Origin of the sequence: Mesorhizobium sp. WSM4308 (assembly GCF_002294905.1) — a bacterium.
GTDB lineage: Bacteria > Pseudomonadota > Alphaproteobacteria > Rhizobiales > Rhizobiaceae > Mesorhizobium.
In genome coordinates, this window is the sequence record NZ_NSFW01000023.1 from 1 (window position 1) to 115,343 (window position 115,343).

General features: G+C 62.9%; 99 protein-coding genes, 1 tRNA gene and 2 pseudogenes (1 of these 102 running past the window's edge). 36 read left to right on the forward strand and 66 right to left on the reverse strand.

Going from position 1 to position 115,343, the window contains the following annotated elements; genetic code table 11:
* Window positions 1-2,038: Ig-like domain-containing protein (locus CK227_RS31660; RefSeq protein ID WP_210421439.1), on the reverse strand; the 2,038-nt coding region annotated here is incomplete at its 3' end.
* 322 nt (window positions 2,039-2,360) lie between these two features.
* Between CK227_RS31660 and CK227_RS31665 the strand changes: the two genes are divergently transcribed.
* On the forward strand, window positions 2,361-3,305 hold the full coding sequence (locus tag CK227_RS31665) for a transglutaminase-like cysteine peptidase (RefSeq protein WP_095775445.1): 945 nt from the start codon (window positions 2,361-2,363) through the stop codon (window positions 3,303-3,305).
* A gap of 85 nt (window positions 3,306-3,390) precedes the next feature.
* Here the strand turns inward: CK227_RS31665 and CK227_RS31670 are convergent, their stop codons facing one another.
* The 4 genes from CK227_RS31670 to CK227_RS31685 are packed head-to-tail and all read right to left on the reverse strand — an operon-like array spanning window position 3,391 to window position 8,976.
* Entirely contained in the window at window positions 3,391-4,032 is a 642-nt protein-coding gene (locus tag CK227_RS31670; RefSeq protein ID WP_179296549.1) for a ribbon-helix-helix domain-containing protein, read from the reverse strand.
* Window positions 4,022-5,311, reverse strand: a complete 1,290-nt coding sequence (locus CK227_RS31675; protein WP_095775447.1) for an HlyD family type I secretion periplasmic adaptor subunit — start codon at window positions 5,309-5,311, stop codon at window positions 4,022-4,024. The genes CK227_RS31670 and CK227_RS31675 overlap by 11 nt, the downstream gene beginning before the upstream one ends.
* Before the next feature lie 43 nt (window positions 5,312-5,354).
* Window positions 5,355-7,487: a type I secretion system permease/ATPase gene (locus CK227_RS31680; protein ID WP_095775448.1), complete on the reverse strand. Its 2,133-nt coding sequence runs from the start codon at window positions 7,485-7,487 to the stop codon at window positions 5,355-5,357.
* A gap of 40 nt (window positions 7,488-7,527) precedes the next feature.
* Window positions 7,528-8,976, reverse strand: a complete 1,449-nt coding sequence (locus tag CK227_RS31685) for a TolC family protein (protein WP_095775449.1) — start codon at window positions 8,974-8,976, stop codon at window positions 7,528-7,530.
* Between the two features lie 459 nt (window positions 8,977-9,435).
* On the opposite strand from CK227_RS31685, the gene CK227_RS31695 reads away from it, so the two are divergent.
* Complete coding sequence (locus tag CK227_RS31695) at window positions 9,436-9,972, forward strand: hypothetical protein (RefSeq protein WP_095775451.1); 537 nt, start codon at window positions 9,436-9,438, stop codon at window positions 9,970-9,972.
* Between the two features lie 87 nt (window positions 9,973-10,059).
* On the opposite strand, the gene CK227_RS31700 is transcribed toward CK227_RS31695, so the two are convergent.
* The 11 genes from CK227_RS31700 to CK227_RS31750 form a co-directional block, all read right to left on the reverse strand.
* Window positions 10,060-10,635, reverse strand: coding sequence for a hypothetical protein (locus CK227_RS31700; protein WP_095775452.1), 576 nt, complete (start codon window positions 10,633-10,635; stop codon window positions 10,060-10,062).
* Window positions 10,632-11,222 carry a L,D-transpeptidase gene (locus tag CK227_RS31705; RefSeq protein WP_095775453.1) on the reverse strand — a complete coding sequence of 197 codons (591 nt, stop codon included), beginning with the start codon at window positions 11,220-11,222 and terminating at the stop codon, window positions 10,632-10,634. The genes CK227_RS31700 and CK227_RS31705 overlap by 4 nt, the downstream gene beginning before the upstream one ends.
* Window positions 11,206-12,369, reverse strand: coding sequence for an AAA family ATPase (locus CK227_RS31710; protein WP_095775454.1), 1,164 nt, complete (start codon window positions 12,367-12,369; stop codon window positions 11,206-11,208). Before CK227_RS31710 ends, CK227_RS31705 begins: the two co-directional genes overlap by 17 nt.
* Window positions 12,366-13,001, reverse strand: a complete 636-nt coding sequence (locus CK227_RS31715) for a TadE/TadG family type IV pilus assembly protein (protein ID WP_095775455.1) — start codon at window positions 12,999-13,001, stop codon at window positions 12,366-12,368. Before CK227_RS31715 ends, CK227_RS31710 begins: the two co-directional genes overlap by 4 nt.
* Window positions 13,002-13,003: 2 nt before the next feature.
* The gene (locus CK227_RS31720) at window positions 13,004-13,546 is read right to left on the reverse strand and encodes a TadE/TadG family type IV pilus assembly protein (protein ID WP_245318332.1); all 543 of its coding nucleotides are present in this window, start codon (window positions 13,544-13,546) and stop codon (window positions 13,004-13,006) included.
* Window positions 13,547-13,551: 5 nt separating this feature from the next.
* On the reverse strand, window positions 13,552-15,054 hold the full coding sequence (locus CK227_RS31725) for a pilus assembly protein TadG-related protein (RefSeq protein WP_095775457.1): 1,503 nt from the start codon (window positions 15,052-15,054) through the stop codon (window positions 13,552-13,554).
* 78 nt (window positions 15,055-15,132) lie between these two features.
* Window positions 15,133-15,420 carry a hypothetical protein gene (locus CK227_RS31730; RefSeq protein WP_245318334.1) on the reverse strand — a complete coding sequence of 96 codons (288 nt, stop codon included), beginning with the start codon at window positions 15,418-15,420 and terminating at the stop codon, window positions 15,133-15,135.
* Between the two features lie 4 nt (window positions 15,421-15,424).
* On the reverse strand, window positions 15,425-16,870 hold the full coding sequence (locus tag CK227_RS31735; protein ID WP_095775459.1) for a type II and III secretion system protein family protein: 1,446 nt from the start codon (window positions 16,868-16,870) through the stop codon (window positions 15,425-15,427).
* A gap of 47 nt (window positions 16,871-16,917) precedes the next feature.
* Window positions 16,918-17,982 (reverse strand): Flp pilus assembly protein CpaB, encoded by a 1,065-nt coding sequence (gene cpaB / locus CK227_RS31740; protein WP_095775460.1) that lies wholly within the window; start codon window positions 17,980-17,982, stop codon window positions 16,918-16,920.
* A gap of 102 nt (window positions 17,983-18,084) precedes the next feature.
* Window positions 18,085-18,264, reverse strand: coding sequence for a Flp family type IVb pilin (locus CK227_RS31745; RefSeq protein ID WP_095775550.1), 180 nt, complete (start codon window positions 18,262-18,264; stop codon window positions 18,085-18,087).
* A 238-nt stretch (window positions 18,265-18,502) separates the two neighbouring features.
* Window positions 18,503-18,685, reverse strand: coding sequence for a Flp family type IVb pilin (locus CK227_RS31750; protein ID WP_095775461.1), 183 nt, complete (start codon window positions 18,683-18,685; stop codon window positions 18,503-18,505).
* 541 nt (window positions 18,686-19,226) lie between these two features.
* Between CK227_RS31750 and CK227_RS31755 the strand changes: the two genes are divergently transcribed.
* The 5 genes from CK227_RS31755 to CK227_RS31775 are packed head-to-tail and all read left to right on the forward strand — an operon-like array spanning window position 19,227 to window position 23,686.
* Window positions 19,227-20,612 carry a CpaF family protein gene (locus tag CK227_RS31755; protein ID WP_095775462.1) on the forward strand — a complete coding sequence of 462 codons (1,386 nt, stop codon included), beginning with the start codon at window positions 19,227-19,229 and terminating at the stop codon, window positions 20,610-20,612.
* Window positions 20,612-21,583, forward strand: coding sequence for a type II secretion system F family protein (locus CK227_RS31760; RefSeq protein WP_095775463.1), 972 nt, complete (start codon window positions 20,612-20,614; stop codon window positions 21,581-21,583). Before CK227_RS31755 ends, CK227_RS31760 begins: the two co-directional genes overlap by 1 nt.
* A gap of 48 nt (window positions 21,584-21,631) precedes the next feature.
* Entirely contained in the window at window positions 21,632-22,549 is a 918-nt protein-coding gene (locus CK227_RS31765; RefSeq protein WP_245318338.1) for a type II secretion system F family protein, read from the forward strand.
* Between the two features lie 53 nt (window positions 22,550-22,602).
* A complete protein-coding gene (locus CK227_RS31770; protein WP_179296550.1) occupies window positions 22,603-23,160 on the forward strand; it encodes a tetratricopeptide repeat protein in 558 nt (185 codons plus the stop codon).
* A gap of 1 nt (window position 23,161) precedes the next feature.
* On the forward strand, window positions 23,162-23,686 hold the full coding sequence (locus CK227_RS31775; protein ID WP_095775466.1) for a prepilin peptidase: 525 nt from the start codon (window positions 23,162-23,164) through the stop codon (window positions 23,684-23,686).
* A gap of 19 nt (window positions 23,687-23,705) precedes the next feature.
* Here CK227_RS31775 and CK227_RS31780 read toward each other — a convergent pair whose 3' ends face one another.
* Window positions 23,706-24,536, reverse strand: a complete 831-nt coding sequence (locus CK227_RS31780) for a sterol desaturase family protein (protein WP_095775467.1) — start codon at window positions 24,534-24,536, stop codon at window positions 23,706-23,708.
* A gap of 225 nt (window positions 24,537-24,761) precedes the next feature.
* On the opposite strand from CK227_RS31780, the gene CK227_RS31785 reads away from it, so the two are divergent.
* The 7 genes from CK227_RS31785 to CK227_RS31815 all read left to right on the forward strand — a co-directional run bounded on the left by CK227_RS31785 (window position 24,762) and on the right by CK227_RS31815 (window position 32,114).
* Window positions 24,762-25,427 carry an isoprenylcysteine carboxylmethyltransferase family protein gene (locus CK227_RS31785; RefSeq protein ID WP_095775551.1) on the forward strand — a complete coding sequence of 222 codons (666 nt, stop codon included), beginning with the start codon at window positions 24,762-24,764 and terminating at the stop codon, window positions 25,425-25,427.
* An 88-nt stretch (window positions 25,428-25,515) separates the two neighbouring features.
* Complete coding sequence (locus CK227_RS31790) at window positions 25,516-26,658, forward strand: hypothetical protein (protein ID WP_095775468.1); 1,143 nt, start codon at window positions 25,516-25,518, stop codon at window positions 26,656-26,658.
* 187 nt (window positions 26,659-26,845) lie between these two features.
* Entirely contained in the window at window positions 26,846-28,471 is a 1,626-nt protein-coding gene (locus CK227_RS31795) for a DUF882 domain-containing protein (RefSeq protein ID WP_095775469.1), read from the forward strand.
* 141 nt (window positions 28,472-28,612) lie between these two features.
* Window positions 28,613-30,007 carry a multicopper oxidase family protein gene (locus CK227_RS31800; RefSeq protein ID WP_095775470.1) on the forward strand — a complete coding sequence of 465 codons (1,395 nt, stop codon included), beginning with the start codon at window positions 28,613-28,615 and terminating at the stop codon, window positions 30,005-30,007.
* An 87-nt stretch (window positions 30,008-30,094) separates the two neighbouring features.
* The gene (locus CK227_RS31805; RefSeq protein WP_095775552.1) at window positions 30,095-31,408 is read left to right on the forward strand and encodes an NAD(P)H-dependent oxidoreductase; all 1,314 of its coding nucleotides are present in this window, start codon (window positions 30,095-30,097) and stop codon (window positions 31,406-31,408) included.
* 65 nt (window positions 31,409-31,473) lie between these two features.
* Window positions 31,474-31,722 carry a type II toxin-antitoxin system VapB family antitoxin gene (locus tag CK227_RS31810; protein WP_095775471.1) on the forward strand — a complete coding sequence of 83 codons (249 nt, stop codon included), beginning with the start codon at window positions 31,474-31,476 and terminating at the stop codon, window positions 31,720-31,722.
* Complete coding sequence (locus CK227_RS31815; protein ID WP_095775472.1) at window positions 31,722-32,114, forward strand: type II toxin-antitoxin system VapC family toxin; 393 nt, start codon at window positions 31,722-31,724, stop codon at window positions 32,112-32,114. Before CK227_RS31810 ends, CK227_RS31815 begins: the two co-directional genes overlap by 1 nt.
* A gap of 13 nt (window positions 32,115-32,127) precedes the next feature.
* On the opposite strand, the gene proC is transcribed toward CK227_RS31815, so the two are convergent.
* The 3 genes from proC to CK227_RS31830 all read right to left on the reverse strand — a co-directional run bounded on the left by proC (window position 32,128) and on the right by CK227_RS31830 (window position 35,297).
* Window positions 32,128-32,943 carry a pyrroline-5-carboxylate reductase gene (gene proC, locus CK227_RS31820; protein WP_095775473.1) on the reverse strand — a complete coding sequence of 272 codons (816 nt, stop codon included), beginning with the start codon at window positions 32,941-32,943 and terminating at the stop codon, window positions 32,128-32,130.
* Window positions 32,944-33,004: 61 nt separating this feature from the next.
* Window positions 33,005-34,330 carry an O-antigen ligase gene (locus CK227_RS31825; protein ID WP_095775474.1) on the reverse strand — a complete coding sequence of 442 codons (1,326 nt, stop codon included), beginning with the start codon at window positions 34,328-34,330 and terminating at the stop codon, window positions 33,005-33,007.
* Entirely contained in the window at window positions 34,299-35,297 is a 999-nt protein-coding gene (locus tag CK227_RS31830; RefSeq protein ID WP_095775475.1) for a glycosyltransferase, read from the reverse strand. Before CK227_RS31830 ends, CK227_RS31825 begins: the two co-directional genes overlap by 32 nt.
* Before the next feature lie 171 nt (window positions 35,298-35,468).
* Here CK227_RS31830 and CK227_RS31835 point away from each other — a divergent pair, with 171 nt between their 5' ends.
* Genes CK227_RS31835 through CK227_RS31845 form a run of 3 tightly spaced genes read left to right on the forward strand, consistent with a single transcriptional unit; the run spans window position 35,469 to window position 38,352 of the window.
* Complete coding sequence (locus CK227_RS31835; protein WP_095775476.1) at window positions 35,469-36,641, forward strand: glycosyltransferase family 4 protein; 1,173 nt, start codon at window positions 35,469-35,471, stop codon at window positions 36,639-36,641.
* Window positions 36,638-37,432, forward strand: a complete 795-nt coding sequence (locus tag CK227_RS31840; RefSeq protein WP_095775477.1) for a WecB/TagA/CpsF family glycosyltransferase — start codon at window positions 36,638-36,640, stop codon at window positions 37,430-37,432. Before CK227_RS31835 ends, CK227_RS31840 begins: the two co-directional genes overlap by 4 nt.
* Window positions 37,429-38,352, forward strand: a complete 924-nt coding sequence (locus tag CK227_RS31845) for a DUF6492 family protein (protein WP_095775478.1) — start codon at window positions 37,429-37,431, stop codon at window positions 38,350-38,352. Before CK227_RS31840 ends, CK227_RS31845 begins: the two co-directional genes overlap by 4 nt.
* 128 nt (window positions 38,353-38,480) lie before the next feature.
* Here CK227_RS31845 and CK227_RS31850 read toward each other — a convergent pair whose 3' ends face one another.
* Window positions 38,481-39,776 carry a lipopolysaccharide biosynthesis protein gene (locus tag CK227_RS31850; protein ID WP_095775479.1) on the reverse strand — a complete coding sequence of 432 codons (1,296 nt, stop codon included), beginning with the start codon at window positions 39,774-39,776 and terminating at the stop codon, window positions 38,481-38,483.
* A 200-nt stretch (window positions 39,777-39,976) separates the two neighbouring features.
* Here CK227_RS31850 and CK227_RS31855 point away from each other — a divergent pair, with 200 nt between their 5' ends.
* From CK227_RS31855 to CK227_RS31870, 4 genes are all read left to right on the forward strand, one after another.
* Window positions 39,977-42,436, forward strand: coding sequence for a GumC family protein (locus CK227_RS31855; protein WP_095775480.1), 2,460 nt, complete (start codon window positions 39,977-39,979; stop codon window positions 42,434-42,436).
* A 181-nt stretch (window positions 42,437-42,617) separates the two neighbouring features.
* Entirely contained in the window at window positions 42,618-43,517 is a 900-nt protein-coding gene (folD, locus tag CK227_RS31860) for a bifunctional methylenetetrahydrofolate dehydrogenase/methenyltetrahydrofolate cyclohydrolase FolD (protein ID WP_095775553.1), read from the forward strand.
* A gap of 64 nt (window positions 43,518-43,581) precedes the next feature.
* Window positions 43,582-44,544 (forward strand): GlxA family transcriptional regulator, encoded by a 963-nt coding sequence (locus tag CK227_RS31865; protein ID WP_095775481.1) that lies wholly within the window; start codon window positions 43,582-43,584, stop codon window positions 44,542-44,544.
* A 170-nt stretch (window positions 44,545-44,714) separates the two neighbouring features.
* Entirely contained in the window at window positions 44,715-46,379 is a 1,665-nt protein-coding gene (locus tag CK227_RS31870; RefSeq protein ID WP_095775482.1) for a VWA domain-containing protein, read from the forward strand.
* Window positions 46,380-46,445: 66 nt separating this feature from the next.
* On the opposite strand, the gene edd is transcribed toward CK227_RS31870, so the two are convergent.
* The 3 genes from edd to zwf form a co-directional block, all read right to left on the reverse strand.
* Window positions 46,446-48,269, reverse strand: a complete 1,824-nt coding sequence (gene edd / locus CK227_RS31875) for a phosphogluconate dehydratase (protein WP_095775483.1) — start codon at window positions 48,267-48,269, stop codon at window positions 46,446-46,448.
* A gap of 70 nt (window positions 48,270-48,339) precedes the next feature.
* A complete protein-coding gene (pgl, locus tag CK227_RS31880; RefSeq protein WP_095775484.1) occupies window positions 48,340-49,056 on the reverse strand; it encodes a 6-phosphogluconolactonase in 717 nt (238 codons plus the stop codon).
* Window positions 49,038-50,510, reverse strand: a complete 1,473-nt coding sequence (gene zwf / locus CK227_RS31885) for a glucose-6-phosphate dehydrogenase (RefSeq protein WP_095775485.1) — start codon at window positions 50,508-50,510, stop codon at window positions 49,038-49,040. The genes pgl and zwf overlap by 19 nt, the downstream gene beginning before the upstream one ends.
* A 308-nt stretch (window positions 50,511-50,818) precedes the next feature.
* Here zwf and CK227_RS31890 point away from each other — a divergent pair, with 308 nt between their 5' ends.
* Window positions 50,819-51,565: an SDR family oxidoreductase gene (locus tag CK227_RS31890; RefSeq protein ID WP_095775486.1), complete on the forward strand. Its 747-nt coding sequence runs from the start codon at window positions 50,819-50,821 to the stop codon at window positions 51,563-51,565.
* Window positions 51,566-51,667: 102 nt separating this feature from the next.
* On the opposite strand, the gene CK227_RS31895 is transcribed toward CK227_RS31890, so the two are convergent.
* The 4 genes from CK227_RS31895 to CK227_RS31910 all read right to left on the reverse strand — a co-directional run bounded on the left by CK227_RS31895 (window position 51,668) and on the right by CK227_RS31910 (window position 56,132).
* A complete protein-coding gene (locus tag CK227_RS31895; protein WP_179296551.1) occupies window positions 51,668-52,543 on the reverse strand; it encodes an SH3 domain-containing protein in 876 nt (291 codons plus the stop codon).
* A gap of 358 nt (window positions 52,544-52,901) precedes the next feature.
* Window positions 52,902-54,188, reverse strand: a complete 1,287-nt coding sequence (locus CK227_RS31900) for an FAD-binding oxidoreductase (RefSeq protein ID WP_095775554.1) — start codon at window positions 54,186-54,188, stop codon at window positions 52,902-52,904.
* Between the two features lie 97 nt (window positions 54,189-54,285).
* Window positions 54,286-54,651: a four helix bundle protein gene (locus CK227_RS31905; RefSeq protein WP_095775488.1), complete on the reverse strand. Its 366-nt coding sequence runs from the start codon at window positions 54,649-54,651 to the stop codon at window positions 54,286-54,288.
* Window positions 54,652-54,695: 44 nt separating this feature from the next.
* The gene (locus tag CK227_RS31910) at window positions 54,696-56,132 is read right to left on the reverse strand and encodes a glutamine synthetase family protein (RefSeq protein ID WP_179296552.1); all 1,437 of its coding nucleotides are present in this window, start codon (window positions 56,130-56,132) and stop codon (window positions 54,696-54,698) included.
* Between the two features lie 143 nt (window positions 56,133-56,275).
* Between CK227_RS31910 and CK227_RS31915 the strand changes: the two genes are divergently transcribed.
* The gene (locus tag CK227_RS31915; protein WP_095775489.1) at window positions 56,276-56,992 is read left to right on the forward strand and encodes an HAD family hydrolase; all 717 of its coding nucleotides are present in this window, start codon (window positions 56,276-56,278) and stop codon (window positions 56,990-56,992) included.
* Between the two features lie 89 nt (window positions 56,993-57,081).
* Here CK227_RS31915 and CK227_RS31920 read toward each other — a convergent pair whose 3' ends face one another.
* The 3 genes from CK227_RS31920 to aceA all read right to left on the reverse strand — a co-directional run bounded on the left by CK227_RS31920 (window position 57,082) and on the right by aceA (window position 59,354).
* Window positions 57,082-57,525, reverse strand: coding sequence for a response regulator (locus CK227_RS31920; RefSeq protein ID WP_095775490.1), 444 nt, complete (start codon window positions 57,523-57,525; stop codon window positions 57,082-57,084).
* Between the two features lie 241 nt (window positions 57,526-57,766).
* Window positions 57,767-58,009 (reverse strand): hypothetical protein, encoded by a 243-nt coding sequence (locus CK227_RS31930; RefSeq protein ID WP_006202762.1) that lies wholly within the window; start codon window positions 58,007-58,009, stop codon window positions 57,767-57,769.
* A gap of 55 nt (window positions 58,010-58,064) precedes the next feature.
* A complete protein-coding gene (gene aceA, locus CK227_RS31935) occupies window positions 58,065-59,354 on the reverse strand; it encodes an isocitrate lyase (RefSeq protein WP_095775492.1) in 1,290 nt (429 codons plus the stop codon).
* A 238-nt stretch (window positions 59,355-59,592) separates the two neighbouring features.
* Here aceA and CK227_RS31940 point away from each other — a divergent pair, with 238 nt between their 5' ends.
* The 6 genes from CK227_RS31940 to CK227_RS31965 all read left to right on the forward strand — a co-directional run bounded on the left by CK227_RS31940 (window position 59,593) and on the right by CK227_RS31965 (window position 66,599).
* Window positions 59,593-61,041, forward strand: a complete 1,449-nt coding sequence (locus tag CK227_RS31940) for an XRE family transcriptional regulator (RefSeq protein WP_095775493.1) — start codon at window positions 59,593-59,595, stop codon at window positions 61,039-61,041.
* Window positions 61,042-61,183: 142 nt separating this feature from the next.
* On the forward strand, window positions 61,184-62,137 hold the full coding sequence (locus tag CK227_RS31945) for a DMT family transporter (RefSeq protein WP_095775494.1): 954 nt from the start codon (window positions 61,184-61,186) through the stop codon (window positions 62,135-62,137).
* A 349-nt stretch (window positions 62,138-62,486) separates the two neighbouring features.
* The gene (locus CK227_RS31950) at window positions 62,487-63,584 is read left to right on the forward strand and encodes a polyamine ABC transporter substrate-binding protein (protein WP_095775495.1); all 1,098 of its coding nucleotides are present in this window, start codon (window positions 62,487-62,489) and stop codon (window positions 63,582-63,584) included.
* Window positions 63,585-63,663: 79 nt separating this feature from the next.
* On the forward strand, window positions 63,664-64,806 hold the full coding sequence (locus tag CK227_RS31955) for an ABC transporter ATP-binding protein (RefSeq protein WP_095775496.1): 1,143 nt from the start codon (window positions 63,664-63,666) through the stop codon (window positions 64,804-64,806).
* Window positions 64,807-64,815: 9 nt separating this feature from the next.
* Window positions 64,816-65,784 carry an ABC transporter permease subunit gene (locus CK227_RS31960; RefSeq protein ID WP_095775497.1) on the forward strand — a complete coding sequence of 323 codons (969 nt, stop codon included), beginning with the start codon at window positions 64,816-64,818 and terminating at the stop codon, window positions 65,782-65,784.
* Window positions 65,781-66,599, forward strand: a complete 819-nt coding sequence (locus CK227_RS31965; protein WP_095775498.1) for an ABC transporter permease subunit — start codon at window positions 65,781-65,783, stop codon at window positions 66,597-66,599. The genes CK227_RS31960 and CK227_RS31965 overlap by 4 nt, the downstream gene beginning before the upstream one ends.
* Before the next feature lie 198 nt (window positions 66,600-66,797).
* Here the strand turns inward: CK227_RS31965 and CK227_RS31970 are convergent, their stop codons facing one another.
* The gene (locus CK227_RS31970) at window positions 66,798-68,651 is read right to left on the reverse strand and encodes an AsmA family protein (RefSeq protein ID WP_095775499.1); all 1,854 of its coding nucleotides are present in this window, start codon (window positions 68,649-68,651) and stop codon (window positions 66,798-66,800) included.
* A gap of 197 nt (window positions 68,652-68,848) precedes the next feature.
* Between CK227_RS31970 and CK227_RS31975 the strand changes: the two genes are divergently transcribed.
* Window positions 68,849-70,807 (forward strand): acetoacetate--CoA ligase, encoded by a 1,959-nt coding sequence (locus CK227_RS31975; protein WP_095775556.1) that lies wholly within the window; start codon window positions 68,849-68,851, stop codon window positions 70,805-70,807.
* Between the two features lie 246 nt (window positions 70,808-71,053).
* Here the strand turns inward: CK227_RS31975 and CK227_RS31980 are convergent, their stop codons facing one another.
* Entirely contained in the window at window positions 71,054-75,052 is a 3,999-nt protein-coding gene (locus CK227_RS31980; protein WP_095775500.1) for a PAS domain S-box protein, read from the reverse strand.
* A gap of 250 nt (window positions 75,053-75,302) precedes the next feature.
* Between CK227_RS31980 and CK227_RS31985 the strand changes: the two genes are divergently transcribed.
* Window positions 75,303-75,761, forward strand: coding sequence for a phasin (locus tag CK227_RS31985; protein WP_095775501.1), 459 nt, complete (start codon window positions 75,303-75,305; stop codon window positions 75,759-75,761).
* Window positions 75,762-76,116: 355 nt separating this feature from the next.
* A tRNA-His gene (locus tag CK227_RS31990) sits at window positions 76,117-76,193 on the forward strand.
* A gap of 64 nt (window positions 76,194-76,257) precedes the next feature.
* Here CK227_RS31990 and CK227_RS31995 read toward each other — a convergent pair.
* The 7 genes from CK227_RS31995 to CK227_RS32025 form a co-directional block, all read right to left on the reverse strand.
* Window positions 76,258-77,070, reverse strand: a complete 813-nt coding sequence (locus tag CK227_RS31995; protein ID WP_095775502.1) for an SDR family oxidoreductase — start codon at window positions 77,068-77,070, stop codon at window positions 76,258-76,260.
* Entirely contained in the window at window positions 77,070-78,068 is a 999-nt protein-coding gene (locus CK227_RS32000) for a sugar phosphate isomerase/epimerase (RefSeq protein WP_095775557.1), read from the reverse strand. The genes CK227_RS31995 and CK227_RS32000 overlap by 1 nt, the downstream gene beginning before the upstream one ends.
* Before the next feature lie 29 nt (window positions 78,069-78,097).
* Window positions 78,098-78,865, reverse strand: coding sequence for an SDR family oxidoreductase (locus CK227_RS32005; RefSeq protein WP_095775503.1), 768 nt, complete (start codon window positions 78,863-78,865; stop codon window positions 78,098-78,100).
* Window positions 78,866-78,879: 14 nt separating this feature from the next.
* The gene (gene ugpC / locus CK227_RS32010; protein ID WP_095775504.1) at window positions 78,880-79,986 is read right to left on the reverse strand and encodes a sn-glycerol-3-phosphate ABC transporter ATP-binding protein UgpC; all 1,107 of its coding nucleotides are present in this window, start codon (window positions 79,984-79,986) and stop codon (window positions 78,880-78,882) included.
* A gap of 67 nt (window positions 79,987-80,053) precedes the next feature.
* The gene (locus CK227_RS32015; RefSeq protein WP_095775505.1) at window positions 80,054-80,959 is read right to left on the reverse strand and encodes a carbohydrate ABC transporter permease; all 906 of its coding nucleotides are present in this window, start codon (window positions 80,957-80,959) and stop codon (window positions 80,054-80,056) included.
* On the reverse strand, window positions 80,952-81,887 hold the full coding sequence (locus tag CK227_RS32020) for a sugar ABC transporter permease (RefSeq protein ID WP_095775506.1): 936 nt from the start codon (window positions 81,885-81,887) through the stop codon (window positions 80,952-80,954). Before CK227_RS32020 ends, CK227_RS32015 begins: the two co-directional genes overlap by 8 nt.
* Before the next feature lie 65 nt (window positions 81,888-81,952).
* Window positions 81,953-83,206 carry an ABC transporter substrate-binding protein gene (locus CK227_RS32025; RefSeq protein ID WP_245318340.1) on the reverse strand — a complete coding sequence of 418 codons (1,254 nt, stop codon included), beginning with the start codon at window positions 83,204-83,206 and terminating at the stop codon, window positions 81,953-81,955.
* Between the two features lie 217 nt (window positions 83,207-83,423).
* Between CK227_RS32025 and CK227_RS32030 the strand changes: the two genes are divergently transcribed.
* Window positions 83,424-84,569 (forward strand): ROK family transcriptional regulator, encoded by a 1,146-nt coding sequence (locus CK227_RS32030; protein ID WP_179296117.1) that lies wholly within the window; start codon window positions 83,424-83,426, stop codon window positions 84,567-84,569.
* Window positions 84,570-84,620: 51 nt separating this feature from the next.
* Here the strand turns inward: CK227_RS32030 and CK227_RS32035 are convergent, their stop codons facing one another.
* From CK227_RS32035 to oiaX, 3 genes are all read right to left on the reverse strand, one after another.
* Complete coding sequence (locus CK227_RS32035) at window positions 84,621-85,052, reverse strand: SgcJ/EcaC family oxidoreductase (protein ID WP_095775558.1); 432 nt, start codon at window positions 85,050-85,052, stop codon at window positions 84,621-84,623.
* A 128-nt stretch (window positions 85,053-85,180) separates the two neighbouring features.
* A complete protein-coding gene (locus tag CK227_RS32040) occupies window positions 85,181-86,515 on the reverse strand; it encodes a four-carbon acid sugar kinase family protein (protein WP_095775509.1) in 1,335 nt (444 codons plus the stop codon).
* A gap of 4 nt (window positions 86,516-86,519) precedes the next feature.
* On the reverse strand, window positions 86,520-87,770 hold the full coding sequence (oiaX, locus tag CK227_RS32045) for a 3-oxo-isoapionate-4-phosphate decarboxylase OiaX (RefSeq protein WP_095775510.1): 1,251 nt from the start codon (window positions 87,768-87,770) through the stop codon (window positions 86,520-86,522).
* A 187-nt stretch (window positions 87,771-87,957) separates the two neighbouring features.
* On the opposite strand from oiaX, the gene CK227_RS32050 reads away from it, so the two are divergent.
* Window positions 87,958-88,671 (forward strand): transcriptional regulator NanR, encoded by a 714-nt coding sequence (locus CK227_RS32050; protein ID WP_095775511.1) that lies wholly within the window; start codon window positions 87,958-87,960, stop codon window positions 88,669-88,671.
* Window positions 88,672-88,677: 6 nt separating this feature from the next.
* On the opposite strand, the gene CK227_RS32055 is transcribed toward CK227_RS32050, so the two are convergent.
* The 16 genes from CK227_RS32055 to dgoD all read right to left on the reverse strand — a co-directional run bounded on the left by CK227_RS32055 (window position 88,678) and on the right by dgoD (window position 108,484).
* Window positions 88,678-90,516 carry a hypothetical protein gene (locus tag CK227_RS32055; protein ID WP_095775512.1) on the reverse strand — a complete coding sequence of 613 codons (1,839 nt, stop codon included), beginning with the start codon at window positions 90,514-90,516 and terminating at the stop codon, window positions 88,678-88,680.
* Window positions 90,513-91,547 carry a Gfo/Idh/MocA family oxidoreductase gene (locus tag CK227_RS32060; protein ID WP_095775513.1) on the reverse strand — a complete coding sequence of 345 codons (1,035 nt, stop codon included), beginning with the start codon at window positions 91,545-91,547 and terminating at the stop codon, window positions 90,513-90,515. Before CK227_RS32060 ends, CK227_RS32055 begins: the two co-directional genes overlap by 4 nt.
* Window positions 91,548-91,549: 2 nt before the next feature.
* Window positions 91,550-92,614: an ABC transporter permease gene (locus tag CK227_RS32065; protein WP_095775514.1), complete on the reverse strand. Its 1,065-nt coding sequence runs from the start codon at window positions 92,612-92,614 to the stop codon at window positions 91,550-91,552.
* Window positions 92,607-94,178 carry a sugar ABC transporter ATP-binding protein gene (locus tag CK227_RS32070; protein WP_095775515.1) on the reverse strand — a complete coding sequence of 524 codons (1,572 nt, stop codon included), beginning with the start codon at window positions 94,176-94,178 and terminating at the stop codon, window positions 92,607-92,609. The genes CK227_RS32065 and CK227_RS32070 overlap by 8 nt, the downstream gene beginning before the upstream one ends.
* Complete coding sequence (locus tag CK227_RS32075; RefSeq protein ID WP_095775516.1) at window positions 94,175-94,840, reverse strand: DUF2291 family protein; 666 nt, start codon at window positions 94,838-94,840, stop codon at window positions 94,175-94,177. The genes CK227_RS32070 and CK227_RS32075 overlap by 4 nt, the downstream gene beginning before the upstream one ends.
* Before the next feature lie 77 nt (window positions 94,841-94,917).
* Window positions 94,918-95,859 (reverse strand): D-ribose ABC transporter substrate-binding protein, encoded by a 942-nt coding sequence (locus tag CK227_RS32080; RefSeq protein ID WP_095775517.1) that lies wholly within the window; start codon window positions 95,857-95,859, stop codon window positions 94,918-94,920.
* A gap of 303 nt (window positions 95,860-96,162) precedes the next feature.
* Complete coding sequence (locus CK227_RS32085) at window positions 96,163-96,990, reverse strand: phosphogluconate dehydrogenase C-terminal domain-containing protein (protein ID WP_095775518.1); 828 nt, start codon at window positions 96,988-96,990, stop codon at window positions 96,163-96,165.
* A gap of 106 nt (window positions 96,991-97,096) precedes the next feature.
* Window positions 97,097-98,128 (reverse strand): ABC transporter permease, encoded by a 1,032-nt coding sequence (locus CK227_RS32090; RefSeq protein WP_095775519.1) that lies wholly within the window; start codon window positions 98,126-98,128, stop codon window positions 97,097-97,099.
* The gene (locus CK227_RS32095; protein WP_095775520.1) at window positions 98,125-100,608 is read right to left on the reverse strand and encodes an ATP-binding cassette domain-containing protein; all 2,484 of its coding nucleotides are present in this window, start codon (window positions 100,606-100,608) and stop codon (window positions 98,125-98,127) included. Before CK227_RS32095 ends, CK227_RS32090 begins: the two co-directional genes overlap by 4 nt.
* Before the next feature lie 67 nt (window positions 100,609-100,675).
* Window positions 100,676-101,698, reverse strand: a complete 1,023-nt coding sequence (locus CK227_RS32100; RefSeq protein ID WP_095775521.1) for an ABC transporter substrate-binding protein — start codon at window positions 101,696-101,698, stop codon at window positions 100,676-100,678.
* A gap of 398 nt (window positions 101,699-102,096) precedes the next feature.
* Entirely contained in the window at window positions 102,097-102,897 is an 801-nt protein-coding gene (locus tag CK227_RS32105) for a FadR/GntR family transcriptional regulator (RefSeq protein ID WP_245318342.1), read from the reverse strand.
* 2 nt (window positions 102,898-102,899) lie between these two features.
* Complete coding sequence (locus CK227_RS32110) at window positions 102,900-103,901, reverse strand: ABC transporter permease (protein WP_095775523.1); 1,002 nt, start codon at window positions 103,899-103,901, stop codon at window positions 102,900-102,902.
* Complete coding sequence (locus tag CK227_RS32115; protein ID WP_095775524.1) at window positions 103,898-105,421, reverse strand: sugar ABC transporter ATP-binding protein; 1,524 nt, start codon at window positions 105,419-105,421, stop codon at window positions 103,898-103,900. The genes CK227_RS32110 and CK227_RS32115 overlap by 4 nt, the downstream gene beginning before the upstream one ends.
* A 102-nt stretch (window positions 105,422-105,523) precedes the next feature.
* The gene (locus CK227_RS32120) at window positions 105,524-106,507 is read right to left on the reverse strand and encodes a substrate-binding domain-containing protein (protein ID WP_095775525.1); all 984 of its coding nucleotides are present in this window, start codon (window positions 106,505-106,507) and stop codon (window positions 105,524-105,526) included.
* A 22-nt stretch (window positions 106,508-106,529) separates the two neighbouring features.
* Window positions 106,530-107,306, reverse strand: a complete 777-nt coding sequence (locus CK227_RS32125) for an SDR family oxidoreductase (RefSeq protein WP_095775526.1) — start codon at window positions 107,304-107,306, stop codon at window positions 106,530-106,532.
* Window positions 107,307-107,311: 5 nt separating this feature from the next.
* Complete coding sequence (gene dgoD, locus CK227_RS32130) at window positions 107,312-108,484, reverse strand: galactonate dehydratase (RefSeq protein ID WP_095775527.1); 1,173 nt, start codon at window positions 108,482-108,484, stop codon at window positions 107,312-107,314.
* 85 nt (window positions 108,485-108,569) lie between these two features.
* Between dgoD and CK227_RS37565 the strand changes: the two are divergent.
* Together CK227_RS37565 and CK227_RS36465 are read left to right on the forward strand one after the other, a co-directional pair.
* Window positions 108,570-108,707: pseudogene (locus CK227_RS37565) on the forward strand (glycerol-3-phosphate ABC transporter ATP-binding protein); the annotation flags it as partial.
* Between the two features lie 20 nt (window positions 108,708-108,727).
* The gene (locus tag CK227_RS36465; RefSeq protein WP_142886957.1) at window positions 108,728-109,033 is read left to right on the forward strand and encodes a hypothetical protein; all 306 of its coding nucleotides are present in this window, start codon (window positions 108,728-108,730) and stop codon (window positions 109,031-109,033) included.
* Window positions 109,034-109,091: 58 nt separating this feature from the next.
* On the opposite strand, the pseudogene ccoS reads toward CK227_RS36465, so the two are convergent.
* From ccoS to ccoO, 7 genes and pseudogenes are all read right to left on the reverse strand, one after another.
* Window positions 109,092-109,232, reverse strand: a pseudogene (gene ccoS, locus CK227_RS32140) (cbb3-type cytochrome oxidase assembly protein CcoS); the annotation flags it as partial.
* A complete protein-coding gene (locus CK227_RS32145) occupies window positions 109,229-111,520 on the reverse strand; it encodes a cation-translocating P-type ATPase (RefSeq protein ID WP_095775530.1) in 2,292 nt (763 codons plus the stop codon). The pseudogene ccoS and the gene CK227_RS32145, both read right to left, overlap by 4 nt.
* The gene (locus tag CK227_RS32150) at window positions 111,517-112,014 is read right to left on the reverse strand and encodes a FixH family protein (protein WP_095775531.1); all 498 of its coding nucleotides are present in this window, start codon (window positions 112,012-112,014) and stop codon (window positions 111,517-111,519) included. The genes CK227_RS32145 and CK227_RS32150 overlap by 4 nt, the downstream gene beginning before the upstream one ends.
* Window positions 112,011-113,570 (reverse strand): cytochrome c oxidase accessory protein CcoG, encoded by a 1,560-nt coding sequence (ccoG, locus tag CK227_RS32155; protein ID WP_095775532.1) that lies wholly within the window; start codon window positions 113,568-113,570, stop codon window positions 112,011-112,013. Before ccoG ends, CK227_RS32150 begins: the two co-directional genes overlap by 4 nt.
* 193 nt (window positions 113,571-113,763) lie before the next feature.
* Window positions 113,764-114,627 carry a cytochrome-c oxidase, cbb3-type subunit III gene (gene ccoP / locus CK227_RS32160; RefSeq protein ID WP_095775533.1) on the reverse strand — a complete coding sequence of 288 codons (864 nt, stop codon included), beginning with the start codon at window positions 114,625-114,627 and terminating at the stop codon, window positions 113,764-113,766.
* A 2-nt stretch (window positions 114,628-114,629) separates the two neighbouring features.
* The gene (locus CK227_RS32165; protein ID WP_019860163.1) at window positions 114,630-114,779 is read right to left on the reverse strand and encodes a CcoQ/FixQ family Cbb3-type cytochrome c oxidase assembly chaperone; all 150 of its coding nucleotides are present in this window, start codon (window positions 114,777-114,779) and stop codon (window positions 114,630-114,632) included.
* A 12-nt stretch (window positions 114,780-114,791) separates the two neighbouring features.
* On the reverse strand, window positions 114,792-115,343 hold the 3' portion of the coding sequence (gene ccoO, locus CK227_RS32170; protein WP_095775534.1) for a cytochrome-c oxidase, cbb3-type subunit II. It continues 180 nt past the right edge of the window; the window shows 552 of its 732 coding nt (coding positions 181-732); its start codon lies off the right edge, out of view; the stop codon is at window positions 114,792-114,794.

Consider the following 115,343-nt stretch of genomic DNA (forward strand, 5'->3'; position numbering starts at 1 on the left):
TCGGGTTGCCGACCGTACCGCCCGTCACCGCCGTCACCGTGCCGGGCTGGTCCGCACCGACATGGTCGTTCGCCAGAACGCCATTGGCCGCGTTCGCCACGATCGCCGCGCCGCCTTCCGTCGCGGATTGACCGTCATTCACCGCAACCGGTATGTCGTCGTCGACATTGACCTGAACCGTTGCGCTCGCCTGGCTGCCGTCCGTATCGGTGGCGACCACATTGATGCCGGTCAGGTTGATGACGTTCTGCCCACCCGCGTCGGGATGCGGGAAGTTGTCGAGCAGCGTCACATTGACTGTGGCGAACCCGTCGGTGCCCGCCAGGATCGGCAGCGACGATGCGACCAGGTCGATATGGATGGCATCGACGCCGTTGATCGAACCGGTGATCTGCGTCGGGCCGACGAGCGTCCAGACGATGTCGGCGCCGGCAACCCCGTTGACGTCCGCCGTGATTCCGGCGACCGACGTGAACGCCATCCCGGTGATGTTGTCCGAACCGGCATGGAACGATACCGTTCCGCTGCCGTCCTCGACATTGGTCGCGGGCGCGCTGCCGGTGGCATTGACGGTGCCGAGCCCTGCCTCGTCCACGGTGATGATCGCGTTCGTCAGCACCGACGGGTCAACCCCGTCGCTGATGGTGATATTCAGCGTCGTCTGCGAGGTGTCGCCGTCGCCGTCCTTCAGCGTGTAGGTGAAAGTGTCCGTCACCGGCGAAGCGTTGCTGATGTTGGCATTGGCAACGTAGCTGTAGGTCCCGTCCGCGCTCAGCGTCAGCGTGCCGTACTGGCCAACGACATGGAATTCTCCGCCCACCACCGTCGTCGCCCCGGCGCCGGTGACGCCACTCACCGAAGCGCCATCGGCGCCCTTAGTGTCGGCGCCAGCCGGATTGCCGTCGCTGCCAAGCCCGGCAATCACGTTGCCGTTCACCGTGCCGCCTTCCGTAACGCTGTCCGTATCGGCAACCGCCGTCGGCACGTCGTCGATGATAGCGACGGCAAAAGTGGTACTGGCCGAATCGCCGTCAACATCCGTAACCGTGACGCTGAAATTGTCGGGAACCGTGTCGCTGGGATCAAATCCGGTTGTCTGATCGGGATGGGTGACCGAATGGGTGACCGTATAATCGTAGTCGATGTGGCCGGTGTTGGGATCGAAGGAAAGGATCGTGATGTAGCCGAACTGGCCTGGAATCTGCTGGCCGGCAGCGGTGACGGCGACGCCGTTGATGACGATTGACCCGACCCCATCCGGCGCGTTGACACTGATCGATCCGACCCCGGAGGTTTCCGCACTACTCGGCGCGTTGCTACCCGGCGACTGTGACGGGCCGCCGTTGAGGCCGGTTTCACTGGCCGCCTGGTCCGGGGTGAGCAATGACGTGGCCACCACCGAAACCGGCCTGTCGACCAAAGACGGGAACAGCTCGCGATGATCCGGCTGACCGAACGCCAGATCCGTTGGCGGCAATAGCGCCGAGAGACCGAATCCGTCGCCGATACCGCCGGGCGGAATCGAGAAGTCTCCGCCGGCACTCGAGGGTGAACCGCCAGCGCCTGCCGATATCGATCCGTCGGCGCCGAAGGCGACGTCGACATGACTTGCTTCCAACGCCGCGATCAAGGCAACGCGCGGCACTTCGACATCGCCGATGATGAAGGTCGGCACGTTGAGGGCGCCGTCCTTGATGACGATCACCGAACCGTCCGCCTGCTCGAGCACGAGGTTATGGCCGTCGACCTTGATGTTGTCGATCGAGACGTTGGCCGGAAGCTTCACCACATGGTTGGCGTCGGCCACATATTCGTGCGGCGCGGCTGCCGCCGGGGCCTTGGCCTCCGCGGGTGCTTCCGGTTTGACGGGCGTGCCGTTGCCGACATCGACGGGAACCGGTTCAGCGGCGGCCGGGGCGGCCTTTTGCGCCGGGCTGGCCTCCGCGACCTGCATCTGCGCCTGCGACGGCAGGCCGTTATGTTGAGAGTGCTCGTCCCAGGAATGAGAGACGGTGTCCAAATCGTTACTGGTGGTCATAGCCAAACCCCTCCGGCATTTCCCGGAAAGAGACATGGGCCACTTCTACTTTGCAACTGTCCTGCAATCCGTTTCATATATCCTGGTATGCAGGCTTCGGCATTTTTTATGCGTGGTAAACTCGAAACATATAACCTGATATACATTGGCCAATGTGCAATCCGCTTGGCGGGGTCTGGCTTTGGCCGCTTGGTAAACAGAAGTATAAATTTGTATAAAATTTTACACAAAACAACTGACATGAAGTACAGAAAACTTATCCACCTTCATTTCCAATAATTTGAGACGAGATTGGTAGCGTCCACAGTCAAAGGTGGGCGTTATGACAAAAGAAAAATCTGCCCTGGGGGCAACCGGGCTCAAAGCGCTGCTGCTGGCAATCGGCATTTTCGGCCTGTCGCATCCATCGCTCGCCAGCACGTTCCCAGCCGGCGCCGATCGTGTCGATTCGCTGCTGGCGAACGTCGAAACGCCTCCTGCCCTCGGTGGCATTTCGCTGCTGCGGCCGCAGCCTTGGCAGCCGGCCTCGGCCTACAGGATAGGCATGGTTCTTGGCAGCTACGGTCCAGCCGCCAGCGATCAGGAAACCGGCCTTTCGGCGGTGCAAGGCAATGCCGGTATCGATCCCATCCAGACGGCGGCGATCATTCCCGGCGTGTTCGGATCGGTTGCGCTGTCCATGCATAATTTTCCGGTCTCCGCGCGTTGGGCGCCGGTCTACAAGGCAATCGTCGACTGTTCCGCGGGCACTGCGTGCGACGGCAAAAACAGCATCTTCACCGCGATCGTCAACGCCGCCTCGGTCAAGCGGTTTGTGGACAAGCTATCCTTCGTCAACTCGAGCATAAATCACGCGATCGCCTACAAGAAGGACAGCGTGGTTTACGGCAAGCTCGACTACTGGGCCAAGCCTTCCGAAATTCTCGAGCGGCGGGCGGGCGACTGCGAGGATTTCGCCATTCTCAAGATGGCGGCGCTGCTGCGTGCCGGCATTCCGGCGCAGAGCATGTCGCTCGTCGTCCTGCAGGATCGCAAGCGCGGTTTCTTTCATGCCGTGCTGTCGGTCAGCACCGGCAGCGGCGTCTTCATTCTGGACAGCCTGAGCAACGTCGTCTCGCGCGACAGCGATCTTCCAGACTACGTGCCATTGTACTCGTTCAGCACCGACCGCGCGTGGATCCACGGCACCAGGCCCGGCGCGGCCCAGGTCGCCGATATCAAGGGCGGACTTGCGACGGTCGCACCTGGCGAGGGCCTGCAGCCATAGCATAGCCAAGCGAAGCACCCGGTTCGGCACGCCTTCGCTCTCGTGTCGTCTCCCCGGAACTGGGGTCACTTTCGGGCGATAGGCACTAGCCGCCGAAAACGAAGGCCATCAGCAGCTCCGGTTCGAGCACCGGCGCTCGCACCGCATTCAATTGCCCCCGGTAGCGGCGGTCGCCCGCGCCGATGACGAAACCGGTGGCGACCGGCGTTTCGCCATTGGCGTCGAGCCGCGCGAATATGTCAGCGACATTGAGATCCAGGGCAAGCTTCAGGTCGTGGCGCGCATCTTCGCTTGGCGCGACCGGCAATTGACGCCTGACCAGTTGCTGGAACGGCGCGTTGAAAGTCAGGATCCTCTTCGACGATGAGAGCGCAAAAGCCGGCGACGGGCAGGCGACCAGAATGGCGTTGATCGTCTTGATCGACGCAAGCCTTCGCAAGGTCTGGTTTTCGTCGGCCAGTCCGCGCATGCAGGCCACCCGGATTGCCGATGTCAGGTTTCCTGTGTGGGCATGGCTTTCGGCGATCTCGTCGATCAGCATGCCGATCGTGCATTTGCGGCTTTCGGCCATCTGCTTCAGCGTGGTCCAGAATGCCCGCTCCAGACGAATGCCGCGTCGCGTGCCGCCACGCGCCACAACCCGGAATTCCAGCTCGAAATCCTCAGTCGCCATGGGTGGCAGCAGCCGCTCGCGATCGGCGGCGGGAGAGCTGATGTTATCGTTCACTCATTGCCTCCTCGCGTGCCTTGTTGATCGGCTTCAGCAGATAGGTGAGGATGGTCTTGCGTCCGGTCTTGATATCGACCGAACAGATCATGCCAGGGATGATCGAATACGTCTTGCCATCTCGTGTCAGCGTTGACCTCTCGGTTGCGACGCGCACCTGATAGTAGGGCTCGCCCGTCTTCTGGTCGACCAGGCTGTCGGCGGTGATGTTGGAGACCTTGCCCTCGATGCCGCCGAAGATCGAGAAATCATAAGCGGTAATCTTGATCAGCGCGTCCTGGTCCGGCCGGATGAAGGCAACATCGCGCGGTGAAACCCGCGCTTCGACCAGCAGGGTCTCGGATGTCGGCACGATCCCGGCCACGACCGCGCCGGGCTGCACGAAGGCGCCGACCGTGTTGATGTCAAGCGTGTTGACGATGCCGTCGACAGGCGAGCGGATGTCCGTGCGCGCCACCTTGTCGGTGGCGCCGCGTATGGTCTCATCGACGACCGAAAGATCGGCCAGCGCCTGGGTCAGGTCGCTCAGCGCCTCCTGTTGCAGCTGCAGGCCGAGTTCGTTGACTTGAAGCTGGGCTTCGGTGATGGCCGCCTTGGCCTTCTTGACGGTTTCACCGGCGAGGTTCAGCTGCCCATGCAGTTCGGTCTGCTCCCGCTCGACGCGGATCTGCTCGGTCCTGGCCATCAGCCCCTTCTTGACCATGGATTCGACCAGCGCCGTTTCCCGGTCGCTGACTTCGAGGTTCTTGGTGAGGCGATCGAGATTGGCGTTGGCTTCGTCCAATTCGTTCAGGCGCTGATCGAGGCGCGACTTGAGGACCGACAGCTTGACCTGGAAGTTGTCACGGCGCGCAACGAGCAGCTTCTGCTCGTTGTCGCAGATTTCCGGCGCGACCTTCTGGATTTCGGCCGGACAGGGAAATGGACCGTCGATATTGCCGGTCTGCTCGAATTTCAGCCGTGCAATGCGCGTCTGGAGCGCCCGTGCCTTGGCCTGTTGCTCGCCGAGGCTGGACGTGTTCATCGTGTTGTCGAGGCGGATGATGAGATCGTTCTTCTTGACGATCTGCCCGATCTTCACGGCAATTTCCTGAACGACGCCCGGCTCGCTGGCCTGGATGATCTGGGTCTTGGAAGCCGGTATGACCTTGCCTTCGCCGCGCGCGATTTCGTCGACCTCGGCAAAGGACGCCCACGCGACGGAAGACACAAAGAGTGCCCCTATGATGAACAAGGACGCCGACGCGAAAAGCGGCGGCCGGTCTTCCCTTGCAAGCATGTCCTAACCCCAACGCATTGAATGCGTTCAATAAGTCTGTTTTTCAGGTGCTTGTTTTCTGCAGCGCCTGTATCACTTGGTCCTTTGGTCCATCGGCAACGATCTTGCCTTGCTCGATGACGATCAGACGGTCGGCCAGTTCGAGCATGCTGAAGCGATGGGTTGAAATGATCAGCGTCGTGTTCCTGTCGAAAGCCACTTTGAGCTGCTTGATCAGCTGCCGCTCGGAAGCCAGGTCCATCGAACCCGACGGCTCGTCCAGGAAGACGATTTTCGGTCTGGTCAGCAACAGACGGGCAATCGCCATCGTCTGCCTTTGGCCACCCGAGAGATTGGTGCCGCGCTCGCCGACATTCATGTCGTAGCCACGCGGGTGACGGGAGACGAAATCGTCGACGCCGGCAGCCTTTGCCGCTTCGACGATCTGCTCATCGGTCGCCTCCGGACATGCCATCAGGAGGTTTTCCTTGATGGTGCCCGAAAACAGATCGTTGGCCTGCGCGACGATCCCGACCGCGGCGCGAACCTCCGAAGGGTGGTATTGGCGGATGTCGATCCCGTCCAGCAGCAGCTCGCCTGACGTCGGCAGGAAGAGCCTGCCGATCAGCCGGCCCATCGTTGTCTTTCCCGAACCTATGCGGCCGATGATGCCGATGCGCTCACCTGGCTTCACCGAGAAATTCAGACCGGTCAGGACCTCGTTCTCGGAGCCCGGATAGACAAAACCGACATTCCTGAACACCATGGCGCCGTTGCGAATGGGCCGGTTGACGAAACCCACCGTATCCGGGCGATCCTCCGGCTGCGCCATGATCGAGTTCACCATGCGCAAGGAGAGCATGGCCTGGCGAAGCCTGGACAAGGTGATGGCGATCTGGCCGAGTGGAGACACCGCCCGGCCGGCCAGCATCACGGTGCCGATAATGGCTCCGGTGGAGACGTGTCCTTCCGAGAAGGCGTAGGCGCCTGCCACGATCAGGGCGACGGTGACCATTTGCTGGATGGCCTGCGTTATGTTGCCGGCCGCCGCCGAAAGCTGCTTGATCTTCTCGGATGTGTTGGACGCGTTCTTGGAGTGCTCTCCCCATTTTCGCAACAGATACGCCTCGGCCCGCAGCGACTTGATCGTCTCCAGTGTGGAGATGGATTCGACCAGCAGGGCCTGCCGCTGCGAGGCCTCGTTCATGGAGGCCGCGACACGCTTGCCGATGCGCCGTTGCGTGATCAGCCCGACGATCACGGAAGCCACGAAGGCCAGCGCCGGTATGATGACCAGCCATCCGCCAATCGCATAGATGACCAGGAGAAAGACGAACACGAAGGCGGTGTCGATAAACACGCTTATGGTGTTGGACGTGAAGAATTCGCGCACGAATTCATACTGTGTCACCCGATTTGCATATTCGCCTGTCGAGCCTGGCCGCGCCGACAGGGACGAGTTCAGCACTTTCTCGAACAGCAAATAGGAAATGCGCAGATCCGCCTTGCGCCCGGCATAGTCGATGAGGGACGCTCTGGCGGTCTTCAGGAGCAGGTCGAACAGGATCACCGCGGCGATGCCGATCGACAGCACCCACAGCGTCGATATCGCCTTGTTCGGCAAGATCCTGTCATAGACGTTCATAGTGAAGATCGGCGAGGCGATGGCCAGCATGTTGATGAAGATTGCCGCCAGGATAACCTTCGAATAGGTGCGCCAGAACGGACCCATCGTCCCCGTCAGCCAATGTCGCCGCTCGATCTTCGGCGCCGAACCTACATTCATCCCTTCGGCAGTGTTGGCGTATGTGATCGAGAAGGAAACGCCGCCACTGATGTAGCTGGCGGCCAATTCGGATTTCGTGATGGTTACGCGGCCGTCTTCCTGGGGAGCGGTCGTGAATGCGCCGTCCTCCGTTTCGGCCAGCAGGGCAACCGGCAATTGACTGACGCGAAACACGATGGCGGGGAGGTCGATGCGTCCCCGAAGAAACTCGCGATGGCTGAATTCGGTGATTTCGAGGCCGATGCGCTCGGCAATATGCCGGATGGCTTCGATGTCGATATGCATGTCCGACAGCGGCACGCCGGCGAACAGCACCGTTTGCGCGCTCGGCCTGCCGAGATACCCGGCAACGGCCGAGAAGCAGGCCTTGAACGCCTCCTTCGGGGAGAGGATGTTAGGTTGCTGGTTCACGATCTGCCCTTAGGGACTTTCGATCGGTCCTTACATTCGCTTACTTTTTCCTGACCGGTGCCAGGATATCGAATGGCAGGTCGTTCTTCTGTTCCGACGGCGTGCGCGCATAGGTTTCCGTGTCGGCCGTTTCCGGTGCGCCGAACTCGGTCCGCGCATAGGCCGCGGCCTGTTTTGGCGGGCGGATGTCCATCGTTTTCAGCAACTGGCCGGTGGCCGCGAGAAGCCGGTATTGGGCAAAGAGAGAGGCGAAGGATGCTGTGTCGGCCAGTGTCGCCGTGTTGAAACGCGTATTCTGCGCATCCAGCACATCGAGCAGCGAGCGCTGCCCGACCTTGAATTGCTCGCGATAGGACGCGACCAGCTTCTCGTTGGAAGCGGCCTGCAGCTTCAGCGTCTTTGCCAGGTCGGCTTGCCGGAAGCGGCGATCCCACGATGTACGAACGGCTTCTTCGATTTCCCGCAGCACCTGGTGCTGCGCAAGCCGCTGCTCGCTGGTGCGGCGGATCTGCTCTTGCTCATTGGCCTTGTCGATGCCGCCCCTGTAAAGGTTCCACCGCAGCACCAGGCGTGCCTGCAGGTCGGATGTGTCGCCATTGTCACCGTCGATGTCATACCCAGCCCGAGCGACGCCTTCGGCGACGACCGAGGGGCCGTATTTCGCGCGAGCCGCATCCACCAGCGAGGCCGCGGCGGCGATATCGCTGTTGGCCATATGGACGCGCGGATTGCTCTCCCGCGCAAGGCCAATCGCATCGTCCAGCGATCTTGGCAGCGCGCCGGAAACATCGACCGGCCTCGATGCATTGGTCAACGGCTTCCCGACGGTCTTGAAGAACCGGATCCTCGAGGCCTCCAGCTCCTCCGACGCTTCCTGCATGCGGGCCTTGGCCGCGAACAGGCGCTCTTCGGCCTGTTGCCGGTCGGCCTCGTTCAACCCGCCGCCAGCAATGCCTTCCTGGATGTCGTGGAGGATTGCTTGGTGGAAGCCCAGGTTCTTCTTTGCCTCTGCCACGATCGAAGCCTGAAGCATGTATTCGAGGTAGTCCTGGACAACCGAGAGTCCGATGAATTCAGACCGCTCCAGCACACGAAACGACGCGCCGTCGACGCGCGAGGCCTGGCGGTTCAATTCGGCCCGCCTTGCGCCGCTGTCGTAGAGCGTCTGCGAAACCGTCAGATCGGTTTCCGCGGGATAAAGTGCGTCATGCTCTATCGAGAGCGCGCGCCGGGAGGAATTGTCGAGACGGCGAGCCCCGGCCGACGCTTCCACGTCGACGCTGGGAAGATAGAGGCCCTTGGCCTGACGCAGCTCGAACTCGATTGCTTCGCGATTTTCTATGGCTTGGCCGATTTCGGGATTGGATTCGACGGCGACCGCCATCGCTTCCTTGAGCGTAAGCGCACTCGCACTTGCGCAGGTCAGCATCGAAGCCGCCATCAAAAGACCAAGGCCCTTGCCCACAGTCGAGATGCTTCTCGTATTCATTTTAACCCGCCCCAACATTTCCCCTGCGCCCTTTTGCCGGCGCTGATCCAAGCCTGACCTTGTCTCAGGCGACTATCCAACAATTTCAAGAAAATATGTGAGTTATTATTAATATAGGGGAGCCTGAATCGCTCATCTGAGCCATAAGGTTGGGAAATGTAGCAAAAATGGCACAAAAATGGGTTGGCTGCGGCTTCAGCCAATCGCCGCCTTTTGTGGAAAAGTCCAGGCGCACATACGGCTCGATGCCGGCAGAATCGTATGAAGCCTGCATGGGCCGGAAGGCAGCCGCGGAAATTTGGCGGCGTTCGGCCAAGATCATGCGACCACGGCATGAACGGCCGATACTGAATTGAGGACTGCCCGAATGAACTGCCAAGCACGGCCATAGTGGCGCCCTCGCGTTAAGCCTCGGTCAATCTCTGCAATCTATGCTGATGCCAGATTGTCGAGGTTAAAATGAAGCGCAGGCCGATACTACTCTTCGCTTTTCCGGCTTTCATCCTGGTGGTTTTGGCCTGCGAGCGAATGGCGACCATGCTGCTCGGGAGCTATCCCGCCAGCCCCGCCATGTGGAGGATCTGGCTTGAACTGCGCCCCTTGTCGGCGATGTTCTGGCAACAGATCGACCCGTATCTCCACGGTTCGATGGCCCTGGATGCCGTCATCCTGGTTGCCGCGGCACTGGTGTTCTGGAGCGCTTGCCGTGTGAGACCGGCGGCCGCCTTCTTCCTGGCCAACCACGTCGCCTTGCTCTTTGCCGGACTGATGATCGCGTCCAGCAGTCATTCGGAGACGGCGAGCACGGTCGCGGCATTTCCGATGTCCAACGGCCTCCAATTCGCCCTGAAGATCGATTTTACCTGGCAGAACAGCCTGGTGCTCGTTCTGGGCTTCGCGGCCTGCGCGTACTGTCACGTCGCGTTCCTTCGCGAGACGCGACTGCGCGGTGAGGCTCTGGCCCTGCGTCTCATGACTTTGGGACGGGATCTTTAGTCTGGCATGGGGCGTTTCGAAAACGTCCGGACGTCGGCAACCGCATGAGGCTCGGCTCCGTCCGGCTTCACCGGAACCCGAAACGCCTCAATTGATCTTGCGATAATAGACCTTGCCGTCCGGCGTTTCCGTTCGCTGGTAGGCGGGGTTCGGGCCAGGGGGCGCGGCGGCAACCCTTCTCTTGGGTGGCCGCGGCGTATCGGCAATTGCAGGTTCCGCCGCGACTTCGGTGTCCGGAGAAGCTTCCGCCACGGTACTCGTCGTGACGACGGGCTCCGGTGCGCCCGAGACGTCAGCGTCGCGCGCCGAGGGCAGGTTTTGTTGCAACCGGGCTATGCTGCCGTTGATTTCGTTGAAATTGCCCTGCAATTGGCTGTCCAGCTTTTCGAACCGGCTCTGAAAACCGTTGTTGACCGTGTCGAGCCGGGCGACGATCCGCTGCTCGAACGCGCCGAGCTCCTCGAGACGTCCCTCCACGGTGCGCAGGTCGCTGATGCCGCGATAGAGGTAGATGGCGGCGGTTGCGTTCAGTACGGCAAACAGGGTCAATCCAACGCCGACGACGACCGCCAGCCGCGACCGGCTCGCATCCCTGCCGAGCAGTTGCGGTTCAACCGGCTCGGCCGAGACAGTCGGTACATGCGGGTCGCTGATCGTCGTCATTGAACCACCACCTTGGTGCCAACTGGCACGCGCTTGAAAAGATCGATCACATCCGTGTTGGTAAGGCGAAAGCAGCCCGACGTGCCATCGAATCCCACGCCCTTGGGATCGTTGGTGCCATGGATGCGATAGAGCGTGTCGCGTCCGTCCCGAAGCAGATACAGCGCCCGCGCGCCCAAGGGGTTATAGGGACCCGAGGGCACCAGCTCCGGCAGTTCCGGTTGGCGGGCGCGCATTTCCCGGGGTGGGCGCCACTGCGGCCATTCCGTCTTGGCACCGACCTTCACCACCCCGGTCCAGCCAAATCCGTCACGCCCGACGCTGATCTGGTAGCGCAATGCCTGGCCCTGGCGGGTCACCAGGTAAAGTGCCTTCTCGCTCTTGCGGATGATGATCGTTCCCGGCTGTTCGGTGGTCGCGAAGGCAACCGCCTTGCGCAGGCTGGGCCCCATCGCCGGCAGCGGCGGCCGATCCGAAAGCCCCGACCGCGCCTCGGCGAAGCCCTGGGCGGACATCGCCAGCACCAGGCCAAGCACGCAGGTGCCGGCCAGCCTGGGGACAAGGCCTTCTCTACCGGGCAGCGTCATCGAGCCGCTCTTTGAACATCTTCTTCAGATCCTTGTTGAAGCGCGCCCTGCCATCCACTTCGGAGGGCAGGATCGCCCGGTTCAAGGCATCGGTCAAAAGAGCGTTGTCCAGCGCGACCGATTTGATGTGCGGCGCCTTGAATATCTTTTCGAGCTCGCTGCGCGAAAAATGGTTCCCGAACCATTTGCGCTTGTGCTTGTTGGCGACGAGCGTGATGCTGACCGCATTGCCGCGCAGTTCGCGGATCTTCTTGTAGAGCCGCTTGCCTTGCCGCAGCGAAGCGACGTTGAGTTCGAAGACGATGAAGATCTCGTCGCTGGTCGACAGCACCGAATTGTGCCAGGGCGTTTCGATATTGGGCAGGTCGATGACGATGTCGTCGAAGCGGTAGGCGACGAGGTCCAGGAGCCGGAAGACGAAATCGCTGCCGTGCGGCTCGAAGGGCAGTTGCGGCCTCTCGAACGCATAAAGGGTGAGACCGGAAGGGCGCGTGAGCTTGATGACATCCATCAGCTCGACATCCAGCCTTTCCGGCTGATTGATAATGCCCGCCAGATCGAACTGGTTGAACAGATTGAGATAGGCGCCGCAATTGGCGCTCTGGAAGTCGAGATCGACCAGGCAGGTCGAAGCCGCGCGCTCAGCCGATTTCGAGGCGAGGAATTCGGCCGCCGAAAGCGCCAGCGTCGTGGCGCCGGCGCCGCCGCTGGCGCTGATGAAGGTGATGATCCGGCTTTTGGTGCCCTGGTTGCCGGTATCGTGGAAGGTCACCGCATTGAGCAGTTCCTTGCCGTCGAGCGGCTTGTGCAGCCAGTCCGAGGCATTCATGCGCACCAGCACCCGCGTCTGTTCCGACGTCAGCTCATCGGAAACCGCGATCAGCGGCACCGTCGCCCACAGCGCGCGCGCCTCGACGATGCCGGGCCTGCCGAGCAGCTCGCCGCCGCCGAGATCGAGGATGACGATGCCGGGACGCATATCGGCGGGCGGACCTTTGAGAAAATCATCCGTCTCGGAAACCCTGACGTCATAGATCGCCAGCGCATCGAGCCGCGTCGCCACCTCGCGCTTGAAATTCGGATCCGACGAGAACAGCGCCACCTGCTTGCGCTTGGTCGGAGTAACCTTGGTGTTGATGGCGTTCATGGCCAGATGCTCTTCAGATCTTCGCCCGTGACCGTGCTCAGCATGGAGGGCATGTTGATGTTGGCGAAACCCATCAGTCCCTGCAGGAAGAAGAACTGGAAGGTCCTGTTCTGCAGGCTGACGGTGATTGTCGGCACCGGACCGCTTAGCCGGGTCTGATAGCCAAGGCCGGTGGCCGAATAAGTGACGACGACGTTGCTGCGCAGCAAGCCCGGGAAGAAGTGACACATGCCGGGCCGCTGGTTAGTGGCCAGATTGGGACAGGCATCATCATTGGTGTTTGCGGTGTCACCACGAAAGATGCGACTGAAATTGGCGGCGCTGAAGCCGCCGCCGTTGCTGCAGCCGCCCGTGCCGGCGGTGTAGGTACAGACGAAGGGACCATACGCGCCGGCGACAATCGGGGCGCCGGGAGACGAGATCGGACCCGCGGTCGCGAGGTTGGTTGCAACCGCATCCGATATCGACGCCAGCCGGGCGCCGACTTGAACCGCCTTGGTGGCCGCATTCCATTGATAGAACGCATAGCCGAAATCGACGAACCCCAGGACAAGCGAGAACAGCAGCGTCGATACGATGGTCATTTCCACCATCGCCGCGCCGTCTTCCGATTTTGCGAAACGCTGGATCATGATCAGAACCGGATCAACCGCTCGTCGTGGGAGCCCTGAAGCGTGATCGGCCCGATGCCGATGAAAGACAGCATCCCGACACCGGTGTATGGGTAGGTACCGGACGCGCGGACGGTGCAGACTTGTGCGGTGGTGGCGCGATATTGGGTAACGCCGCCCGCCACGGTATCCTGGCAGGAGTTGTTGGTGGTCACGGTGACATTCGATGTCTGCCAGCCGCTGACGCGCGGAGTATCGGTTACTGCGCCGTTAACAACGGTTACGGATGGCTTGCCGTAGACGGCGATGTTCGCGGCAATGGTGGTACAGTCGATCGCCGCCAGCCCGGAGTCGGTATACAACTGACTGTTGCAGCGCGCGGCATAGCGAGCGGCGTCTGTAAGCCCGGCCTCCATCAGCAGCTTGTCATGGATCAGGTTGCCGAACTCGAACACTCCCGCCGACAAAACCAGCATCAGCGGCGTGATCAGTGTCATCTCGACAATCACCGCGCCGCGTTGATCGTGACGAAATCGATCAAGATATCGGGACAGCATCTTGAACATCGCGGTCACCGGTAGAGCTGCGCTTCGTCGCGCAGGTAGTTGTCGAGCGTACCGTTGCCGCCCTTGCCGGTGATGTCGACCAACTCGACGTAGATATTCTTCCCGTCCTTGATAGGCTCGGTGATGAAGAAGCTGCCGAACCTCCTCACGGGAATCCCCGTCTGGCGGCCGCTGAAATTCGTGCCCGAAGCCTGAAGCGCATTGCAGTCCAGGATTGCGCCGTAAAGCAACCGGCGGTCAGGCGTCGAGATCGGGGTGCCTGCCGCCGCAGGCGGGATACCCGTTTCGCCACCGACTGAAGGATCCTGATAGATGTTGTTGTCGATCTCGTAGCGATACACCTCATAACGGGTCGGGAGATTGGCGCCGGTTCCCGATAGAGCCGCTGGCACGGCACGTGTGGGATGATTGGCGGCCCAGTAGCGCGCGAAATTCCAGTCACCGTCGCCCATGCGGCCGCCCATCATGGTGCAGTTGCCGGCGATCTGGCACGAATCGCGCTCAAGCCCGACACCCTTTGTCGGGTCTGTTTCGTAGTCGACCTTGTTGCTCGCGACGAACTGGCTGCCGTTCGTGGCACCCTTGCGCACATTGACCCCAGGTCCGTCCGAGTAGTTCGACGAATCGATGCCGAAGCGCGAGTTGATGCCATTCTCTACAGGCCCGGCATTCTGTCCTGGCTCCGTATCGACGCCGTCACGCGAATAGCAATTCTGCGGCTTGGAGTCGGCGAGCATTTTTTCGAGCTGATTGGCACCATTGCCAAACGGCGAAGCCAGGAAAGCGAAGTTGCCGGGAAAGTAAGATCCGTCGCCGCGCAGCACGATCTGGCGGCGGCGGTATTGCCTGGTTTGTGCCGCCTGTTCCAGCGTGACGCCGCCGGTGATGGATGTGTCCTCATATGGGTTGCACATGAAAACGGGCGTGTAATCGCAGACGCCCGACGTGAATCCGGCGACCGCCGAGGCAGCAACGTTGAAGCCGTTACTGGCCGAATTGCCAGTTAGAAACGAGGCGGGGAAAATCGCGGCGAAACCGGTCGGTGCCACCTTCACTTCAACGAACGCGGTTTCATCTTCGCCGATGGATTGCGTTGCATTGGCATAATTTGCGCTGGTGACCGGAGCTCCGTCCGATGCAGGTAAGCTCTTGAGGAAACACCACGAAATGTTGCCGGCGCTGTTGCATCGTGCGGTGCCGCCCGGTTGCCCGGAAGTCAAAGTGAAGCGGCCATTGGTGCCAACGGTCGAGAATGCGGCCTGGTTGATAACAAGTTTCGCCATGGCGCGTTCGGCTCTGGCCCATGAGCCGGGCAAGCCATCAAGCTCGGCGGCTCCGGCCAACGCAAAGGCATCGGCGCCTTTCTGCAGGTCGTTGTGCAAATTGTTGACCCGGCTCATATCGATCGCCAGCAGCGAAAAGCCGATGATCGCCGGCAGTGTAACGCTGACGAGGATCAGCGCTATTCCCCTCTGATCGTGCCAGAACGCGCGAATGGTCCGCAGCATGGCCTTACTCTTTGCTCCCCTGACGCCAGGTTCCCTCGTATGGCCTGGCGCACTGAAACCGCATCCTTCCGTTTCAGTTTATGGCGTCGTCGTATTCACACCCGACCCCGCCCCGCCGACATTGACCGTGATGGCAGGCGGTGGCGGCGGTGGTGGTGGAAATTTGTAGTTGTTGGCAACAGCGGCTGCGCGCGCACCATCGCTTTCTATGTGTGTATTCCTGGAGGCCGGGTTGAACGGATCGACTGTCTGCAGAAGCGAATTGTGCTTCTGCGTGTCGCCTGCGGCCAACGTCACCGAATCGTAGTGGTTCAGATAGTCCGCCGCACAGCCCGTCAGCAGGCCGGTGCACAGGATGAGGATCAAGGCGCTATTTCTTGACATAGAGCATCTTGTCCTTCGATTTGAAGTTGAGCATATGGCCGTAAGGGCCGGTGACGCCGTCGCCCGTTTCATATTTTCGGATCATGTCCTTGTTCACCTCGAGCTGGCCGAGCACGAAGAATTCCGGATCGTTGGCGGGCCGCGTCTTGTCGAACGGCGTCTCCAACTGTTCGCCGGGCTTCACCGGGCGCACGAGGTGCGGCGTGACGATGACAACGAGCTCGGTCTCTTCTTTCTGATTGCTGGAATTGCGAAACAGCGTGCCGATGACCGGCACCTGGCCGAGCCACGGCACCTGATTCTGCAGCTTGGTGGTCTTGGTGGACAGAAGGCCGCCGACAGCGAAGCTCTGGCCGTCGCGCAATTCGACGACTGTGGACAGTTTGCGGTTGGTGAAAATCGGGTCGCCGGCGGTGGTGAAGCCGTTCAGGTCGCTGACTTCCGGCGCCAGGTTCATGTGGATCTTGCCGTCGTCGAGTACGACCGGGGTGAACAGAAGATTGACGCCGAACTGCTTGTAGACGATGCTGATCTGGCCATCCTTGTCGAGAGTTCGAATAGGAACTTCACCACCGGCGTTGAAGCTGGCCTGCTCGCCGGAGAGCGTGGTGAGATTGGGATTGGCAAGCGTGCGCACCGCGCCCTTGGCCTCAAGCGCCTCGATGTACAGATCGACCTTGATGTTGCTGTCGATGACGCGGGTGAGCAGCGCTCCAAATGGCGTGGAGGTGGACAGGAGGTCGCTGAGAAAACCGCCGGTGCCGAGTACGACGTCGTCCTTGTCGACGGCGGTAATCCCGGTTCCGACTTGAGTCGTACCACGGCTGTTTGTGCTCCTGATCGACACGCCGAGATCGCGGCCAGCATTGCGCTTGGCCTCCAGCACGCGTACTTCCAGATTGACTTGCTGGCTGTCGTCGATCGTGACGGAATTGATGATGTCGTCGGGACCATATTGCTTCGCCACCTCCAGGATCGCCGCCAGCGTGGCGCCGTCCTTGACATGACCGCCAAGCCTGACCCGTCCGTTGACCGAGGCAACTTCGATGCGCGACCTTGGCGCGACCTGGCGGATCGCCTGCGCCATGTCGCTGACGTCGACGCCGACCTCGATCTGGATGACGCCGAGCGAGCGCTTTTCAGGTGAGAACAGATTGACCGTGGTGGTGCCAGCACCCTTGCCGATGACATAGAGCGTGCGGTCGGTCATCGGCTGCGCGTCGGCGATTTTTTCGTCACCGACGACGATATCGCCAAGGGTGGCGTTCACCGCGATCGTCACCGACTGCGACATCGGCAGGAAAACACGATGAACGCTGGGGTTCGACACATCGATGAAGCGGTCTGCGGCGTCGGCCACCAGACTCCACGTCGGTAGCGTCGCGAAACAGGACAGCGCGACCGCAGCCATCCTCACCCAAAACCCCTGCATCCCCGTCTCCCCGATTGCAGCCTCGTTTTATTGGCTGCGCCTTTATATCATGGCTGTCTCGGCACGTCATATGTCTCGAGCTTCACCCCTCGAAAAACGCCCACGGTGGCATGCGACGGCGGCTCAGGTGTGACATATTTGACGACTTCCCGGGCTTCCGGCGCGGAGGCCACGGCCGGAGTCGGCTTGACCTTGCCCAACTCGTCGAGCTTGCTTCCCACCCGGTCCACGGCCTGTGCCAATCCTGCGATCTTGTCGTCGGCGCGCTTCTGCGCATCTTCCGCGCGCTGACGTTCGGCTGCCGCAGCAGCGTCGGCCGCGGCCTGTCTGGCGAGTTCGGCTTGCTTTTTGGCGACGTCGGCCGGCATTTCGCCGGTCAGGTCGGAAAGCGTCACCCGCTCCGTCGCTTCGCCCTTGCTGGCGGCGGCCTGGCGAAGCGCTAGCGACAATTGGCCGGCACCCGCTGCCAGCGTCAGCTTCTGTGCATCCTTGGTGCTGGCCTCGAGCGTGACCGATTTGACGACCGTCGGGCTGTCCTTGCTTTCGTCGGCCACCTGGTCGACGGCGAGCACCTTCATGCCCTGCAGCAGCACGTCGACAAAACTTTGGTCCGTGCCGTCACTGTCACGCACGGTGCGCGTCAGCAGCACATCGACCCGGTCTCCCGGGAAGACGAAGCCGGCGACTCCAAGCACGTCGTTGACGCGGATGGAAACTGCCTTCATGCCTTCGCCAAGCACCGCCGAAAGCGTGGCGCGCTGGCCCGGGCCGGTTATCTTAGTGGCAAGGACCGGTTCGTTGACACCGATCGACTGCAACGCCTGCTTGGAGCCTCCGCCAGCCGGAAGGTCCTTCGTCAGGAGTTCTTCCGTCGTCTTGTAGGCGCCGGCCGGAACGGCACCTGCCGGCCATGCGACTTCGCGCAACTTGTCGGCGGAAAGCGTGTCGCCGAACTTCAGCGCCACCGCGGCCACTACGACAGTATCGCGCTGGATATCGTTTGTCTGCGCAAGCGCGCTGCGCTGATTGGCCAGCCAGATGTTGGCGAGGACCACCGCAAGCACGCCGAACACACCGGCGAGGACGATCATGATGACGGTATTTGCGCGCATAACCCCAACCCACTTTGTCGACTACGTGCCCCCCAAGGGTCGCCTGTCTCTGGTTGAAAAGAGGCCGGCCCAAGCATTTGCGCCCAGGCCTGCCGAGTGTCACTAAGCGGCAGTAAGCGTAGTGTTCAGCGTGGTCCATTGGGTGCCCACCCAAGCGCCGACCAACACCACCGTAGCGATGACCGCCACGGTTATGATGCCGAGCAGCACGGTATATTCGACCATGGCAGCGCCGTTTTCGTCGTCGCGGAACTGCCGGGTCATCGTCATGAACCTTTTCATGCCAATTTTCTCCCTTTGGAGGTTTTGATCCGACGAGACGAGCCAAGGATGAAATCCATACCTAAGCATCCTCGTCACCTTAAAGTCGACAGCCGGAACGCCAAACACGGGATCGAGAACGACCACTATATCAGTGTTTGCATTACCTGCCCGCCAACCAACCAAGATCGCACCAGAGGCCGATCAACCCGATGGCCAGAGTGGCAGGCCCAAGCCTTAGTTTGGGCCTGCCAGAGCATTAGGCCGCGGCCGTGAGTCTGGTGTTCAGCGTGGTCCACTGGTTGCCTACCCAGGTGCCGACCAGCACCACCGTAGCGATGACCGCAACCGTGATGATGCCGAGCAGCACCGTATATTCGACCATGGCAGCGCCGTTTTCGTCGTCGCGGAACTGCCGGGTCATCGTCATGAGCTTCTTCATGTCAATTTCTCCCTTTTGGAGGTTTGAACCCGACGAGACAGAGCCAAGGATGAACCCCATACCCAAGCATCCCCCGTCATCTCGATCCTAGGTCCCGAGAAATTGCAGAGTCAAACGGGATTAACGGTTCCTTAACTTCCCAATACATGAACCTTCGAGTTGAGCGCGGCCTTAAATTTCAGCAACACCTTGATTCGTCTAATTTTTCAAGCGCTCTTAACCATTCGTTCACAATTATATCCTCTTGCTAATGGAGCGATCCCTATTTTAGCAATATGGCATATTCCTTTATATCTAAGGGGTTATAGCCAATTATGGGATGGATGTCGGTGCTTGAGCGCGCAAGGGACTCGGGCGCTCCGAGGCTTGGTGCTCCACTCATGGTTGACGGCGTGGAGGCCGGAAGCAAAAACGATATTTGCTAGCGCCGCTTCTTAACTATGTTGAAAGTATTGCCCGGGCGTGAGGCGTCCCGGCGCTTGTGCGACGCTTGGTTAACGTTTAGTTTCCGCTAATGTGCGCTGGAGGGGTATAAGGGATTATGCTGGGGCGGTTCATCAAGGGTGGCGAGACGCGGATCGAGCCAAAGCAGGAGCCGATGGCGGTCCTCCAAGTTGCCGGGGGCGCCCCGCCCGTTACCGATCTCGAACCGCATGGCGACGAGTTCCTGGCGCTGAAAGTCGATCTGCATCGACATCTGATTGACCGGTTCAACCTGGCGTCGCTCGAAACTGCGTCGAAGGACGAGATCCTGAACGAAATTCGTCCCATAGTGCGCGAGTTCGTGCGCGGTCGCAACGTTCCGCTGAACGCGCGCGAGCTCGATCAACTGACCAGCGACACGGCCGACGAAATGCTTGGCCTGGGGCCGATCGAGCCATTGCTGAAAGACGATTCGATTGCCGACATTCTGATCAACACCCACAAGCGGGTCTTCATCGAGCGATATGGCGTGATCGAGGAAACCGCGATACGCTTTCGCGACGAGGCCCATCTGTTGCGCGTCATCAACAAGATCGTCTCGGCGATCGGCCGGCGTGTCGACGAATCGGCACCGATGGTCGATGCCCGGCTGGCAGACGGCTCCCGCGTTAACATCGCGGTGCGGCCGATCTCGGTCGACGGCCCGCTGGTCTCGATCCGTAAATTTTCCAAGAACCCTTATTCTCTCGAACGTCTGATGGCGTTCAACTCGATTCGGCAGCCGATGGTCGATCTGCTGCGCATCGCGGTACAGTCGCGCAAGTCGATCCTGGTTTCCGGCGGCACCGGCAGCGGCAAGACGACCTTGCTCAACGCGTTGTCGAGCTACATCCCGGCCAGGGAGCGCCTGATCACCATCGAGGATGCGGCGGAACTGCAGCTGCAGCAGCCGCATGTCGGACGGCTGGAGACGCGGCCGCCCAATGTCGAGGGCAGGGGCGAGGTTCGGCAGCGCGAGCTGCTGAAGAACGCATTGCGCATGCGACCGGACCGCATCATCGTCGGCGAGGTTCGCGGCGAGGAGGCCTTCGACATGCTGCAGGCGATGAACACCGGCCACGAAGGCTCGATGACCACCATCCACGCCAACACGCCGCGCGATGCGATCTCGCGACTTGAGCAGATGGTCGGCATGGCCGGCATGCCGATGACCAATGATTCCATCCGCGCGCAAATCGCCTCGGCCATCGATATCATCGTACAGACACAACGGCTCTCGGACGGCGGCCGGCGCGTCACTTCCATCTCGGAACTGACCGGCATGGAAGGCAACGTCGTCCAGCTTCAGGAAATCTATCACTTCTTTCGCCGCGATGTCCGCGCCGATGGCGCGATTGTCGGTGAATTTCGCGCCACCGGTGTACGGCCGCGTTTTGCCACTGAAGCGGCGGCGATGGGGTACCATTTCGCAAAAGATGCGTTCAATCCGCAGGTTCCACTTTGATGCCGACCGGTCAGACCCTCCTCTACTTCATCTATGTGCTGGCGGCAGCATCGGTCATTCTAGCTGCCGAATCCTTTTTTCTCTCAATCGCCGGACGGCGAGCGCGGGCAGGCATCATAAATCGACGCTTGCAGCGCCTGGGAGAAGAAAAGCCGGCCGAGCAGAGTCTGCAGGGACTGCTGCAGGAACGCGGCCTGACGGCATCGGGGGACTTCATTTTCGGCGCAATCGCGCTCAACCGGCTCTATACGCAATCCGGCATCACCGGCAATCCATTGGCGTTCCTGGCAGTTTTCCTTCTCGCGGGCCTCGTTTCGGCGCTCCTTTTGCCGTTGCTTCTGCACTTTTCCGTCATTGTCGCCGTCACGGTCTTCCTGATTGTCGGATTTATCCTACCGATTCTCGTTTTACGAAGCGCCCGGGACAAGCGCATCAAGAAATTTGCGGTCCAGCTTCCCGATGCACTCGATATGATCGTGCGTTCTCTGCGCGCCGGTCACCCAACCACCGTCGCGATCGGGCTTGTCGCACGTGAAATGCCTGATCCGCTCGGCACTGAATTCGGCATTGTTTCCGACGAAATCAGCTTTGGCCTCAGTCTGGAGCAGGCAGTTCGAAAATTGTCGGAGCGAGTCGGCTTCGAAGGCCTGCATCTGCTTTCGGTGTCGCTGTCCATCCAGGCCAAGACCGGCGGCAATCTCACCGAGATACTTTCTAATCTGTCGTCGGTGTTACGTGAACGCCGGAAATTGCGCATGAAGATCAGGGCGCTGTCGGCTGAAGGCCGCATGTCGGCCTGGATAATCTCGCTATTTCCACTTCTGATGCTTGGCGTGCTGTCGATCGCCGCTCCAAGCTTTTACGGTGACGTCTGGGGTAACCCTATCGTTGTGCCGGTGTTTGTGATCTTTGGATCTTGGGCACTGTTGGGCGACTTCATAATGTACCGAATGGTCAACTTCGATTTCTAGTGGCGGGCAGGGGACGTGTTTACCAATCTAGGGAATTCAGCCACGCTGTTGTCGCTCGCCATCTTCCTGGCGGCAGTGGCGCTTTTTTTGCTGGCCGCCTTTGTCCTCATCCCGGTCTTCCAGACAAGGAAGCTGGTCACACAAACCCTTTTGGCCGAGGGGATCACCAGTCGCCGGTCGCTCCATGCCCAGCAGGAGCTCAACAGGATTTCTGCGCAGCGGCCGGTCGATGCCTATTTCCGCGGCCTGGAAAAGGAACGCGGCGAGCCGAATGCCCTGGAAGCGAAACTGTTTCGGGCAGGGTTCTATCAATCAAGCGCACCAGTCATTTACACGCTCTCTCGCCTCGGCGCCGTCTGTATCGGCTTCCTGGCCTGTTATGCCCTTCTATCGCGTGTGTTGCCGCCGCAATTGCCGGGGCTCGTGGCATTTGCAGGTTCAGCCGTGATCGGGCTTGGCTGCCTTGTCATCCCCAGCATCGCTCTCGACCGCTTTGAGAGCCGGCAAAAGCAGGTCTATCGGCGCGGCTTTCCCGATTTCATGGACATGATGATCACCTGCGCCGACGCCGGCATGAGCCTTGAGGCCGCCGTGGAGCGCGTTGGCGCTGAACTGGCTGGCACACACAAATGGCTGGGTATTCAGCTGTCGATCGTGACCTTGCAGTTGCGCGCGGGCAAACCGTTGCGCGAGGCTTTGCGCGAACTGGCCGACCGCATCGGGCTTGACGAGGCGCGCGCCCTGGCCGTTCTGTTTCGCCAATCGGAAGAACTGGGCACCAGTCTCACCGATGCCCTGCGCATTTACAGCGACGAAATGCGCAACCAGAGAATCATGAGCGCCGAGGAACGTGCCAACGCGCTGCCGGTCAAGATGATGATCCCGCTCGGCCTCTGCATCTTTCCGGTTGTGATGATGGTCGTGATGTTGCCGGTGCTCATCCGCATGAAGGGCATTTTCTTCTAAATGTTTATATGCTTTGGTTCCAAAACGGAGTCGGCGGACTCTTGGGGGATAAAATGACAGGGCCAATGCGCCTCGCAGCCGTAGCCGCAGCCAGTCTTTTGATGGCCCTTGCCGGTTGCCAAACGAAAGGTGCGGACAGCACCGATGGTGTCGTGCGCACCAACGAGCCGTCGAAAGGCGACGTCACGTCCTTTGGCGATGCCTTCGACGGGCTGAAGACAGTCGGCAACGTCGAGTACTATGCCTCGGACCAGGCCGTGGCCGAAGCTACGAATCAGTTTCGTGCGGAAAATTACAGCAACGCCGGCGCGCTGTTCTTCAAGGCGACGCAACTGGCCCCCAATGATGGCGGCGCCTGGATGGGACTGGCCGCTTCGTGCGATCGCATCCACCGCTTCGACCTCGCCGACCGGGCCTATAGCAGGGCCTTCAAGCTGGTTGGCGCGTCACCCGAATATTACAACAATGTCGGCTACTCCTATTTGCTGCGCGGCAAGCTGCAGGATGCCCGCGCGAGTTTCCTGAAGGCCTATGAATTGGCGCCCAACGATCCGACGGTCGCCAACAATCTGAAGCTACTGTCGTCAAGCGTGCAGAACATCGAGCGCTAACATGCTGCTTGTCGAAGTGCTGTTGCTGAAAGCGCTTGCCATCCCTTTGCTCGCAAGGGTTGCATGGCTGGACTTCACGACACAGAAGATAGCCAATCGCGACGCGCTGCTGCTGCTCTGCCTTGGGGCGGGGTCGCTGCTGCTTTTGTCGCTTCAGTCCGGAGCGTGGTGGGACATGGGGCTGAGCGCCATCGCCGCGCTTGTGCTGTTCGTGGGGCTCTTTCCGTTCTGGGTTCTGCGAAAGGTCGGCGCAGGCGATGTCAAGCTGATGGCAGTCGTGCCGTTTCTGGTCGGTGGAAATGATCTGGTCGGGTTTTCCATCTTGCTGCTGTTGTTCGCCCTCGCCACGGCCATGGTTGTGAAGAATCCATTCTTGCTCCCACAAGGCGCCTTCCGCGTCTACGTGCAACACCTTGACCGCAAAGGTGTTGTCCCGTTTGGCGTACCTATCTCTGTGGCGTCGATTTGCATAATCGCCTTGCAGGTCGGATACGGCTTTGTCGTCCCCGGCTCTCTATCGATGTGAACAATTGACGGGCGCTGGGCTACCCGCGCGCTTCGGGCGTCGGCTTGGCGACGGCATCCGCTGTATTCCGGCCCTGTTGAGTCCCGCGCACGAACGGGTAGCCGTGCTGGCCGACATAATTCGTCGGGATCGGCTCATCGACACCATATTTCTCGGGCATTCTGGAGCCTGGAATATGGAAAGTGCCGAACAACGCATCGATGATGGCCAAGTGACTGGCGAAGTTCTTGTCGTAGGCGTCGCGTTGATCGGCATGATGCCAGTGGTGGAACTGGGGGCTTGCGATCACCCATTTGAGCGGCCCGAAGTTCATCCTGACGTTGGCATGTAGAAGCAACGCATGCCCGGTAGCGATGATGAAGTATACCGCAATGGCTTCCAACGAAAATCCCAGAAAGAATACAGGCAGAAGCGAGGCAGCCTTGGTGATGATCTGGTCGACCGGATGCGCCCGGAAAGCAACCATCCAGTCCAACTCCTCGATGCCGTGATGGATGGCGTGGAATCTCCAGAGCGCCGGGATGGCATGAAACGCTCGGTGGGAAGCGTAGACACCGAGATCGGCCAGGATGATGATCTCTATGACCTGGAGCCATGTCGCCTGACCGCTCACCGTCATCGTTACCTTCTCAGGTACCAAAGATGCCGAGACGCCCATTGCCCCTGCCGCCATAAGAAAAATGCAGATCTTGAGGAAAGCGCCGTTGACCAGCGCGTAGATCACATCGGTGCCGAGACCTTTGCGGAATATCTTCTGTTGCGTCCGCAGGGCGAGGAAGTGCTCCAGCGGTACGAAGATCAGGGCGCAAATGAGCAGCGTTTTCAGACCAAAGAGGTCCATCGGCTCCATCTCGCAATGTCATTTACCAGAGGGAGTGAACCACTTCATGGCCCCTCACACAAGGCAATGGTTTCCAGACAGTTAGCCGGTGCGCCGTGACCTTCTGGCCGGGAGGCTTTGACGACCTGATGACACATCTCGATTGGCGGCCGTTTTGGCCGTTAACGCTCTGGAAACCATTTGCTTGTCGGCGCACGCGAGGAATGCTTCAGTGCTGCTTTGCAGGGGGGCAAAATGTTGAATGAAGATTTTCTCGGCCGGATCGCGATCGTCTGTATCATGACGGTCCTGGCGGTTCTCAGCGCGATTCCTCTGTTCGTCTATTTCCATCAGAATGCATCGGTATATTCGCTGGCCATCGTCAATCAGGTCTTGGCGACTGTTATATCCGCCCTGCAGGTTTTCCTGACGATCGGTCGCCTCCCGCCAAAAGGAACCGCGCAGGGAATCGAACCAAGGGTCACTTCTGTAGCCGGAACTTTCCTAATCATCGTTGCAATGTTTATGACCCCGGCACTGGAAAGCGAGGCAGCGCAAATGGTGGCGCTGTGCTTGATTTTCATCGGCATGGTGGGCTCCGTGTTTTGCCTCTACTGGCTCGGCCGCTCTTTCTCCATCATGGCCACGGCCCGGCAACTGGTTACCTCTGGCCCATATTCCATTGTTCGCCATCCGCTTTACATCTGCGAGGCGACATTCGTTCTCGGAATGATCCTTTCGCACTTGTCGGTGTTGATGGTGGCGTTAGGCGCGGTCCAATTTCTCGTACAGTATCGACGTGCACGGAACGAGGAAGGCATCCTTCGACAGACATTCCCTGAATATGAAGAATACGCTCGGCGCGTTCCAATGCTTCTCCCGCGTTTCAATCGCGTGGATGTGCCAGCACCTGGCCAGTGATAGACCGCCCTCCTTCATAACTGTGTCGGCACCTTGCCGAGCAACCAGGTCGATGGCTAAATAGACCACCACAGGGGGAGAAGGCACCATGGCACTTCACCTTTCGGCGGACACCCCAACTTCAGTCGCGGCCGCCCCGCAAAAATATCTCTTTGGCCCGTTCATCGACTTCTTCATGCTTGGCGGAAGCGCGCTTCTCGTCCTGCCGGTCCTGTATTTCCTGCCGCTGCGGTATGAAGCCACCGTGACGCTGACGATGTTCTTGCTCTCCCACCTCATAAACCAGCCGCATTTCGGTCATTCGTACCAGATCTTCTATCGCAATTTCGCGCGCAAGGTGCGCGGTCAGGGTTACGGCCGGAGCCTTCAGATCCGCTATATTCTCGCGGGCATTGTCGTGCCGCTGGCGATGGTTGCCTTCTTTGCCTTTGGCGCGCTGACGGGCAACGCCCGCCTGCTCGGCAATGCGACAAACGCGATGGGCTTTTTCGTCGGCTGGCATTACGTCAAGCAGGGTTACGGCATGCTGATGGTGGATGCGGTGCTGAAGCGCAAATTCTTCAGTGATCAGGACAAGAAGGTGTTGCTGTTCAACGGCTACGCCGTCTGGCTGTTCGCCTGGCTCCAGACGAATGTGGTGATCACCCAAAGGCAGTTCTGGGGTCTGGACTATTACACCTTCGCGGTGCCGCCATGGCTCATCACCATCGCCATGTCGATCGCCGCCGCCTCCTCGGCGGCAACCGCCGTGATGTTCATCAACCGCTGGCGCAAGCATGGTGGCGCGCTGCCTTATAACGGCGTCGTCGCCTACGTCGTGTCCCTCTATGCCTGGATCCTGTTCGTGACGCTGAACCCGCTCTGGCTGCTCGTCGTGCCGGCAATGCATTCGTTGCAGTATCTGGCCGTGGTCTGGCGCTACCAGACCAATGTCGAGCGCGACCGCGCGGATGCCGTCGAGAAGGCGCCGTTGAAGGTCTTCGCCATTCTCGGACCACGCTACAGGCTGCGCGTGCTGGCCTTCATCCTGGTCGGTGCAATCCTCGGAGCGCTCGGTTTCTGGCTGGTGCCGATGGCGTTGACCGACCTGGTTCCCTACGACAAGGCCGTATTCGGCTCGTCGCTCTTCCTCTTCATCGCCTGGATCTTCATCAACGTGCACCACTACTTCCTGGACAATGTCATGTGGCGGCGCGGCAATCCGGAAGTCTCGAAATATCTGTTCCGCTGAAGCGGTCAGTTGAAGTCATTCCGGGGCAGGGAAGGTTCGGTCCTGGCGCGAACACGATTCGTTAACCAAGATGCTGTTCATCGACAGGACGAGGACGGATGCCCGCGTGCCTGGTGGGGCCTGTTCGAAAGAAGGCCGCTTGCGGCGAAGTCGTCAAATCGCCCGAAACAAGAACAATGTGCAAGGCATGAACGTGACTGAAAGCGAACAGAACGCGCCCGGCGCCTGCCATCGTTGGACATGGTTGCCGGCCATTGCCGTCGCGTTGCTTTGCCTGTGCGTCACCAGTGCGTTCGCCGAGACGCGCGCCTTGAAGATCCAGCATCTGCATACCGGCGAGAAGGCCGAGATCGTCTTCAAGCGCAACGGGCGCTACGATCAGGCGGGATTGAAGAAGATCAGTTTCATGCTGCGCGACTGGCGCCGCAACGAGCCGACCAGGATGGATCCGCGCCTGCTCGACCTCGTCTGGCAGGCCTATCGTGCCAGCGGCTCGACCGGCTATATCCATGTCGTCAGCGCCTATCGCTCGCCGGCGACCAACGCCATGCTGCGCGGCCGCTCGAAGGGCGTGGCGCGGGAAAGCCAGCACATGGTCGGCCGCGCCATGGATTTCTTCCTGCCGGATGTGCCGCTGAAAAAGCTGCGCGACATCGGCCTCAGGATGCAGGGCGGCGGCGTCGGTTATTATCCGACCTCCGGCTCGCCTTTCATTCACATGGATGTCGGCAATGTGCGGCATTGGCCGGGCATCAGCCGCCAGGAACTTGCCAGGGTCTTCCCGAACGGCAACACACTGCATGTGCCGAGCGACGGCAGGCCGCTGCCCGGCTACGACCAGGCGCTTGCCGTCTACAAATCGCGCAAGGCCGCCGGCACGCCCAATATCGAGCTGGCTAGCGCCGATGGCGGCCAGCGCAAGTCGCGCGGCCTGCTGGCGACGCTTCTGGGCGGGCGCGGCGCCGACGAGTCCGAGGATATCGCCGAAGCAGCACCCGCGCCACGCAAACCGGCCAAGTCCGTTGAACCCAAGACCGCGGGGCAAGGCATTGCCATCGTGCCGCCGCAGGAGGCCCAGCGGGCGGATATCCAGATGGCTTCCGCCGGTGAGGCCGAAGAACCGCTCGTCGAGCAGAAGGGCAAGTCGCCGGAAGCGATCGTCATGGCCATGGCGCCCAGCGCGGTGCCGTTGCCCGCCTTCGCCCCGCGCGCCGTCGCCACCGCCAGCATTGCGACCCCGCAAAACGCAACGTTGGCGATGGCCAGCGCGTCCACGGTGCGGGCCGAACTCTCCGCGCCCAAGCCGGTGGTGGCCAATGCCGAAATGCCCTTGGGCAAGACGGATGCCGCGAGCGCCGCGCCGGACATGGTGGCGCTCAACATCCCGTTGCCGACATGGCGGCCGCGGAATGAGGCAAGCGCGATGCGTCAGCCGGAAGCGGTCAAATCCGCCGATGCCGTCGCTGCATTGCTGGCCATGCACCACCCCGATACCGTCCTTGATGGATCGGCCGCTCAGCAGGTTGCCGTCCCGGCACCGAAACCCGAGGATCGTGTCAGGACCAGCCCCAAGACCGATCGTGTCCAACCACGCCTCGATACCGAGGCCACCGCCGTGATTGTGCCCGTGGCGGGTCGCGGCATCTCCGGAGGAACCGGCGCGGCAGCAGCGCCCGTCATCGCAGCCAATTTCATCCGCACGGCGCCGGAGCAGGTCTATCTCGACGGATTCCAGCCGCGGGGACAGACGTCGGATCACCGCCGCTTCACCGGCTCCGCCGTGAAATTCCTGCCCATCGCCAGTTTCAAATAGGGGGCGAACGCTCCCGAGGGGATGCCATCTCGTCGCCATGGCATTGGCGAGACGCGGTGTGCCAATATCGGCATTTGCACTGGTGGCTCGCCTGTGATCCAAGGCGACGATAGATCCCAGGCTTTGCAGTTGGAGCGCTGAATGACCGGATGGACACGCCGCGGGCTCTTGAAAACGGCCGCCATCGCTGGCGCAACCGGAGTGGGGCTTTCGGCCATCGGCAGGCTTGGCAGCCTCGCCGCCGCGAGCCCGGAGCCGGTGGTGCTGCAGACGGCCAAGATCCAGGCCTCGCTGATGGATATCGGCCCGACCAACAATGTGCTGACCTACGGCGATGCCGGAATGCCGCCGGTGCTGAGGATGAGGAAGGGCGAACCCTTCGCGGCGCGTCTGGTCAACGCCATCGATGATCCCACGACCATCCACTGGCACGGCATTCGCCTGCCCAACAAGATGGATGGCGTGCCCTTCCTGGTGCAGCCTTACGTCTACACCGGCGATCATTTCGACTACGCCTTCACGCCGCCCGACGCCGGCACCTTCTGGTATCACCCGCATTGCAATACGCTGGAGCAGATGGGCCACGGCCTGACCGGCGTGATCGTGGTGGAAAACCCGAACGATCCGAAATTCGACGCCGAATTCGTCCTCAATCTGCGCGACTGGCGTCTTGGCGACGACGGCCAGTTCATCGACCAGTTCCGGCCGCGCGATGCCGCGAGAACCGGTACTTACGGCACGGTGCGCACCGCCAACTGGCTCGACCAGCCGCACTATGACGCGCCGGCCGGAGGCCTGATGCGGCTGCGCGTCGCCATCACCGATGTCACGCGCATCTATGCCTTTCGCGTCGATGGCGCCGAGGCGATCGTGATGGCGCTGGACGGCAATCCGGTACCTGAGCGTTTTTCGCCCGATGCCTTGCTGCTTGGGCCGGGGCAGCGCATGGAGCTCGCCATCCGCATGCCCGATCAGGAGGGCGCGGTGGTGAGCCTGCGCGATGTCAGGGGCACCAAGCCCAAAATCCTGGCGACCGTGCGCGCGACGGGCAGGTCGCTCAAGCGGGATGTTCGCGATGTTGCACCGCTGGAGGTCAATCCGGTGGCGGAGGTGGACCTCGCCGCCGTCCAGCATATTTCGCTGGCGCTCAGCGCCACGGCGGAAAACGTCCCGAGCAACGGCATCTGCGGTTCGCTCGGCTACAGTTTCTGGGCCATCAACAAGGTGCCGTGGCCAGGCGATACATCCGATCCGACCGCGCCGCTGGCCGAATTGAAGCTCGGCAAAAGCTATGTCATCGACATGGAGAACCTGACACCGCAATCGCACCCGATGCATCTGCACGGCATGAGCTTCAAGGTGCTGTCGTCCTCGACGCGGCCGGTGCAGCCGGTGATTTCGGACACCTATCTTATCCAGCCCAACGAGAAGGTTCAGCTCGGCTTCGTCGCCGACAATCCCGGCGACTGGCTGCTGCACTGTCACATCATCGAGCACCAGAAATCGGGCATGACGAGCTACGTCAGGGTGGTCTGAAGCCAGGTTAGAACGGTTTCGTTGGCAAAAGCGGGTGGTTCCCTGCTATTGCCGCATCCAAAATCAAGAACCATGGACATCTCACGCATGACCAATGTCGCCTTGACCGGGCTTGCCCGCGATCTCGCCAGCCGCGCCGCCGAGGGTCGTCCGGTGCGCATCGGTGTTATCGGTTCGGGCGAGATGGGCACCGACCTCGTCACGCAAGGCATGCTGATGCAGGGCATTTCGGTCTGCGCCGTCTCCACCCGGCGCCCGCACACCGCGCGTGACGCCATCCGCATCGCCTATGGCGACGAGGCGATGGCAGTCGAGGCAGACGCGGCATCGAAAGTCACCGCGGCCATCGAGGCAGGAAAGATCGCCGTCACCTCCAACGAGATGCTGGTCACCAATCCGCTGATCGACGTCGTCATCGACGCCACGGGAAAACCCGGCGTCGCCGCCGATTTCGACTTGATGGCGATGGAGCATGGCAAGCATCTGGTGATGATGAATGTCGAGGCCGACGTCACCATCGGCTGCTATCTCAAGCAGCAGGCCGACCGGCTTGGCGTCGTCTATTCGGTCGGCGCCGGCGACGAGCCGTCGAGCTGCATGGAACTGATCGAGTTCGCCTCCGCCCTCGGCCTGACCATCGTCTCGGCCGGCAAGGGCAAGAACAACCCGCTCAACCACGACGCCATGCCCGACGATTATCGCGAGGAAGCGATCCGCCGCAACATGAACCCGCGCATGCTGGTCGAGTTCGTCGACGGCTCGAAAACCATGGTCGAGATGTGCGCCATCGCCAACGCCACCGGCCTGGTGCCCGATGTGCCCGGCATGCATGGCCCGAAGGCCGACCGCGACGATCTCGTCAAGGTGCTGATCCCACGCGAGGATGGCGGGTTGTTGTTGAAAAAAGGCGTCGTCGACTACACCATCGGCAAGGGTGTGGCGCCCGGTGTCTTCGTCATCGTCGAGGCGACGCATCCGCGCATCATCGAGCGCATGGACGATCTGCATATCGGCCACGGTCCCTATTACAGCCTGTTCCGACCCTATCATCTGACATCACTGGAAGTGCCGCTGACTGCCGCCCGCATCGTGCTTTTCGGCAAGCCCGATATGGTGCCACTGCCAAGGCCGGTCGCCGAGGTCTGCGCGGTCGCCAAGCGGGACTTGGCAGCCGGCGAGACCTTCGACGCCATCGGCGAGACCTGCTACCGTTCCTGGACCATGACCGTCGGCGAAGCCCGAGCCCAACGCGCCGTACCGGTCGGCCTGCTCGAGGGCGGCAAGGTGCTGAAACCGGTCAGGAAGGGCGAACTGCTGACCGCCGACAACGCCGCGCCCGACCCGATGACGAAGCTGTTCGCCTTGCGCCGGCTGCAGGACGAGATGCTGTACGGAAAATAGGTCGCTGTGTCGCCGTCATGACAGTGCACTATCTTGTAGTGGCAAATGTCGCCGAGGATCGACTAGTGAACCTCCAGATCAGAGACCCGCGTGCGCGTGAACTGGCACAGCGACTCGCTGCCAAACGCAAGATTTCAATGACCGAAGCGGTTATCGAAGCGCTTGAGTCGGAACTGGAACGGGAAAGGGAAAGCGGACGCATTCCCCTGGCGAAGCGGCTGGCTGCGATCGCCGATGACCTTAAGACCAAAGCCGGCCGCGGCGGCCGGCCTGTGAGCAAGGATGAGATCGACGACATGTGGGGACATCCCTGATGTTCGTCGACACCTCCGTGGTCGTCGCAATTCTTTCGGCAGAAGCGGATGCCAGCGAATGGAGTAACAGGATCGCCGCAGCACCACGCAAGGTTACTTCCGCGCTGGTCGTGCTTGAAGCAGCGATGTGGGTTTCCACCATACTTGCTATCGAGCCGCTGGTTGCGGAAACGGCGATAGACGCGTTTCTGCGCGAAGCCGAAATCGAAATCGTGCCGATCGGCGCCGGCGATGCCAAACTCGCCATCCAAGCGTTTTCAGACTACGGAAAGGGACGTGGGCACCCCGCGCAGGTCAACCTTGCCGATTGCTTGTCCTATGCTTGCGCGAAGAGCTACGGCTCAGTTTTGCTCTACAAAGGCAACGACTTCTCACATACGGATCTCGCTTAGCCGGACATCCGCTCTATTTCCCCAGTTCGATCGACCGCAGCCGAGCCGCCTCGACTGCCTGTGTCAGCAGCTTGGTCAGCCGATCCTCGCCCATCAGCACGCCAAGCGCCGCTGCCGTCGTGCCATTGGGGCTGGTCACCTGCTGGCGCAGCACGCCCGGTTCCTCCTGGCTTTCGGCGGCAAGCGAGGCGGCCCCATAGACCGTCTGCATGGCGAGCAGCCTGGCGGTTGCACCAGGCAGCCCCGCCTTCTCGGCGGCCACGGTCAGCGCTTCGATGAAGTGGAAAATATAGGCCGGCCCCGATCCCGACACGGCGGTCACCGCATCCATCAGGCCCTCGTCGTCGATGGTGGTCACTTCGCCGCTGGCCGACAGCAGGTCGGCGACAAAGCGCTTGGTATCATCGGAGACGAGCGGGTTGGAAAACACCACCATCATGCCCTTGCCGATGGAAGCCGGCGTATTGGGCATGCAGCGCACGACAGGCGCGCGGCCGCCGAGGATGTCCTCGAAGGTGGCGACTGGCGTGCCGGCGGCGATGCTGACGAATGTGGTCCGCCCGTCGCCAAAACGCTTGTAGGCGGCGGTGACGTCGCGGATCACCTGGGGTTTTACCGCGATGACGACGAGATCTGGCACCGCATCGGCTGGAATCTCATTGGCATCCGCTGATGTGGCGCAGCCGAGCGTCGCAGCGCGCTGGCGCAACTCCGCATTGGGCTCGACCACGAAAACCGCCGAGGGCGCGAGCTTGCCGGATTTCAGCCAGCCCGAAAGCATGGCGTAACCCATATTGCCACAGCCGGCGAGAACAAGCCTGATCGTCATCGAAAGCCCTCCGAAGGAAGGCTTTGACATAGACGCTCACGGTTCCCTGGGGAAGCCCCTGTCAGGCCGGGCGGCAGCCACGCACCGGGATCGGCCGCAGCGACACTTGCCTCAGGCCAAGCACGCCGAGCACGAAGAACAGCCAGACCGGGTCGCCGCGATGGAAGAAGAAGCTTTCGAGGAAAGCGTTAAGCGCGGTGAACAGCACCACCATCATGAAGAAGTCGCCGAGATAGATATTTTCCTTGCGCAGCGGAATGCGCATGTAGTCGCGCAGTGGCGCGATGAGGAAGGTGTAGGCCGCCACGCAAAGGGCGGGGATGCCCATCAACACGGCGATGTCGAGATAGCCGTCATGGCCGTGCACGATGGTCCGGATGTCCCACGGCCGGTCGAAGGGCTGGTCCTGGTTGAGCAGCAGGGGCGTGCCCCAGAAACTCTCATAGCCGTAGCCGGTCCAGGGTTTCTTCGCCAGCATCGAGCCGGCGAACTCCCACAGCGTCGTGCGGCCGGTATAGGTCATGTCGGGAAAATAGATCGCCGCCAGATGCTTCACCGGCGGCAGGAAGACGATGCCCAACGTGCCGACCGCGGTGGCGATGATCGCCAGTGTAAACAGGATCGGCGTGCCGAGCCGCATGCCCATCAGGCTCGGCAGAACGACGATCAGGATCGAGAACGGCACCAGGCCGGCGGTGGTCTTGGAGCCTGTGTGCAGCATGAAGATCATCGCCGCGCAGAAGATTCCCGCGCCCCACCAGCGTTGCCCGCGCCGATAGAGGTAGAGGCCGGCGAAACTGAAGCAGGCCATGATCGGGCCGGCGATGTTCTTGTGGGTGAACACGCCGCGCCACAGGCCCGCATGTTCGGGCTCCTGGGAATCGGCCGTGTGCAGCGCTTCGAGCGGAAAGACGATCAGGCCGACATAGGAAAGGCCCATCACCACCACGGCGGTGAAGATGATGACTTTCGAGAAGGACTCGGCGTCACGCGGCAGGGCCAGGATCGTTGCCATGGTCAAGATGCCGATCATGGTGAAGGACGCGGCGCGCATCGCCGAGGGCGGGTCGGTCGCCAGCACCACCGACAGGAAGAAGAAACCCAGCATCAGCACCCAGGACAGGCTGAACAGCGAGCGCACGATGCGCGGATCGGCAAAGGCCATCAGCGAGAAGATCGAAACGGCGCCGAGCGAACCGAAGCCGAGCTGGTTGACGATGTCGCCGCCGTCGCCGGTGAGTTCGGCGCCTGCGGGCTGGAACGGGCGGAAGGACACCATGATGACGGTGAACAGAAGTGCGGCGATGGCCGTCGCCACGCCGTCGCGCGTGAACGCGCCGCTGAGCGGCGCGCGCTCAGTTTTTCTCGGGCTGGCGATACTGCTCATTGGCATATCCGAATTCGGCCAGCACGCGGCCGAGCGCCACATGGACGGGGTAGATGGCGATCGCCGGCGATCCTGTGCGCGCCAGCCGGATCAGGCCGCGAAACGGCGAAGCGGCCAGCAGCGCCAGGCTTTTCGCCAACACCTTGGCGCCGGCCAGCGGCGTGCCGGCGCGCTTCTTCTTCTCGACCAGCGTCGAGATCACGCCGTTGCGCAGGCTGCGGGCCCGGACCCAGTTGGCCTCGACGCGCCGCGCCGGGACGGTCTCGCGAACCTTGGCCTCGGCACACCAGCCGAGCACAAAGCCCTTCTGCGCCGCCCGGCTGAGAAAGTCGGAGTCGCCGCCGCCCATGAAATTGAATCTGAGATCGAGGAAGGGCGGCCCCATGGCGATCAGCACGTTACGGCCGACCAGAAGATTGCCGGACGAATAGAGCGCCGGCACGCGTCCCGTCTCGCGGTAGGGCGGCGCGAACACCGGATGGTCGGCCCATCTCGCATGGGCAGCGTCTGCGAAGACAGGCACTTGCGGGCCGCCGACAACATCGGCGCGGAGCGTCTCGGCAGCCGTGCACATGCGTTCCAGCCAGTGCGGATCGGCGATCTCGTCATCGTCGATGACCAGCAGATGCCTGAAGTTCGGAAAGTGCAGGATCGCCGTCTGCCAGCCGGCATTGTAGGCGCTGCAATTGCCGCGCTCATGCGCGATGATGACCATGCCCGGCATCTCGCCGCGCTCGAACAGCGGCAGCACCGCCTTGGCGCCTTCCCGCGCCTCGGCTTCGTTCTCCATGACGATGACGGCAAAGCGCCTGCCGGTCCGCTGCGCGCGCAGCGAAGCCAGCGTTTCCAGCACCTGTTCGGGCCGCTTGAAGGTAGGCAAGGTGACGACCGCTTCGACAGCCTCCACGTTAAGCCGGGGAGACCGTCCAGCGATCGATACCGAACCATCCGATGGCAAAGGGATCATCCGTGTCCAGCCACATGGTAAGTCGCGTTCTGGTAGCACCACGGTGATAAGGTTTCGTTAATCACCTTGCACGGAGAGGCCCGTCGGGCAGGGGCGTTCGGCCGTTGATTGTGCTCGCTTAATCAAGGGTTCACCGCGTTTTGCTACCGGCTACACCACAGGATAGGTGAGATGCATCTGCTGTTCGTTACATCGATCGTGCCCGACGGCGCTCTCGCCTCGGGCTACGAGATCGCCAATGCTGCGATCATCGCTGCGTTGCGGCGCGCCGGCGCGCGCGTCACGGTCATCGGTTTCACCTGGCCCGGGAAGGCCGCGGCCGATCCGGAAAACACCGTGGTGCTGGGTGCGATCGACGTGCGCACGGAAAGCGCCTCAGCGCTGCAAAAGCTCGCCTGGGTCGGCAAGGCCATGCTGTCGGGCCTCACCTTCGCCTCGGTCAAGCTGCGTGCGGTGTCCGAGCGCGAAGTGCAGGCCGCTCTCGAGCGGGCCGGGCCGTTCGATGGCTATGTGCTGAATTCCGTCCAGTTCGCCGGCGCCTTCGAAAAGCTCTTCGAAGACAAGCCTTCTGTCTTCGTCGCCCACAATGTCGAGCATCTCTCGGCGCGGGAGAACGCGGCTGCTGCCGGCGGCCCCTTCCAGCGCCTGCTGTTCCGCCGCGAGGCAAGGCTGCTCAAGGTCGTGGAAGAGCGTCTCTGCCGCCGCGCGCGCTTTGTCTTCACGCTGGCCGAGGAAGACCGGGCGGCACTCGGCGTCGCTGCCGCTGACCGATCGGCGGTGCTGCCGCTGGTGACCGGCGCCAAGGCGCCAACCCGCAACGGCCCGCGCCGGATCGACTGCGACGCTGCGTTGATCGGCACCTGGACCTGGCAGCCGAACCGCATCGGCCTGGACTGGTTCCTGGGCAAGGTGGTGCCGCATCTGCGGCCCGGTTTTCGCATCCGCATCGCCGGCCACATGCCCTCAGGCGCCACCTCGGCGCATCCGGGCGTCGAGTTTGTCGGCCGTGTCCCGGATGCCAGGGCGTTCGTGTGCGGCGCGGCTGTCATCCCGCTGATCAGCACCGCGGGCAGCGGCGTGCAGCTGAAGACCATCGAGACCTTCGAACTCGGCCTGCCCTCGGTCGCCACCAGCCGCTCATTGCGCGGCATCGACCATCGCCCCGACAATTGCATCGTCACCGACGATCCGGCCGGCTTCGCCAGGGCCCTGGAGGCTGCGGCCGCCGGCGTCCGGGACGTCGATGGCGGCGCGTTCCATCACCAGCAGGTCAAGGCGCTGGACGTCGCCATCCGGCTCGGCTTGGAAAAACTCGGGGCCGTCAGGCAGGAGGTGTTCGCATGAATATGCACACCGCCCGCGCCGCATTCGGGCTCGACAGCTTGAAGACGATCCTTGGCATCTCCGTGCTCGCCATCCGTTGGGACGATGCCATCGCCCTGCTCACCCGCCTGATCGCCGAGCGGCGCTTCACCAAGGTCAGTTTCCTCAACGCCCACAATGCCAACATCGCCCATTCAGACCCGGCCTTCGCCGAGGCGCTCGACGATTTCCTCATCCTGCCGGACGGCATCGGCGTCGATCTCGCCGCACGGCTCCTCTATGGCGCGCCCTTTCCGGACAATCTCAACGGCACCGACTTCGTGCCGGCCTTCTTGCAGGCCTCGACGCGGCCGCTGACCGTCGGGCTGCTCGGCGCGACGCGTGTCAACGCCGAGGCGGCGTCGGTCAAGCTGGCGGCCCTTGCCGTGCAGCACAATTTCGTGGTCATTCATGACGGCTATTTCTCCGCCGCGCAGGAGCCGGAGATCATCGGCCGGATCGCGACGCTGCGGCCCGATATGCTGCTGGTCGCCATGGGCGTGCCCCGCCAGGAACTGTGGATCGCCCGCCACATCGACGAACGCCACTGCACGATGCCGGTCGCGGTCGGCGCTCTGCTGGATTTCCTGAGTGGCTCGGTGCCGCGCGCGCCGCTCTGGATGCGCCGCCTGCGCCTGGAATGGCTGTTCCGGCTGGCGGTCGAGCCGGGCCGGCTCTGGCGCCGCTACGTCGTCGGCAATCCGGTGTTCCTGTGGCGGGTCGTCAAGCAGAGATGGTCGCATGGCGCCGAAACGGCCGGAGAGCTCCGTTGAACAAAAGGTTCGTTCCAGACGCTCTCGTCGACCCTGGCCTGTTGCCGAAGACGCCGACGGCGGCGGTGGTGACGGCAAGCTACGCGCCGGATTTCGAGCGCTGCCGCCTGTTGTGCGAGACACTTGACCGGCATGTCTCCGGCGCCGCGCACCATTACATCCTGGTCGAACACCGCGACGTCGCGCTTTTCCGGCAGTTGGAGACTGGCCGGCGCACTGTTGTCGACGAGCGCGACCTGCTGCCGCGCTGGCTGCGCGCCTTCGACGATCCGCTCAGCCTGTTCCGCCGACGTGTCTGGTTCAGCCTGAAAACGCAACCGCTGCGCGGCTGGCACGTGCAGCAGCTGCGCCGCATCGCCATTGCGGCGCATGCCAGGGAGGACGTTCTGGTCTTCTGCGATTCCGACGTCGCCTTCCTGAAGGCCTTCGACTGCACCGCCTTCTGGCGCGACGGCAAGGCGCGGCTGTTCCGCCGCGACGGCGTGCTTGCCGATGACGGTCACGACGAGCATCGCGTCTGGTCGCGCAATGCGGGTTCCGCGCTCGGCATCGACCCGTCGCGGACGTCGACCCACGATTATATCTCGACGCTGATCGCCTGGCGCCGCGACACCGTGCTTGCCATGTGCGGCCAGATCGAGAAGGTCCATGGTCGCGCCTGGGTCGAGGTGGTCGGCTCGGCGCGCAGATTTTCCGAATGCATGATCTATGGCCTCTATGTCGACGATCTGCTGGACGGCGCCGGCCACTTCCACGGTTCGGAGGAATTCTGCCGCGTCCACTGGACGGGAGAGGCGTTATCGGACGACGAGTTTCGCCGCTTCGTTGCCGGCATGGCGCCGGAGCAGGTGGCGATCGGCATGCAATCCTTCATCGGCACCGATATCGGCCGCATCCGCCGCTTGATCGGATTGGGTTAGCCTGAGCAGGAATTCAGGTTAGGACGAGCCGAAAACAGTGGCTTCCGAGAACCGGAGCGGAGCGTACTACAGTACGTAAGCACCGGAAGCGCAGGGAGCCGCTGTTTGCAGGCCGGCCTCACCTGAATTCAGATCGCCTTCGCCGGCCTGCGCAGCGCCGAATAAGTCAGCAGCATCGAAGCGAGATAGAGCATCAGGAAGACCATGTTGAGCGACAGTACCAGCTTCGACGTGTCGGCGATGGTGGTCAGCACATAGGTCAAAAGCAGTGCCTTCAGGGCGGCGAGCAAACCGAGATTGAGCGCCCGCACCGCCGTCTGGCCGCGCGCGAACAACAGCTCCGCCTGGTATTCGACCAGATTGCGCAATCCCGGAACGCAGATTGCCAGCGCCACCAGCGGCGCGGCCTCGGAGACGTTCCGGCCGAGGGCGTTGGGGAAGAAGTGCAGCACGATGCCGAGCGCCAGCAGCGCCAGCGTCGAAACGACGAACACGCCGCCCTCGATGCCGCTCTTGACCGCCAGCCGCGACAACAGGTCCGGCGCGCGCATCATGCGTTGCACCAGCATCATCGAGAAGGTGCGGATCGGGATCGCGGTCAGGTCGACCAGCCGCATGATGATGGCATAGATGCCGGCCAGATGCGGGCCGCCGATCGCCAGCACCAGCAGCTTGTCGAATTCCGACTGCAGGTAGAACAGCACTTCCGCGCCGGCGACGTAAATGGAATCGGCAAGCCGCCTGAGATAAAGCTCGATGCGCAGCCGCAGTCTTTGGCGTGGATAGAACCAGCCGAAAGCCAGAAGCAGCGAGGCGGCGTTGGCGCCGATATAGAACCACGACCACGCCCAGATGCTGTGCTGCGCCGAGACCATGAACAGCACCGCGCCAAGCGCCCGCAGTGCCGTTGCCAGGATCGCCAGGATCGCGGCGCGCCCGAATTTGCCCAGCCCGTTGTTGACGATCAGCGCCACCTCGACCGGCCGCCACAACAGCGCTTCGGCAAACACGATCGCCGAAAACACCGACAGCGGCACGGTGCCGGCAAAGAACATCAGGTAGACCCCGAACGAGGCCAACGCCAGGAACGGCAGCGAAACGACGCCGAGCAGCAGGAAGCCGGCTGTGAAGGTGCCGATCAGATTGGGGCGGATGGTGGCGGTGCGGTAGAGCGCCGAGATGAAACCGAAGGCCAGGATCCGCGACAGCATCACGCCGGCCGCCGAGGCGGTGGCGAACATGCCGAATTCGGAGATCGACAAAGTGTTGGCGAGGGCGATGAAATAGGCCAGCGAAAACACCAGCCGCCCGCCGGCGCCGCTGATCGCCGAAAAATAATCGCGCACCAGCCCCCGTCGCTCGGCCACGAAAGTGCCGATCCGGGTGAAACTGCGCCTTTGCGGTATGCCGCGAGCTTCGGTCATGCGCCGGGAAGCCATAGGCGGGAAAGCTTAACGTGCCGTTCTGAGGCCCGAAAGCACTGAAATTCCGACACTTGAGGTTATGAAAAGCTTACATGCCGGCATGCCGAAATTAACTTTTTGTTTCCTATGCTTGTTTAGCGTGGCTTAACGAGTAGCCGACCGCCGCTGCCCCAGCGGCCAAAGAGTGAAGCTCCAAGATAATGGTCGACAGGGAAAACCGTGAAGACTGGAGGCGCGAGCGTTCATTGCTGGCGCTCGGCCAGGCCATGCGCGGTGAGGATGACGCATCCCTGGTCTCGATAGGCGATCGCGCAGATTCTGCTTGGCGCGAGGATGCCGCCACGCGCCATCGCCTTGCCCGTTCACGGCGTGAGGTGCGGGCGAACCCAGCGCCGTCTGCCGCCGCCGGAACAGAGCGCTTCCGGACAGAGCCGGAAGCGGCTGCAGGGGACGACGTCTGGCGCGCACAAGAGGACGCCGGCGATCTTCCGCCGGCCATGCCGTATTCAAGGCAATCCGCTGAAGAACCTTCCGGCAGCACTCGCTCGCGTGACACGTCCGGATCGCGCCAGGACGATCAACAGTGGAAGCCGCTGATCGATCCGATGCAGGTCGTCCGTGGCATTGCCAGGTCGAAACTGCTGATCATCACCACCACCCTGATCGGTGCCGGGCTCGGCATCGCGATCGCGCTGTCGACGCCGAAGAAATATGAAGCCACCGCTGAACTGATCGTTGACCCGCGCGACCTCAAGCTCACCGACCGGGACCTTACCCAGAATGTGGTCGCTTCCGACGCCACGCTCGCCATCGTTGAAAACCAGGTCCGGGTGCTGACCTCGGGCACGGTCTTGAACAAGGTCGTCGATAAGCTCAACCTGGCCAACGATCCGGAGTTCAATGGCCAGGGTGCCGGCGGCCTCGGCATCAGATCTCTCATTCGCTCGATTCTCCCGCACCAGGACGGCCCGAGCGGCGCCGACGAGGTCCGCCGGCGTGCGCTCGCCGTTGGCAATCTGGCCGAAAGCCTGTCTGTCGAGCGTGGCGGCAAGACTTTCGTCATCACCGTCAGCGCGATCACGCAGAACGGCGAGAAGTCGGCGCTCATCGCCAACACGATGACGGATGTGTTCCTGCAGACCTTCGGTCAGATCCAGTCCGCTACGGCCGGCCGTGCGACCGACGAACTGACGGCAAGGCTCGATGAACTGCGCAAGGGCGTCGAGGCAGCCGAACGCAAGGTCGAGGAGTTCAGAGCGTCGCATGACCTCGTCGACGCACAGGGTCATCTGATCAGCGACGATGAGATGCTGAAGCTCAACGAGCAGCTCTCGGTCGCCCGCGCCCGCACGCTGGAGCTCAATGCAAGGGCGGCTTCGGCGCGCTCGATCGACGTGAATTCGGTTCTCGCCGGCACCTTACCGGAAGAGATCAATTCCAACACGATGAGCGATCTGCGTTCGCAATATGCAACGCTCAAGCAGGAGGCGGACCGTGCCGCCATCCGGCTGGGTCCGCGTCATCCTGAACTCCAGGCGCTGAACGCACAGATTGCCGGGGCGCGCGACCGCATCGCCGGCGAGTTGCGCCGCATCGCTTCCTCGCTGCAGGTCGATCTGAAACGCGCCGTCCAGTTGGAACAGGATCTCTCCTCCCGCCTTGCCCAGCTCAAGGTGCGCAGCGGCGACGTCAACAGCGATTTGGTGTCGATGCGCGAACTGGAGCGCGAGGCCGCCGCCAAGCGCTCCGTCTACGAACAATATCTGCTGCGCGCCAAGGAGACCGGCGAGCAGAAGGATATCAACACCGCCAACATGAATGTGATCTCCAAGGCCTTCGCACCGCTCGAGGCCAAAGGTCCGTCGCGGGCCGTGATGGCCCTTGCCGGTCTGCTTCTGGGGCTTGCCTCTGGAATTGGCCTCGGTGCCATGCGCGGCGCCTATGAAAGCCTGCGCGAGACCGCCGCATCGCGCTCGCGCCGCGACCGCAAGGCGCCTGTCGAAGACCAGGCATTCCGGGCGGCGCCGCCGCCCGCGCCGCCAGTGCCGGCAGCGCCCGTGCCGCCGGTGCCACCCCCGCCGCCAGCACCGCCACCGCCCTTGGCACAGGCCGAAGTCGCTCCCGCCGGACGCCCCGGGCGTGTCGCCGCGATCATGGCGAAATTGCGCAATGTTCTCTCCCGCAAGCCATCCGCCGAATTGGACGATGACAGCGAATTCGCCCCCTTTGGCGACAATGCGCGGCCGGCGGATGCTGCCATGCCCTCAGGCTTCCCGAACCCGGATTCCGCCTTCATGCCGCGGTCGTCGGTCTATTCGCGGCCGCCTTTCCCGCCAGGCTTCGATGCCTCCTATTCCCAGCCGATGGGGCCGCCGTCGCGGTCGCCCCTGATGCCGCCATTGCCGATCTATCCGGCTCCGCCGCCCTATCCCCCTGCAGGTTACCCCTATACCCAGGCCATGGCGCCCAATGCCGGGCACATGCCGTATCCGCCGCAGGCCGCGCCGCCGGCGTATCAACCCCAGCCATCGGTGGAGCCTTCGCCGGTTGAGGAAGGCGCCGAACAGGCGCCGATCGAGGAAATTCGTGCCAGCCTGCGCGAATTCCGCGAGGCGGTCCGCGAACTCACCGAGAGCCGCGCCCGCCGCCGCTACTTCTGAGCCACAAGATACGTTGCCGAGGCCGAACAAAACCATCCCGGTTTTCGCGTAAACGGCATGGGACGGCGCTTTGACGGGATTGCGTGCCGAAATTTTCGTGACAATGCCGCGCTGCATGTTGCCGTCGCCGGGACATTGCGTCTCGAAAGCGGCGTCGCGCGAAACAGGGTTGAGGATGTTCATGGCCGAAGTGATTGACGGAAAGAGCGTTGCCGAGGATGTGGTGCGGACGGTCAAGGCGTTGACCGCCGAGCTGGTCGCCAAAGGCAACGCCAAGCCTGGTCTGGCCGTGGTCATCGTCGGCGAGGATCCGGCGAGCCAGGTCTATGTCGCTTCCAAATCGCGCACCGCCAAGGAATGCGGCTTTCATTCGCTCCAGCACACGCTGCCGGCGGAGACTTCCCAAGAGGCGCTGCTCAAGATCATCGCCGACCTCAACGCCGATCCGGCCATCAACGGCATCCTGGTGCAGCTGCCGCTGCCCGCCCATATCGACGCCGGCAAGATCATCCAGGCGATTGCGCCTCAGAAGGATGTCGACGGTTTCCATTTCATCAATGTCGGCAAGCTCGGCACGGGCGAACTCGACACGGCCTTCGTTCCCTGCACGCCGGCCGGCTCCATGCTTCTGATCGAGCGCGTGCGCGGCAAGGACCTGTCCGGCCTCAACGCCGTCGTCGTCGGCCGCTCCAACATCGTCGGCAAGCCGATGGCCAATCTGCTGCTTGCCGCCAACTGCACCGTCACCATCGCCCACAGCCGCACCAAGGATCTGCCGGCGCTTGCCCGCACCGCGGACATCCTGGTCGCCGCCGTCGGCCGGCCGGAAATGATCAAGGGGGATTGGGTGAAGCCGGGCGCCACCGTCATCGATGTCGGCATCAACCGCATTCCCGCGCCCGAGAAGGGCGAGGGCAAGTCGCGCCTCGTCGGCGATGTCGCCTATGCCGAGGCGGCCGGGCAAGCCGGCGCCATCACGCCGGTGCCCGGCGGTGTCGGGCCGATGACCATTGCCATGCTGATGGCCAATACGTTAGCTTCTGCCTACCTTGCGGCCGGATTGAAGCGGCCCTCCTTCTGAGCCCGGGTTGACCCTGAAAGCGCCAGTTTTGCCGAACCCCACCATTTCCCCGGAACGGCCGGTCATGACTGATCCCGTTCAAGGTGGCCGGCAGTTCGCCTTCCTGCTGGTCGACAAGTTTTCCATGTTCTCGCTGGCCGCGGCGATCGACACCTTCCGGTCGGCGAACCGTCTGCTCGGCCGCGATTTCTATGGCTGGACCACGGTGTCCGCCGATGGCGATCCGGTGATGGCGTCCAACGGCCTGCCGCTCAAGATCGACTATGCCGTCGCCGACCTGCCGCCGGTCGACATCCTTTTCGTTTCGGTCGGCCTGACGACGGAATTTCCCGGCAAGAGCAAGGTTCTGGCGGCGTTGCGCAGCTGGGGCCGGCGCGGCAACGCGCTCGGCGCGCTGTCGGTCGGGTCCTACCTGCTGGCCGAGGCCGGCCAGCTCGACGGTTACCGCTGCACCATCCATTGGGAAAACCGCGCCGGCTTCATGGAGCGCTTCCCCGACATCAACTGCACCGGCAATGTCTTCGAGATCGATCGCAAGCGCTACACCTGCGCCGGCGGCACCACCTCGATCGACCTGATGCTGGAGATCGTGCGCGGCGATTTCGGCTCGAACCTCGCCAATGGCGTCGCCAACCAGTTCCAGCACGAGCGCATCCGCTCGGCCGGCGACCGCCAGCGTGTCGGGCCGGAGCGCGATCTGACCGGCAAGTCGGAGAAGCTGAGGCGCATCGTCGAGCTGATGGCCGACCACCTCGATGAGCCGCTTTCGGCGGTGCAACTCGCCAAATCGGCTGGCCTTTCGGTGCGCCAGGTCGAGCGTCTGTTCCTGCGCCACCTCAACGTGACGCCCGGCCGCTACTACATGCGGCTGCGGCTGGAGCGGGCGCGCGAATTGCTGCGCCAGACCAACATGCCGATCCTCGACGTGGCGATCGCGACCGGCTTCACCTCGCATTCCTATTTCGCCCAGAGCTACCGGCTGCAGTTCGGCCGGCCGCCCTCCGAAGAGCGCCGCACCACCTACTGAGCCGGGCTTCGATCTGGCTTCAAGACGCCTGCTGCCGGGGCGATCCCGCCGCACGAACGCTTTGTCTCCGCTCCGGGGGCCTGAGTGAGACGGCCGCGCCGGGCTTGTGTCCTGAAGCAGCCTCAAATAGCTTCCCTGTGCGGATTAGGGGGCTAACTCAGGAGATTTCGATGGCAGTATTTGCGCGGAGCATCGCTGCGGCGATCCTCCTGTTCTTCATGACGACGGTAGGCTTCGCCGCCAACAAGGTCATCATCATTCTCGACGCTTCCGGCTCGATGTGGGCACAGATCGACGGCAAGCCCAAGCTCGAAATCGCCAGGGAATCGCTGAGGACCGTGCTTCAATCGGTTCCCGCCGACGACGAGATCGGCTTCATGGCCTATGGCCATCGCGAAAAAGGCAGCTGCGACGACATCCAGCTGATCGTGCCGCCTCAGGCAGGCTCGGCAAGCGCCATCACGGATGCCGCCGACAGTTTGAAATTCCTTGGCAAGACGCCGTTGACGGCGGCCGTCAAGCAGGCGGCGGAAGCGCTGAAATACACCGAGGACAAGGCAACCGTCGTCCTGATCACCGATGGGTTGGAAACCTGCGGCGGTGACCCCTGTGCACTGGGCAAGCAACTCAAGGCATCCGGCGTCGATTTCACCGCCGATGTCGTCGGCTTCGGATTGACAGCCGACGAGGGCAAGCAGATCGCCTGCCTGGCTGAAAACACAGGCGGCAAGTACATCCAGGCCTCCGATGAGAAGGCGCTGCAGGAAGCCCTGGTCGAAACCGTCGCTGCCCCGGCGCCGGCACCCGCGCCTGAACCGGCTCCCGCACCGGCGCCTGCCCCCGAGCCTGCCAAGCCGGAATTCAATTTCATGCCGACGGCGGTGCTTGCCGAGGGCGGTGATCCGGTCACCGACGGTAATGCCTGGGAAGTCTACAAGGCAAAGTCCGACGGCACGCGTGGCGACAACGTCACCACCGAATATGGCGCCTACAAAGCCAATCTGGAACCGGGCGATTACGTCATCGTCGCGCGCGACGGCGAGGCCAAGGTGGAGCAGAAGGTCAAGATCGAGGCAGGCCAGGTCGCCAAGCCGCTCTTCACCTTGAATGCCGGCACGCTCATCATTCATCCGCGACCAAGCGCGGGGGCGGATGTTGTCGATGGCGCGGCCGTCGTGATCGACTACCCAGGTGCCGATAATCCCGCGACCTACTATGGGACCACCAAGACCGTGTTGCCGGCCGGCGAGGAGAAAGTGACGGTCACGATCGGCCAGGGCGTGGCTTCCGAGACGATACCGCTCGCTGCCGGCAAGACAGTCGAAAAGGACATCATCGCCGGCGTCGGACATGTCGTTGCCAACGCCTATTATACAGCCGGCGGCGACAAGGCCGACGGTTCGGGCATCGGCTTCAAGGTCGTGAAGGCGAAAAAGAAGATCGACGGAACCCGGGACGAGGTGACCTATGCCTATGGTCCCGACAGCAAGTTCGATCTGCCGCCTGATGACTATGTGTTGATTGCGACGGTCGATCTTGCCGTCGTCGAGCAGCCGTTCAACGTCAAGGTCGGCGAATTTCAGGATGTGAAGGTCGCCATGAATGCCGGCGTGCTGGCGATCACCGCGCCCGGAGCCTCGAAGATTGAGATTTTCGAAACCAAGAAGGACATCAACGGCAACCGCAAGTCGCTTGGCTACGCATACGACCAGAAGTATCAGGCGGCGATACCGGTGGGTGACTACGCCGTCGTCTCGGAGAAATCGGACAACAGCTCGAAGGAAGGCACTGTGACGGTCAAGGCCGGCGAGCGGGCTGAGTTGACGGTGCAATAGGATCGCATGGATAATGTAAAAAGGGCGGCCACGAGCCGCCCTTTTTCATGGATGAGACGGATCACGTCAGGCCGTTCCGAAAGCGCTGGCGCCATGGTCGGCGCGGCCCACCAGCTGCCGGAAGCCGGCGAACAGCTCGCGGCCGAAGCCGAACTCGTTGCCGATGAGATCGGCTTCAGCGGTGCGGCGCAACGCGAACTCGGTCCCCGGCACCAGCACTTCCAGCGTGCCGGCATCGGCGTCGAGACGGATGATGTCGCCTTCATGGATCCGGGCGATCGGCCCGTCCTCGACGGCTTCCGGCGTCACATGGATCGCCGCCGGCACCTTGCCGGAAGCGCCCGACATGCGCCCGTCGGTGACCAGCGCCACGCGCTGGCCGCGATCCTGCAGGATGCCGAGCACTGTGGTCAGTTTGTGCAGTTCCGGCATGCCGTTGGCCTTCGGGCCCTGGAAGCGGATGACGGCGATGAAATCGCCGGTGAGCGTGCCGGCCTTGAACGCGTCGTTCAGGCCCTGCTGGCTGTCGAACACCTTGGCCGGCGCCTCGATGATGCGCCGTTCCGGCTTTACGGCGGAGGTCTTGATGACGGCGTGGCCGAGATTGCCCGCCAGCACCTTCAGGCCGCCGGTCGGCTGGAACGCCTTGTGGAACGGCGCCAGCACCTTTTCGTCGCCGCTGGCTTGCGGCGAGGCCTCGCGCACCACCGAGCCATCGGCGCCGAGCTTGGCCTCGACCGCGTAGGGTCGCAGGCCTTCGCCCCACACCGTCTGCACATCCTCGTGCAGCACGCCCTCGTCGAGCAGTTCGCGGATCAGGAAGCCGAGCCCGCCGGCGGCATGGAAATGGTTCACGTCGGCAAGCCCGTTCGGATAGACGCGGGCCAGAAGCGGCACGGCTTCCGACAGGTCGGAAATATCCTGCCAGGTCAGCGCGATGCCGGCCGCGGCTGCCATGGCAATCAGGTGGATGGTGTGGTTGGTCGAGCCGCCGGTGGCATGCAGGCCGACGACGCCGTTGACGATCGACCGCTCGTCGATCATCCGCCCGACCGGCGTATAGGCATTGCCGAGCGCGGTGATGGCCAGCGCCCGCTTCGTCGCCTCGCGGGTCAGCGCATCACGCAACGGCGTGCCGGGATTGACGAAGGAGGCGCCGGGCGTGTGCAGGCCCATGATCTCCATCAGCATCTGGTTGGAATTCGCCGTGCCGTAGAAAGTGCAGGTGCCCGGCCCATGGTAGGACTTGGACTCGGCTTCCAGCAGTTCGGCGCGTCCTGCCTTGCCCTCGGCATAGAGCTGGCGGACCTTGGCCTTCTCGTCATTGGGCAGCCCGGTCGTCATCGGTCCGGCCGGGATGAACACCGCCGGCAGATGGCCGAAGGTCAGCGCCGCGATCACCAGTCCCGGTACGATCTTGTCGCAGACGCCGAGAAAGACAGCGGCGTCGAACATGTTGTGCGACAGGCCGACCGCCGCCGACATGGCGATCACGTCGCGCGAAAACAGCGACAATTCCATGCCGGGCTGGCCCTGCGTGACGCCATCGCACATCGCCGGCACGCCGCCGGCCACCTGGGCGATGCCGCCGGCCTCGCGCGCGGCCTCCTTGATCAGGGCAGGGAAGGTCTCGAAGGGCTGATGCGCCGACAGCATGTCGTTGTAGGAGGTGATGATGCCGAGATTGGGCACCTTGTCGGCGCCGAGCGCCAGCTTTTCCGAGGGGCTGCACACCGCAAAGCCGTGGGCGAGGTTGCCGCAGGACAGCACCGACCGGTTGGCGGTCTGGTTCGACGCTTCGGCGATACGGCCGAGATAACGTTCGCGGCCCGCCTTCGAACGTTGGCGGATGCGCTCCGTGATGGCTTCGATGTCGCTTCTTGCGGTCATGGCGGTCGGTCCTTTCAGGCGAGGTCCCGGAAACATCCTCCCGCCGTTGCCGGGACCACTAAATCTAAAATCAGGGCGCCCAGAAAACCTCTACGGGCCTGGGAGCGGCGTCGAGCACGGCGCGGATCGGCTTTCGCGGCCCGGGCGCGACCGCGCCGTCGAAGGCGGTGCGCTTGTCCTCGCCCTCTATGTGCAGCGCGATGAAGCCGGCATCGATGATGCGCGCCAGCGTCAGGGTCAGCCGCGGCTCGCCCGCACTGGCCGCGTGGACCGGCAGGATGATCCTGTCCGAGGCTGGGTCGAGCAGCTTGGCCAGATCGTCGGCATCGGGAAAGAACGAGGCGGTGTGGCCGTCCGGCCCCATGCCGAGCACCACGACATCGAGCGGCCAGGGCAGGGAGCGCAGTGCGGCATCGTCGGATGCCGCCGCATCCTCGATGCCCGATGCCTCATGGTAGAGCGGCACGAAGCGCGCCGCCTTGGCAGAGTTCTGCAAGAGATTGGCGGCCACCAGCCCGGCATTGGAGCGCGGCGAGGAGGCCGGCACGAAACGCTCGTCGACCAGCGTCACGATCACCTTGTCCCAGGCGATCGGCATCGCCGAAAGGGCGGCAAAGAATTTTGCCGGCGTCGTGCCGCCGGAGACGGCCAGCACTGCGGTGCCGCGCTCGCCGATCGCCCTGGTCAGCCGATCGGCGACGCGGCCGGCCAGCACCGCGGCCAGGTGCGGGCGGTCGGGGAAAGCGTTCCAGTTGTAGCTGGCGCCGTTCAATTGCTCTCGTGCCATGTCCGCCCGTCACGTTCGATCAGCGCTATCGAGGCCGACGGCCCCCATGTGCCCGCCGTATAGCCCTGTGCTTCCTGCTTGGCGCCTTCCCAGGCATTCTGGATCGGGTCGATCCATTTCCACGCCGCCTCGACCTCGTCGCGGCGCATGAACAGCGTCTGGTTGCCGCGGATGACGTCCATGATCAGCCTTTCATAGGCATCGGGCGCGCGGCCGTCGAAGGACTGCGCGAAGCTCATGTCGAGGGAGATTTGGCGCAGCCGCATGCCGCCCGGGCCTGGATCCTTGATCATGATGAACTGCTTGACGCCTTCGTCCGGCTGCAGGCGGATGACCAGCTGGTTGGCGAAGATCGGTCCGGCACCGCTGTCACCGAAGATCGAATGCGGGATCGGTTTGAATTCGATGACGATTTCCGAAACCCGGGTCGCCAGCCGCTTGCCGGTCCTGAGGTAGAACGGAACGCCAGCCCAGCGCCATGTGCCGATCTCGGCCTTGATGGCGACGAAGGTTTCGGTGTTGCTGTCCTTGCCGAGCTCCTCGACATAGCCCTTCACCGGTCCGCCGGCCGATGCACCGGCGCGGTACTGGCCGCGCACCGTGTGCTTCGGCGCCTCGTTGCCGTTGATGCGCTTCAGCGCCCGCAGCACCTTGAGCTTCTCGTCGCGCACGGCGTCGGCGTCCATCGATGACGGCGCCTCCATGGCGACGAGGCAGAGCAGCTGCAGCATGTGGTTCTGCACCATGTCGCGCAGCGCGCCGGCCTTGTCGTAATAGGTGACGCGGTCTTCCAGGCCGACGGTCTCGGCCACGGTGATCTGCACGTGGTCGATATGGGCGGAGTTCCACAGCGGCTCGTAGAGCGCGTTGGCAAAGCGCAGCGCCATCAGGTTCTGCACCGTCTCCTTGCCGAGATAATGGTCGATGCGGAAGATCTGGCTTTCGTGGAAGTCGTCGCCGACCAGATCGTTGAGCGCCTGCGCCGAGGCAAGGTCGCGGCCGATCGGCTTCTCCAGCACGATGCGCGAATTCGGCGTGATCAGCTTGTGCTCTTTGAGCTTGTGCGAGATATCGCCGAACAGCGCCGGCGCAACGGCCAGATAGAAGGCGCGGATGCTCTCGCTCTCGCCGATCGCCTTCTTGAGCTTGTCAAAGCCGGCGCCATTTGTGGCATCGGCGGAGACATAGGAAAGCCGCGCCAGGAAGGTCTTCAATTCCTTGGCGTCGATATCGGCCGGCTTGACGTGGTCGGAGATCGCCTGGCTGGCGAAAGCGCGGAATTCCTCGTCGCTCATTTTCGAGCGCGATGTGCCGATGATGCGTGTCGGCTCGGAGAATTGATGGTCGCGCTGGCGATAATAGAGCGACGGCAGAAGCTTGCGTTCCGACAGGTCGCCGGTGCCGCCGAAAATGATGAAGTCGAAAGGGTCGACGGGAATGATCTGGCTGGTCATGGTCTGTCCGCTTTGACGCCGGTCGCGAGTACGCGGCTGATATATTCTAATCGATTTAAATTTTCCAGTGCCATGGTGTCACATCGAGGACCAATCGCTGGTTATTGATTGGGTCCACATGTGCGCTTGACACTGGCGCTTGCCGGAGGCTTGTCGGTGAACGAAGACTCCGGAAGCTTTCGCAGTTGCAGCATAGAACGTGAATGTGACGAAAGCTAAGGGAGAAATGGCGCCTTGTCTGTCGCGGCATGGGCCGCGCCGGTCAGCGGCCTTATGGTTCCAGGAAGACATCGATGAGCGGGAAAAGCATGCGTCTGGAAAACAAGGTTGCCATCATCACCGGCGCGGCATCCGGCTTCGGCGAAGGCATGGCCAAGCGCTTCGCGCAGGAGGGCGCCAGGGTCGTTGTCGCCGACCTCAACGCCAAGGGGGCGGAGCGCGTCGCCGGCGAGATAGGCGAGGCGGCGATCTGGACGCAGACCGATGTCTCGCTGCGCTCCGAATTCGACGAGATGGTCTATGCCGCCAAGAGCGCCTTCGGCCGCATCGACATCATGGTCAACAATGCCGGTTACACCCACCGCAACGGCGACATGCTGAAGATCGACGAGGAAACCTTCGACCTCATCACCGCTGTCAACATGAAGGCGATCTATCACGCGGCTCTTGCCGTGGTGCCGATCATGGAGCGGCAAGGTGGCGGCGTCATCCTGACCACGGCCTCCACCGCTGGCCTCAGGCCACGGCCCGGCCTCACCTGGTACAATGCCTCGAAAGGTTGGGCGATCACCGCCACCAAGTCGATGGCGGTGGAACTCGCGCCGAAGAACATTCGCGTCAATTGCCTCTGCCCGGTCGCCGGCGAAACCGGCATGCTGGAGAAGTTCATGGGCGCCGACACGCCCGAGATTCGCCAGACTTTCCGCGCCTCGATCCCGCTCGGCCGGCTTTCGACCCCACTCGATATCGCCAATGCCGCACTCTGGCTGGCATCGGACGAAGCCGCCTTCATCACCGGCGTAGCGCTGGAGGTCGATGGCGGCCGTTGCATCTGAAGCGCATCGTCATCGTGGCGCCGGTCGGTTCGACAGTGCCCGCGACTTCGAGTTTGACTTGTACCGGCAACGTACGGCCTCAGCCGCAAATGCGCCGGTACATCAGCCGCCGGTCTTGATGTAGCTCTTGTAGACCCAGCCTGTCTTGCCGTTGTAGACGATCTGACACCATTGCTTGCAGTTCATCACCTGCACCGAGGTTCTTGCCGGCACGGTGACGATGGCGGCTGCGTTCTTCTTCGGGCCGCTGCGCATGGTCACCGGTCTCAGGATTCGCCCGTTGCCGGCCGCCGCCACCTTTTGTGGCTTGGCCTTGGCCTTGCTGCCATCATCACTCGCCGTCGGCTGCTGTTCGGGCGCCTGTGGCTGCACTTCAGGGATCGCGGCGGTCTTGGCTCCATCCGGATTACTGCTTGCCGCTGGCGCGGGCGCGGCAACCTTGGCAAGTTCGCTGGCGGCATCGGTATCGGTCGCCGGTGGCGCGAATGCCGCCGCGACAGCCGGCTTGACCGGCGTCGGCTTAGCCTGATTGGCCGCTTGGCTGGAGGCAGCCGCCTGATCGGGTGCCGCCGAAGCGACCTTCGGCTGCACTCCCATCCAGCGGGGATCATTGGCCGCCAGTGCTTGTATGTTTGGTCTCGCCGCCGCCATCGTCGGCGAGACCTGATCGGACTTGCGGGCGGGCTGCGGCACGGTCGCCGCGGCCACCGTGGTTCCGGCGGGGACGATCTTCGTCGTTTTCACCGGAATGGCCGGAATACTCTGTTCCTGGCTGGCAGCTGCCTGCCGCTCGCTCGTCGGCAATGCCAGCCAGAGCGCCACCGCGGCCACGCCGAGCAGCGCGGCGGTGCCCACCGCGGCAATCACCAGATGCGAGTTCGAACGGACTCCCTGCCAGAAGGACGGCCGCATGTCGTATCCAAACTGCATGGCAAAGCGCCGACGTTCCGGAGCACCGAAACTGAAGGGCTCTCTCACTCTCGCCACCTCCATAAGCGGGCCGATGTTCTTTCGATCATTGCCGCAAGTCCGGCGTCTGATCGGCATCGGTCCCAAAAATCAACACGGGCAAGCCCGCAGCAATCCCCGAATAGTCGCCCAGAAGCGCGAACCTTTCGCCCCCGATTGTGGCATCAGTACGCCGTTATAAAGGATTCTGCGCCTTTGCCGCCATTTCCGCAATGTGTCGCAAGGGCAATGAATATTACAATATTACATCAGATCGTGATGGCGATTGGACCGAGCACGAGGCGCGTCGCGTCGAAACGGGTCCATGCGACTCACTTCAGGCCTGTATGGTTTCCCCTAACCGGGGGCACTTTTGGCCAATATGCCCCTAGATCCGGTCGCGCAGCGCGAACCAGTTGAGCGCCAGGAAAAGCAGCGGCGTGCGGAAACGGCGGCCGCCGGGAAATGGCGGAATTTTCAGATCCTCGATCAGTTTCAGCCGGTCGCGATTGCCGGCGACGGTCTCGGCATAGAGCTTGCCGAAGAAGTTCGACAGCATGACACCGTGGCCGGAATAGCCGCCGGCCGAGATCACATTGGGCATCACTTCGCGCACGAATGGTTTCCTCGGCACGGTGATGCCGACATAGCCGCCCCAGCCATGGGTGATCTCGATATCTTTCAGCGCCGGATAGAGCTCTACGATCTGGCGGCGAATGTGGATGTGGATATCCTTCGGGTCGTTGACGCCATAGACCTCGCGTCCGCCGAACAGCAACCGGCCGTCCCTCGATTTGCGGAAATAGCGCACCACGAAGCGCGAATCATCGACGGACTCACCGCCGGGCAGCACTTTCGAATCCGCCCCCAAAGGGACGGTCGCACCGATGAAGGAGCCGATCGGCATGATGTGCGCGGCACTTACCGGTTCGAGCGTGCCGCCATAGGCGTTGACCGCGATCAGGCATTTCTGCGCCGTCACGGTACCTCTTGGCGTGGAAACCCTGACCTTGCCGCCAGCGGAAACGATGCCGGTCGACGGCGTCCCTTCGAACAGCCGCGCGCCGGCCTGCTCAGCCACCCGCGCCGTGCCGATCACCAGCTTCATCGGATGGATATGGCCGGTGCCGGTGTCGCGCGTGCCGCCGAAATAGGCGGTCGAGCCGAGCCGCTCCGCCGTCTCCTTCGCATCCATGAAGGAGATGTACGGATAGGAGAAACGGCCGGCCATGATCTCGGCATGCGCCTTGTAGTCGTCGACATGGCGCGGCTTGTGCGCCACCGAGAGCTGGCCCGGCATGTAGTCGATATCGACCTGGTTGGCGGCGGCGAATTCGATGAGATGCGCCTTCGCCTCTTCGGCGAGATCGAACAGCGCCTTGGCGCGGGACAGGCCGTATTCGGCCTCCAGATCTTCTGCCCAGGCGCGCTGGCCGGTGCCGAGCTGGCCTCCGTTGCGGCCCGATGCGCCGTCACCGAAGCGATGCGATTCGATGAGCACCACATCTGCTCCGGCCTTCGCCAGGTGAACCGCCGCTGACAGGCCGGTGAACCCGCCACCGACAACGACGACATCGCATTTTCGGTCGCCGTCGAGCGCTGGATACTCAGGCCGAGGCCCGGCCGTGTCCTCATACCAGGAGCGGCCGGGAGAAATGGGGGATTGATAGGGCATGGTGCTCACAGGGCAGTAGGGCAGTAGGGCAGTAGGGCAGTAGGGCAGTAGGGCAGTAGGGCAGTAGGGCAGTAGGGCAGTAGGGCAGTAGGTTGAACTATTCAGGGGACAATTTGCGGATCAGAAGCCGCAAGAGCGTTCCCACGCTCTCACTCCGGTTCATCAATGGTTCGGTTGCCTGATGGGAGGTGATTCCGACACGCTGTGCGATCAGCAGATGGGTCTCCAACTCTTTGAGAGATCCCTGCGCAATCCTGAGAAATTGCTGGTAGGAAGCTCGGCTTTCTCGCCCATAACCCTCGGCGATGTTAGCTGGCACGGAAGTGGCTGCCCTGCGTAACTGAGCTGTCAATCCATAGACCTCTTCTTTCGGCCAGGCTCTTGTCGCTTCGTAGATTGATACAGCCAGGTCCATTGCCTGCTGCCAGACGATCAAATCTCTGTATGATTCGATCTTCGCCATCGTCTGCCACCCCTACTGCCCTACTGCCTTACTCCCCTATTCCCCTAAACATTCAGCAACAGATACTCCCGCTCCCACGGGCTGATCACTTCCATGAAGGTCTCGAATTCCGCCCGCTTGATCGCCGCATAGGTGGCGGCGAAGGATTTGCCCAGCAACGCGCAGAGTTCCTCGTCGCCCTCGAACAGGTCGACGGCTTCGAGCAGGCTGCGCGGCAGGTCGATCTCGTCCGCGTTGGCGGTCGTCAGCACCGGCGGCTCGGCCTTGACCTTCCTGGTGATGCCGATCAGCCCGCAGGCTAGCGAAGCCGCCAGCGCCAGGTAGGGATTGGCATCGGAGGACGGGATGCGGTTTTCGACACGCCGCGCCGCCGGATCCGAACGCGGCACGCGGAACGCCGTGGTGCGGTTGTCATAGCCCCATTTGTTGTTGACCGGAGCCGAGGCAGCCTGCGTCAGCCGCCGGTAGGAATTGACATAGGGCGCGAACATCACCAGCGCGTTCGGCACGTGTTTCTGCATGCCGCCGATGAAATGGAAGAACGCCTCGGTCTCCGAGCCGTCCTCGGCCGAAAAAATGTTCTTGCCGGTCTTCTTGTCGATGATCGACTGGTGGATATGCATGGCCGAACCCGGCTGGCCCTGGATCGGCTTGGCCATGAAGGTGGCGTAGATCTCGTGCTTGAGCGCGGCTTCACGGATGGTGCGCTTGAACATGAACACCTGGTCGGCGAGCTCGATCGGGTCGCCGTGGCGCAGATTGATCTCGAGCTGGCCGGCGCCCTCTTCATGGATGAGCGTGTCGATTTCCAGGCCCTGGCTTTCGGAGAAGTGGTAGATGTCGTCGATCAGTTCGTCGAACTCGTTGACGCCGGCGATCGAATAGCCGGCGCCGCCGCCGATCGCACGGCCCGAGCGACCGACGGGCGGGGTGAGCGGATAGTCCGGGTCCGGATTCTTGCGCACCAGGTAGAACTCGATCTCGGGCGCCACCACCGGCCTCAGCCCGAGCTTGTCATAGGCGGCAAGCACGCGCTTCAGCACATTGCGCGGCGTGAATTCGACCGAGCGGCCGTCCTGGTGGACGAGGTCGCAGATGACAGCGGCCGTCGGGTCTTCTTCCCAGGGCACCACTGTCAGCGTCGACAGGTCCGGCATCAGCTTGAGGTCGCCGTCGTCCTCAGGATAGTGGAAGCCGTTGCCGTCTTCAGGATAGCCGCCGGAAATCGTCGTCATGAAAACGGCCGAAGGCAGCGCCAGCGAGGTGTTGGAGGTGAATTTCTTCGACGGCATCATCTTGCCGCGGGCCACGCCCGCCTGATCAGGCGTGATGCATTCGATGTCCTCGATGCCGCGCCATTCCAGCCACTCGCTGACTTCCTTCCAGTTCTTCACACCACGCAGGTTTTTCACGAAGGCAGGCGTACGCGCTCGTCCTCCGCGGCTCGACGGACGGACTTCCTTTTTTGCAGGCGGCATCATTCACCAGATTGGGTTGCGGATTTCGGAGTATAGCCGTGCCCCACTGTTTAAGGGAAGGGGAGGTGCTGCCGGCATTCCTCGTGCCGGTTGAAAATCACGTCGGCCGGCCTAGGTTCGTACGGCTCGCAACCCGGAAGGCATCGATGCGAAACAACGACGAACTGACGACCATTGGCTTCGACGCAGACGACACGCTTTGGCAGAACGAACAGTTCTTCCGCATGACGGAGAAGCGTTTCGCCGCCATGCTTGCCGATCATGGCGAGGAGAACCAGATTTCGGCGCGATTGCTCGAGGCCGAGCGGCGCAACCTTGCCGTCTATGGCTTCGGCATCAAGGGGTTTACCCTGTCGATGATCGAAACGGCGATCGAGGTCACCGACGGGCGCGTACCGGCTTCGGTCATAGCGCAGATCCTCGAGGCTGGCCGCGAGATGCTGAGCCACCCGATCGAGGTCTTGCCGCATGTTCGCGAGACGGTGGAGAAACTTGCCGGCGCGTACCGCCTCGTGCTGATCACCAAGGGCGACCTCTTCGACCAGGAGCGCAAGCTGGCCGGGTCCGGCCTCGGCGACCTGTTCGACGCGGTCGAGATCGTCAGCGACAAGAATGCCGCGACCTATTCCCGCCTTTTCAGCCGCCACGGTGACGGTCCGGCAAAGAGCATGATGGTCGGCAATTCGCTGAAGTCGGACGTGGTGCCGGCCATCGAGGCCGGCGGCTGGGGTGTTCATGTGCCGCACGAACTCACCTGGGTGCTCGAGCATGTCGAGGTGCCGCTCGCCGAGCCGCGGTTTCGCCAGATATCGGACCTCGGGCAATTGCCCGAACTGGTCCAAACCATCACCGGAGGGAGTTGATCGCGCTTTGCACGTCGCCCAAAAGTGACCTCGGTTTTGGGAGAACGACATGCATGGAACAATGACCTGAAGCGCGTCAGGCGACGCCCTTAGCGGCTTATCAGGCGATCGATCACCGGTTGCAGCCGTTCAGGCGTGATCGGCTTGGCGACCACGACGTCAATCAAATTCGACAGGCCCAGGCTCTCCGGCGTACCGGTCTTGGTTGAAAGCAGGATCACGGGAGGAAACGATTTTCCCGAAGCCCGTCGCAACGTTTCGATGCCGGACATCAGGGTGTCGCAGTCCTTGTTGTCCGCGCCGCCATCCAGAACGATCACGCCTGGCACCAGTGTTCGCAAGGTCTTCGCCGCCATGTCGGGCGATTCCGAGATTGGCTTGAGCCCGGATCGCTCGACGATCTTCGACACCACCACGCGATTGATCGGCGATTTCCCGACAACAAGCACTTGCGAGGGACCGCGGATCGTCTCGGTGCTTGAATCCTGGGTCACCAGATTCGGATGTTTTGTGGTCTCGCCCTTGTTAGTCACTGGGCACTCAGGTCGGCCAAGAAACTCGCCCCTATTTCAATGCAGAGTTGAATCTGGTCGACAATTGGCGTGAGATCGCACCCCATGTCAAGTTGAAATAAAAGGCTTCCGAAAACGCCTCCTGCGACAGTGGAGTCAAGCAACAGTACTGTACTGCCCTGTCCACGGATCGGTTGCATAAAAATATAATTCACCTGCGCATACACTGCGCAGGTGAAGGGCCGGTTGCAACGATTTCCTGTCAGCCATGGCTCTGCTGTGTGACGATCACCGGGATCAGCAGGTCGCCCCAATTGCCGTCGCCGCCATGGTGCCTCGCCGAGCGCACCAGCTCCACCGAGACGCCGGCCTCGACTGCCTTCATCACCGACTGGTTGAGCCTGTGCAGATCGTTGGCCAGCATGCGGATCGTTGCCTGCTGGTCGACGCTCATCGTGGTCGATTGTTCTTCTGCCCGTTCCTTGACGCGGCTTATCGATGCCATTGGTCTTCTCCTGTGTCTGAAGCCCTGTTGGGCGTTCCCCGGTGTTTCTGATCCGCTATTCGGCGGCCGGCCTGAACTGTGCGTGCTCGGTCGATTCATGCATGGCGGTGGTCGACGATTTGCCGCCGGTGATTGCCATCGACACGGCGTCGAAATAGCCGGTGCCGACCTCGCGCTGATGCTTGGTCGCGGTGTAGCCATTGGCTTCCGCCGCGAATTCGGCTTCCTGCAACTCGGAATAGGCCGCCATCTGCCGTTCCTTGTAGCCACGCGCCAGTTCGAACATGCCATAGTTGAGCTGGTGGAAGCCGGCGAGCGTGATGAACTGGAACTTGTAGCCCATGGCGCCGAGTTCCCTCTGGAATTTGGCGATCGTCGCGTCGTCGAGATTCTTCCTCCAGTTGAACGAGGGCGAGCAATTGTAGGCGAGCAGCTTGCCCGGATGGTGCTTGCGCACGCCCTCGGCGAATTTTTTGGCCTGTGCGAGGTCCGGCTTCGAGGTCTCGCACCAGATCAGGTCCGCGTGAGGCGCATAGGCGACGGCCCGCGCGATGCAGGGCTCGATACCGTTCCTGACATGGTAGAAGCCTTCCACCGTGCGTCCGGCATCGTAGTCGACGAAGGGCTGGTCGCGCTCGTCGATGTCGGATGTCAGAAGCTTCGCGGCTTCGGCGTCGGTGCGTGCCACGACCAGGGTCGGCGTGCCCATCACATCCGCGGCCAGGCGCGCGGCGTTGAGGTTGCGGATATGCGCGGCAGTCGGGATCAGCACCTTGCCGCCGAGATGGCCGCACTTCTTTTCCGACGCCAGCTGGTCCTCGTAGTGGACGCCGGCGGCGCCCGCCTCGATGAACGCCTTCATGATCTCGAAGGCGTTGAGCGGCCCGCCGAAGCCGGCTTCGGCGTCGGCGACAATGGGCGCGAACCAGGTCTCGACCGAAAGCCCGTTGCCCTCCGAGGTCTCGATCTGGTCGGCACGCTGCAGCGTGCGGTTGATGCGCTTGACCAGCTCCGGCGCGGCATTGGCCGGATAGAGCGACTGGTCGGGATACATCGCCGAGGCGGTGTTGGCGTCGGCGGCGACCTGCCAGCCCGACAAATAGATCGCCTTCAGTCCGGCGCGGACCTGCTGCATCCCCTGGTTGCCGGACATGGCGCCGAGCGCGTTGACGAAATCCTCCTCGTGGATGAGCTTCCACAGCCGGTTGGCACCCATTTCGGCGAGACTCTGGCGGATCTGCACCGAGCCGCGCAGCCGCTTCACGTCCTCCGGCGAATAGGGACGTTCGATACCGTCGAAGCGACCTTCCGGCGCCGAGGGAACGAGATTGTAAAAATCGGTCATGAGTCACTCCGAAGGATTGCTGGACTTTGTTCACGCGCCGATCTTCTGGCACATCTGGATGTGACCGAATTTACATTGCGGCGCGAAATCAGCCAGAAAAATCAGGCTATGTGGCCGAGAATTAGGGAAAACCTGTGTTGTGTTTGACAGGGGGGTGATGTAAATCTGTCATAATTGTAAAACACACCGGCAATGGGATTGCCGCGAACGTCGTGTAAATTCCTGTCAAGGGCAGTCGATGGCTGAGCAGAAGATTTTCGCCGGGCCGCGCATCCGCCGCATCCGCAACGCCAAGGGCCTGACCCAGACGGCGATGGCCGAGGGGCTCGGCATTTCGCCGTCCTACCTCAACCTGATCGAGCGCAACCAGCGGCCGCTGACGGTGCAGCTGATCCTCAAGCTGGCATCCGTCTACAAGGTCGACCCGCATGAGCTGCAGGGCGAGGCGAGGGGATCGGTCGCGGCCTTGAAGGAGGTGTTCACCGATCCGCTGCTGGTCGGCGAATTGCCGGGAGACCAGGAGTTGATCGAACTTGCCGAGGCGGCGCCCAATGCGTCCGCGGCGGTGATAAAACTGTTTCGTGCCTATCGCGAGCAGGCCGATCGGCTGTCAGACCTCAACGAACTCCTGGCGCGCGAGGGGCGGGCGACCGCGCTGTCCGGCGCTCGCCTGCCGATCGACGAGGTGCATGAGACCTTCGAGCGGCGGCCAAACCATTTTACGGCACTTGAGGAAGAAGCCGAGGCGTTCACCGCGGTGCTCGATCCCGGCGACGATCTGTTCGGTGCGTTGAAGGCATGGCTGAAGCGCGAATACGGCATCGTGGTCAAGGTGCTGCCGGTCGCCACCATGCCGAACTGGCGCCGCCGCTATGACCGCCATTCGCAGCGCCTGTTCCTGTCCGAGCGCCTGTCACCGTTCGACCAACTGCGCGAGGTGGCGATGGAGGCCTGCCTGATCCGCATGACGGTCGCGGTCGCCGGCGAGATCCAGGCGCTCAAGCTGACCACGGACGAGGCCCGCCGCCTCGCCCGTTTCGAGCTCGGCCGCTATGCCGCGCATGCGCTGATGATGCCCTACCAGACCTTTCATGCCGCCGCCGTCCGCGCCCGCTACGACATCGACGTCCTGCGTTCGCGCTTCGGCGTCTCCTTCGAGCAGGCGGCGAACCGGCTGACCATGCTGCAGCGGCAGCGCGCACTCGGAGTGCCGTTCTTCATGCTGGAGGTCGACAATGCGGGAAACCGCTTTCGCAGGGCCGGCAGCCAGGGCTTTCCGCACAGCCGCTTCGGTGGCGGTTGCCCCAAGCTGCCCGTCCATGCCGCCTTCACCCAGCCGGGCCAGGTTTTCGTCGAAGCGGTGGAAATGCCTGACGGCGCCGAGTTCCTGTGCATCGCCCGCACGCTTGAGGGGCCGCAGGGCGCGTTCGCGGAGCGTCCGCGCCGCACAGCACTGCTGCTCGGTTGCGACATCGGCTTTCGCGACGACATCGTCTATGGCGCGGCACTACCCGGCGCCGCGGTCGGCGCAAGGGCTGGACAAGGCGCCGTCGCGGCGACGCCGGTCGGACCCGCCTGCCGGCTTTGCGAGCGCGTCGGCTGTCTGGCGCGCGCCGAACCGCCGGTGACGCGTCCGCTTGGCCTCGACGAGATGGTGACGGGCCTGAGCGCCTTCGACTTCCAGTAATGCGGCAGCAGCAGTAAAGGTGCCACAATCGTCGCCGGTTTCTGGATCACTCGCGGCGTAGCTCTTTGCGTTACGCGAACAGAGCAGTTTTTTGTCGCCCCTTGCGCATCGCCCCGTCCACAAAAGCTCGACAGTCGCGGCCATGACAGACGCAGCATCATCGCCGGGCCTTGTTGCATCGACTTCCTCGCCGCGCGAGGAACGCGTCGGCATGATTCTGGTCTTCCTGTCGGCGCTGATGTGGAGTTTCGGCGGCACCATCGCCCGCTTCATCACTGTCGGCGACAGCTGGACGGTTATTTTCTGGCGCTCCGTCTGGGCCGCCGCCTTCCTGCTCTCTTTCATGACCTGGCGTGACGGCTGGCGCGGCATGCTGAAATCGTTTCGCGACATGGGACTGCCTGGCCTTGCCGTCGGGTTCTGTTTCGCCATCGCATCGACCGCCTTCGTCGTGGCACTCGCCTACACCACCGTCGCCAACATCCTCTTGATGCAGGCCGGCGTGCCGCTTCTGGCGGCGCTGTTGGCCTGGGCCTTGTTTCGCGAACGTGTCAGTGCCGTGACCTGGGTGGCGATTGCCGCCGTCATTGCCGGCGTTGCCATCATGGTGTCTGAATCGCTTGATGGCGCCGTCTCGCCCATAGGCGACGGGCTGGCGCTGCTGATCGCTTTGATGTTCTCGGTCGCCACCGTCATCACAAGGCGGTTCGCCAGCGTGCGCATGACGCCGGCGACCTGTCTCGGCACAATCCTGGCCGCGGGCTTTGCCGCCTCGCAGGCGTCTATCTTCACAGTGTCAGCCGCCGACATGGGCTTTCTCTTCGCCTTCGGCGTGGTCAATCTCGGCATTGGTCTTGCCTTCTTTGCCACCGGCGCGCGATTGATCCCGGCGGCCATCGCGGCACTGCTCGGCACCTTCGAGCCGATCCTTGGGCCGATATGGGTCTGGCTCATCCATTCCGAGGTGCCGTCCGGGCGCACCATCATCGGCGGCGCCGTGGTGGTCACCGCGCTGCTCGTCCATATCGGGCTCGAGTTCAAGCGCCAGGCACGGCCCGAGCGCGCGGGGGTCACCGGGGTGCCGTCGCCTAATTGATGCGGCGTGCAGCTTTGCCATTGACAAATTCGCTGCCGCGCGGGCAGGCTGAGACTACGGCAACAACAAGACAGGCGTATCTTGCCAAGTCTCCCTGCCGGTCAGATTGAGACCGGACCACATCGTCGTATCTCTGCCCGCGCCACGGCGAAAGCCTTTGACGGCATCGGCACGCCACCCGGGCCGCTGCAGAGACACAGAGCCATCACCTGCCGCTCATCGAACCGCCTGCATGGTGTCGGCGGTTCGCGCTTGTCGCTTTCTGGAAAGCTCAATAGTCTGAAACAAATGCCCGGTCGCGCGGGTTCGCGACGAGCCGGCGAAGGAACACTCACCAAAGGAGAATAGCATGATCCGCAAAGCGCTCTGGCTTTCGGCGACCTCGGTATTTCTGACATTGTTCACGCCCGCCGGGCATGCCGAGGACCGCGTCGTCAACGTCTTCAACTGGTCCGATTATATCGACCCGACGATCATCGACGACTTCACCAAGAAGACCGGCATCAAGGTCGTCTACGACACGTTCGATTCCAACGAGATCCTGGAAACCAAATTGCTGGCCGGTGGCAGCGGCTATGATGTGGTCGTGCCGAGCGGCAATTTCCTGGCCCGCCAGATCCAGGCCGGCGTTTTCCAGAAGCTCGACAAGTCGAAACTGCCGAACCTCTCCAACATGTGGGATACGGTTTCGCAAAGAACCGCCAAATACGACCCCGGCAATGAGTATTCGATCAACTACATGTGGGGCACGGTCGGCATCGGCTACAACATCAAGAAGGTGCAGGCAGCGCTCGGCACCGACAAGATCGACAGCTGGGACGTGTTCTTCAATCCCGAAAGTCTCGCCAAGCTGAAGGATTGCGGTGTCTATGTGCTGGATTCGCCGGCCGACATCATTCCGGCGGCGCTGAAATATGTCGGCCTCGACCCGAACAGCACCTCGCCCGACGACATCGCCAAGGCCGAGGAAGCCCTGATGAAGGTCCGCCCCTTCATCAGGAAGTTCCACTCGTCGGAGTACATCAATGCGCTCGCCAATGGCGACATCTGCCTGGCGGTCGGCTGGTCGGGTGACGTCTTCCAGGCGCGCAACCGCGCGGTCGAGGCCAAGCAGGGCGTGGAGATCGGCTATTCCGTGCCTAAGGAAGGCGCCCAGATGTGGTTCGACCAGATGGCGATCCCCGCCGATGCGCCGCATGTCGCCGAAGCGCATGAATTCCTCGACTACATGATGACGCCGGAAGTGATCGCCAAATCGTCGAACGCCGTGCTCTACGCGAACGGCAACAAGGCCTCGCAGCAGTTCGTCGACAAGGCACTGCTGAGCGACCCGGCCGTCTATCCCGACGACGCGACCTTGCAGAAGCTCTACACGGTCTCCCCTTATGATCCCAAGACCCAGCGCGTCATCACGCGCACCTGGACTAAGATCGTTACCGGCCAATAAGCATCTGAAGCGACCTCGGCAGACAACTGCCGGGGTCGCGTTCTTGGGGACGAAGCAGGAAGCAAAACGGAGTGGGGATATGAAATCGCTTGGCAGCATCCGCAGGGATTTCGCGCCATGGAACGACCCGAACGCCAAGCCATACATCCAGTTCGACAACGTCACCAAGAAGTTCGGTGACTTCACCGCCGTCAACAATTTGTCGCTGACCATTTTCGAGCGCGAGTTCTTCGCCCTGCTCGGCGCCTCGGGTTGCGGAAAGTCGACGCTGCTGCGGATGCTTGCTGGTTTCGAGGAACCGACGGCCGGCCGCATCCTGCTCGATGGCCAGGATCTGCGCGGCATCCCGCCCTATCGCCGGCCGGTCAACATGATGTTCCAGTCCTATGCGCTGTTCCCGCATATGACGGTGGAGAACAACATCGCCTTCGGCCTCAAGCAGGAAGGCATGCCCAAGCCCGATATCGAAAAGCGCGTTGCCGAGATGCTGAAGCTGGTCAAGCTCGAGCAGTTCGCCAAGCGCAAGCCGCACCAGCTCTCCGGTGGTCAGCGCCAGCGCGTCGCTCTCGCCCGCTCGGTCGCCAAGCGGCCGAAGGTGCTGCTGCTCGACGAGCCGCTCGGCGCGCTCGACAAGAAGCTGCGCGAGGAAACCCAGTTCGAACTGATGGACTTGCAGCAGGAGCTCGGTCTCACCTTCGTGGTCGTCACCCACGACCAGGAAGAGGCGATGACCATGGCCGATCGCATCGCCATCATGGACAAAGGCGAGGTCATGCAGGTGGCGACACCCGCGGAAGTCTATGAAGCCCCGGCCTCGCGCTTCGTCGCCCATTTCGTCGGCAATGTGAACATGTTCGAGGGCAAGGTCGCCGAGCGGTCGGCCAACACCACCCGCATCACCGGACCGAGCGGTGCCCAGATCGTCGTCGAGAATGGCGGTGCCGCGGCCGCGGCCAATGCCGATATCGTCTTCGCCATCAGGCCGGAAAAGATCAAGGTCTCGTCGAAGAAGCCGGCCGATGCCGTCAACGCGCTGGAAGGCGAGGTCTATGACGTTGCCTATCTCGGTGACATGACCGTCTACCACATCAGGCTCGACGATGGGCAGATCGTGCGGGCAAGCGCCTTGAACGCGGCGCGCGTGACCGAGGATCCGCTGACCTGGAACGACCGCGCCTGGGTATCCTTCCGGCCCGATGCCGGCGTCGTGCTGGCGCGGTAGGGGGCTGATATGTCCAACATCGCCGTCGCCGATGCCGCCGCGCCACCGACCGCCGCCAAGCCGTTCCTGACGCGGCTGGGTGCCGGTTTCATCAACCGGCTCGTCATCATCGTCCCCTACCTCTGGCTGCTGTTCTTCTTCCTCATCCCCTTCGTCATCGTCTTCAAGATTTCATTGTCGCAGACGGCGATCGCCATGCCGCCCTACACGCCGGTGCTCGACTTCAGCGACGGCGTCTCCGGCTTCTTCGCCGGGTTCCGCGACCTCAACTTCGACAACTATGTCTGGCTGACGCAGGACGCGCTCTATTTCAAGGCCTACATCACCAGCCTGATCATCGCCGCCATTTCGACCGTGCTGACGCTGCTGGTGGGCTACCCGATAGCCTATGGAATGGCGCGCGCGCCGGCTACCATCCGCCCGACCTTGCTGATGCTGGTCATCCTGCCGTTCTGGACGTCGTTCCTGATCCGCGTCTATGCCTGGATCGGCATTCTGAAGCCCGAGGGCCTGCTCAACCAGCTGCTCTTGTCGCTGCATATCATCAACCAGCCGCTGGTCATCCTCAACACCTATACGGCGATCTTCATCGGCATCGTCTATTCCTACCTGCCCTTCATGGTCCTGCCGCTCTATTCGTCGCTGGAAAAGATGGATTACTCGCTGATCGAGGCGGCCAAGGATCTGGGCTGCCCGCCGACCGCGGCTTTCTGGAAGATCACCTTCCCGCTGTCGCTGCCGGGCGTCATAGCCGGCTGCCTGCTGGTGTTCATCCCGGCCGTCGGCGAATTCGTCATCCCCGACCTGCTCGGCGGATCGCAGACGCTGATGATCGGCAAGACGCTGTGGAACGAGTTCTTCGCCAACCGCGACTGGCCCGTCTCGTCGGCCGTCGCCGTCATCCTGCTTTTGCTGCTCACCGTGCCGATCATGCTTTTCCAGCAGGCACAGGCGCGTGCCCAGGAGCAGGGCAAATGAACACCACCTGGAGCCGCTTCAACGTCACCTCGATCGTGCTTGGCTTTGCCTTCCTGTACCTGCCGATCGTGCTGCTCATCGTCTTCTCCTTCAACGAATCCAAGCTCGTCACCGTCTGGGGCGGCTTCTCGACCAAATGGTACGTCTCGCTGTTCCACAATCAGGGCCTGATGGACGCCACCTGGGTGACGGCGCGTGTCGGCGTCATTTCGGCCACTGTGGCAACCGTGCTCGGCACGCTGGCGGCACTCACCCTGACGCGCTACACACGGTTCAACGGCAGGGTGCTGTTCTCCGGCATGGTCTTCGCCCCGCTCGTCATGCCGGAAGTCATCACCGGCCTGTCGCTGCTGCTGCTCTTCGTTGCCGTCGGGCTTGACCGCGGTTTCTTCACGGTGACGCTCGCCCACATCACGCTGACGATGTGCTTCGTGGCGGTCGTCGTGCAGTCGCGCCTGGTTTCCTTCGACCGGTCGTTGGAGGAGGCGGCGATGGATCTTGGCGCAACGCCGGCCAAGACCTTCTTCCAGATCACGCTGCCGGTGATCCTGCCGGCGATCGTATCCGGCTGGATGCTGGCCTTCACGCTGTCGCTCGACGATCTGGTTATCGCCAGCTTCACCTCTGGACCGGGCGCCACGACGCTGCCGATGAAGATCTACAGCCAGGTCCGTCTCGGCGTGACGCCGGAGATCAATGCCGCCTGCACCATCCTGATCGCCGTCGTCGCGGTCGGCGTCATCATCGCTTCGATCGCCAACAAGCGTCGTGAGGTGCAGCGCCAGCTCGACGAACAGGCGGCGCAACGCGGCTGAGCATGATCCCGAAAAGTGGAAGCCGGTTTTCGGGCAAGATCATGCTCAACTGAACGGAAGCATGATCCCGAAAAGTGGAAGCCGGTTTTCGGGCAAGATCATGCTCAACTGGACGGAAGCGTGATCGCGAAAAGCATGACCTGGGGCCTGACCCGAGGACGAAGCCGGTTTGATGCTCAACGAAACGTAAGCGCGCTTCTATTCGCCCGAAACCCCACGGCTTATCGGCGAAATGAACGGCGTGCTCCAGGTTCCGCCGACGAAGAAGGACGACTGGTTGGGGCCTTGCTGGCCGGTCTTCTGCGCTGCCGCCTGGTCCGGCTGGATGACGCCGCCGGACAGCGCCAGTCCGCGCCCCGCATAGGATGCGATGCCGGTAAGCCAGATCTTGTATTTCGCCGAATTGGCCTCGGCCTTGTCCAGCCGCGCCACGCCTCGCGAAATGGTCGCCTTCACTTCGGCGCCGTCGATCGGCAGCGTGCCGTCCGAGACGTCGTCGAGCGCGAAGAAGCCGCCCTGTTCGGTATGCTTGAGAAAGGCCGGCAGGTTGAACTTGCTGAGCGCGCCGGGGCCGAAGGTCGCCGAGACCGAACCGTCGGCGTTTTCAAAGATCGAATCCCAGGTCCTGCCCGGTCCCTTGAGGATGACCGAAACGGTGCCCGTGCCGACCGGCACCAGTCGGGTCATGCCCGCCGCCGTGCCGAACGCGCCGCCATCGACATCGGACGCAAGCAGCCGGATCTCGACCTGTGTGCCCTCGGGCTTGCGGTCGAATCGGAGGCTGGTCTGGATATTGCCGCCAAAGGCCGAGGCGTCGGAGATATCGAAGACGGAAAGTCCGTCCTTGACCTGGGCGGTTGCGGCGACATCGGCAAGCTGGATCGTTCCGGCCGTGGCATGCGCCGCCGACAGCCTCAAATCGAGATTGACCCGGTCGGCGAAACTTGCCTCAACGTCACCTGGGCCGGCCCCGCTCGCCGGTCCCAGCGGGGTGAAGGCGGACAGAAACGATCTGAGGTCGAGCGTGTCGAAGGCGAGCGTGCCCGAGATCACGGGTTGGGCGTCGCCAAGCGACAGGTCGAGCGCGCCCATGCCCGGATTGTTGTCCAGCGTCAGCGCCGTGTTCTCGAACTTGACGCGTCCGGCCGACGCCGTGACCTTGCTCGAAATGCTGACCGAGCCGATCGCGGCACTTGGCGCGATACCGGCCTGCGACCATTCCAGCACACGGCGCAATGAGGGTGCCGCGAACTTCACCTGGCCGTCGAAATAGGCGTTGTCGGACATGCTGGCCGTGCCGTCGAAGGAGAAGGTGGCGGGTGCTGCCTTGAAAGACAGGGTGAGCGGCGCCACACCGCCGGCAAACAGCACCAGCGGTTTCTGTGAGGCAGCGTCGAGGGCGACGCTTTCGCCGCGCCAGATTCCGGTTGCCGACAGCGTCGCATTGCTGTTCATCGCCGCCCAGGTCGCCTGACCGCTCAGGCTGCTCAGGATCTCCACGTCCTTTCCGTTGACGGAAGTCACCATGCGGCCGTCCCTGAATTCAACCGTGCCGAAGGCATCTGTCGGCAGCTTGTCGAGGTCGGGCTTGGCTGGATCGGCACTGACCACGCCGCGGGCCGTGTCGATGGAGCGCGCGATACGCCCACCGGTCGGCGCAGTGGGCAGGAACAGGCCGTCCGCCGTGCGCTGGACCCGGATCGTCGGCCGCACCAGCCGCGCCGTGGAAAACGCCACGTCGCCCTGCAACGCCGCCATGGCCGATAGGTCGATTTCGACGCGTTCGGCTTCGACGACCGGCGGCGCGTCGGTGTCCGTCCATTTCGAAAGCGTGACATCGGTCAGGATCGCCCGGAATTTCGGCCAGACCTCGATGCGCGGCGAGCCTTCGATGGCGACCCGGAAGCCGCTCCAGGCGCTCATTTCCCAGGCGATGCGATCGCGCACGATGCGCGTCGAGGCGATCAGCGGCAGGGCTGCGACCACCAGAGCGATGACGATCACGGCAGCGCCGATCGCCCATACTCCGCGGCGGATCAAGGATGATGGCATCTCGCCCTATATGCTTCCGTTCCGATTAATCGCCTGACGCAAAACCCCAGTCGTCACTACGACTTAGGACTGAGGCATTTCAAGTCTTTATGGCCCGGCGATGGCATTTGCGCACACCTGAGCGCTTCGGCCCAACAAAATCTTGCTCTGCCGCGCTGCGATATGCATAAGCGATGACGACCGTGGGAGGACCGATCATGGCTGCCGAAGTACCGCTCTGGACCCCGACGCAAGACCGGATCGACGCTTCGCCATTGACAGCTTTCCAGAAGGTCGCGGAGGCGAAAGCCGGCGCCACATTCGCCTCCTATGGCGACCTTCACCGCTGGTCGGTCGAGGATCGCGAGACCTTCTGGAGCCTGGTCTGGGACTTTTCCGGCATTGTCGGCGAAAAGGGCGAGCGCCTGCTGGCCGACGGCGACAAGATGCCCGGTGCCTCCTTCTTTCCCGACGCGACGTTGAATTTCGCCGAGAACCTGTTGAAGAAGACCGGCGCGGGCGAGGCGATCGTCTTTCGCGGCGAGGACAAGGTCGAGCGGCGGCTGTCCTGGAACCAACTGCATGGCCTGGTCTCGCGCCTGCAGCAGCTCTTCCTGTCGCTCAAGGTCAAGAAGGGCGACCGCATCGCGGCGATGATGCCGAACATGCCCGAGACCGTCGCCGCCATGCTGGCTGCGGCCTCCATCGGCGCGGTGTGGTCATCCTGCTCTCCCGATTTCGGCGAACAGGGCGTGCTCGACCGGTTCGGCCAGATCGAGCCTGTCATCTTCATCGCGCCCGACGGTTATTGGTACAATGGCAAGGCGATCGAGGTCGCCGACAAGGTCGCGGCGGTCGCGGCCAAGCTCGGCAGTGTCCGCAAGGTGCTGCTTGTCGATTATCTCGGCACTTCGGCCGATGTGGCGGCAACCATCGACAAGGCGGTGGCGATGGAAGAGGCGCTGTCGCCCTTCGCCGCCAGGCCAGTCAGCTTCGAACCTCTGCCGTTTTCGCATCCGCTCTACATCCTGTTTTCATCAGGAACCACCGGCATCCCCAAATGCATTGTCCACTCGGCCGGTGGGACGCTGATCCAGCATGTCAAGGAACACCGGCTGCATGCCGGCCTCGTCGACGGCGACCGCTTCTTCTATTTCACCACCTGCGGCTGGATGATGTGGAACTGGCTGGTGTCGGGCCTGGCTTCGGGGGCGACGCTGCTGCTCTATGACGGTTCGCCCTTCTACCCCGACGGCAATGTGCTGTTCGACTTCGCCGATGCCGAGAAGATGACCTTCTTCGGCACCTCGGCCAAGTTCATCGATTCCGTGCGCAAGGCCGGCCTCAAGCCGATCCGCAGCCATGATTTGTCGACCGTGCGATCGATATCCTCCACCGGTTCGCCGCTGTCGCCCGAGGATTTCCGCTTCGTCTACGACGGCATCAAGCAGGACGTGCATCTCGCCTCGGTTTCCGGCGGCACCGACATCGTCTCCTGCTTCGTGCTCGGCGTGCCCACCCAGCCGGTATGGACCGGCGAGATCCAGGGACCCGGCCTTGGCCTGGCCGTCGATGTCTGGGACGACGACGGCAGGCCGATCCGGCAGGAAAAGGGCGAACTGGTCTGCACCAAGGCGTTTCCGTCGATGCCGATCGGCTTCTGGAACGACCCTGACGGCAAGAAATACCAGGCGGCCTATTTCGAGCGTTTCGACAATGTCTGGTGCCATGGCGATTTCGCTGAGTGGACGGTGCATGGCGGCATGATCATCCATGGCCGCTCGGATGCTACGCTCAACCCGGGCGGGGTGCGCATCGGCACGGCGGAGATCTACAACCAGGTCGAACAGATGCCGGAAATCCTGGAAGCGCTGTGCATCGGCCAGGATTTCGACAATGACGTGCGTGTCGTGCTGTTCGTGCGGCTGGCCGCGGGCGTCCAACTGGACGAGGATCTGGAAAAACGCATCCGCGCCAAGATACGCAGTGGTGCCAGCCCGCGTCACGTACCGGCCAGGATCGTCGCGGTCACGGATATTCCGCGCACCAAGTCGGGCAAGATCACCGAACTCGCCGTGCGCGACGTCGTGCATGGCCGCGCCATCAAGAACAAGGAAGCGCTCGCCAACCCGGAAGCGCTGGAGCTGTTCAGGAACCTGCCGCAGCTTGCCGAATGATCCCGATCGGGATGGTTAACGAACCATGTCGCGGGAATTTACCTAGATTTCACGAGTGGTACACATTCGTAAATTTTTCGGCGAGCCGGTAAGGACTTGTTAAGGCCCGGCCCCGATAGTCGCATGTAACTTGAGGGAGAAATCCCGTTCCTCTGCCCCGGAGGATCTGAATTCGCTCAAGCCCCCGTTGTGACAGCAATCCCATCTCTTAAGGCGTCCTCCAGGGCGCCTTTTCTTTTGGACTCGCTATTCCGCCAGCACCCGGGTCGAAGGAAACGCGACCTCGACCAGCGTGCCTTCGCCAGGCGTCGAATTGATGGTGAAGCGGGCGCGGTTTGCTTCCACCATCGCCTTGGTCAGCGGCAGGCCAAGGCCGGTGCCGTCGCCGCGGCCGCGCTTCAGCGCGTTGATCTGCTTGAACGGCTTCAGCGCCTGTTCGATCTCGGCCTGGCTCATGCCAATCCCCGTGTCGCGCACCCGCATGACGACGTCGCCTGAAGTCTCATAGGCGGTCGAGACGATCACCTGGCCGCCGGCCTGGGTGTAGCGAATGGCGTTGGACAGGATGTTGAGCGCGATCTGGCGCACGGAGCGCAGGTCGGCCACCACTTCCGGCAGCCGCGAGGCGAAGCTGGAGCGGATGATGACGCGTTCGCGGTTGGCCTGCGGCTGCATCATCGCCACGGTCTCGGCCAGCGTGTCGTTGAGCGAGACCGCCTCATAGGCCATTTCCTGCTGGCCGGCCTCGATCTTCGAGATGTCTAGCAGGTCGTTGACCAGGTCGAGCACATGGTTGCCCGAGCGATTGATGTCGCGCAGATAGTCGCGGTAGCGGTCATTGGCGACCGGCCCGAACTTCTCGTCGACCATCAATTCGGAAAAGCCGATGATGGCATTGAGCGGCGTGCGGATCTCGTGGCTGATGCGGGCAAGGAAATCGGTCTTCTGCGAGGACGCCCGTTCGGCCACCGCGCGCGCCTGGGTGAGATCTTCCTCGGCTCGCTTCCACTGCGTGATGTCGCGCACGACAGCGCAGAACCCGCTGTCATTGGGCAGCCGGCCGATGGTCATGAACAGCGGGATGAAGCGCCCTTGCGCCTCGCGCCCGATCACCTCGCGGCCGTCATTCATGACGCTCGCCACGCCGGGTTCGGAAAGCCCGGTGAGATAGTCGCGCGCCGCGCGCTGGCTTTCGATGGCGAACAGCGAGGCGAAGGGCTTGCCGGTCACCTCGTCGCTGTCGAAACCGAACAGCGCTTCGGCCGGGCGGCTGATCGAGCGGATGGTGCCGTCGCTGCCGATCAGCACGACGCCGTCGGTAGCGGTGTCGATGATGGTGCGCATCTCGGCGATGCGGGCCTTGAGCTCGGAAATGTCGGGTTGTGTCGGCTCTTCGCCGACCAAGTGCAGGGCTGCGGGCGCGTCATCATCGCCGGAACGGCGCACGACCAGCATCAGCGCCTTGCCGTCGCGCCAGGGAACGGAGCGCAGGATGGCGTCGATCGGGAATTCCTGGCCATCGCGCGTTTTCAGCCGCAGTGCCCGGTCGCTGCCGTCGGAGGTGCCGTCATCGGCATAAGGATCGGCGAACAGCGCACCCAGGCCGCCGGCGTCCTCGAGATCCTCGAGCGTGTCATAACCGGTCAGGTCGAGGAACTCCTCATTGGCATAATGCAACTGATCGCCCGAATGGATGAGCAGCGGCACCGGCAGCTTGCCGAGCAGCGAAGTGTCTGGAGCCTTACTTTCGTCGCCGACGGAAAATGCCGACGGCACGATCCCTTCGGTCTTGAGCGGCGGCACTTTCAGGCGTGGCCGTTCGGCCGGGCTCTCGCCGCCGCCGCGTGCGCTTGCGGCTTCACCGCCAAATGTCGCGGGCTGCTCGTCAGCGGCGGCGGTTTCCGCGCCGTCGACCCAGTCCTCACTGTCCTCGGCATCGCGAAAATCGGCCGACGTCGTGCTCTCATCGTCGTCGGTCCCGACATGTCCGGCGTCTGCAATTGCCGGTTCATCGTCGATTGCGGCGGGCTCGGCACTTTCCGATTCTGTGGTGACCGGTTCAGAGGCCGTGGGCTCGTCATTGTCCGCGACGGGGCTCGCCTCGGCATAGCTGAGCAGCGAGCCTGTCGCGCCGGCCGGCGTGTCGCTGTCCTCCTGGCGAACCATGTCGTCCGGGTGACCGCCATCAAGCCGCGCGAGATCCGCCTCGTCCTCGGCATCGGTCTCGGATGGTTCGGCCAGCACCGCGTCCTTCTCCGGTTCCGCCACCGGGGTTTCGCCGGTCTCTGCCGGCTCTTGATCCGAGACGGCTTCAGGCGTCGACGCAACATCGGAGACGGCCTCGATCGGAGTTTCCGCCTTGGCCGCCGGGGCCTCCACTGCTGTTTCAGCCGCTGGCCCGGCCGGTGTGCTGGGCTCCGGTTTCGTCGTGCTTTCGATGCCGGGCTTTTCGGCTTCCGGCGGCTCGGTGGATGCACTGTCCTTCTTCAGCCGCTCGCCGATCTCACGGAAGGCGCTGCGTTCCAGTGTCGACAGCCCTTTGTCGTTGGCCGGCTGCCGGTGTTCGGCCAGGCGGATGACCTTGTCGGCAAAGCGCCGCTCTTGTTTCGGCACGATGGTCAGCGCCGGCACCTCGCCCTTGAATGGATCCGCCGCATTTGGTTCCTCGGCCTTCGACTCGTCCGCCTTCGGCTCTTCAGCCGGAGGTTTCACGGTTTCCGGTTCCGGCGTCGCAGGCCGCTCGCCATTGGGCAACAGGGCCATGCCGATCGCTTCCGGATCGACAATCGCATCGCCGGTCCGGGCAACGCCGAAGCCGCGAAAACCTTCGAAGGCGCGGCTGCGGCCATAGACGGGCAAAGCCGCCAGGTCGACGGGGATCTTCAGGTCGGTGCCGACGACAGGCCACAGCACGGAGCGGCCGGACCAGGTATCGCGCCGCTCCAGCAGGCCGGCGATCTCGCCGGACGCGTCAAGGCCGAAGGCCGCCGCGACATCCCTGAAGCGCCGGCCGATCACATCGGCTGCCGGCTTGCCGACAATGTCGGCGAATTCCGGCGACAGCGTGCTGAACTTGCCTTCGGCGTCGGTGCGCCAGACGAAGCGCAGCGGCGCTGCCGAGCGGTCTATTGTCCGAGTTGGGGGCGTGGTTGCCGGGGAGGCGGGCCCGCTCTCCTTCGCGCTGTCCACCGAAGCCTCGGCGCCGGTCGCTTGGACCACATTTTTCGCTTCCGGCGCGGCAGGCGCGGGTCGCGCGTCATCCTCGCCGACATTGAAGTACCAGTGATCGTGCTGTGCCGGCGTGCCGCCCGCTGTCGGCTGATCATTGTCGGCGGCAACCGGAGTCGGCCCGGTCGGCTCCGAAATCTCTTGCGTGGCCCGTTCCGGCATATCTTCAGGCGCCGGCTTGGAAGGGGCGTGCTCGGGCTCGATCTCGGCAGTGCCAGGTGACCGTACGACGGCCTCCGCCTGCGAAGCATCCGACGTCGGCTGATTGTCCTGATGAGGATCGGATTGTGCAGTGGCGCTTTCCGTTACTTTAGGAGCGGGTTCTGCCGAAGCTTCTGAGACAGACGCATGGTCCTCGAGCTGATCCTCATCGATCACAACCAGGAGATGCCGCTCCGGCGTCAGCCGCGCCAGCCCGGCGGGATAGGAAGTGTTGCCGCCCGGAACGAGACGCTTGACAATGCGTTCGCCCTCGGCGGCCACATCGGCGACCAGGGCGGCCAGCGTCGCGGGCTGGATGCCGAGCTTCGAAAAGCCGTCCGACGCGGCCTCGACATTGCCCCCGGCATCGATGAAGGCGATGAAATGGCCGTCTTCGGTGAAGCCGCTGATCGCCCGGCTGGCGATTTCGGCGGCCCCGCGCGAGCCTGTCTGGGCGGCCGGCACCGCCAGCATGATCGCCTTCTCGCCGTCGGGCAGCGTCACAGCACTCGCCTGGAAGCCGACGGTCCTGCTGGTCATGCCGGTCGCCAGCCTGACGGTGACGCCGCGATCGCTGCCGATCTCGGGAAAGCCGCTGGTCGCCATGATCTGGCGGCGGGCAATCAGCGGCAACTGTGCCGAGGCGCCGATGATCGCTTCGATGTCGGGATAGCCGAACACTGCGGCGCCCGGCCCATTGGCCCAGATCACCTGCTCCAGGTCGACCGACAGGATCGCGATCGCGTCGCCGGCGGCAAAGCGCTGGCGCACCGCGTCGAGCACGGCGACGTCGAGGAAGGAATATTCGGACGGCATGCGCTTGGCGAACCCTCACGGAGCGACGAAATTTGCAGTTAACGCTTTGTTAATAAAAGCCGCAGGCGTGAAGGTCCACAAGCCAGAACGTGCAAAGGCTGGTTTCTGGGCTTTTGGTTAACGGCCGGAAAGAAATATATGGTGCACTGCAACAAAGATATTGCAATGCACAAAAATTGCCTTTATATTGCCATCATACATGAACGAGACGGCTTTCCGTCAAAGCCGCTGCCGCTGAAAAGGATGGAAAATGTCCAGGACCAAAACTGCCGAGACCATCGAAAACGTTGAATTCCCGAGCTTCGACGCTTCCAAGGCCACCGACCAGATGCGCGCTTTCGCCGAAAAGGGCGTTGAGCAGTCGAAGGAGGCCTATGCCAAGCTCAAGACCGGCGCCGAGGAGACCCAGAAGGCTCTGGAGTCGACCTACGAGACCGCCAAGACTGTTTCCAGCGACCTGTCGCTCAAGACCATCGCGGCGCTGCGCGCCAATGCCGAAGCCGGCTTCTCGCATCTCGAAGCCCTGATCGGCGCCAAGTCGCTGTCGGAAGTCGTCGAACTGCAGACCGCTTTCCTGCGCAAGCGCGTCGAGTTGACGGTCGAGCAAGCCAAGGATTTCCAGGCCGTTGCCTCCAAGGCGGCGGAAGACGTCTCCAAGCCGATCAAGACCGCCTTCGAGAAGGCGATCAAGGACATTAAGGCTGCCTAATATTTGCGCATGATCTGAGGATGCAACAAAAGGTCGCATTTTCTCAAAAACGATCAGGCGTATGGTGGTAGCCATCACGAAATACCCGGCGAGTGGAACCTCCTCCCTCTGCTCCCCGGGGTGACCAGCCAGCTCCTCCTCCCGCTGGCTCGTAACAGGAAAAGGCCGGCACCTCCTCCCGCCGGCCTTTTTCTTTGCCCGGCGAACCGCCACTGTTGCGCCGACATGTGGGGAAGTGGCCTTTGCTTCGCAAAAGCCTTGAATTAAAATCCATAAGCCCGTATGGACGCATCGCCGAACGACAGAGCGGATCGCTTGAGACGAGTTCCCGAAGAGATTCTGCTCAGGCAAATGTGCCGTTGTAGCTCAGCTGGTTAGAGCGCCGGATTGTGGATCCGGAGGTCGCTGGTTCGATCCCAGCCAACGGTACCATCTACTTATCCCATAAGTGGCGACCTCCACCTGAGGGGCGGCTGCCGCTGTAGTCGGCGCCCATTCAACCTGGAAAGATGGTGAAACCACCATCGACGCGGATGACCTGGCCGTTGATGAAGCGCGCGCGTGGACCGGCGAGAAAGGCCACCGCCTCGGCGATCTCTTCCGGCTCCGCATAGCGGTTTAGCGATTTCTTGCTCGAATCCATGCGCGTCGGATCGACCACTCGGGTCGCCTGGAACCGGGCCGTCTTGGTGGCGCCGGGGCTGACCGCATTGATGCGCACGCCGTCGTCGATCAGCTCCTTGGCGAGGCAGCGCGTGTAATGCACAACCGCGGCCTTCAACGTCGAGTAGACGACCTCGGGTGAGACGCCGAGATGTGCTGCCGCCGACGCGATGTTGATGACGGAGCCGCCGCCGCGCTGCTTCATGGGCGGCACGAAGGCCTGGCAGACCAGCATCGTGCCGATCAGATTGTTTTCGGTGAGCACACGGATGTCGTCTAGTTCGATGTCGAGGGCGTTGTTCGGGTTCGGCTTGCCGCCCTTGGCGCCGATGTCGCCGCCGGCGCAATTGACCAGCACATGCACGTCGCCGAGATCGGCCTCGATCTTGCGCTTCATCTCGGCCACCGCCTTCTGGTCGCCAATGTTGCCGGTCACCGACGTGACCTTCGTGCCATGACGCTTCAGGCGCTCGGCCACCTCTGCGAGATTGGCGAACTCGCCGTATTTGGCCGGCGCTGTTTCGTCCATGTCATGGATCGCGACATTGGCGCCGAGTTCCGCCAGGCGCTCGGCCATCACGCGACCGAGGCCACGGCCGGAGCCGGTTACGAAGGCGGTCAATCCATCGAGTTCACGTGCCGTCATCAGATCTTCTCCACTTTCATCAAACCAAGGTTGCGCATGTTGGCGGCGCTGCGCCTGATCATGTCGAGCTCATAGGAAACGAGGGAAACGTCGTCTTCGCGCTCCCAAGGGGTGCGGTAGTCGGCATCATCGGGCAGCCGATTGCGCTGCGCGGCCCGCAGGCAGGCGGCAAATTCGCGCGCCGTCTTCGGCGGATAGCCGTACCACCAGTCGTCGCTGAGAAAGCGGACATGCCGCGCCTCCAATGCACCCGGTTCGAGAACGGCGGTCATGCGATCGTGGTGTTCGGCAAGAACTGCGAACAGTTCGGCAAACGGCACTGCACCATCGCCGATGGCACAGCGGATCAGCCTGTAGCCTTCGGTCGTGAACTGCACGCGGTAGTCCTTGAGGTGGACATGGCGGACGTAAGGTGCGATCCGACGCGTAAAATCGAGCGGCGCTTCGCCGACCGGGAATGTGTTGCCGGTGTCGAAGGTGATGCCGACGCCTTCGCCGCCGAGTGCGCAGAAATCGGCGAGTTCCTGGCTGGTGAAGTCCTGGTGGTTTTCGATCGCCAGGACATGGCCTTCGGCAATCGCGCGCGGACCCCATTCCTGCAATCTCGCGCGAATGATGCCGGCGAACTCGCTCCATTTCTCGCCGGCAGCGTTGCGGTCGCCACACAGAACCGGCGTCAGCGCCGTTCGGATGATTTTGGCCTCGAGCAGGCGTGCGGCCCGGAATGCCGCGTCGAGCGGTTCGCCCACCAGAAGGCCGCCGCTGACGATCGGGGTGATGCCGAGGCCAGCGAGCCTTTCGCGCAGCGCGATGACCGCATCGTCGGAAAGCTCCGTCAGCCATGGCACCCAGATCTCCAGCACCTTGGCGCCGAGCTCGGTCGCTAGCGCGATGAAACCCTCCAGCCCCGCCGGCTTGGGATTGGCGCGTGGCGTGCCGCGGGCCTGCAGGCCCAGATGATAGGTCAGACCGTAGGGGTTCAGGCCCACCTGGAGCATGGAGCGATCCTTGGATTGGGGTTTCGCCGTCATCGCAGGCCGGCATCCACGGTGATCGACTGCTTGGTGATCATGCGGCTGTCGTCTGCGGCGAGGAACAGCACCGTGCGCGCGATCTCCTCGCCCAGCAGAACCCGGCGGATCATCTGGCGCTGCACGACCTGGTCGACCGTGCCCTGTGTCTTGTACCAAAGCCGCCGTTGCCGGTCGGTGATGACGGCGCCCGGCTCAATGGCGTTGACGCGGATGTTGTCGGGGCCAAACGCCCGCGCCAACGCGAATGTCAACCCGACCACCGCGGCCTTGGCCGTCGCATAGGCCGCCATCTCCGCCGCGCCGAAGCGCCAGGCGATCGAGGAAAAATTGACGATCGAACCAAAGCCCAGTTCCTTCATGTGCGGATGCACGGCCTGGGCGGCAAAGAAGTGGTGCCTGAGGTTCACGTCCTGGGCGTGGTCCCAGTACTCTTGCGTCACCTCGGCAACCGGGTGGCGATTATCGTCGGCGGCGTTGTTGACCAGTGCCGCGACAGGTCCGAGGCGGTCGCGCACCGTGCCGATCGCAGCCCGAAGGGCGACAATATCTGTCACGTCGCAGCGCATGAAGAGGGGCGGGTGCGCTGCCGTGGCGGCGAGTTCCCGCGCGAGCTCTTCGCCGGCCTCCAGCTGCAGATCGAGAAACGCGACGCGTGCGCCATTGGCGGCGAAGGCGCGAACCGTGTCGGCGCCGATGCCGGACGCGCCGCCGGTAATCAGCACGACACGGTCGGCCAGGCTCGGATAGGTGGCAAAGGACAAAAGCGGAACTCTCTTCAGATCAGGCGTTGGGTCGTCGGGTCGAACAAGCACGCACGCGCCATGTCGATGCCGAGCGTCACCGTCTCACCCATCCGAGGCGTGCCGTCGGGGTCGAAACGACCGGTGATCTCCTTGCCGCCCAGGCGCAGGACGGCCATCGTCTCCGCACCCGTCGGCTCGACCAGTTCGACCACGGCATCGATTTGCGCGATGCTTGGCTTGCGACGGGCAAGATCGGGATCAAACCGGTAGATGTGCTCCGGCCGGATGCCGAGCAAGAGCTGTCGCGGCGTATGGGACGGCAGCGCCTGGACGATCGGCAGGCTGGCCGTCTCGCCATCGGCGGTCGGCAAGACAACAGTCGGGCGGCCGCCTTCCTCGCTCAGTTCGGCCGGCAAAAAATTCATCGCCGGCGAACCCATGAAGCCCGCGACGAACATGTTGGCCGGACGGTTGTAGATCGTGGCCGGCTCATCGAATTGCTGGACCGAGCCCTGATGCATCACGGCGATGCGCGAGGCGAGCGTCATCGCCTCTACCTGATCATGCGTGACGTAAACCGTCGTCTTGCCGACGCGGTGATGCAGTTTCTTGATTTCGGTACGCATGTCGACGCGCAGCTTGGCGTCGAGATTGGAGAGCGGCTCGTCGAACAGGAACAGTTTCGGATCACGCACCAGCGCCCGGCCCATCGCGACACGCTGGCGCTGGCCGCCCGAAAGCTGTCCGGGCTTGCGCCCAAGCAGCGGTTCGATCTGCAGGAACGCTGCAACCCGCTTGACGGCCTCGTCCTGCTGCGGCTTCGGTACGCGGCGGCTTTCCATGCCGAAGGTGATGTTCTCGCGCACCGTCATCGTCGGGTAAAGCGCGTAGGACTGGAACACCATGGCGATGTCGCGGTCCTTAGGCGCAACCGAATTGACCAGCCGGCCGTCGATGCGGATCTCGCCGGAGGTTACGGTTTCCAGCCCGGCGATCATCGCGAGCAAGGTGGACTTGCCGCAGCCGGACGGTCCGACCAAAGCGATGAACTCACCGTTCTGCGCCTCGAGATCGATGCCCTTCAGCACCTCGACCGAGCCGTAGTTCTTGCGCAGGGATCGGATGGTCAATGTCGACATGCGATGCCTTTCTTGGCGGTCGAGGCGATCGGCGACATCAGATAGGCTACGCTCACTTGATCGCGCCTCACTTGATCGCGCCCTGGGTCAGGCCGCGGACGAAATACTTGCCGCCGAAGAGATAGATCAGCAGCGGCGGCAGCGCGCCGATCAGCACGGCGGCGCTCATGACATCGTAGGCGCGTACATTCGTGCCGCTTGCCGTCAGCGCGACGAGTGCGGCCGTGATCGGCTGTTGCTGCCCGGAGGTGAAGACCACACCGAACAGATATTCGTTCCAGATGCCGGTGAACTGCCAGATCACCGTGACGATCAGGATCGGTGAGGAGAGCGGGAGAATGATCTTGCGGAAGATGCGCCAGAAGCCCGCGCCGTCGATGCGTGCCGCCTTGATCAGATCGTCGGGGATGCTGACGTAGTAGTTGCGGCAGAACAGCGTGGTGAACGAAATGCCCTGGATGACGTGGATGACGATGAGCCCGTAGGTGGAATTGCTGAGGCCCAGATTGCCGAGGATGAACGCCCAGGGCATCAACGAAATCTGGCCCGGAATGAAGACGCCGAGCAGCATGCAGGTGAACAGCGCTTCCGAACCCTTGAAGCGCCATTTCGACAAGATGTAACCGTTCATCGCGCCGACCACCGTCGAGATGATTGTCGCCGGGATCGTCATTTTCAGAGAGTTGTAGAAGTTGCGCTGCATGCCCTCGCAGGTGCCGCCGATGCAATATGTGCTCCAGGCCTGGCCCCAGGCTTCGAGGCGGAAACTGCGTGGCAGCGAGATCAACCCGTTGCGCGCGATCTCTTGCTGATCGCGGAATGAATTCAGCACCACGACCAGCAATGGCACCAGGTAGATCGCCGCGAAGATAACCAGCAGCCCATAGATGACGAAGCGGGTGAGGAAATGCCTGCGCGCCGCAACTGTGGCAGCGTGATGATCCTGCATGTGGTCCAGCGGGACGTCAGCCATGGCCGGCTTCCTTGCGCCGGCGCCAAACCACCCAGAGGGAATACGGCACCAGCACCACGGCAAGAGCGGCAAGCATCATGATGGCCGCCGCGGCGCCTTCGCCGATCTGGCCGCGTTGGAACATCAGGTCATAGACGTAAATGGCAGGGAACGTGGTCGAGATCCCCGGGCCCCCTTTCGTGAGGGCCGCCACGAGGTCGAAGGTCTTGATGGCGAATTGGATCTGAATGACGGCGACCGCCAGGAAGATCGGCGCAATCGTTGGCAGAAGCACTTTGCGATAGATGCGGAAGGTCGATGCGCCATCGATCTGCGCGGCCTTGACGAGGTCCGCATCCACCGAGCGCAGACCGGCCAGGAAGAGCGCCATGGCAAAGCCCGAGGACTGCCAGACACCGGTGATGATCACCGCATAGATCGCATAGTGTCGGTCGCTGGCGAGTGCGAAACTGAAATTTGTCCAGCCCAATCCGCGCACCATCGCCTGGATACCGTCGGTCGGGTTGTAGAGCCAACTCCAGACCGTGCCGGTGACGATGAAGGAGACGGCCAGCGGATAGAGGAAGATCGTGCGCCAGACCGCTTCTCCGCGCACGCGCTGGTCGATCAGGATCGCCAGCAGCAGTCCCACGGCCATCGAGCCGACGATGTAGAAGCCGCTGAAGAGAAAGAGGTTGTCGTAGGCGATGTTCCAGCGCCGGTTCGCCCAGAGTGACGCGTAGTTGTCCAGACCGACGAAGCCGTAGGTCGGGAGCAGCGAGGAGTTCGAAAGCGAGATGTAGAGCGTCCAGCCGGTGAACACGAAGACGTAGACGAAGCTCGCCACAAGCGAGGGGCCGAGCACCAGCAAGGGCATCGCGGAGCCCAGCCGCTCGCGCCAGGGGCGGGCGGGCGCCGGGGTCGATAGGATCAGGTCGTGATTTGACATTTGCGGCGCGGAACTGGATGGAGGATGGCCGGATGCGGATAGAAATTGCGCCCGGCCGTTCCTGTCTACTTCTGTGCTTCGGCCGCGTCGGCCATCGCATTGGCGCCGTCCTCGGGTGACATGTCGGGCGTCGCGACGAACTCGGTAATGGCGTCCATGATCGCGCCGCGCATCTTCTGCGGGATGGTCATGTTGTGCGCCATCGAGCGGACCAGCGTGCCGTCCTTGATCGAAGCCTGCAGATCCTTCTGTGAGAGCTGCTGGCACGGATTGAAGCCCTTCGACAGATCGATATCGAGACGCGCGGGGATCGAGCCCTTGGCCTGGTTGAAGACCGTCTGGAAGTCGGGCGACAGGATCAGGCTGGCAAGCAGCTTCTGGCCGTCGATGTAATCCTGATCCTTTTGCTTGAAGAACACGACCGAGTCCGAGTTGAGGATGAAGCCGGGTTTGCCCCAATCGGTCGGTGCCTGGGCGCAGACATAGTCGGTGCCTTCCTTAAAGCCGGCGGCGGTCAGCAGGCCGATCGTCCAGTCGCCCATGATGTGGAAGGCTGCGTCGCCCTTGCCCACGAGCGCCGACATCGAATCCCAGTCGCGGCCAACCATGCCCGGATCCATGTACTTGCTCGTCATCAGGCGCATCTGCTGGAAGGCCTTGACCATCCCCGGGCTGCGCATGGATTCGACATCGCCCTCGACGAAGGCCTTGCGATAGAGATCGATGTCCTGGCCATAGAGCACGACCTCGAACACCGTCGAATCCGTCCAGTCGGCCGTCGAATGCGAGATGCAGATCTTGCCAGAGGCGACGATCTTGTCGCAGGCTGCATTGAACTCGGCCCAGGTCTTGGGCATTTCCGTCACGCCGGCGGCCTGCATGACCTTCGGAGAGGCCCACAACCAGTTGATGCGGTGGATGTTCATGGGGGCGGCGACCCATTTGCCGGTCGGCTTCATCACCGGAAGCAATTCCGGCGCGACCACTTTTTCCCATCCTTCCGAGGCCGCCAGCTCGTCGAGGTCAGCGGTCATGCCGGTCTTGTTCCACTCGGCGATTTCCGGACCTTTCAGCTGCACGGCGGGCGGGGCATTGCCGGCGATCACGTCGGCACGCAGCTTGGCCAGCGTGTTGGCCGTGTGACCGGCGATCGAGGTCTGTTCCCATTTGCCGCCCTTGGCGGTGAACATCTCGCCGAGCTTGGCGATCGCCTGGGCGTCCGAGCCAGTCGCCCACTGGTGCAGCAGGTTCGTCTTGGGCTCGGCTAAGGCTGCTCCGGCGACAAAGGTGCACGCAACGGCTGCCGCGAGGGCGGTCATGACGCATTTCATAGTTTCACTCCCATATGGTGTTGCACGGTTCGTATCGACCGCTTATGGCCGCGGTTTGAAGCCGCCGCCGGCGAGATGCGTTAATCTCAAGTTCTTTCCAAGATGACATATTGGAGCTATCAGTCAACGATGTTTATGTTGGTCCATGACAAAACCTTCGCTTAGAACCTGGCTGATCGACAGGCCGTCCGCATCGCCGGAGAGCATGATTGTGCGCTGCCTGAGTGAACGCGGCGCCCTCTCGGCGTCGCAGATCGCACGCGTCACCGGCCTGGCGCGCTCGACGGTCTCAACCGCGCTCAATGGCTTGAGAAAATCGGGCATGGTGATCGAAGCCCCGACCAGTCGCGAGGGAATCAGAGCTATTGGCAGGCCAGCCGCGGCCGTGACGCTCAATCCGACAGCCGGTACCTGCGTCGGAATTCACCTCGGACTTCAGCAGATACGACTGATCGTTGCCGATGTCTCGCATTCCGTCATTGCCGAACAAACTATCCCCATGGCACTGGACTACCAACCGCAGCAGGCGGCCCAGATGGCCAAATCGGCAATTGCCCAATCTTACGAGGAAAATGGTCTGCCGATGGCGGGGCTCCTGGGGGTTGGGATTTCCGTCTCTGGTCCTGTCAGCCGCGATGGAGTGGTCCTGCGCGCCAGCATCGTTCCAACATGGGCTGGCGTCAACATACGAGATGTGTTCGGACCCGTGCTGGAGCGGCCGATCTTCGCCGACAACGAGAGCAACTGCTCGGCCATTGCGGAGCTGATGTGGGGCGCGGCAATCGGCCATGACGATTTCGTGCTGTTCAAGATCGATCTAGGTGTCGGTGGCGCCATTGTCCAGCATGGCCGGCTGGTGACGGGCATCGCCGGCGGCGCCGGCGAATTCGGGCACATCAGCATCGATCCCGGCGGCGATCTTTGTCGGTGCGGCAATCGCGGATGCCTGGAGCTCTATGCGAGTTTTGCCCGACCACTGGAACAGATTTCGCGTGTCATGCGGCGGCAGGTCACCATGGACGATGTCATCATGATGGCCAAGGAGGGCGACGTCAGGGCGTTGCGGATGATTGAGGATACCGCCGAGATCGCCGGCCGGGGTCTCGGCTTGATCGGCTCGGTGCTCAATCCGCCGCTCATCATCATCGGGGGCCAGATGGCGTTGGCGGGCGACATTCTGTTGACGCCGCTGATCGCGTCCTACGAACGCCACACGCTCATCAAGTCCCGCGATATCGCTCCGGCCCTGCGCACGCGAATAATCGTTGGCAAGCACACCGAGAACGATGCATTGCTGGGCGCGGTCGGACTCGTGCTGAGGCATCAGACGAAGGAACTGTCGCTCGGCTGATCAATCCAACAAACTGCCCCGCTACCCCATGCTGCGGGGAGGTGAGGAGGATCAACTCCTCGCGCTCGAAGGGGGAGCAGCTGCCCCTGGAACAATGTCGGTGTTTTGGGCCACCTTTATCCGCCAGCCCGACTGTTCTTCCTTCACAACCAAAAGCAGAATGCCTTTGCGTGTACCGGCCGGTGAGCCATCCGGAGCAAATGCACCGGTCAGGGTCCATGCATAATGTACCGATGCAAGGCCGGGAGCTAATTCAACAACCGACGAGACAAAACCCTCCAATCGGCTGTCACGAAACATCGTTTCATGCGTTGCGCGGTGCGCCCCCTCGATCTCGGCGCGATTCTTCCACCACATTCCCACGACATTGACGAAATTGGCCTCCTCGGAGAACAGCGCTGCGAAATCGTCCATATCGTGCCTGTTCCACGCATCGGCAAAGGCCGTCGCGATATCTTCAGGTTTGCTGACCAGCAGTGCCATGGCGAAAATCTCCTTGCATTTCTGCTGGCTTGCGGTTTCAAGCATAGCACGGTCGCTATCAATTACAGGTCCCGCCGCACGCTTCTTCCGTGGCTGCGAGACAGAACAGCCGTCGGACCTCCGCACAGTCAACTGCGAAGACCGTCACGGATGGACGAGAAATAGCGGTCGGTTCCTACCTGCCCGCCCTTCAGCGCAACCTCCAGCCCGTCAATCGCTTTGACGTGCGAATGAGCAACGCAAAGTGGGGAACCAGGCGAGGCGGGCAGAGGCATCCTGACGGTCAGCGCGTCGACGCCCATTTGTCCAAGCGCATGGCTTGACGTGTCACCGCCGGCAATGACCACGCGCCCCAAGCTCTGCTCGTCAGTCAATTGGCGCAGCAGCGCACCAAGGCCGCGGCCAAGCTTGTGGCGGGCGCCTTCCTGCCGGTCGATTTCGGCCCCCCTGTCGGCTGCAGGGCCAAGCGCGGTGTAGAGGATGACGCTTCGTCCGGCTCGCAGGCTGGCGCGGCCGCTTGCCGCCGCACGCGTGATCGCCTGCTGCGAAGCCTCCGAAACCAGTTCGACAGGATCGACCTCGATGCCGTCGAAGCCGTCGCTCAGGGCATGCCGGATCTGTCGTTCGGTGGTCGGCGAGCAACTGCCCGACACGACGGCGATCCGGTCGGCGGCGCCTGGCGGCGTGAAGCCTGGTCCGGCGCCGACGACGTCATTCGACGCCCATTCGGCCAGCAACGCATACTCGACGCCGGACGAACCGGCGACAAAAGAGCCGCCCGGCTTGCGCATACGCCAGATCTCTTTGCCCGCAAGGGCCTGGGTCTCCCGACTGTCGACGTCGACAAGCACGATGGCCGCGCCACGGTCCACGAAGCGATCGAATGCCTGCGACCGCTGCTCCGACTGCAGTGTCGCAAGGTCAATCAACCCCGACGTGAGATCCGTCTGCCGCGACAGATGGATCAGCAGGTCCGATTCATCCATCGGCGTCGTCGGGTGGCGGCTCATCACCGGATGGCGGTCGATGCGGAAATACTGGTCGCGATAGGCCGCGAACAGATGGCCGAAGGCGGTGTAGCGCTTGAGCTGCGGCGCGCCGACCAGCAGCGGCACGCTATCCTGTTTGAAGACCTCGCGGCCGATCTCGATCGCCCGGCCGATGCTGCCGATCGTCGGGCTGGAATCGAAGGTCGAACAGACCTTGTAGTGGCAGATTTCGGCTTTCAGCGTCTTCAGCCAGGCGAAGGCGTCGCGCAGATGCGTGTCCATCCAGTGCGGCGTCTCGCTGCGGCTGGTGCCGGCCAGCCCGACCGCCTGGCAATGCTTGAATTGGGCAAATAGAGCCTCGTCCGGCTGCCTCATGAACAGCACCGTCGGCACGCCGCCGAGCTCCAGCGCTTCCATGACGTCGGTCGAGCCGGTGAGGTCGTCGCCATAATAGCTGAGCAGCAGGTTATGCATGACCTCAGGCCGCCTTGCCGTCGCCGAACTTTTCGATCGACCGTGCCAGTTCGCGATGCTTCAGGGCGAAGTTCGCCAGCGGGACGCCCTCGACCGCCGCTTGCCAGGCTTGCTGGACGGCGCGCACGCCGGCGCCTGGCCCGTCCGGATGGCTGACGATGCCGCCGCCGCAGAGATAGAGCAGGTCGACCGTGCGGCCGGTTCGTTCGTAGGTCTCGGGCGCCTGCCCGCCCCACTGGCCGGAACCTGCGACCGGCAGCGCGCAATCATCAGGCGAAAAGATCGGCGTCGTCACTGCCTTGAAGGATTCGATGAAGGATGCATCCGGCTCCCAATATTTTGAAGCGATGCCGTTGATCTGGAACTGGTCGACGCCGAGCAATCGCCAGAACTGCTGCCAGACCTTGAAATCCATGCCGAGGCCGGGGTGGCGGGTGAGGATGTCCCAGCCGTTGCGATGGGCGTGCAGCACCAGGCTGGAGCGTTTCCTTAAGTAGGCCATGCCGCCGAAGCCGATGGAGTTGATGTTGATCACCGCGCAATTGCCGCCGGCCTTCGCCACCAGATCGTGGTTGCGCATCATCTCGTCCGGGTCGGCATGCGAGATGCCGAAGGCATACATCACCTTCTTGCCGGTCTTCTGCTCGTGGTCGAGGATCAGCGGCATGATCGCCTTCACCCGCTCGGCCAGCGGCGAGTAGGCCGGGCTCATCAGCTTTTCGTCGTCCTTGATGAAATCGACGCCGGCCTCGATCAATTCGCCGACCATCTCGGCTGTCTCATGCGGCCGCAGCCCCAGCGCCGGCTTGACGATGGTGCCGATGATCGGCCGTCCCACGATGCCGGTCAGCTTGCGGCTGCCGGCGACGCCGAACTGCGGGCCGGGATGGGCGCCGCGATAGTCATCAGGCAGCTGCATGTCGACGATGCGGATGCCCGACAGGCCCTTGATCGAATAGGTGCCACCGATGGCGATGGTCATCAGGGCCGAAAGGTCGGTGCCGATCGCGTCGAACGGGAATGCGATGTCGACATCGGCGCGCTTGAAAGGCCCCCCGCCGGCCTCGGGAATGGACGGTTGCTCCGCATCGGGCAGATGCCGGATCGCCAGCACTCGCGCCGCCACGCGGGCCTTCAGCTCCTCGGTCTCGCCGGGCAGAGCGACGAAGGTGCCGGTCGACTGGTCGCTGGCGATCTTGGCCGCCAGCGCCTCGATGTTGCCTGACGTTTCGATGCGATAGGTGAAGGTGATCATGGGGAGCCGGCCGGTCGAAAAGGGTCCGAAAAAAGTTTCGTCACGTCTGAAATCTGGTATAATGAGTACATAAGTATTGCAAGCAAATATCCCACTTCGCGCAACGGGGGCGGGCAAAGGTGCAGGCATTCCGGGAATCGCACCGGCAGTGCTAAACAGGAACCGGGCCAGGGAGTGATTCGTCACGATGAACCGTTCGGAGCCGATCGTCCGGCGCAAACTTTCCGACGAAGTCTTTGCAAGGCTGAAGCGGCTGATCACCAGCGGCGAGTTGCAGCCGGGCGACGACATGCCGTCGGAGCGCGAATTGATGGAGCGCTTCGAGGTTGGCCGGCCGGCCATCCGCGAGGCGATGCAGGCGCTGAGCAATATGGGCCTTGTCGCCATCTCGCATGGCGAGCGGGCCAAGGTGCTGCAGCTCACCGCCAAGTCGATCATCAAACAGGTCGACGGCGCAGCCAAGATCATCCTGTCGTCGTCGAAGGACACGCTCGAGCACCTCAAGACCGCGCGCATTTTCTTCGAGCGTGGCATGGTCAGGGAAGCCGCCGAGAAGGCCACCGTCGAGGATGTGCAGCGGCTCAAGGCAACCGTCGCCGAGCAGCGTGCCGCGCGAGGTGATTCCGAAGCCTTCATTTCCGCCGACATGAAATTCCACACCCAGATCGCGACGATATCGGGCAACCCGATCTATGTCGCCGTCAGCGAGGCGATGCTCGGCTGGCTGAAGGAATATCACACCGAAATGCTGATCTGGACCGGCAAGGAACAGTTCACGCTGACCGAGCACGAAGAGATCATCGGCCGCATCGAGAAGAAGGATGCCGATGGCGCCGAGAAGGCGATGATCAAGCATCTGGAGCGCTCGCGCGCCCTCTATGTGATGAATTCCGAAAAGTAATCTGATTCAGCCGATCCGCGCGATCGCGTAGGGTGCCATCACAAGATGGCCTCGGTCAAACTCCGAAAGGTCGACCGCCACGTCGCTTGCCGTCAGGTTCGTCAGCCATACGACTGTCTTGCCCGAGGGTGAACGCCCGGCCAACGCCATTACCCGGGTCTCATCGCTCGTTTTGGCCGTGACATGTTTAAGGCCAGCCAGTTCGCAAAGCCCCTTGATGGCCTGGAAGATCGGCCGGGGTGACCCTTCCGCAACGGGTTCCCCAGATCCCGCCAGCACGCCGAATGGCCCGGTGAATCCCGACAGCGTCAGCATCTCCAGGCCGGCCGGCGCGACCCGCGCGGCATAGCCGATCGTCCAGGCGGCGGCGAACTGGCCATTGTGGCGCGGATCGCGGTTCGCCATGGCGATGCGCTCTCCCCGCGGATTGTCCTTGGTGGCGCCGCCATAGGGGTTCTGCCGCATGGCAATGGTCGAGGGCCCGATCCGGTAGGGCCTGTCGCCGAAGATCGCCCGCGCCGACCGGGTGATGAACGGCAACGCCTCCAGCGACTGCATGACGCTGAGATCGTCGGCGGCATGCACGATCGGGCACGTGCAATGGCTGACGAAATCGAGCAGCCCGGCCGGGACGCGCTTGCGGTTGAGCTCGGTGAAATAACTGAACATGCCGCCGCCAAGACGGATATCCGGGAAGGCCCGGCGCGCGGCGGCGTAGACATCTTCCAGCGGCGGGCAGGGCGGCCAGGCGCTGCCTGGTGGTGTCGATTGCCGATCGACCGAAGGCGAGACCGTTATGGCATCGAGCCGCAGGCCCGCCCGGCGCACCAGGTCGATGATATCGGAGAGTTCGGCATCGAGATCGCCGCTGCAGGCGACCACGCATTCGAGCGTTGTGCGGGCGGGATAAGCCGCGGCGAGCCGGGCGAAAGAGCGCAAGGCATCGAGCCCATGGCCGCCCGTCGGATCGTAATGAAGCAGCAGTTGCTGCGGGCCGAGCGCCGACAGTGCTGGGAGGTTCGCCAGCGCTGTCTCGACATCGCCGGGATAGAGGATCACGCCGACATCCGGAAGCGCCGGACCGGGCTCGCCGAGCGTAACGCGGATCGGGCCAGATGGCTCGGTGGTGGCCGGCGTCTTGTCGTCGCCGGCAATGCGTAGGCTGATCGTCTGGCGGTTGGTTTCGCCGGCCGGCAATACATAGGGCCAGGGCAGCGCCAACGGCCGTACATAGGTCTTATAGGAAGCATCGGACCAGTTGCGCTGGTCCTCCATTTCGAAGACGTCGCCTTCCATACGGCATTGCGCGGTGACGCCGGGCCGCACTTCATGCGTGATGGCGCGCAAATCCTTGAAAGGCTGCCAGGGATCGATCAGATCAGGCAGTCTCGTCGCCACCACGCTGCCATCCGTGTGCTCGACCATTACGGGGCTGCCGGCGAGGCCGGCGATTGGATGCAGGATGCAGAAGCCGCAGCGGTTGGTCTCGAAATCACTTTCGGGCAGCGCGTTGACGTCGAAGACCAGCTGCCCATCAGAGGAGCCTTTGATGGTGGCGTGGAAGGCGAGCCGGCTTCCGCCAGGCCCGGTGCAGCTTGCCGCGTAGCTGACGGAGAAAGCATCGGCACCCTGATCGATAGTCAAGTCCGTCAGCGCTGGCTCATAGGTGCCCCAGTCGCGGTCACGAACGACATAGGCGATGGCACGCAGCACCTCCGCGCCGCCATGGCGTATTGTGCGCAGATTGCCGTTGACGAAATCGGCACTGAGCGGGCCGGCGATCAACCGGACCGGTTCGGTCTCCGCCGCGTGCGTGCCGCAAAGGAGGAAGCGATCCGTGGTCATTCCAGCAGGTCGTCGATCCGCACCGGTTGCCGGCTTGCGGCGCCGGTATAGGCAGCCTCGACCAGCGCGAATGTCTTGAGGTTGTCGGCGCCGGAGGTCGCCGGCCCCTTGCCTGATGCAATGCAGTCGACCCAGTGCCGCTGGATCGCCAGCACGCTTTCCTGAATGTTGTGCCATGGCCGCGAGGCCCAGGGCAGCAGCGGCGGCGAGACGTCTGTGACAGTGGTTCCGCTCTTGCCGGTGACGGTCAGCTGGTATCCCTGCGCCAGCCGGAGCGTGCCGTCGCTGCCGTCGATCTCGATCAACGTTTCGGGAAACGGCTCGACGGCAAGCCTGGTCGCATAGCTGCAATCGACCACCGAAATGGCGCCGTTCTTGTGATCCATCAGCATCGTGGCGACATCCTCGCCGGCGATGGCGGGATTGATGCGCGCGGTGCGCGCGGTGAGGCTCTTTACGTCGCCCAGCAGGAAACGGGCGATGTCGAGGATATGGATGCCGAGATCCTCGACGATGAAGCGTTTTCCCGTCGCCAGGTAGGGCTGGCCGGAAAACACGTCATAGGCCGAGCGGAAGGAGATACGCCCGAAGAAGGGCGTGCCAATTTCACGGCTGTCGAGCATGGCGCGCACAGCCTGGACCGGCGACTGCCAGCGGAAATTCTCATGCACCATCAGCGGCACGCCGGCCTCGGCGCAGGCCGCGACCATTGCCTTGGCGTCGGCCAGCGTCGGCGCGAAGGGCTTCTGGCAGATCACCGGGACGCGGTTGGCGGCCGCCATCTCGACCAGCGGCCGATGGCTGGCCACGGTGGTGGCAATGTCGACGAAGTCGAGCGTCTCGGCCGCGAACAGCGCGGCTGCATCGGTGTAGCGCCTTGCCACACCGAACTGGTCGCCGACGATCCTGAGCCGCTCCGGATCGCGGTCGCAAATGGCGACGATCGCGGCGCCCTCTATGTCGCGCCAGGCATGCATCTGGTTGACGGCGAAGAAGCCGCAGCCGATCAGCGCTCCGCTCAAAGTTGCCATGATCAGCCCACCTTTGCCATCTGCATCAGGGTGACACGCTGCTGAAGCCGGCGCTGCGCCTGATCGACGACGACGGCGACGATGATGACGAGGCCCTTGATCACCATCTGCCAGAACGAGCTCACCCCCATCATCACCAGCCCGTCCGACAGGATGCCGATGACGAAGGCGCCGACGATGGTGCCGCCGATCGTGCCGCGACCGCCCGACATCGAGGTGCCGCCAAGCACCGCCGCGGCGATGGCATTCAGTTCGAAGCTCTCGCCCGTCGCCGGATGCGAAGCCATCAGCTCCGACGAGATGATCAGGCCGACGATCGCCGCGCAGAAGCCCGAGAACATGTAGACGAACATCTTGACCATGTTGACGCGCACGCCCGAAATGCGTGCCGCGCGCTCGTTGCCGCCGACGGCGAAGATGTGGCGGCCAAGCGGCGTGTACCTGGCGAGATAGGCAGCACCCAGCGCCACCACGATCAGGATCCAGATCGAGACCGGCAAGCCGACGAGCCGACCCGCGCCGAGGAAGCCGAAGCCGGTGGTGCCGAGCTCCGGCTTGCCGACCAGATTGGGGAAGGTGCGGCCGTCGGACGACAGCAGGGCCAGGCCGCGCGCCACATAGAGCACGCCGAGCGTGGCGATGAACGGCGCGACATTGAGCCGGGTGATCAGCAGTCCGTTGACGGCGCCGATCAAAATGCCGACCGCCAGGGTGATCAATGCGATCTCCACCACGTTGAAATAGATGGTGTAGCCGATCTGCAGGTCGATGCCGTTGAGCACGAGATAGCCGGCCACCATGCCGCACAGGCCGACGATCGAACCGACCGAAAGATCGATGCCGCCGGTGATGATGACGAAGGTCATTCCCATGGCAAGGAAGGCGTTGAGCGCCACATGCTTGGCCATCAGGATCAGATTGGCGGCCGAGAGGAAGTTCGGCGCCGCGATGGAGAAGAACACCAGCACGGCAATCAGCGCGATGAAGGTCCTGAGCTTCATCAGCGTCAGCAGCGCGGAGCCGCTGGAGGCCGAGGAGTGAGTCGCCCTGGCCGGAATGTCAGTCATTAGCGTTGCTCTCCAAATTCTGGGGCAAGATGTGCGGGGCGGGTCCATGGCCGAGCGCCGATGCGGCGACAATCGCGGCTTCGCTCGCCTCGGCGCGATCGAACATGCCGGTCAGTTTGCCATTGCTCATCACCGCGATCCGGTCGGACAGCGCCATCACCTCGTCGAGATCGGAAGTGGCGAAGAGGATGCCGAGCCCATCGCGCGACAACTTGCGCATGGTGCGGAAGACATCCGCCTTGGCGCCGACATCGATGCCGCGGCTCGGCTCGTCCATCAACAGCACCTTCGGTTCAGTAAGGAGCGCCTTGCCGATCACCACCTTCTGCTGGTTGCCGCCTGAAAGCGACGAGACTTCCTGCGCCGGATCGCCGACCTTGATCGAAAGCTCGCGCACCATCTGCCTGACTCCCTGCCGCTCTGCGCCGCCTCGGATATGGAACAAGCGCACGAAGCGCGACAGGCTGGCCAGCGTCAGGTTGCTGGCAACGGATAAGATCGACACCAATCCCTCGCGTTGGCGATCTTCCGGAATCAGCGCCAGCCCGCGCCGTATGCGCCGCGTCGTGTCGCGTTCCCTGATATGTTTTCCGTCGATGAAGATCTCGCCGCTGGCATGGCCGTGGCGGCCCATGATGCAGTCGAACAGCTCGCTGCGCCCCGCGCCCATCAGGCCGTAAATGCCCAAAATCTCGCCGGCGCGCAGCGACAGCGAGACATGGTCGACCGCCAGTCCGCCGGTGACGCGCGGCAGGCAGATGTCCTCGGCTCGGAAGATCTCCTCGCCGGGAACATGGCCGTCGGCCTTGGCGAAATCCTTGGCGTCCGAGCCGATCATCTGCCGCACGATCCACTGCGTGTCGACGTTCTTCACCTCTTCCTGGCCGGTGATGCGGCCATCACGCAGCACGGTGATGTAATCGCCGATGCGGATCAGCTCCTCCAGCCGGTGCGAGATGTAGACGATCGCCACGCCGCGCGCCTTGAGGTCGGCGATCACCTTGAACAGGATCTCGACTTCCGCCGCACTGAGCGCCGAGGTCGGCTCGTCCATGATCAGGATGCGTGCGTCGAGCGAAACAGCCTTGGCGATCTCGACCAGCTGCTGCTGGCCGATGCGCAGATCCTCAACCAGCATGTCCGGCCGGATACCGGCTTCGAGCCGATCGAGGAATTCGCCGGCCCGCCGCTCCTGCGTCTTGCGGTCGATCTTGCGAAACCGGTTGGTGATCTCGCGCGTGGCGAAAATGTTCTCGGCGACCGTCATGTTGCCGAACAGGTTCAGCTCCTGGAACACCATGCCGATGCCGCGGGCCACGGCATCGCCGGAGGAGGAGAAGGAAACCTCGTTGCCGTCGAGCATGATGCGCCCGGCCGTCGGCTGCTCGACGCCTGCGATGATCTTCATCAGTGTCGATTTGCCGGCGCCGTTTTCGCCGACGAGCACATTGACCGCGCCCTTGCGCACCTCGAAATTGGCCTGCTTGACCGCGACGGTGCCAGCATAGACTTTCGAGACGTCTTCCAGCTTCAGGATGACGTCATGACCGAGCGCCGCGCTCATGGCTTGGGCCCGATCTCGGCCTCCGCCGGGGTCACCAACGGCAGGTCCTGGCCGCCTTCGATCGTGTAGGCGCCGAGCACCTTGGCGGTGCGGCCCTCCAGCGCTTCGCGCGGCAGCTTGGACAGCGCGGTCTTGTCGGCATAGGCATTGAACGCCTTGCCGAACTGGGCGAAGTCGATCTGGTTGGTGAAATCGTTGAACTGAACGAAATCGAGGCTGTCGCGCAGTGCGGTTCCGCGCATCGCCGGCCCGATCTGGACGCGCGCATCCGCCTTGCCGTCGCCGTCGACGTCGATATCCATCGTCGCCGCGCGCGACTGCGTGTTGGCGGCGACGATCTTGCCCTCGACGCGGACCGCGAAGGTCCATGGCGCATTCGCCTGCTTCTTGGGATTGCCGTATTTGGCGCCGGCCGCCGCCGGATCGGTCTTCGCCAGAGCATGGACCTCGGCAAATGCCCCGGCCTTCCCTTGCAAATAGGGGATGACCTTCGAAGTCCAGATATCCTCGACCATCTTGTCCGGGTTAAAGCCGGACGCGTTGCCTGCAACCCCTTGCGCCGATGGCGTCGGCAGGATCTTGCAGGCGCTGAGGCCGATGCCGGCGACCAGCGCGAGGATCGGCCAAGTTGCCTTAATCGGCCGGATCGGCTTACTGAGCATGGCGGTCAAAGCTTCCCATTGAAATGGAGGCGAGGGACGAACCAAGGTTCGCCCCTCGCTGTTTGCGTTGCGCCGGCTCAGTTCTTCAGCGCGAAGGTTTCCAGCTTGGCGGCATTGTCGCCATTGATGAGCACGCAGTCCATCAGCTGCTTTTCCTTCTCGGGCGACTTCTTGTTCTTGATGAAGTCGTTGGCCTGCTCGACCGCCATCTGCGCTTGGGCGTAGGCCGGCTGCAGCACCGTCGCCTTGATGCCGCCTGACGTGATGGAGTCGCGCACGTCATTGGAGCCGTCGAAGCCGACGACGATGACATCCTTGCGGTTCGCCGCAGCGAGCGCCGCATTGGCGCCCATCGCCATCGTGTCGTTGCCGGAGATCACGCCCTTGATATCGGGATTGGCCTGGAGGATCGATTCCATCTTGGAATAGGCCTCGGTCTGGCTCCAGTTGGCCGACTGCTGCGCCACCATCTTGAGGTCCGGATAGTCGTCGATGACGTCGTGATAGCCCTTGGAGCGGATGCCGGCATTGGTGTCGGATTCCTTGCCCACCAATTCGACGAAGTTACCCTTCTCGCCCATCAGCTTGACGAATTCCTGCGCGCCCAGTTGGGCTCCCTGGTAGTTGTTCGAGACGATCTGCGCCACGGCGACGCCGGTGGCATTGATCTCGCGGTCGATCAGGAAGGAGGGGATGCCGGCGTCCTTGGCCTTCTGCACCGCAGCGACGGTGGCGTCGGCGCCGGCATTGTCGAGGATGATGGCCTTGGCGCCGCGTCCGATCGCGGTGTCGATCAGCTCGGACTGCTTGTTGGCGTCATCGTCATGCACCAGCACCAGCGCTTCGTAGCCGAGTTCCTTGGCCTTTGCCTCGGCGCCGACGGCTTCCGCCTTGAAGAACGGATTGTCGTGCGAGGGGGTGATGATCGCGATCAGGTCGGCCGCGAAGGCCGGCGCAGCCGTGCCCAGTGCCAGTACGCCGGCGAAAGCCGCAAGTGTCATTCTGCGAGTAAGTTTCACTAAGTCCTCCCGTTAAGAACATGGGCCTCGACCAGTCGAGGCCACTGTCTTCATTTGAAATCGTCAGACAGGGCGGGGCAAAACGCCGCCTGGATCGGCAAAGCCGTTTGCCGGCTTTTCGACCGAACCGATTTTCGCGCCCGTCCCCGCCATCCTCCGCTCGTTCCGATGCCTCCTCCCAGCGGAGAAGGATCAGTCCCGAGTGCGTCAGCAGCTTAGCCAACTGGTATAATGAGTCAACCACTAATTCAGATGATCTGTATCTAACCGCGCACCTTGCTGCGGCGAAGGGAAATGCGCGCCTCAGGTGATGCGCTGGATGCTGGCGGCGATTTCCTCCGGCTCGAAGACGCGCTTCCAGTCATCGCGCATCAGCACCGGCTTGCCGAACTCGATGGCCTTGTTGCAGGCATCGGAGAACACGCCCTTGGTCTCGCCGAAGATGACGGCGCCGAGCACATTCATGTGGCCGAGCAGGAAATCGAGCGCGGCCTGCCGGTCGACGCCGCGCGCCACGACCTCGTCGAGCGCTTCCTTCATGACGACGAGCAGCGAAGCGCAAACTGTCTCCGAAAGGCCGGGCTCCAGCAGCGCCATATGCTCGACCGTGACCCGGTGCGAGCGCATCACCGGCGCCCAGATGATCTGCGCGATCTTCTCACCCTTGGCGTAGTCTTCCTCTGGCCCCTGCATCAGGGCGCTGACGAAATGCTGCTTGGCCTTGACGCCGCCGAAGAAGTCCTTCTTGGCGGCCATGTCGGTCTCGTCGTTGAAGATCGGCGGATGGCAGGGGTGGGTCACGAAATAGGTAAGGTCGGGACGATCAGGCAGATGGCCGGCGAAAGGGGCCGCCGCATCGAGCACGATCACCATCGTGCCGGACGAAAGCTTGCTTTCGATGCTGGCGGCGACCTTGCCTATATGCGTGTCCGGCACCGCCAGGATCACGACTTCGGCGTCCTTAAGCGCCTCGTCGGCGTCGACCGCATCGAAGCCCAGACCGGTTTTCAGCCGCTCCTTGCCGGCCTCGCTGATCTCGACATGGCGGATCGTGTAGTCCGATCCGCGAAAATTGGTCGACAGGCGGTAGCCCATTTTCCCGCCCGCACCAAACAGCGCAATCGTTGTCATCTGGCCTTGCTCCTTGAATTCTGGACGATCGTCGCGCGATCGTCATCTTATATACTGGTATGATCACTCTACCATAATTTGGCAAGCGGAATTGTCGGCCTGCTGGTCACTCCGGCAACGACGCGGCCGCCTTTGCCTGCGTCTTCGGCGTCGCTCCATCTGCAGGCTCGGTAGTGGTGCGCCGCGCCAATGCCTGTCGGCCGGCAAGCGCCAGGACAAAGATGACGACGATGCCCTGGACGATGTCCTGGGCGCCGGGCGGCAGCCCGATAATCTGCATGGTCGTCACGATCAGGATGAGCAGGATGCTGGCGCACAGGGTGCCGAGCGCGGTCGCCGAGCCGCCGAAGATCAGCGTGCCGCCGAGCACCACGGCGGCGATCGACTGCAACAGATAGGGCTGGCCCATTTCGAGGAAGGCGCCGCCGATATAGGCGCCGAGCAGCAGGCCGTCGAGCGAGGCCAGCACCGACGAGATGATGAAGGCCGCTGCGATCACCCGGCCATTGCTGATGGCGGCGAGCCGGGCGGCCGCGCGGTTCTGGCCGACCGCCGACAGGAGCTGCCCGAACACGGTGTAGCGCAGCACGAAGGAAGCCGCCGCTACGCCGAGGATGGCGATGATGGCCATGATTGGGACGCCCGAGATGCGGCCCGTCGCCAGATCCTTGAGCGCCGGGCTGACGGCAAAGCCGGGGATTGCCTTGTTCGACAGCAGCGTCGCGGTCGCCAGTACATAGCCGGTGGCGAGCGTCGCGATGATCGCCGGAATGCCGAGGCCGACGACCAGCAGCGAATTGAGCAACCCGACCGCGAGGCCGAGCAGGACGGCAGCCGTGACGCCAATAGCAAGGTTGGCATCCTGGCCCTTGATGGTGAGCAGCGCGACGAAGGCGCTGAGCGTGATGACCGAGGCGACGGAAAGATCGATATTGCCGCGCCCGGTGGTGACGACGAACATCTGGCCGATACCGACGACGGTCAGGAACGAGGCCGACAGCACGATGCCCGACAGGCTGGACAGGCTGAACCGGTTGGTGACCACGGAGAGCACGAGCCAGAGCAGGAGCACGCCGATCGCTGCCCAGATCCAGCGGTTTTTCTGGGCCCAAACAGTGAAGGCGGACAGCGCGTTCATTGTTCGCTCCTGCGGTCCGCGGTCAGGCCGCGCAACGTCAGGAGCGCGATCAGGATCAGCCCTTGCGTCGCGGCGTTGAAGTCGCTGCTGACATTGAGCGTGCCGAGCAGTGCGCCGATCAGCGACAGCGTCACCGCGCCGGCGATGGCGCCAACCGGCGAGACGATGCCGCCGAGCAGCGAGCAGCCGCCCATCACCACGGCGGCGACGCTGAGCAGCGTGAACGAATTGCCGGAGTTGATGTCGCTCGCCGTGTTGATCGCCGTCAGCGACAGGCCGGCGGCCGCCGCGAACAGCCCGGCGATGAGATAGCGCACCAGCGCGTAACGTGTTGGCGACCAGCCCGAGCGGATCATTGCCGTCGGATTGTTGCCGAAGCCTCGCAGCACCACGCCGAGTGGCAACCGGTCGATCGTCAAGACCACCAGGGCAACAGCCGCGATGAGGATGATCGATGTCGGCAGGAAGTCGAGCGACCAGCCGAACAGCGCCGTAAGCCATTCAGGGCTGGCGCCGCCTGGCGTCGGCTGCAGCGCATAGCCCAGCCCCACCCAGATGAAGGAGGCGCCGAGCGTGACGACGATAGCTGGGATCTTGCGTGCCTGGATCAACCCGCCGAGCCCGGCATACACGGCCACCGCCGCCAAAACAGCCAGCGCACCGAGCCATGGCTGGTCGTAGAGCAGCGTCGCGCTGAGCACGCTGATCAGCCCGGCGAACGAGCCGACGCCGAGATCGATTTCGCTGCCGCCGACGATGAACATCTGTGCCGCCGTCACCAGCACCAGCGACAGCGCTGGCATCAGCAGCAGATCGAGGCCGAAGATCGAGGCGACCGCCGGATTGGCCGAGATCATCACCGCCAGCACGGCGGCGAGGCCGATGAAGGGGGCTGCGTTCACCAGCCTGCGGACAAGCCCGGCGGCGCCGGCCTTGGCCTGCGCGGCGTCGATGCGCTTGTCCGCCTGTTGGACGAAAGACGCCCCGACGATCGCCGCTTCGGTGATCGCCTCACCGGTCAGTTCCTTGACGATCCGGCCGCCGGCAAAGATCAGCACGCGGTCGCAGGCCAGCAATTCGGCGTCCTCGGTCGTGTGCCAGACGAGTGTCCGCCCGCCGCGTGCGATGTCGTTGCAGAGCCGGTAGAAATCTTGCTTGGTGGCGATGTCGACGCCGCGCGTCGGATCGTCGAGCAGGATGATCGGCGTATCGGCGACGAGCGCGCGGGCAACCAGCGCCTTCTGCTGATTGCCGCCGCTCAGCTCCAATATGTTGGACCCGAAGCGATTTTCGTCGAGCCGCAGCCGACCTGCGGCGTCGGCCGCGGCCTCGCGGTTGTGGCGATCCGAGACCAGGCCCAAGGACGGGCGGCGCGCAAGGCTGCCGATGGAGATGTTGCCGAGCACGCTCCCCAGCGGGAACACGCCTTCCTTCTGTCGGTCGCCGGCAATGAAGCCGGCCTCGCCGGTTCTCGTGACGGCGGCATCCTTTGCTGGATTGGGCTTGAAGATGGCATGCAGCAGCTCCTTCTGGCCGCTGCCCTCGAGCCCCGCCAGCCCGACGATCTCACCGCGCGCGATCTCGATGTCGCGGCCGAGTTCGGATGTCAGCGACCCGGACAGCCGCACCAATGCGCCCCCGGTGCTGGCGACGATGGCGCCATGCTGGTGGATCGAGTTGGCGTCGCCGCCCATCAACTGCACCAGCTTGCTGAACGACGTATCCGCCACGTCGCCGCGCCAGGCCGTGCGTCCGTTGCGCAGCACGACAACCTGCGCGGCGATGTCGATGATTTCCTGCAGCTTGTGGCTGATGAAGATGAAGGCGAGGCCAGCCTTGGCTCGCTCGCGGATGAAGGCCCTTAACTGCCTGGAGCGATCGAGATCAAGCGAGGAGGTCGGCTCGTCGAGAACGATGAGCCTGACGCCGGGCGTGGCGGCGGCGCGTGCGATCTCGACCATCTGCCGTTCGGCGATGGAGAGTTGGCCGACTTCCGCGTCCACATCGATGCCATTGCCGGGGAATACGGCATCCAGCGCCGCGCGTGCACGGCCCAGGTAAAGCTTCCGCCAGCCGGGCCGGCTTGTCGCGTCCTGTGGCGTCTCCAGAAAGAAGTTCTCGGCCACGGAGAGGTTGGCACACAGCGACAGTTCCTGATGCACCATGCGGATGCCGCGCCCTTGCGCTTCCGCCGTGTCGTAGTCGGCGAAGCTCAGCGTCTGGCCGGCGAACGAGATCGAGCCGAGGGTCGGCCGCATCGTGCCGCAAAGAATGCGCATCAGCGTCGATTTGCCAGCGCCGTTGCCGCCGACGAGTCCGATGATCTCGCCGGCCGAAACGGCGAGGTCGATCTCGGCGTTCGCCAGCGTCGGCCCGAAGCTCTTGGTGATCTGTGAAAGCGAGACGATTTCCTGCCGGATCGAAGCGGCGGGTGCCATGGCGGCTGCACGCTTCTGATCGGCAACGGCAAGGTGGGACATTCGTCCTCCGTTTCTTCACGGCCAGGGATCGGGCGCTTTCGGCGTCCGATCCCTTATTCTGGTCGGGTTACTTGCTCAGCAGGTTCTGCTTGACCCAGTCGAGCGAATAGCTGGGGCTGATGATCTGGCCGGCCGGCAGCTTGGCGTATTCCTTGAGGTTGCTGGCATCGACGGTTGCGACGGGCATGATCATCATCTTGGGCGCCTTGGCGCCCTTGAGCAGGGAGAGGCCGAGCCAGAAAGCGGCGCCGCCAATGCCAGGCGTGGTGTTCATCGAGACGGTCTGGTAGCCGTTCTTGGCGTTCTCGTCGGCCCACCATTTGACGAAGTCGGTACCGCCGCCGCCCTCGATGATCGGCATCTTGTCCTTGTACTCGCCGCCATACTGGACGAAGGCCTGAGCGATGCCGACATCGTCACTGCCGCCCTGGCCGAGCACCGCATCGACATGCGGCAGCGAGGGCAGCACATTGGCGATCGCCGCTTGCGCCACCGAGGCCGTCGCCTGGCCATAGACGGTCGCGGCAACCTTGATGTCCGGATATTTCGCCAGGACCGACTGCTGCGCGTTGAACATGTCATTGTCGGGCGCCGAGCCCTTCACGCCACGAACCTGGATGACGTTGCCCTTGCCGCCGAGCATCTTGAACACGGCTTCGGCCTGGGTCGCCTTGTAGCCCTTGAAGTCGAAATTGAGCTGGTAGTTGCAGGGTGCCGAGGCGACTGAATCGAAGGAGACGACGATGATGCCGGCCTTGCAGGCTTTTTCGATGATGCCGTTGACCGCGGTTTCCGAGGCGGCGTCGACGGCGAGCACGTCGACCTTCTTGAGGATCAGTTCGGCGATCTGACTGTTTTGCTGCGCCACCGAGCCGTCGCCGTTCATGACGATGTAGTCGGCGATCTGTCCGGCGGCCTTGGCTTCCTTGGCCGAAGCCTCGAACGCTTCCACCATCTGGTGGCGCCAGGTGTTGCCGTAATAGGCATTGGTCAGCGCGATGACCGGCTTGTCCGACGACGCCATTGCCGGCAGCGTCACAACACTGATCAGCGCGGCGCTGGCCAGCGCCGCCACGATTGAACGTTTCATTGTATCTCCTCCCAGAAAGACCATAGGACGCAGCGCATCTACTGAGGATCACGCTATGTCAGGTACATATTATACCAGCATACCAAATAGACAAGCGCTTTGCTGCCTGCTGGGGTTCGGAGGCTGAAAAGCGTAAGGCCCACCAATTTCGTCGAATTGGCATGTCGTCTGGTCAGAGAATCCCAGATCCCGAGGGTCAGGTCGGAACTTCCTCCCATGCGAAACGTCCGCTTTCGCCATCCCGAAGTCGCGAAGCTCTCATTCGGCTTGCGTCGTCAGGCCATGGCTTGAACAGCGGCTGCGGCCATGATCGAACCGCGCCAGACCGGCGCCAAGCGACGGAACCATTTCGGCGGACAGGTCGCCATTTCGAATTTCAATGGTGCGGGTCATCAACCTCAGATGGGATCGGCATTGGCGGTGGGGACGCGCTGTTGGTGGCGGCCCTTGCGGGCGATAGCGAGAAGGTCGTTCGAGGCGATGCCGATCAGCGCTTTCATCTGGTCGTGAGCGTCGTCGACCCTACGCATGCGGATTGCTTCCAGCACATCGCCATGGGCGCTGAGCGTCTGCTGATAATTGGCGGTGGCCGATGTGGTCAGTCGGAAAGAGAAGCTGAGTGCGGCTGCCAGCATATTGCCGAGATTGGCGAAAACCGGGTTGCGGCTGGCGCGCAGGATAGCGGTATGAAAGCGGACATCGGCATCGAGACAGGCCGCGAGGTCGTCCTCCGGCGCAATGCGCATGGCCTCGTAGGCGGCTTCGATCACCGCGAGATCGCCCGAGGTCGCCATCCTGGCCGCAAGCTGGGCGGCAGCCGGCTCGATGACCAGCCGCGCCTCGATCAAGCCGCGGACGAAATCGAGATCAGGCTCGATATCGCGCATCCATTCGAGGACCTGCGCGTCAAGCCTGTTCCATTCGCTCGACGCGCGCACACGCGTGCCAGCCCGCTTGCGCGCCTCGATCAGTCCCTTGGCCGAAAGTGTCAGCAGCGCATCGCGTAGCGCCGTGCGGCTGGCGCCGTAGATGACGCACAGTTCAGCCTCCGTCGGCAGGACCGCGTGCTGCGCGTAGGTGCCGGCGAGAATGCGCTGTCCGAGATCGCGCGCGATGCGATCCTTCAGGGACAAATTGGCGCCATCCCCGGCAGGAAGGTCCTGCTTGCCTTGATCGCTTGCAGCGGTCGCCGCGTCCATCGTCATGTCCTGTTCAAGTGGTACTCGGCAATGACCACAGCAAGGATCAGCAGTGAGCCTTTTGCAAGCAATTGATAGAAGGTCGGCACGGACGTCAGTATCATTCCGTTGTTGAGCACGCCAATGATGGCGACGCCGAGCAGCGCGCCGACAATCGTACCCTTGCCGCCCTGCAAGGCACAGCCACCCAGCACGGCCGCGGTGATAGCCTCGAGTTCCAGGCCCTGGGATCCGGATACGGGCTGACCCGAACCGGTACGGGCAGCCAGCAGGATCCCGGCCAATCCGGCGGCAACACCGCTCATGATGTAGATGCCGACGCGGTAGCGGTTGATGTTGATGCCGGAGAAGCGGGCGACAACGGCATTGCCGCCGAGCGCATAGATGTTGCGGCCGACAATCGAACGCGCGAGGAAGAGGTGGAATGCGATCGCCGTCAGCACCAGAATCCAGACCAGCAACGGCAGGCCGAGGATGCGTCCAATGCCTATGAACCGGAACGTGTCGCTGAAGATTGCGATCGACTGGCCGTCGGACATGATGAAGGCAATGCCGCGAAAGATCGCCATGGTGCCGAGCGTGGCAATGACCGCGTTGACTCGCCCATAGGTGATGATGATGCCGTTGACCAGACCGGCAAGACCACCAAGCATCAGGCCGGCAACGATGCCGGCCGCCGGCGACCCGGTCGCCTGGATGGCCATTGCCGTCGAGACCGTGGTCAGACCGACGGTGGCGCCGACGGCGATATCGAGACCGCCGCCGACGATGACTACGGTTTGGCTCATTGCCAGCACGCCGAGAATGGTGATGCCGAGACCGATGTTGAGCAGGTTCCGGCTGGAGAAGAACACATCACCGCGTAGCGAACCGAAGATGACAACGAGAATGGCGAGCGCCACCAGAAGGCTGATGTTGTGAACGCCAAGGCGCTCCACAAGGCGCGCGGAAGCGCCCCTGGCATCGGTCTGCGCTTTCGATGCGCGAAGCTCGAGGCTGTTCATTGAATGTGGTCTCCGGGCGCTGGTGCGGATTGCGGCATGGCGTGTTTGAGGATCGTCGCTTCGTCGATGTCGGGGCGGGACAATTCGGCCGTGATGCGGCCGCCTGCCATGACAAGAACCCTGTCGGCGAGACCGATCAGTTCCGGCATTTCCGAGGAAATCAGGATGATGCCAATGCCGCTTGCCGCGAGTTCATCGATCAGCCGATAGATTTCCGCCTTGGCGCCGATATCGATGCCGCGCGTCGGTTCGTCGAGAATGAGCAGCATCGGCTGCCGGGCAAGCCAGCGCGCCAGAACGACCTTCTGCTGATTGCCGCCCGACAGTTTCGAAACCTGCTCGTCGAGGTTGGGTGCCTTGATCGACATCTTGGCTGCCAGCGGCGAGACAATCTCCAGTGCCTTGCGCCGGTTGAAGAAGCCGAAGCTCGACGTCTTGTCGGGCACGCAAAGCGAAGCGTTGTCGAGAATGCTTCTGAACAGGAGCAACGCCTCGTGCTTGCGGTCTTCGGGAGCAAAACCGATGCCCGCGACGATTGCCGCATGCGGACTGTTGGGGAGAACGGGCACGCCATTCATGGCTATGGTGCCGGCGATGCGCTGGTCATAGCCGACAATCGCCTTTGCCAGTTCGGAGCGGCCCGCACCCATGAGGCCGGCGATGCCAAGCACTTCGCCGCGACGAACCCTGAGGCTGACATCGCTGACGCGGTCGGTGGTCAATCCCGCCACGTCCAGCAATTGTTCGCCGGACCGCCAGGTCTCGCGGGTGAACAGATCGGCGATGTTGCGGCCGACCATGAGCTTGGCGATGGTCTGCTCGCTGGCGCCGGCCGCCGGCGAATCGTCGACCAGCCTGCCGTCACGTAAAACGACAATGCGGTCGGCAAGGTCGATGATCTCGTTCAGCCGGTGCGAGATGTATATGATCGACGTGCCTTCCTCGCGCAGCCGGCGGATGACGGAAAACAGGCGACGCGCTTCGTCATCGGTCAGTGACGAGGTCGGCTCATCGAAGGCGATCAGCCGGCCGCCGGCACGGATGGCGCGCATGATCTCGATCATCTGGCGTTGTGCCGGGCCGAGCGTGCCGCAGAGTTGGCGTGGCCGCATGTCCTGCTGCATGCCGAAGGTCGCAAGCACCCGGTCGGTCTGCTCCTCCAGTTTGCGCCAGTCGAGCAGGACGCCTGCCAGGCGCGGCAATTCGCCGACGAAAATATTCTCGGCCACCGTCAGGTTCGGCACGATCTCCGGCTCCTGATGGATGACGCGGATTCCGGCCCGGTGGCTGTCGCGCGGTTCGCCGAAAACGATCGGCGTCGCGCCGTGCCGCACAGTGCCGTTGTCGGGCCCGAAGACGCCCTCGAGAATGCGCATCATCGTCGATTTGCCTGCCCCGTTCTCGCCGACCAGAGCGAGCACCTCGCCTGGTCGGAAGGCAATCGAGACGTTGTCGAGCGCCTGCACGACGCCGAAGCGTTTCGATATGCCATCGAGCGAGAAGAAGTCCGATTGCGTCAAAGCTCACTCCCGAGGATCGATCCGTGTTCGGTGGCATCGCAGCCAGCGAACCTGCCAACTGGAAGCGTCATGCGCCCTGGGGACGCATGACGCAGGTTCGGCTCAGTGGCAGAGCTTGGCCTTGTAGTCCGATGCAAAATTGCCGGCGGTGATGTATTCCGGGTCGGTGAAGGACTGAACGGGCAGCTTCGTTCCGTCCTTGATCGAGGCCAGCAGGATCTTCACCGCCAGCGCGCCATGGTTTGCCGAATTGAGCCACATCGTACCACGGAATGCCGAAGGCTTTCCCGATCCGAAGGCTTCGCAGGCGCGGCTGCCGTCAATGCCGATGCCCATGCCTTGGTCCGGGGCATAGCCGGCGTTTTCCAGCGCTCGCGCCGCTCCCAGCACGCCGTCATCATTGCAGGAATAGAAGATCCAGTTGGTGACGCCGGGATTGGCCGTCAAAGTGGTGGTCATGACGTCGATGGCGTTGACCATCGTGTTGTCATAGGGGACGCGAAGGATATTTGCCGGCTTGAAATCGGGCGCCGCCTTCAGGAACGCTTCCTCGGCACCCTTGTTGCGCTGCATGCAGGTGTCGGCCTTGCGGTCCTCGATCGAGGCGATACGCACCTCCTTGCCGGCCCAGCCATCGGCCTTGTAGAGCTTGGCCAGTTCCTCGCCCACCCGCGCACCGATATTGTAGGCATTCATGCCGACATAGGGGACCTGGGTGCCGTCCTGGTAGTAGATATCGTCATCGACCGCCACCAGGGGGATCTTCGCCGCCTTCGCCTTCTCGGCGATGACCGGTCCCAGCGCCTTGTCGGGAACGACGATGGCGATGCCCTTGACGCCGTCGCCGACCATTGTGTCGAAGGTGGTGATCGTCAGATTGGAGTCGAACTGGACGTCTTGCGACACGAAGGCGGCGCCGGCCGCTTCAGCCGCTTTCTTGGCGCCGCCGACTTCGGCGACGAACCATGGATGCTCGCCCATCTTGTTGATGTAGCCGATCTTGATGTCGTCGGCGCTTGCCGCGCCGGCCATCAGTCCGGCAGCCAGTAGCGCCAATGTTGCCAGAGCCTTTGTCGTCGTTTTCATGTGGATCCTCCCTGCTTGGTTGTCAGTCGTGGTAGAGAACCGAGCGTCCACCATCGATGATGATCGTCTCGGCATTGATGAACGGCGCCTCGTCCGAAGCGAGGAAAACCGCCGTCATCGCAACTTCGTCCGGCCGGCCAATGCGCTTGGGCGGATGAAGGTCGTAGGCCCGCCGCTTCTCCTCGGCTGGGTCTGGAAACGTGTTCCAATAGGCTTCCGCGATCGGCGTCTCGATGTAGCCGGGGGCGATCGCATTCACGCGAATGCCGCGCGCCGCATATTCGATGGCGAGCGAGCGGGTCAGCCCGACAAGCGCATGCTTGGCGACCGGATAGGGGAATGTGTGGGGAATGATCTTGAAGGCGTGGCAGCTGGCTATGTTGATGATCGATCCCGACCCGTTCGCCAGCATCGTCGGCAACACCGCCTTGGCGCAGAACCATGCGGCCTCAAGGTCCAGCCTGAGACAGCGGTCCCATTCCTGGTCCTGCATCGACAAGGGTTCGTAAAAGACGTTGGCGCCGGCATTGTTGACGAGCACGTTGACGCTGCCATAGGCCGCGATCGTCTTCGCCACCATGTCGGCCACTGCCGCTGTGTCGGTGACGTCGGTTTCGACGAAAAGGGCGTCGGCGCCTTTGGCACGCAATTCGTCGGCGATCGCCTTGCCGGTTGCCGCATTCAGCTCGGCAATCACGGTCTTTGCTCCCTGCACCGCAAAGGCCCGCGCGGTGGCGGCGCCAATGCCCTGGCCGGCCCCGGTGACGATTGCAATCTTTCCCTGAAGCCTGCCTGTCATGGCGCTCACCAATCGACCACGGTGCCGTCGGGCATGACGGCGTTGCGCGCATGCAGCACTTCCTGCTTGAAGGGGTGTCGCGCAATGACATCTTCATTCACAGTGACGCCAAGGCCCGGCAGATCGGGCACGTCCCAGCGGCCGGGTTTGCGATCGATCGGCCAGGTGACGACGTCGTCGTACCAGGCGACCGCGCCCGACATCTCCTCCTGGATGATGACGTTCGGCGTCGATATGCCGAAGTGAAGTGCTGCGACGCCGGCGATCGGGCCGAGCGGGTTGTGCGGCGCAAGGCCGATGCCGGCGGTTTCGGCCAGCGCCGCGATCTTCTTGGTCTCGAGCAGACCGCCAGTATGGCAGATATCGGGCTGGGCAATGTTGAACGCACGCGCCGCGATCGATTGCGTGAACTCGCGGCGCCCGATCAGCCGCTCACCGGATGCGATGGGGACCGCCGATCGCGCGGTGATATGCGCCAGGCCGGCGACATCTTCGGGCGGCACCGGCTCTTCGGCGAACATGATGCGGGCCGGTTCGATCGCCTTGAGATAGTCCATCGCCGCGTTGACGGAGGCCGGGCGCCCGTGAAAGTCGACCATGATGTCGATGTCGGGACCGACGGCCTCGCGCAGCGCGCCAACCATGTCGGCAACGGAATCGACCGCCTTCGCCGGCGAGACATAGTGGGTGTAGGGAATGCAGACGACCTTGACCGCGTCGTAGCCGGCCTGCGTGACGATGCGTCCGCGCTCGACGATCGTGTCCGCCGACCCGCTCTCATAGACCGCCTTCATGTCGCCGAGGCCGAGATGCGTATAGGTGCGCAGATAGTCGCGGACCTGGCCGCCGAGAAGCCGCCAGACCGGAACGCCCAGCGACTTGCCCAGAATGTCCCAGAGCGCGATCTCGATGCCGCTCACGGCCGACATTCCCTCGACGCCAAGACGCCAGAAACCGTGGCGCGTCAGGATCTGGTAGCACTGCTCCACATTGCGCGGATCCTGCCCGATGAGCAGTGCCTCGAGATCCTGAAGCGCGCCAACGACGGCACGCGTCTTCCATTCCAGCGTTGCCTCGCCCCAGCCAAACAGACCGGGCTCATCGGTTTCGACCCGAACGAAAACCCAGTTGCGCATTTCCGCATTGCAGACGAGCGCCTTGATGGCCGTAATTTTCATGGATGCTCCCAGGTGCGTCGTCTTTTTAAAAGTTATTATGTATGATTTATTATGAATCATATGAGCAAGTCAAGCGCGGCATCGGGCGATGATGCTCGCCGACCGCTTCGTGGTGCCGAACAAAGGCCGCATCGAACAGATCGGAACGCCCTCCGAACTCTAAGAGAACCCGGCCAATCTGTTCGTTGCGAGCTTCATAGGATCGCCGGAAATGAACATCATCAGGGCCATGTCGAGAGTGGCGTGTTCATCGCCGGACAAGGCCTGCGCCTGCCACTGCCGAAGGAGGCAGGGATAGGGAACAGGCAAGGCGTGGTTTACGGGATTCGCCCCCAGCACATCGCTGTCGGTGGCAGTCACGCAAAGGCGAGGGTCCAAGTGGTCGAGCCACCGGAAGCCCAGGAAATCACCCTAACTGCTGATGGCGTCGACCTGATGGCCGAAATCCGGGAACAGCCACTGTTCAGACCGGATCAAGAGGTGAATCTGGAGATTGTCGTGCACAAGGTGCATCTGTTCGACGCCCAGAGCGGCATCAGGATAAACTAGGGGCGCTTGTTCTCTCGATACTGTCCACCTTCGCCAAGGCGATGCGCCCGCTCGGCGGCTCATCCCCATCGATGAGAATGCGCTCCGCCGCTCCATCAAGATCCTCATACTGGCCGCTTCTCAGGGCCCACAGAAAGCCGCTCAGTCCAAGCGCTCCGAGGAAGAGGGCCACGGGGATGAGATAGACGAGCGTCGTCATGGCTGTTGGACCAACATGCCTGGGCGTCCGCGCCGGTCGCGCGAAGCGCGTTCAGGCGATGCGCTTTTCGTGAAACCTTGCAGCCGCATGGCGTTTCCGATCACCAGCAGCGACGAGGCGGACATGGCGATCGCTGCGATGAGCGGCGTCACGTGCCCCGATATGGCGATCGGCACCGCGAACGCGTTGTAGACAATGGCAATGGCGATGTTCTGTCGAATGAGCCGGCCTGCCTTTCGCGAGATATCCAAGGCCAAGGGCACCGCCAGAAGGCTTTCGCGCAGGAAGACGAAATCGGCGGCATTGCGACCGACATCGGCCGCTGTGGCCGGGGCCATCGAGACATGCGCCGCGCCGAGCGCCGGCGTATCGTTCAGTCCGTCGCCTACCATCAGCACCTTGTGGCCTTCCCTGGACAGCGCCTCGATCCACTCGACCTTGCCGGACGGGAGCAGGGCCGGAACGAAGTCCTCGATCCCCAAGGTCTTGGCGACGTCGCGACAGGCGTTGGCGGTGTCGCCGGACAACATCTGGACCGACATTCCGGCATCCTGCAATTGCCCGACCGCCGCCTTTGCGTCGGCGCGCGCGGCGTCTTCGAAGGCAAAGGTGGCGACGATGATCCCGTTCTTCGAAAGCACTGTCCCGCCATAGCCGCCATATTTGCCTTCGCCGCCGGTCCGCGCCTTCCATCCAGCCCATCCGCGCCGGCCGAGGCGCCAGGTGTTGCCTTCGGTGACGGCTTCCATGCCGAAGCCTGGGTGTTCGCCGACGGACTGGAGCCCGGGTTGGCTGGAAGAGCCCGCGAAACCGGCTATGGCCTTCGAGAATGGATGGCGCGACTGCGCGGCCATGTCGGCCGCGATCGCCAGCATGGCCGGGTCGATGGACGGCCCATTGATCAGCCTTGGCTGTCCGAGCGTGAGGGTCCCGGTCTTGTCGAACAGCACCGTATCGATCGCCGCCAGTCGTTCCATGGCCGAACCGTCCTTGACCATGACGCCGGCCTCGAAAAGACGCCGCGCCGCGACGACCTGCACGATCGGCACGGCCAGGCCGAGCGCGCATGGGCAGGTGATGATGAGAACGGCAATCGCGATCGTCATTGCCAGATGCCAGTCGCCCGAAGCGATCATCCATCCAAGGAACGTCAGCAAGGCAGCGAGATGGACCACCGGAGCGTAGAGCGCCGACACACGGTCGGCGATCCTGCGGTAGTGCGAGCGGCCGCCCTCCGCGGCTTCCATGAGCCGGACCATTTCGGCCAGGAAAGAATCCTTCGCCGCGGCCGTCGCCTGCATGGTCAGCGGGCCGGTGAGATTGAGCGTGCCTGCCTGAACCTGGGCTCCCGCTCCCACGGTCCGGGGCGTGCTTTCCCCGGATACCAGTGAACAATCGAGATCCGAAATACCGCTGAGGATATTGCCGTCGACCGGAATTCGCTCACCGGCGGCGATGTGCAGCGCCATGCCCGGTTCGATCTCGCCGACCGGCAGGTAATCGCGCACGCCATCGCCGCGCAGCACGATGGCGCCGCGCGCCGCCAGCCGCGACAGGCCATTCACGGCGGTGCGGGCCCGTTCGCGCATGACGTGGTCCAGCGTGCGGCCGATCAGGAGGAAGAACAGCAGCGAAACGGAGGCGTCGAAATAGGCGTGGTCGCCATGATTGATGGTTTCGTAGAGGCTCATAGCATAGGCAAGCGACACGCCGACCGCAATCGGGACGTCCATGTTCATGCGCCCGTGGCGCAAGGCATTCCAGGCCGAGCGGAAATAGATGCCGCCGGCAAAGGCCAGGGCGGGGATGGCGATCAGCGCCGAGACCCAGTGGAACAGGTCGCGGGTCGCGCCTTCGGCGCCGGACCAGACCGAGACCGACAGCAGCATGATGTTGCCGGCGGCAAAACCCGCGACCGCGACCGCCCGGATCAGTTCCGAAAGCGTCTTGTCCTTGTTGCCGGTCTCCGGATCGAAGAGATGCGCTTGGTAGCCCAGCCGCCCAAGCGTTGCGAAAAATGGCGGAGCCTCGTCGCCACGCCACTGGACCGAAACTCGTCTGGTCGACAGGTTGACGCGAGCGCTCTCGACGCGATTGAGCTTTCCCAATGCCGTCTCGATCGTCTGGATGCAGGCCGCGCAGTGGACTGTCGGTACCGACAGATCGGTCTGGCAAAGGTTGTCGCCGATCGATCGGCTTGCCAGCCTGATCTCCTGGCTGGACGGCAGGACCGATGGGGCGCGGGCCAGATCCAGCGTCATTTCAGCGCCAGGTGCACAACAGCTCATTTCATCGCCCCATGGGAAATCATGATCCTGCGGACGTCACGATAGGCTTTGTCCAGACCGGCATCGGCGTCGACTTCGACGATCCAGACCCCGTCCTTCGGCGTATGCTGCGCGGCGAAGTCCTGGCCCGAGGCGAGGGCGAGCGTGATGGCCTTATCCTCCTTCTCATAGGCGGGGTGGCGAAACAGCACCTTGACGCCATGCAAGGCGACCGGCTTGCCGCCGGCATCGGTAAGGCTATAGCGAACCTCACCCGCCGCGATGGTCAGTTTGCCGGTCCAGCCGAGGGCCGCCTGCGCGCGCCCCTCCTCGGCTTTCTTGTTGAATTGCTGGCTCGCCACATAGGTGTTCTCGACCACCAGGCCGGTCCAGCTTGTGCTGGCGAGCGTCGCCATGGTCAGATTGACCGCGATGACCACGCCGAAAAAGGCAAGGACGGTGGCCAGCATGTGCCTGCCGGTGAATTCGCGGGATTTTTGCGCCTTGGCGGTCATCTGGCGATCTCCGGTGCGTTGAAGGTGGCGGTGTATTCGTCGGACTCGAAGCTCGCTCTGTCCTCGGCCCGGAACTTGAAGGTCTGTGCCGTACCCTGGATCTGGCCCGCCGGCTGGCGTACGAAGACCTTGAGCATCTTCAGCCGGTCGGGTTCGACCGAGATGGGAACGGAGCGACCTGCCGGCTGATCGATGCCGACCACGCTCATCTCTGCTCCTTCCAAGCCCTGAAGGGTGACGACGATGGTCCTGGGCTCGGGGATCATGTTGAGCAGCTTGACGGTGTAGCCGTTGCGGATGGAGCCGTCGGACAGGGTGACGAACTGCGGATTGCGGTCGTGCAGCACGTTCACTTCGAGCCGGTCGCGCGTCAGCAGCGAATACAGCAGGCCCAGGCCGATCAGCGACCACAGGCCCATGTAGACATAGGTGCGTGGCCGAAAGATCTTGCGAATGTGGAAATGGGCCACCTTGTCGGAGAACAGGCCGTCAGCGGTTCGGACCAGCGAAGGATTGACTGAACCCGAGCCCCCGGCGGTCGCCAGCATCATGTTGGCGTTGTAGTCGGAGAGCGTCGCGTAGGAGATCAACCCATGGTCCCTGCCGAGTTTGTCCATGACGCTGTCGCAAGCGTCGATGCAGAGCGCGCAGGTGATGCATTCGAGCTGCTGGCCGTCGCGGATGTCGATCCCCATCGGGCAGACCGCGACGCAGGCATTGCAGTCGACGCAGTCGCCGACAGGCTGCCCCGCGGCGAGCACCTTCTTGGCGTGGCGCGAGCGCGGTTCGCCGCGCCAGTCATTGTAGGTGACGGTGAGGGAGGTCTCGTCGAGCATGGCCGCCTGTATGCGCGGCCACGGGCACATATAGGTGCAGACCTGCTCGCGCATCAGCCCGCCGAACGTATAGGTCGTCGCCGTCAGTACGGCGACGGTGATGTAGGCGATGGGAGCCGCCGCGCCGGTGAAGAGTTCGCCGGCTAGCGTCGGCGCATCGGCGAAATAGAAGATCCAGGCGCCGCCGGTGGCCGCGCCTATGACCAGCCAGATGGCGTGTTTCGAGACCCGCAGCACGAGCTTGCGTGCGGTCCAGGGTCCGGCATCGAGCTTCATGCGAGCGTTGCGGTCGCCCTCGATGGCGCGCTCGACGACCAGAAACAGATCGACCCAAACGGTCTGCGGGCACGTATAGCCGCACCAGGCGCGCCCGACCGTCGACGTGATCAGGAAGAGGCCGACGCCGGCCATGACCAGCAGGCCGGCCACATAGTAGAATTCCTGCGGCCATATTTCGATGAAGAAGAAGTAGAAGCGCCGATTGGCGACATCGAGCAGTACGGCCTGGTCCGGGGCAAACGGGCCGCGATCCCATCGCAACCACGGCGTCAGGTAGTAAATGCCGAGCGTGATCGCCATCACGAGCCATTTGAACTGGCGAAAGCTGCCCGATGCACGCTTGGGGAAAACCTTCTTGCGCGCAGCATACAATGGCTGGCGCACTTTGGCGGAGTTGACCGCCTCAGCTTCGAGCCGTTCTATCTGCGTATTGTCCAGCACCGGTCTCTCCCGTCATGCAGCTTGTAATTTCGCCTTGTGGCGGCGCGAAATGCAGCGTCGACCGGGACCTTGCCTCCGACTGGATCGCGCCGCGTTGATGCAGGTCAATCGTCGGCACCGCAAATCAGTCGAGGCCCGGCAGGGCCGGGCCTCGTCGCCTGGACGGAGAGGGCAGGAGAATAGGCCCCCGTTGCTATTCTCCACCGCCAAGCGAATGCACGTAGACTGCGAGCTCCTTGACCTTGGTCTCGCCGAGACGGTCAATCCAGGCTGGCATCACGCCGTGTTTCGGCGTGCGGACCTGGGCGGCGACTGCTGCTTCGCCAGACCCGTAGAGCCAGATGGCATCGGTCAGATCGGGAGCGCCGAACTCCCTGTTGCCTTTCGCGTTGGCGCCATGACAGGCCACGCAGTTTTCCGCGAAGACCTTGGCGCCGGGCTCGATCAGACTTGCGTCCTGGACCTTGCCGGAGAGGCTCGCCACGTAGGCGCTGACCTGTGTGATCTGCTCGGGCGTGATGATGTCGCCAAAGGCCGGCATCTCGGAGATGCGCGTATCCGGGTCGGACGCGAAGCGGATGCCGTGCGTGATCGTCTGCTGGACCTGGTCGGCCTTGCCGCCCCACAGCCAGTCGTCGTCATTGAGGTTGGGAAAGCCCTTGGACCCCTGTGCGCCCGAGCCATGACACTGAACGCAATTGACCTTGAATGTGGCTCCGCCGGCCGCGACCGCGAATTCACGCAGAGCATCGTCGGCGGCAATCTCGGATACGGTCTTCGATTGAATTGCCGCGACATACTTGCCCTTCGCAAGTTCGGCCGCCGCCAGCTCGTTCTTGACGTCATTTCGGCTCGAATAGCCGAGCAGCCCACTCGTCGCGGAGGACAGCATCGGCCATGCCGGATAGGCGATGGTGTAGCCGATCGCCCAGGCGATGGTGATGTAGAAGGTTATCACCCACCACCGGGGAAGAGGGTTGTTGAGTTCCCTGATGCCGTCCCACTCATGGCCGGTCGTCGAGATGCCCGACACGTCGTCGATATGCTCTGTGCTCATGATCAGTCATCCTTGAGGGGAATGCGGGCGGCTTCATCGGCCTGGCTGCGGCCGCCCGGCCGAAGTGCGAAGGCAATGCACCCGACAAAAAAGAGCGCCATGGCCAGCAAGCCCCAGCTGTCGGCGAATTCCCGCATCAGATTGTAGTCCATGGGTCGTGCTCCTCAGCGGTAACCGGCGGCTTCGTCGTAGTGTTTGAAATCGACCAGCGTGCCGAGCATCTGCAGATAGGCGACAAGCGCGTCCATCTCGGTGACCTGCTGCGGATTGCCGTCGAGATCTCCGACCTTCGCTTTCGGATAGCGGGCCAGGAGGCCGGACGTGTCGGCGTTGGGATCGGCCTGCGCCATCAAGTCGGCGTTGGCGTGCGCGATCATGTCGTCGGAGTAGGGGACGCCAACACGCCTGTTCGCAACCAGATGCGTCGAGAAGTCCTTCACCTGGATTGGCGTGTCCTTCAGGAACGCGTATTTCGGCATGATCGATTCCGGCACCACCGAGCGCGGATCGCTGAGATGCTGGACGTGCCAATCGTTCGAGTAGCGGTCGCCGACCCGGGCAAGGTCGGGGCCGGTGCGTTTCGAGCCCCACTGGAAGGGGTGATCGTACATCGACTCGGCAGCCAGGCTGTAGTGACCATAGCGCTCGACCTCGTCCCGGAATGGCCTGATCATCTGGCTGTGGCAGAGGTAGCAGCCCTCACGCACATAGATGTT

Excerpts from the sequence above, each read along its gene's own strand:
- ccoP (WP_095775533.1), bottom strand. The coding sequence starts at position 114,627 with ATGAGCACAGAGCATATCGACGACGTGTCGGGCATCTCGACGACCGGC.
- CK227_RS31995 (WP_095775502.1), bottom strand. The coding sequence starts at position 77,070 with ATGACGGCACGTGAACTCGATGGATTGACCGCCTTCGTAACCGGCTCC.
- CK227_RS32020 (WP_095775506.1), bottom strand. The coding sequence starts at position 81,887 with ATGTCAAATCACGACCTGATCCTATCGACCCCGGCGCCCGCCCGCCCC.
- CK227_RS31775 (WP_095775466.1), top strand. The coding sequence starts at position 23,162 with ATGCTGCTTGTCGAAGTGCTGTTGCTGAAAGCGCTTGCCATCCCTTTG.
- CK227_RS31975 (WP_095775556.1), top strand. The coding sequence starts at position 68,849 with ATGGCTGCCGAAGTACCGCTCTGGACCCCGACGCAAGACCGGATCGAC.
- CK227_RS31955 (WP_095775496.1), top strand. The coding sequence starts at position 63,664 with ATGAAATCGCTTGGCAGCATCCGCAGGGATTTCGCGCCATGGAACGAC.
- CK227_RS31770 (WP_179296550.1), top strand. The coding sequence starts at position 22,603 with ATGACAGGGCCAATGCGCCTCGCAGCCGTAGCCGCAGCCAGTCTTTTG.
- CK227_RS31700 (WP_095775452.1), bottom strand. The coding sequence starts at position 10,635 with ATGACGACGATCAGCGACCCGCATGTACCGACTGTCTCGGCCGAGCCG.
- CK227_RS31980 (WP_095775500.1), bottom strand. The coding sequence starts at position 75,052 with ATGCCGTCCGAATATTCCTTCCTCGACGTCGCCGTGCTCGACGCGGTG.
- CK227_RS32055 (WP_095775512.1), bottom strand. The coding sequence starts at position 90,516 with ATGACCACGGATCGCTTCCTCCTTTGCGGCACGCACGCGGCGGAGACC.
- CK227_RS31815 (WP_095775472.1), top strand. The coding sequence starts at position 31,722 with ATGTTCGTCGACACCTCCGTGGTCGTCGCAATTCTTTCGGCAGAAGCG.
- CK227_RS31805 (WP_095775552.1), top strand. The coding sequence starts at position 30,095 with ATGACCAATGTCGCCTTGACCGGGCTTGCCCGCGATCTCGCCAGCCGC.
- CK227_RS31785 (WP_095775551.1), top strand. The coding sequence starts at position 24,762 with ATGTTGAATGAAGATTTTCTCGGCCGGATCGCGATCGTCTGTATCATG.
- CK227_RS32065 (WP_095775514.1), bottom strand. The coding sequence starts at position 92,614 with ATGACTGACATTCCGGCCAGGGCGACTCACTCCTCGGCCTCCAGCGGC.
- CK227_RS31710 (WP_095775454.1), bottom strand. The coding sequence starts at position 12,369 with ATGAACGCCATCAACACCAAGGTTACTCCGACCAAGCGCAAGCAGGTG.
- CK227_RS31900 (WP_095775554.1), bottom strand. The coding sequence starts at position 54,188 with ATGCCCTATCAATCCCCCATTTCTCCCGGCCGCTCCTGGTATGAGGAC.
- pgl (WP_095775484.1), bottom strand. The coding sequence starts at position 49,056 with ATGGCACGAGAGCAATTGAACGGCGCCAGCTACAACTGGAACGCTTTC.
- folD (WP_095775553.1), top strand. The coding sequence starts at position 42,618 with ATGGCCGAAGTGATTGACGGAAAGAGCGTTGCCGAGGATGTGGTGCGG.
- CK227_RS31970 (WP_095775499.1), bottom strand. The coding sequence starts at position 68,651 with ATGCCATCATCCTTGATCCGCCGCGGAGTATGGGCGATCGGCGCTGCC.
- CK227_RS32050 (WP_095775511.1), top strand. The coding sequence starts at position 87,958 with ATGAACCGTTCGGAGCCGATCGTCCGGCGCAAACTTTCCGACGAAGTC.
- CK227_RS31945 (WP_095775494.1), top strand. The coding sequence starts at position 61,184 with ATGACAGACGCAGCATCATCGCCGGGCCTTGTTGCATCGACTTCCTCG.
- CK227_RS31930 (WP_006202762.1), bottom strand. The coding sequence starts at position 58,009 with ATGGCATCGATAAGCCGCGTCAAGGAACGGGCAGAAGAACAATCGACC.
- cpaB (WP_095775460.1), bottom strand. The coding sequence starts at position 17,982 with ATGCGCGCAAATACCGTCATCATGATCGTCCTCGCCGGTGTGTTCGGC.
- CK227_RS31905 (WP_095775488.1), bottom strand. The coding sequence starts at position 54,651 with ATGGCGAAGATCGAATCATACAGAGATTTGATCGTCTGGCAGCAGGCA.
- CK227_RS32165 (WP_019860163.1), bottom strand. The coding sequence starts at position 114,779 with ATGGACTACAATCTGATGCGGGAATTCGCCGACAGCTGGGGCTTGCTG.
- CK227_RS31840 (WP_095775477.1), top strand. The coding sequence starts at position 36,638 with ATGAATATGCACACCGCCCGCGCCGCATTCGGGCTCGACAGCTTGAAG.
- CK227_RS32090 (WP_095775519.1), bottom strand. The coding sequence starts at position 98,128 with ATGAACGCGCTGTCCGCCTTCACTGTTTGGGCCCAGAAAAACCGCTGG.
- edd (WP_095775483.1), bottom strand. The coding sequence starts at position 48,269 with ATGACCGCAAGAAGCGACATCGAAGCCATCACGGAGCGCATCCGCCAA.
- CK227_RS31725 (WP_095775457.1), bottom strand. The coding sequence starts at position 15,054 with ATGCTGCGGACCATTCGCGCGTTCTGGCACGATCAGAGGGGAATAGCG.
- CK227_RS31835 (WP_095775476.1), top strand. The coding sequence starts at position 35,469 with ATGCATCTGCTGTTCGTTACATCGATCGTGCCCGACGGCGCTCTCGCC.
- CK227_RS31755 (WP_095775462.1), top strand. The coding sequence starts at position 19,227 with ATGCTGGGGCGGTTCATCAAGGGTGGCGAGACGCGGATCGAGCCAAAG.
- CK227_RS32095 (WP_095775520.1), bottom strand. The coding sequence starts at position 100,608 with ATGTCCCACCTTGCCGTTGCCGATCAGAAGCGTGCAGCCGCCATGGCA.
- CK227_RS31800 (WP_095775470.1), top strand. The coding sequence starts at position 28,613 with ATGACCGGATGGACACGCCGCGGGCTCTTGAAAACGGCCGCCATCGCT.
- CK227_RS31720 (WP_245318332.1), bottom strand. The coding sequence starts at position 13,546 with ATGTTCAAGATGCTGTCCCGATATCTTGATCGATTTCGTCACGATCAA.
- CK227_RS31865 (WP_095775481.1), top strand. The coding sequence starts at position 43,582 with ATGACTGATCCCGTTCAAGGTGGCCGGCAGTTCGCCTTCCTGCTGGTC.
- CK227_RS32035 (WP_095775558.1), bottom strand. The coding sequence starts at position 85,052 with ATGGCACTGCTGGTCAGCAAACCTGAAGATATCGCGACGGCCTTTGCC.
- CK227_RS31985 (WP_095775501.1), top strand. The coding sequence starts at position 75,303 with ATGTCCAGGACCAAAACTGCCGAGACCATCGAAAACGTTGAATTCCCG.
- CK227_RS31825 (WP_095775474.1), bottom strand. The coding sequence starts at position 34,330 with ATGAGCAGTATCGCCAGCCCGAGAAAAACTGAGCGCGCGCCGCTCAGC.
- CK227_RS31910 (WP_179296552.1), bottom strand. The coding sequence starts at position 56,132 with ATGATGCCGCCTGCAAAAAAGGAAGTCCGTCCGTCGAGCCGCGGAGGA.
- CK227_RS32105 (WP_245318342.1), bottom strand. The coding sequence starts at position 102,897 with ATGGACGCGGCGACCGCTGCAAGCGATCAAGGCAAGCAGGACCTTCCT.
- zwf (WP_095775485.1), bottom strand. The coding sequence starts at position 50,510 with ATGACCAGCCAGATCATTCCCGTCGACCCTTTCGACTTCATCATTTTC.
- CK227_RS31685 (WP_095775449.1), bottom strand. The coding sequence starts at position 8,976 with ATGAATACGAGAAGCATCTCGACTGTGGGCAAGGGCCTTGGTCTTTTG.
- CK227_RS31965 (WP_095775498.1), top strand. The coding sequence starts at position 65,781 with ATGAACACCACCTGGAGCCGCTTCAACGTCACCTCGATCGTGCTTGGC.
- oiaX (WP_095775510.1), bottom strand. The coding sequence starts at position 87,770 with ATGATCACCTTCACCTATCGCATCGAAACGTCAGGCAACATCGAGGCG.
- CK227_RS31665 (WP_095775445.1), top strand. The coding sequence starts at position 2,361 with ATGACAAAAGAAAAATCTGCCCTGGGGGCAACCGGGCTCAAAGCGCTG.
- CK227_RS31890 (WP_095775486.1), top strand. The coding sequence starts at position 50,819 with ATGCGTCTGGAAAACAAGGTTGCCATCATCACCGGCGCGGCATCCGGC.
- CK227_RS31855 (WP_095775480.1), top strand. The coding sequence starts at position 39,977 with ATGGTCGACAGGGAAAACCGTGAAGACTGGAGGCGCGAGCGTTCATTG.
- proC (WP_095775473.1), bottom strand. The coding sequence starts at position 32,943 with ATGACGATCAGGCTTGTTCTCGCCGGCTGTGGCAATATGGGTTACGCC.
- dgoD (WP_095775527.1), bottom strand. The coding sequence starts at position 108,484 with ATGAAAATTACGGCCATCAAGGCGCTCGTCTGCAATGCGGAAATGCGC.
- CK227_RS31790 (WP_095775468.1), top strand. The coding sequence starts at position 25,516 with ATGGCACTTCACCTTTCGGCGGACACCCCAACTTCAGTCGCGGCCGCC.
- CK227_RS31745 (WP_095775550.1), bottom strand. The coding sequence starts at position 18,264 with ATGAAAAGGTTCATGACGATGACCCGGCAGTTCCGCGACGACGAAAAC.
- CK227_RS32085 (WP_095775518.1), bottom strand. The coding sequence starts at position 96,990 with ATGACAACGATTGCGCTGTTTGGTGCGGGCGGGAAAATGGGCTACCGC.
- CK227_RS32025 (WP_245318340.1), bottom strand. The coding sequence starts at position 83,206 with ATGACCGCCCTCGCGGCAGCCGTTGCGTGCACCTTTGTCGCCGGAGCA.
- CK227_RS31870 (WP_095775482.1), top strand. The coding sequence starts at position 44,715 with ATGGCAGTATTTGCGCGGAGCATCGCTGCGGCGATCCTCCTGTTCTTC.
- CK227_RS31705 (WP_095775453.1), bottom strand. The coding sequence starts at position 11,222 with ATGACGCTGCCCGGTAGAGAAGGCCTTGTCCCCAGGCTGGCCGGCACC.
- CK227_RS31715 (WP_095775455.1), bottom strand. The coding sequence starts at position 13,001 with ATGATCCAGCGTTTCGCAAAATCGGAAGACGGCGCGGCGATGGTGGAA.
- CK227_RS31950 (WP_095775495.1), top strand. The coding sequence starts at position 62,487 with ATGATCCGCAAAGCGCTCTGGCTTTCGGCGACCTCGGTATTTCTGACA.
- CK227_RS31850 (WP_095775479.1), bottom strand. The coding sequence starts at position 39,776 with ATGACCGAAGCTCGCGGCATACCGCAAAGGCGCAGTTTCACCCGGATC.
- CK227_RS32145 (WP_095775530.1), bottom strand. The coding sequence starts at position 111,520 with ATGAGCTGTTGTGCACCTGGCGCTGAAATGACGCTGGATCTGGCCCGC.
- CK227_RS32040 (WP_095775509.1), bottom strand. The coding sequence starts at position 86,515 with ATGCATAACCTGCTGCTCAGCTATTATGGCGACGACCTCACCGGCTCG.
- CK227_RS32070 (WP_095775515.1), bottom strand. The coding sequence starts at position 94,178 with ATGAGCGCGGCGCTCGGTCATGACGTCATCCTGAAGCTGGAAGACGTC.
- CK227_RS31915 (WP_095775489.1), top strand. The coding sequence starts at position 56,276 with ATGCGAAACAACGACGAACTGACGACCATTGGCTTCGACGCAGACGAC.
- CK227_RS32075 (WP_095775516.1), bottom strand. The coding sequence starts at position 94,840 with ATGCTCAGTAAGCCGATCCGGCCGATTAAGGCAACTTGGCCGATCCTC.
- ugpC (WP_095775504.1), bottom strand. The coding sequence starts at position 79,986 with ATGTCGACATTGACCATCCGATCCCTGCGCAAGAACTACGGCTCGGTC.
- CK227_RS32100 (WP_095775521.1), bottom strand. The coding sequence starts at position 101,698 with ATGAAACGTTCAATCGTGGCGGCGCTGGCCAGCGCCGCGCTGATCAGT.
- CK227_RS32110 (WP_095775523.1), bottom strand. The coding sequence starts at position 103,901 with ATGAACAGCCTCGAGCTTCGCGCATCGAAAGCGCAGACCGATGCCAGG.
- CK227_RS32120 (WP_095775525.1), bottom strand. The coding sequence starts at position 106,507 with ATGAAAACGACGACAAAGGCTCTGGCAACATTGGCGCTACTGGCTGCC.
- CK227_RS31940 (WP_095775493.1), top strand. The coding sequence starts at position 59,593 with ATGGCTGAGCAGAAGATTTTCGCCGGGCCGCGCATCCGCCGCATCCGC.
- CK227_RS32000 (WP_095775557.1), bottom strand. The coding sequence starts at position 78,068 with ATGCTCCAGGTGGGCCTGAACCCCTACGGTCTGACCTATCATCTGGGC.
- aceA (WP_095775492.1), bottom strand. The coding sequence starts at position 59,354 with ATGACCGATTTTTACAATCTCGTTCCCTCGGCGCCGGAAGGTCGCTTC.
- CK227_RS32060 (WP_095775513.1), bottom strand. The coding sequence starts at position 91,547 with ATGGCAACTTTGAGCGGAGCGCTGATCGGCTGCGGCTTCTTCGCCGTC.
- CK227_RS31735 (WP_095775459.1), bottom strand. The coding sequence starts at position 16,870 with ATGCAGGGGTTTTGGGTGAGGATGGCTGCGGTCGCGCTGTCCTGTTTC.
- CK227_RS31695 (WP_095775451.1), top strand. The coding sequence starts at position 9,436 with ATGAAGCGCAGGCCGATACTACTCTTCGCTTTTCCGGCTTTCATCCTG.
- CK227_RS31780 (WP_095775467.1), bottom strand. The coding sequence starts at position 24,536 with ATGGAGCCGATGGACCTCTTTGGTCTGAAAACGCTGCTCATTTGCGCC.
- CK227_RS31760 (WP_095775463.1), top strand. The coding sequence starts at position 20,612 with ATGCCGACCGGTCAGACCCTCCTCTACTTCATCTATGTGCTGGCGGCA.
- CK227_RS32125 (WP_095775526.1), bottom strand. The coding sequence starts at position 107,306 with ATGACAGGCAGGCTTCAGGGAAAGATTGCAATCGTCACCGGGGCCGGC.
- CK227_RS31830 (WP_095775475.1), bottom strand. The coding sequence starts at position 35,297 with ATGATCCCTTTGCCATCGGATGGTTCGGTATCGATCGCTGGACGGTCT.
- CK227_RS32015 (WP_095775505.1), bottom strand. The coding sequence starts at position 80,959 with ATGGCTGACGTCCCGCTGGACCACATGCAGGATCATCACGCTGCCACA.
- CK227_RS32150 (WP_095775531.1), bottom strand. The coding sequence starts at position 112,014 with ATGACCGCCAAGGCGCAAAAATCCCGCGAATTCACCGGCAGGCACATG.
- CK227_RS31795 (WP_095775469.1), top strand. The coding sequence starts at position 26,846 with ATGAACGTGACTGAAAGCGAACAGAACGCGCCCGGCGCCTGCCATCGT.
- CK227_RS31750 (WP_095775461.1), bottom strand. The coding sequence starts at position 18,685 with ATGAAGAAGCTCATGACGATGACCCGGCAGTTCCGCGACGACGAAAAC.
- CK227_RS32030 (WP_179296117.1), top strand. The coding sequence starts at position 83,424 with ATGATTGTGCGCTGCCTGAGTGAACGCGGCGCCCTCTCGGCGTCGCAG.
- CK227_RS31675 (WP_095775447.1), bottom strand. The coding sequence starts at position 5,311 with ATGCTTGCAAGGGAAGACCGGCCGCCGCTTTTCGCGTCGGCGTCCTTG.
- CK227_RS31960 (WP_095775497.1), top strand. The coding sequence starts at position 64,816 with ATGTCCAACATCGCCGTCGCCGATGCCGCCGCGCCACCGACCGCCGCC.